The organism is Streptomyces sp. NPDC020681, from assembly GCF_044334895.1.
GTDB lineage: Bacteria > Actinomycetota > Actinomycetes > Streptomycetales > Streptomycetaceae > Streptomyces.
The window spans coordinates 283,742-395,039 of sequence record NZ_JBIRTX010000006.1 but is presented as its reverse complement, the minus strand read 5'-3'; the positions used below and the strand labels follow the sequence as shown (position 1 = coordinate 395,039).

At 70.5% G+C, this 111,298-nt stretch carries 107 protein-coding genes, 7 tRNA genes and 2 pseudogenes (2 of these 116 cut by a window edge); 39 read left to right on the top strand and 77 right to left on the bottom strand.

Annotated elements, in window-relative coordinates:
* Window positions 1-538, bottom strand: the 5' portion of a protein-coding gene (locus ACH4YL_RS17710) for a vitamin K epoxide reductase family protein (protein WP_398508238.1). The gene continues 98 nt to the left of window position 1, outside the view; only the first 538 of its 636 coding nucleotides appear in the window; it begins with the start codon at window positions 536-538; its stop codon lies off the left edge, out of view.
* Between the two features lie 137 nt (window positions 539-675).
* Between ACH4YL_RS17710 and ACH4YL_RS17705 the strand changes: the two genes are divergently transcribed.
* The 4 genes and pseudogenes from ACH4YL_RS17705 to ACH4YL_RS17690 all read left to right on the top strand — a co-directional run bounded on the left by ACH4YL_RS17705 (window position 676) and on the right by ACH4YL_RS17690 (window position 4,268).
* On the top strand, window positions 676-1,530 hold the full coding sequence (locus ACH4YL_RS17705) for an ABC transporter ATP-binding protein (protein WP_398508237.1): 855 nt from the start codon (window positions 676-678) through the stop codon (window positions 1,528-1,530).
* On the top strand, window positions 1,527-2,372 hold the full coding sequence (locus ACH4YL_RS17700; RefSeq protein ID WP_398508236.1) for an ABC transporter permease: 846 nt from the start codon (window positions 1,527-1,529) through the stop codon (window positions 2,370-2,372). Before ACH4YL_RS17705 ends, ACH4YL_RS17700 begins: the two co-directional genes overlap by 4 nt.
* The gene (locus ACH4YL_RS17695) at window positions 2,330-3,652 is read left to right on the top strand and encodes a sensor histidine kinase (protein ID WP_398508235.1); all 1,323 of its coding nucleotides are present in this window, start codon (window positions 2,330-2,332) and stop codon (window positions 3,650-3,652) included. The genes ACH4YL_RS17700 and ACH4YL_RS17695 overlap by 43 nt, the downstream gene beginning before the upstream one ends.
* A pseudogene (locus ACH4YL_RS17690) lies at window positions 3,649-4,268 on the top strand (response regulator). The gene ACH4YL_RS17695 and the pseudogene ACH4YL_RS17690 overlap by 4 nt, the downstream one beginning before the upstream one ends.
* A gap of 47 nt (window positions 4,269-4,315) precedes the next feature.
* Here ACH4YL_RS17690 and hisS read toward each other — a convergent pair.
* Both hisS and ACH4YL_RS17680 read right to left on the bottom strand, forming a co-directional pair.
* Entirely contained in the window at window positions 4,316-5,578 is a 1,263-nt protein-coding gene (hisS, locus tag ACH4YL_RS17685) for a histidine--tRNA ligase (RefSeq protein ID WP_398508234.1), read from the bottom strand.
* A gap of 15 nt (window positions 5,579-5,593) precedes the next feature.
* Window positions 5,594-6,301, bottom strand: coding sequence for an MBL fold metallo-hydrolase (locus tag ACH4YL_RS17680; protein WP_398508381.1), 708 nt, complete (start codon window positions 6,299-6,301; stop codon window positions 5,594-5,596).
* Window positions 6,302-6,434: 133 nt separating this feature from the next.
* On the opposite strand from ACH4YL_RS17680, the gene ACH4YL_RS17675 reads away from it, so the two are divergent.
* On the top strand, window positions 6,435-7,223 hold the full coding sequence (locus ACH4YL_RS17675; protein WP_398508233.1) for a peptidylprolyl isomerase: 789 nt from the start codon (window positions 6,435-6,437) through the stop codon (window positions 7,221-7,223).
* A gap of 175 nt (window positions 7,224-7,398) precedes the next feature.
* On the top strand, window positions 7,399-8,628 hold the full coding sequence (locus tag ACH4YL_RS17670) for a DUF349 domain-containing protein (RefSeq protein WP_398508232.1): 1,230 nt from the start codon (window positions 7,399-7,401) through the stop codon (window positions 8,626-8,628).
* A 58-nt stretch (window positions 8,629-8,686) separates the two neighbouring features.
* On the opposite strand, the gene ACH4YL_RS17665 is transcribed toward ACH4YL_RS17670, so the two are convergent.
* The 15 genes from ACH4YL_RS17665 to pgsA form a co-directional block, all read right to left on the bottom strand.
* The gene (locus ACH4YL_RS17665; RefSeq protein WP_398508231.1) at window positions 8,687-11,200 is read right to left on the bottom strand and encodes a RelA/SpoT family protein; all 2,514 of its coding nucleotides are present in this window, start codon (window positions 11,198-11,200) and stop codon (window positions 8,687-8,689) included.
* 170 nt (window positions 11,201-11,370) lie between these two features.
* Complete coding sequence (locus tag ACH4YL_RS17660; RefSeq protein ID WP_398508230.1) at window positions 11,371-11,913, bottom strand: adenine phosphoribosyltransferase; 543 nt, start codon at window positions 11,911-11,913, stop codon at window positions 11,371-11,373.
* The gene (gene secF, locus ACH4YL_RS17655; protein WP_398508229.1) at window positions 11,910-13,019 is read right to left on the bottom strand and encodes a protein translocase subunit SecF; all 1,110 of its coding nucleotides are present in this window, start codon (window positions 13,017-13,019) and stop codon (window positions 11,910-11,912) included. Before secF ends, ACH4YL_RS17660 begins: the two co-directional genes overlap by 4 nt.
* Window position 13,020: 1 nt before the next feature.
* Window positions 13,021-14,781 carry a protein translocase subunit SecD gene (secD, locus tag ACH4YL_RS17650; protein ID WP_398508228.1) on the bottom strand — a complete coding sequence of 587 codons (1,761 nt, stop codon included), beginning with the start codon at window positions 14,779-14,781 and terminating at the stop codon, window positions 13,021-13,023.
* A gap of 147 nt (window positions 14,782-14,928) precedes the next feature.
* Entirely contained in the window at window positions 14,929-15,423 is a 495-nt protein-coding gene (gene yajC / locus ACH4YL_RS17645) for a preprotein translocase subunit YajC (protein WP_398508227.1), read from the bottom strand.
* A 166-nt stretch (window positions 15,424-15,589) separates the two neighbouring features.
* Complete coding sequence (ruvB, locus tag ACH4YL_RS17640; protein WP_398508226.1) at window positions 15,590-16,669, bottom strand: Holliday junction branch migration DNA helicase RuvB; 1,080 nt, start codon at window positions 16,667-16,669, stop codon at window positions 15,590-15,592.
* Window positions 16,670-16,676: 7 nt separating this feature from the next.
* The gene (ruvA, locus tag ACH4YL_RS17635) at window positions 16,677-17,294 is read right to left on the bottom strand and encodes a Holliday junction branch migration protein RuvA (RefSeq protein WP_398508225.1); all 618 of its coding nucleotides are present in this window, start codon (window positions 17,292-17,294) and stop codon (window positions 16,677-16,679) included.
* Window positions 17,291-17,833 (bottom strand): crossover junction endodeoxyribonuclease RuvC, encoded by a 543-nt coding sequence (ruvC, locus tag ACH4YL_RS17630; RefSeq protein ID WP_398508224.1) that lies wholly within the window; start codon window positions 17,831-17,833, stop codon window positions 17,291-17,293. The genes ruvA and ruvC overlap by 4 nt, the downstream gene beginning before the upstream one ends.
* Before the next feature lie 185 nt (window positions 17,834-18,018).
* On the bottom strand, window positions 18,019-18,771 hold the full coding sequence (locus ACH4YL_RS17625) for a YebC/PmpR family DNA-binding transcriptional regulator (protein ID WP_398508223.1): 753 nt from the start codon (window positions 18,769-18,771) through the stop codon (window positions 18,019-18,021).
* A gap of 63 nt (window positions 18,772-18,834) precedes the next feature.
* Window positions 18,835-19,425: a pyridoxal 5'-phosphate synthase glutaminase subunit PdxT gene (gene pdxT / locus ACH4YL_RS17620; RefSeq protein WP_398508222.1), complete on the bottom strand. Its 591-nt coding sequence runs from the start codon at window positions 19,423-19,425 to the stop codon at window positions 18,835-18,837.
* A complete protein-coding gene (gene pdxS, locus ACH4YL_RS17615) occupies window positions 19,425-20,348 on the bottom strand; it encodes a pyridoxal 5'-phosphate synthase lyase subunit PdxS (RefSeq protein WP_398508221.1) in 924 nt (307 codons plus the stop codon). Before pdxS ends, pdxT begins: the two co-directional genes overlap by 1 nt.
* 192 nt (window positions 20,349-20,540) lie before the next feature.
* Window positions 20,541-21,086, bottom strand: a complete 546-nt coding sequence (locus ACH4YL_RS17610) for a hypothetical protein (protein WP_398508220.1) — start codon at window positions 21,084-21,086, stop codon at window positions 20,541-20,543.
* Window positions 21,087-21,151: 65 nt separating this feature from the next.
* Entirely contained in the window at window positions 21,152-22,312 is a 1,161-nt protein-coding gene (locus ACH4YL_RS17605) for a glycosyltransferase family 4 protein (protein WP_398508219.1), read from the bottom strand.
* Window positions 22,309-23,211 carry a phosphatidylinositol mannoside acyltransferase gene (locus ACH4YL_RS17600; RefSeq protein ID WP_398508218.1) on the bottom strand — a complete coding sequence of 301 codons (903 nt, stop codon included), beginning with the start codon at window positions 23,209-23,211 and terminating at the stop codon, window positions 22,309-22,311. The genes ACH4YL_RS17605 and ACH4YL_RS17600 overlap by 4 nt, the downstream gene beginning before the upstream one ends.
* Entirely contained in the window at window positions 23,211-23,876 is a 666-nt protein-coding gene (gene pgsA / locus ACH4YL_RS17595; RefSeq protein ID WP_398508217.1) for a phosphatidylinositol phosphate synthase, read from the bottom strand. Before pgsA ends, ACH4YL_RS17600 begins: the two co-directional genes overlap by 1 nt.
* Window positions 23,877-24,139: 263 nt before the next feature.
* On the opposite strand from pgsA, the gene ACH4YL_RS17590 reads away from it, so the two are divergent.
* Both ACH4YL_RS17590 and ACH4YL_RS17585 read left to right on the top strand, forming a co-directional pair.
* Window positions 24,140-26,347, top strand: a complete 2,208-nt coding sequence (locus tag ACH4YL_RS17590) for an elongation factor G-like protein EF-G2 (RefSeq protein ID WP_398508216.1) — start codon at window positions 24,140-24,142, stop codon at window positions 26,345-26,347.
* Window positions 26,348-26,572: 225 nt separating this feature from the next.
* On the top strand, window positions 26,573-28,228 hold the full coding sequence (locus ACH4YL_RS17585; RefSeq protein WP_398508215.1) for a hypothetical protein: 1,656 nt from the start codon (window positions 26,573-26,575) through the stop codon (window positions 28,226-28,228).
* Window positions 28,229-28,273: 45 nt separating this feature from the next.
* On the opposite strand, the gene ACH4YL_RS17580 is transcribed toward ACH4YL_RS17585, so the two are convergent.
* The 4 genes from ACH4YL_RS17580 to ACH4YL_RS17565 all read right to left on the bottom strand — a co-directional run bounded on the left by ACH4YL_RS17580 (window position 28,274) and on the right by ACH4YL_RS17565 (window position 32,892).
* A complete protein-coding gene (locus ACH4YL_RS17580; RefSeq protein WP_398508214.1) occupies window positions 28,274-28,831 on the bottom strand; it encodes an HIT family protein in 558 nt (185 codons plus the stop codon).
* Window positions 28,832-28,954: 123 nt separating this feature from the next.
* On the bottom strand, window positions 28,955-30,931 hold the full coding sequence (gene thrS, locus ACH4YL_RS17575) for a threonine--tRNA ligase (RefSeq protein ID WP_398508213.1): 1,977 nt from the start codon (window positions 30,929-30,931) through the stop codon (window positions 28,955-28,957).
* A gap of 165 nt (window positions 30,932-31,096) precedes the next feature.
* Window positions 31,097-32,314 (bottom strand): hypothetical protein, encoded by a 1,218-nt coding sequence (locus tag ACH4YL_RS17570; RefSeq protein WP_398508212.1) that lies wholly within the window; start codon window positions 32,312-32,314, stop codon window positions 31,097-31,099.
* A complete protein-coding gene (locus ACH4YL_RS17565) occupies window positions 32,314-32,892 on the bottom strand; it encodes a DUF4365 domain-containing protein (RefSeq protein ID WP_398508211.1) in 579 nt (192 codons plus the stop codon). The genes ACH4YL_RS17570 and ACH4YL_RS17565 overlap by 1 nt, the downstream gene beginning before the upstream one ends.
* Before the next feature lie 172 nt (window positions 32,893-33,064).
* On the opposite strand from ACH4YL_RS17565, the gene ACH4YL_RS17560 reads away from it, so the two are divergent.
* Window positions 33,065-33,790, top strand: a complete 726-nt coding sequence (locus ACH4YL_RS17560) for a 3'-5' exonuclease (RefSeq protein ID WP_398508210.1) — start codon at window positions 33,065-33,067, stop codon at window positions 33,788-33,790.
* Between the two features lie 62 nt (window positions 33,791-33,852).
* On the opposite strand, the gene ACH4YL_RS17555 is transcribed toward ACH4YL_RS17560, so the two are convergent.
* Window positions 33,853-33,924, bottom strand: a tRNA-Val gene (locus tag ACH4YL_RS17555).
* Between the two features lie 39 nt (window positions 33,925-33,963).
* Window positions 33,964-34,410, bottom strand: a complete 447-nt coding sequence (locus ACH4YL_RS17550) for an SRPBCC family protein (protein ID WP_398508209.1) — start codon at window positions 34,408-34,410, stop codon at window positions 33,964-33,966.
* Window positions 34,411-34,501: 91 nt separating this feature from the next.
* Here ACH4YL_RS17550 and ACH4YL_RS17545 point away from each other — a divergent pair, with 91 nt between their 5' ends.
* Window positions 34,502-37,048 (top strand): SCO7613 C-terminal domain-containing membrane protein, encoded by a 2,547-nt coding sequence (locus ACH4YL_RS17545; protein ID WP_398508208.1) that lies wholly within the window; start codon window positions 34,502-34,504, stop codon window positions 37,046-37,048.
* 67 nt (window positions 37,049-37,115) lie between these two features.
* On the opposite strand, the gene ACH4YL_RS17540 is transcribed toward ACH4YL_RS17545, so the two are convergent.
* Both ACH4YL_RS17540 and ACH4YL_RS17535 read right to left on the bottom strand, forming a co-directional pair.
* A tRNA-Val gene (locus ACH4YL_RS17540) sits at window positions 37,116-37,187 on the bottom strand.
* A 55-nt stretch (window positions 37,188-37,242) separates the two neighbouring features.
* Window positions 37,243-37,701: a TIGR02611 family protein gene (locus tag ACH4YL_RS17535; RefSeq protein ID WP_398508207.1), complete on the bottom strand. Its 459-nt coding sequence runs from the start codon at window positions 37,699-37,701 to the stop codon at window positions 37,243-37,245.
* A 190-nt stretch (window positions 37,702-37,891) separates the two neighbouring features.
* Between ACH4YL_RS17535 and ACH4YL_RS17530 the strand changes: the two genes are divergently transcribed.
* Together ACH4YL_RS17530 and ACH4YL_RS17525 are read left to right on the top strand one after the other, a co-directional pair.
* Complete coding sequence (locus ACH4YL_RS17530; RefSeq protein ID WP_003959770.1) at window positions 37,892-38,305, top strand: SsgA family sporulation/cell division regulator; 414 nt, start codon at window positions 37,892-37,894, stop codon at window positions 38,303-38,305.
* A 193-nt stretch (window positions 38,306-38,498) separates the two neighbouring features.
* A complete protein-coding gene (locus ACH4YL_RS17525) occupies window positions 38,499-39,059 on the top strand; it encodes a CGNR zinc finger domain-containing protein (protein WP_398508206.1) in 561 nt (186 codons plus the stop codon).
* A gap of 39 nt (window positions 39,060-39,098) precedes the next feature.
* Here ACH4YL_RS17525 and ACH4YL_RS17520 read toward each other — a convergent pair whose 3' ends face one another.
* Both ACH4YL_RS17520 and ACH4YL_RS17515 read right to left on the bottom strand, forming a co-directional pair.
* A complete protein-coding gene (locus tag ACH4YL_RS17520; protein WP_398508205.1) occupies window positions 39,099-39,251 on the bottom strand; it encodes a hypothetical protein in 153 nt (50 codons plus the stop codon).
* 117 nt (window positions 39,252-39,368) lie between these two features.
* Window positions 39,369-39,815, bottom strand: coding sequence for a hypothetical protein (locus tag ACH4YL_RS17515; protein ID WP_398508204.1), 447 nt, complete (start codon window positions 39,813-39,815; stop codon window positions 39,369-39,371).
* A gap of 165 nt (window positions 39,816-39,980) precedes the next feature.
* On the opposite strand from ACH4YL_RS17515, the gene ACH4YL_RS17510 reads away from it, so the two are divergent.
* Entirely contained in the window at window positions 39,981-40,499 is a 519-nt protein-coding gene (locus ACH4YL_RS17510) for a DsbA family protein (protein WP_398508203.1), read from the top strand.
* Window positions 40,500-40,514: 15 nt separating this feature from the next.
* On the opposite strand, the gene ACH4YL_RS17505 is transcribed toward ACH4YL_RS17510, so the two are convergent.
* From ACH4YL_RS17505 to ACH4YL_RS17495, 3 genes are all read right to left on the bottom strand, one after another.
* A complete protein-coding gene (locus ACH4YL_RS17505) occupies window positions 40,515-41,351 on the bottom strand; it encodes a GNAT family N-acetyltransferase (protein ID WP_398508202.1) in 837 nt (278 codons plus the stop codon).
* A gap of 101 nt (window positions 41,352-41,452) precedes the next feature.
* A complete protein-coding gene (locus ACH4YL_RS17500; protein WP_398508201.1) occupies window positions 41,453-42,277 on the bottom strand; it encodes an aminotransferase class IV in 825 nt (274 codons plus the stop codon).
* Entirely contained in the window at window positions 42,274-43,332 is a 1,059-nt protein-coding gene (locus ACH4YL_RS17495) for a chorismate-binding protein (RefSeq protein WP_398508200.1), read from the bottom strand. The genes ACH4YL_RS17500 and ACH4YL_RS17495 overlap by 4 nt, the downstream gene beginning before the upstream one ends.
* A 145-nt stretch (window positions 43,333-43,477) precedes the next feature.
* On the opposite strand from ACH4YL_RS17495, the gene ACH4YL_RS17490 reads away from it, so the two are divergent.
* The 5 genes from ACH4YL_RS17490 (at window position 43,478) to ACH4YL_RS17470 (ending at window position 43,932) form a co-directional block, all read left to right on the top strand.
* Window positions 43,478-43,550 (top strand) — tRNA-Gly (locus ACH4YL_RS17490).
* A gap of 39 nt (window positions 43,551-43,589) precedes the next feature.
* Window positions 43,590-43,663 (top strand) — tRNA-Cys (locus tag ACH4YL_RS17485).
* Window position 43,664: 1 nt separating this feature from the next.
* A tRNA-Val gene (locus tag ACH4YL_RS17480) sits at window positions 43,665-43,736 on the top strand.
* A gap of 21 nt (window positions 43,737-43,757) precedes the next feature.
* A tRNA-Val gene (locus tag ACH4YL_RS17475) sits at window positions 43,758-43,829 on the top strand.
* A gap of 28 nt (window positions 43,830-43,857) precedes the next feature.
* Window positions 43,858-43,932, top strand: a tRNA-Val gene (locus ACH4YL_RS17470).
* Window positions 43,933-44,003: 71 nt separating this feature from the next.
* Here ACH4YL_RS17470 and ACH4YL_RS17465 read toward each other — a convergent pair.
* The 4 genes from ACH4YL_RS17465 to ACH4YL_RS17450 form a co-directional block, all read right to left on the bottom strand.
* Complete coding sequence (locus ACH4YL_RS17465) at window positions 44,004-44,126, bottom strand: hypothetical protein (protein ID WP_398508199.1); 123 nt, start codon at window positions 44,124-44,126, stop codon at window positions 44,004-44,006.
* Complete coding sequence (locus tag ACH4YL_RS17460) at window positions 44,101-45,462, bottom strand: OFA family MFS transporter (RefSeq protein WP_398508198.1); 1,362 nt, start codon at window positions 45,460-45,462, stop codon at window positions 44,101-44,103. Before ACH4YL_RS17460 ends, ACH4YL_RS17465 begins: the two co-directional genes overlap by 26 nt.
* A 174-nt stretch (window positions 45,463-45,636) precedes the next feature.
* Window positions 45,637-45,930, bottom strand: a complete 294-nt coding sequence (locus tag ACH4YL_RS17455) for a zf-TFIIB domain-containing protein (protein WP_398508380.1) — start codon at window positions 45,928-45,930, stop codon at window positions 45,637-45,639.
* Window positions 45,931-45,995: 65 nt separating this feature from the next.
* On the bottom strand, window positions 45,996-47,003 hold the full coding sequence (locus tag ACH4YL_RS17450) for a phosphotransferase family protein (protein WP_398508379.1): 1,008 nt from the start codon (window positions 47,001-47,003) through the stop codon (window positions 45,996-45,998).
* A gap of 79 nt (window positions 47,004-47,082) precedes the next feature.
* Between ACH4YL_RS17450 and ACH4YL_RS17445 the strand changes: the two genes are divergently transcribed.
* Entirely contained in the window at window positions 47,083-47,445 is a 363-nt protein-coding gene (locus ACH4YL_RS17445) for a hypothetical protein (protein ID WP_398508197.1), read from the top strand.
* A 118-nt stretch (window positions 47,446-47,563) separates the two neighbouring features.
* Here the strand turns inward: ACH4YL_RS17445 and ACH4YL_RS17440 are convergent, their stop codons facing one another.
* Entirely contained in the window at window positions 47,564-47,773 is a 210-nt protein-coding gene (locus tag ACH4YL_RS17440) for a hypothetical protein (RefSeq protein ID WP_398508196.1), read from the bottom strand.
* 188 nt (window positions 47,774-47,961) lie between these two features.
* Window positions 47,962-48,219, bottom strand: coding sequence for a hypothetical protein (locus tag ACH4YL_RS17435; RefSeq protein WP_384185558.1), 258 nt, complete (start codon window positions 48,217-48,219; stop codon window positions 47,962-47,964).
* A 231-nt stretch (window positions 48,220-48,450) separates the two neighbouring features.
* Here ACH4YL_RS17435 and ACH4YL_RS17430 point away from each other — a divergent pair, with 231 nt between their 5' ends.
* Window positions 48,451-49,671 carry a protein kinase gene (locus ACH4YL_RS17430; RefSeq protein WP_398508195.1) on the top strand — a complete coding sequence of 407 codons (1,221 nt, stop codon included), beginning with the start codon at window positions 48,451-48,453 and terminating at the stop codon, window positions 49,669-49,671.
* A 426-nt stretch (window positions 49,672-50,097) separates the two neighbouring features.
* Here the strand turns inward: ACH4YL_RS17430 and ACH4YL_RS17425 are convergent, their stop codons facing one another.
* From ACH4YL_RS17425 to ACH4YL_RS17380, 10 genes are all read right to left on the bottom strand, one after another.
* On the bottom strand, window positions 50,098-50,979 hold the full coding sequence (locus ACH4YL_RS17425) for a TrmH family RNA methyltransferase (RefSeq protein ID WP_398508194.1): 882 nt from the start codon (window positions 50,977-50,979) through the stop codon (window positions 50,098-50,100).
* Window positions 50,980-51,032: 53 nt separating this feature from the next.
* Window positions 51,033-52,265, bottom strand: coding sequence for a uroporphyrinogen-III C-methyltransferase (gene cobA / locus ACH4YL_RS17420; protein WP_398508193.1), 1,233 nt, complete (start codon window positions 52,263-52,265; stop codon window positions 51,033-51,035).
* Window positions 52,266-52,467: 202 nt separating this feature from the next.
* Entirely contained in the window at window positions 52,468-55,779 is a 3,312-nt protein-coding gene (cobT, locus tag ACH4YL_RS17415) for a nicotinate-nucleotide--dimethylbenzimidazole phosphoribosyltransferase (RefSeq protein ID WP_398508192.1), read from the bottom strand.
* 336 nt (window positions 55,780-56,115) lie between these two features.
* Window positions 56,116-57,354 carry a precorrin-6y C5,15-methyltransferase (decarboxylating) subunit CbiE gene (gene cbiE / locus ACH4YL_RS17410; protein WP_398508191.1) on the bottom strand — a complete coding sequence of 413 codons (1,239 nt, stop codon included), beginning with the start codon at window positions 57,352-57,354 and terminating at the stop codon, window positions 56,116-56,118.
* 148 nt (window positions 57,355-57,502) lie between these two features.
* Window positions 57,503-58,138: a GNAT family N-acetyltransferase gene (locus tag ACH4YL_RS17405; protein ID WP_398508190.1), complete on the bottom strand. Its 636-nt coding sequence runs from the start codon at window positions 58,136-58,138 to the stop codon at window positions 57,503-57,505.
* Between the two features lie 186 nt (window positions 58,139-58,324).
* A complete protein-coding gene (locus tag ACH4YL_RS17400) occupies window positions 58,325-59,170 on the bottom strand; it encodes a MetQ/NlpA family ABC transporter substrate-binding protein (RefSeq protein ID WP_398508189.1) in 846 nt (281 codons plus the stop codon).
* The gene (locus ACH4YL_RS17395) at window positions 59,170-60,003 is read right to left on the bottom strand and encodes a MetQ/NlpA family ABC transporter substrate-binding protein (RefSeq protein ID WP_398508188.1); all 834 of its coding nucleotides are present in this window, start codon (window positions 60,001-60,003) and stop codon (window positions 59,170-59,172) included. The genes ACH4YL_RS17400 and ACH4YL_RS17395 overlap by 1 nt, the downstream gene beginning before the upstream one ends.
* A gap of 51 nt (window positions 60,004-60,054) precedes the next feature.
* Window positions 60,055-60,810, bottom strand: a complete 756-nt coding sequence (locus ACH4YL_RS17390; protein WP_398508187.1) for a methionine ABC transporter permease — start codon at window positions 60,808-60,810, stop codon at window positions 60,055-60,057.
* The gene (locus ACH4YL_RS17385) at window positions 60,807-61,907 is read right to left on the bottom strand and encodes a methionine ABC transporter ATP-binding protein (RefSeq protein ID WP_398508186.1); all 1,101 of its coding nucleotides are present in this window, start codon (window positions 61,905-61,907) and stop codon (window positions 60,807-60,809) included. Before ACH4YL_RS17385 ends, ACH4YL_RS17390 begins: the two co-directional genes overlap by 4 nt.
* A 311-nt stretch (window positions 61,908-62,218) precedes the next feature.
* Window positions 62,219-62,866, bottom strand: a complete 648-nt coding sequence (locus ACH4YL_RS17380) for an HAD-IA family hydrolase (protein WP_398508185.1) — start codon at window positions 62,864-62,866, stop codon at window positions 62,219-62,221.
* A gap of 71 nt (window positions 62,867-62,937) precedes the next feature.
* Here ACH4YL_RS17380 and ACH4YL_RS17375 point away from each other — a divergent pair, with 71 nt between their 5' ends.
* On the top strand, window positions 62,938-63,297 hold the full coding sequence (locus tag ACH4YL_RS17375; RefSeq protein WP_398508184.1) for a hypothetical protein: 360 nt from the start codon (window positions 62,938-62,940) through the stop codon (window positions 63,295-63,297).
* 2 nt (window positions 63,298-63,299) lie between these two features.
* Window positions 63,300-63,722, top strand: coding sequence for a hypothetical protein (locus tag ACH4YL_RS17370; protein WP_398508183.1), 423 nt, complete (start codon window positions 63,300-63,302; stop codon window positions 63,720-63,722).
* On the opposite strand, the gene ACH4YL_RS17365 is transcribed toward ACH4YL_RS17370, so the two are convergent.
* The 4 genes from ACH4YL_RS17365 to ACH4YL_RS17350 all read right to left on the bottom strand — a co-directional run bounded on the left by ACH4YL_RS17365 (window position 63,719) and on the right by ACH4YL_RS17350 (window position 66,803).
* The gene (locus ACH4YL_RS17365) at window positions 63,719-64,348 is read right to left on the bottom strand and encodes a dihydrofolate reductase family protein (protein ID WP_398508182.1); all 630 of its coding nucleotides are present in this window, start codon (window positions 64,346-64,348) and stop codon (window positions 63,719-63,721) included. The two genes, ACH4YL_RS17370 and ACH4YL_RS17365, sit on opposite strands and share 4 nt — an antisense overlap.
* A 126-nt stretch (window positions 64,349-64,474) precedes the next feature.
* Window positions 64,475-64,978: a GNAT family N-acetyltransferase gene (locus tag ACH4YL_RS17360; protein WP_398508181.1), complete on the bottom strand. Its 504-nt coding sequence runs from the start codon at window positions 64,976-64,978 to the stop codon at window positions 64,475-64,477.
* 36 nt (window positions 64,979-65,014) lie between these two features.
* Complete coding sequence (locus ACH4YL_RS17355) at window positions 65,015-65,548, bottom strand: sigma-70 family RNA polymerase sigma factor (RefSeq protein ID WP_398508180.1); 534 nt, start codon at window positions 65,546-65,548, stop codon at window positions 65,015-65,017.
* A gap of 91 nt (window positions 65,549-65,639) precedes the next feature.
* Window positions 65,640-66,803: a glycerophosphodiester phosphodiesterase gene (locus tag ACH4YL_RS17350; RefSeq protein WP_398508179.1), complete on the bottom strand. Its 1,164-nt coding sequence runs from the start codon at window positions 66,801-66,803 to the stop codon at window positions 65,640-65,642.
* A 291-nt stretch (window positions 66,804-67,094) separates the two neighbouring features.
* On the opposite strand from ACH4YL_RS17350, the gene ACH4YL_RS17345 reads away from it, so the two are divergent.
* A complete protein-coding gene (locus ACH4YL_RS17345) occupies window positions 67,095-67,760 on the top strand; it encodes a lysophospholipid acyltransferase family protein (RefSeq protein ID WP_398508178.1) in 666 nt (221 codons plus the stop codon).
* 58 nt (window positions 67,761-67,818) lie between these two features.
* On the opposite strand, the gene ACH4YL_RS17340 is transcribed toward ACH4YL_RS17345, so the two are convergent.
* Together ACH4YL_RS17340 and ACH4YL_RS17335 are read right to left on the bottom strand one after the other, a co-directional pair.
* Entirely contained in the window at window positions 67,819-69,363 is a 1,545-nt protein-coding gene (locus ACH4YL_RS17340; RefSeq protein WP_398508177.1) for an MFS transporter, read from the bottom strand.
* Complete coding sequence (locus tag ACH4YL_RS17335) at window positions 69,360-69,911, bottom strand: TetR/AcrR family transcriptional regulator (protein ID WP_398508176.1); 552 nt, start codon at window positions 69,909-69,911, stop codon at window positions 69,360-69,362. Before ACH4YL_RS17335 ends, ACH4YL_RS17340 begins: the two co-directional genes overlap by 4 nt.
* 85 nt (window positions 69,912-69,996) lie before the next feature.
* Here ACH4YL_RS17335 and ACH4YL_RS17330 point away from each other — a divergent pair, with 85 nt between their 5' ends.
* Window positions 69,997-70,503 carry an HAD domain-containing protein gene (locus ACH4YL_RS17330; RefSeq protein WP_398508175.1) on the top strand — a complete coding sequence of 169 codons (507 nt, stop codon included), beginning with the start codon at window positions 69,997-69,999 and terminating at the stop codon, window positions 70,501-70,503.
* A gap of 116 nt (window positions 70,504-70,619) precedes the next feature.
* Window positions 70,620-72,839: an NADP-dependent isocitrate dehydrogenase gene (locus tag ACH4YL_RS17325; RefSeq protein ID WP_398508174.1), complete on the top strand. Its 2,220-nt coding sequence runs from the start codon at window positions 70,620-70,622 to the stop codon at window positions 72,837-72,839.
* Window positions 72,840-72,921: 82 nt separating this feature from the next.
* Here ACH4YL_RS17325 and argH read toward each other — a convergent pair whose 3' ends face one another.
* The 3 genes from argH to ACH4YL_RS17310 all read right to left on the bottom strand — a co-directional run bounded on the left by argH (window position 72,922) and on the right by ACH4YL_RS17310 (window position 77,126).
* Window positions 72,922-74,349 carry an argininosuccinate lyase gene (gene argH / locus ACH4YL_RS17320; protein WP_398508173.1) on the bottom strand — a complete coding sequence of 476 codons (1,428 nt, stop codon included), beginning with the start codon at window positions 74,347-74,349 and terminating at the stop codon, window positions 72,922-72,924.
* 83 nt (window positions 74,350-74,432) lie between these two features.
* Window positions 74,433-75,626, bottom strand: a complete 1,194-nt coding sequence (locus ACH4YL_RS17315) for an argininosuccinate synthase (protein WP_398508172.1) — start codon at window positions 75,624-75,626, stop codon at window positions 74,433-74,435.
* A gap of 69 nt (window positions 75,627-75,695) precedes the next feature.
* Window positions 75,696-77,126, bottom strand: a complete 1,431-nt coding sequence (locus ACH4YL_RS17310; protein ID WP_398508171.1) for an MFS transporter — start codon at window positions 77,124-77,126, stop codon at window positions 75,696-75,698.
* 134 nt (window positions 77,127-77,260) lie between these two features.
* Between ACH4YL_RS17310 and ACH4YL_RS17305 the strand changes: the two genes are divergently transcribed.
* The 5 genes from ACH4YL_RS17305 to ACH4YL_RS17285 all read left to right on the top strand — a co-directional run bounded on the left by ACH4YL_RS17305 (window position 77,261) and on the right by ACH4YL_RS17285 (window position 82,117).
* On the top strand, window positions 77,261-78,271 hold the full coding sequence (locus tag ACH4YL_RS17305; RefSeq protein ID WP_398508170.1) for a sigma-70 family RNA polymerase sigma factor: 1,011 nt from the start codon (window positions 77,261-77,263) through the stop codon (window positions 78,269-78,271).
* A 43-nt stretch (window positions 78,272-78,314) separates the two neighbouring features.
* A complete protein-coding gene (locus ACH4YL_RS17300; protein WP_398508169.1) occupies window positions 78,315-78,902 on the top strand; it encodes a pyridoxamine 5'-phosphate oxidase family protein in 588 nt (195 codons plus the stop codon).
* A 133-nt stretch (window positions 78,903-79,035) separates the two neighbouring features.
* Window positions 79,036-80,403 (top strand): ferric reductase-like transmembrane domain-containing protein, encoded by a 1,368-nt coding sequence (locus ACH4YL_RS17295; RefSeq protein ID WP_398508378.1) that lies wholly within the window; start codon window positions 79,036-79,038, stop codon window positions 80,401-80,403.
* 38 nt (window positions 80,404-80,441) lie between these two features.
* A complete protein-coding gene (locus ACH4YL_RS17290; RefSeq protein WP_398508168.1) occupies window positions 80,442-81,341 on the top strand; it encodes an FMN-binding protein in 900 nt (299 codons plus the stop codon).
* Window positions 81,342-81,382: 41 nt separating this feature from the next.
* Entirely contained in the window at window positions 81,383-82,117 is a 735-nt protein-coding gene (locus ACH4YL_RS17285) for an FAD:protein FMN transferase (protein WP_398508377.1), read from the top strand.
* Window positions 82,118-82,139: 22 nt separating this feature from the next.
* On the opposite strand, the gene ACH4YL_RS17280 is transcribed toward ACH4YL_RS17285, so the two are convergent.
* The 6 genes from ACH4YL_RS17280 to ACH4YL_RS17255 form a co-directional block, all read right to left on the bottom strand.
* Window positions 82,140-82,676 (bottom strand): arginine repressor, encoded by a 537-nt coding sequence (locus ACH4YL_RS17280; protein WP_398508167.1) that lies wholly within the window; start codon window positions 82,674-82,676, stop codon window positions 82,140-82,142.
* Between the two features lie 7 nt (window positions 82,677-82,683).
* Window positions 82,684-83,880, bottom strand: coding sequence for an acetylornithine transaminase (locus tag ACH4YL_RS17275; protein WP_398508166.1), 1,197 nt, complete (start codon window positions 83,878-83,880; stop codon window positions 82,684-82,686).
* Entirely contained in the window at window positions 83,877-84,776 is a 900-nt protein-coding gene (gene argB / locus ACH4YL_RS17270) for an acetylglutamate kinase (protein ID WP_398508165.1), read from the bottom strand. The genes ACH4YL_RS17275 and argB overlap by 4 nt, the downstream gene beginning before the upstream one ends.
* Window positions 84,773-85,939: a bifunctional glutamate N-acetyltransferase/amino-acid acetyltransferase ArgJ gene (argJ, locus tag ACH4YL_RS17265; protein ID WP_398508164.1), complete on the bottom strand. Its 1,167-nt coding sequence runs from the start codon at window positions 85,937-85,939 to the stop codon at window positions 84,773-84,775. The genes argB and argJ overlap by 4 nt, the downstream gene beginning before the upstream one ends.
* Window positions 85,940-86,054: 115 nt before the next feature.
* On the bottom strand, window positions 86,055-87,083 hold the full coding sequence (argC, locus tag ACH4YL_RS17260; protein WP_398508163.1) for an N-acetyl-gamma-glutamyl-phosphate reductase: 1,029 nt from the start codon (window positions 87,081-87,083) through the stop codon (window positions 86,055-86,057).
* Between the two features lie 236 nt (window positions 87,084-87,319).
* Complete coding sequence (locus tag ACH4YL_RS17255; protein WP_398508162.1) at window positions 87,320-88,555, bottom strand: MFS transporter; 1,236 nt, start codon at window positions 88,553-88,555, stop codon at window positions 87,320-87,322.
* Window positions 88,556-88,611: 56 nt separating this feature from the next.
* On the opposite strand from ACH4YL_RS17255, the gene ACH4YL_RS17250 reads away from it, so the two are divergent.
* The 3 genes from ACH4YL_RS17250 (at window position 88,612) to ACH4YL_RS17240 (ending at window position 90,881) form a co-directional block, all read left to right on the top strand.
* Window positions 88,612-89,196 (top strand): CGNR zinc finger domain-containing protein, encoded by a 585-nt coding sequence (locus ACH4YL_RS17250; protein ID WP_398508161.1) that lies wholly within the window; start codon window positions 88,612-88,614, stop codon window positions 89,194-89,196.
* 93 nt (window positions 89,197-89,289) lie between these two features.
* On the top strand, window positions 89,290-89,643 hold the full coding sequence (locus tag ACH4YL_RS17245) for a YciI family protein (protein ID WP_398508160.1): 354 nt from the start codon (window positions 89,290-89,292) through the stop codon (window positions 89,641-89,643).
* 11 nt (window positions 89,644-89,654) lie between these two features.
* Window positions 89,655-90,881, top strand: a complete 1,227-nt coding sequence (locus ACH4YL_RS17240; protein WP_398508376.1) for an RNA polymerase sigma factor — start codon at window positions 89,655-89,657, stop codon at window positions 90,879-90,881.
* A 7-nt stretch (window positions 90,882-90,888) separates the two neighbouring features.
* Here the strand turns inward: ACH4YL_RS17240 and ACH4YL_RS17235 are convergent, their stop codons facing one another.
* Both ACH4YL_RS17235 and ACH4YL_RS17230 read right to left on the bottom strand, forming a co-directional pair.
* A complete protein-coding gene (locus ACH4YL_RS17235; RefSeq protein ID WP_398508159.1) occupies window positions 90,889-91,464 on the bottom strand; it encodes a histidine phosphatase family protein in 576 nt (191 codons plus the stop codon).
* A 61-nt stretch (window positions 91,465-91,525) separates the two neighbouring features.
* Window positions 91,526-92,977, bottom strand: a complete 1,452-nt coding sequence (locus tag ACH4YL_RS17230) for a PLP-dependent aminotransferase family protein (protein ID WP_398508158.1) — start codon at window positions 92,975-92,977, stop codon at window positions 91,526-91,528.
* Between ACH4YL_RS17230 and ACH4YL_RS17225 the strand changes: the two are divergent.
* Window positions 92,976-93,907: pseudogene (locus ACH4YL_RS17225) on the top strand (DMT family transporter). The gene ACH4YL_RS17230 and the pseudogene ACH4YL_RS17225 overlap by 2 nt on opposite strands.
* 176 nt (window positions 93,908-94,083) lie before the next feature.
* Complete coding sequence (locus ACH4YL_RS17220) at window positions 94,084-94,275, top strand: DUF1918 domain-containing protein (protein WP_398508157.1); 192 nt, start codon at window positions 94,084-94,086, stop codon at window positions 94,273-94,275.
* 30 nt (window positions 94,276-94,305) lie between these two features.
* Here ACH4YL_RS17220 and ACH4YL_RS17215 read toward each other — a convergent pair whose 3' ends face one another.
* Window positions 94,306-95,556, bottom strand: coding sequence for a glycoside hydrolase family 10 protein (locus tag ACH4YL_RS17215; protein WP_398508156.1), 1,251 nt, complete (start codon window positions 95,554-95,556; stop codon window positions 94,306-94,308).
* 342 nt (window positions 95,557-95,898) lie between these two features.
* Here ACH4YL_RS17215 and ACH4YL_RS17210 point away from each other — a divergent pair, with 342 nt between their 5' ends.
* Window positions 95,899-96,759: a 3-hydroxybutyryl-CoA dehydrogenase gene (locus tag ACH4YL_RS17210; RefSeq protein WP_398508155.1), complete on the top strand. Its 861-nt coding sequence runs from the start codon at window positions 95,899-95,901 to the stop codon at window positions 96,757-96,759.
* Window positions 96,760-96,888: 129 nt separating this feature from the next.
* Entirely contained in the window at window positions 96,889-97,146 is a 258-nt protein-coding gene (locus tag ACH4YL_RS17205) for a hypothetical protein (RefSeq protein WP_398508154.1), read from the top strand.
* A 52-nt stretch (window positions 97,147-97,198) separates the two neighbouring features.
* On the opposite strand, the gene ACH4YL_RS17200 is transcribed toward ACH4YL_RS17205, so the two are convergent.
* The 10 genes from ACH4YL_RS17200 to infC form a co-directional block, all read right to left on the bottom strand.
* On the bottom strand, window positions 97,199-97,729 hold the full coding sequence (locus ACH4YL_RS17200) for an NUDIX hydrolase (RefSeq protein WP_398508153.1): 531 nt from the start codon (window positions 97,727-97,729) through the stop codon (window positions 97,199-97,201).
* 51 nt (window positions 97,730-97,780) lie between these two features.
* Window positions 97,781-99,121, bottom strand: coding sequence for a transcriptional regulator (locus ACH4YL_RS17195; protein ID WP_398508152.1), 1,341 nt, complete (start codon window positions 99,119-99,121; stop codon window positions 97,781-97,783).
* Window positions 99,122-99,421: 300 nt separating this feature from the next.
* Entirely contained in the window at window positions 99,422-100,537 is a 1,116-nt protein-coding gene (locus tag ACH4YL_RS17190) for a PP2C family protein-serine/threonine phosphatase (RefSeq protein ID WP_398508151.1), read from the bottom strand.
* A 183-nt stretch (window positions 100,538-100,720) separates the two neighbouring features.
* Window positions 100,721-103,231 carry a phenylalanine--tRNA ligase subunit beta gene (gene pheT, locus ACH4YL_RS17185; protein ID WP_398508150.1) on the bottom strand — a complete coding sequence of 837 codons (2,511 nt, stop codon included), beginning with the start codon at window positions 103,229-103,231 and terminating at the stop codon, window positions 100,721-100,723.
* Window positions 103,231-104,358: a phenylalanine--tRNA ligase subunit alpha gene (gene pheS, locus ACH4YL_RS17180; RefSeq protein ID WP_398508149.1), complete on the bottom strand. Its 1,128-nt coding sequence runs from the start codon at window positions 104,356-104,358 to the stop codon at window positions 103,231-103,233. The genes pheT and pheS overlap by 1 nt, the downstream gene beginning before the upstream one ends.
* Window positions 104,359-104,470: 112 nt before the next feature.
* Window positions 104,471-105,592, bottom strand: a complete 1,122-nt coding sequence (locus ACH4YL_RS17175) for an ATP-binding protein (RefSeq protein ID WP_398508148.1) — start codon at window positions 105,590-105,592, stop codon at window positions 104,471-104,473.
* Between the two features lie 116 nt (window positions 105,593-105,708).
* Window positions 105,709-106,554 (bottom strand): TrmH family RNA methyltransferase, encoded by an 846-nt coding sequence (locus tag ACH4YL_RS17170; protein WP_398508147.1) that lies wholly within the window; start codon window positions 106,552-106,554, stop codon window positions 105,709-105,711.
* Window positions 106,555-106,689: 135 nt separating this feature from the next.
* Entirely contained in the window at window positions 106,690-107,076 is a 387-nt protein-coding gene (rplT, locus tag ACH4YL_RS17165) for a 50S ribosomal protein L20 (protein WP_389233260.1), read from the bottom strand.
* A 102-nt stretch (window positions 107,077-107,178) separates the two neighbouring features.
* On the bottom strand, window positions 107,179-107,373 hold the full coding sequence (gene rpmI, locus ACH4YL_RS17160) for a 50S ribosomal protein L35 (RefSeq protein ID WP_398508146.1): 195 nt from the start codon (window positions 107,371-107,373) through the stop codon (window positions 107,179-107,181).
* 122 nt (window positions 107,374-107,495) lie between these two features.
* Window positions 107,496-108,149, bottom strand: coding sequence for a translation initiation factor IF-3 (infC, locus tag ACH4YL_RS17155; protein WP_398508145.1), 654 nt, complete (start codon window positions 108,147-108,149; stop codon window positions 107,496-107,498).
* 350 nt (window positions 108,150-108,499) lie between these two features.
* Between infC and ACH4YL_RS17150 the strand changes: the two genes are divergently transcribed.
* Window positions 108,500-108,862, top strand: a complete 363-nt coding sequence (locus tag ACH4YL_RS17150) for a DUF1844 domain-containing protein (protein WP_398508144.1) — start codon at window positions 108,500-108,502, stop codon at window positions 108,860-108,862.
* A gap of 42 nt (window positions 108,863-108,904) precedes the next feature.
* Here the strand turns inward: ACH4YL_RS17150 and ACH4YL_RS17145 are convergent, their stop codons facing one another.
* Window positions 108,905-109,636, bottom strand: a complete 732-nt coding sequence (locus ACH4YL_RS17145; protein ID WP_398508143.1) for an SseB family protein — start codon at window positions 109,634-109,636, stop codon at window positions 108,905-108,907.
* Between the two features lie 23 nt (window positions 109,637-109,659).
* Between ACH4YL_RS17145 and ACH4YL_RS17140 the strand changes: the two genes are divergently transcribed.
* Window positions 109,660-110,259 (top strand): serine hydrolase, encoded by a 600-nt coding sequence (locus ACH4YL_RS17140; protein WP_398508142.1) that lies wholly within the window; start codon window positions 109,660-109,662, stop codon window positions 110,257-110,259.
* A gap of 53 nt (window positions 110,260-110,312) precedes the next feature.
* On the opposite strand, the gene mycP is transcribed toward ACH4YL_RS17140, so the two are convergent.
* A protein-coding gene (mycP, locus tag ACH4YL_RS17135) for a type VII secretion-associated serine protease mycosin (RefSeq protein ID WP_398508141.1) crosses the window boundary here: on the bottom strand, window positions 110,313-111,298 show its 3' portion. It continues 190 nt past the right edge of the window; only the last 986 of its 1,176 coding nucleotides appear in the window; its start codon lies off the right edge, out of view — the gene reads right to left on this strand; it ends in the stop codon at window positions 110,313-110,315.

Sequence of the window (111,298 nt, the reverse complement as noted above, 5' to 3'; positions counted from 1 at the left end):
TGCGCAGCCCTTCAGGCACCTTGATGATCCGGTGCTTGATGTTGTGCAGCGTGACGTAGCAGAACATCACGATCGTGGCGACCCAGGCCAGCGAGCACCACAGGCACAGCGCGTTGATCTCGTACAGCGACTGGTACTGCAGCCACGTACAGAACCCGACCCCGAACAGGCACCCGGCGTTCAGGCCCAGCCAGTACCAGCGCCGGTAACGCGCACCGGCCAGCAGCGCCACACCGATCGCGATCACCATCGAGTACGCCACCAGACCCAGCATCGGATTCGGGAACCCGAACGCCTCCGCCTGCTCGCTCTTCATGATGTTGCCGCAGGAGACCACCGGGTTGAGACTGCACCCCGGCGTGAACGACGGATCCTCCAGCAGCTTGAACTTGTCGATCGTGATGATCCACGAAGCCAGCAGCCCCGCCGCACCCGTGATGATCAGCAGCCAGGACAGCTGACGGCTGCCCCCGATCGTGCCCTTGGAACCGTCCGCTTGCTCCCCGGAGGACACGTCGCCAACCGCTGCAGTCGTCATATCGCCGTTCCATCGCTCAGTAGCCTGCTCGGGCACGGTCATTCTGCCGCACCGCCTCCACTGTCCACCGTTCGATGGACATAAGCATGTACGCACGGTCGTCCCGCGGAATCCGGCCCGCGAGGACGCTGAGTTGCATGACAGAACTCGCGGTGAACGTACGCGGACTTCGTAAGCGCTACGGCGATGTGACGGCGGTCGACGATCTGGACCTGGGCATCCGCCGGGGAGAGGTCTTCGGGATCCTCGGCCCCAATGGAGCGGGCAAGACCACGACGGTGGAGATCCTGCAGGGGCACCGCAGCAGGGACGCGGGCGAGGTGACCGTTCTCGGCGCCGATCCGGCGACCGGAAACCGCCGGTGGCGGGCTCGAATCGGCATCGTCTGGCAGGACGAATCCGCACCCGCCGAGTTGACGGTCAGGGAGACGGTGTCCCACTTTGCCCGTTACTACCCGAAGCCCCGGGATCCCGAGGAGATCATCTCGCTGGTGGGCCTCGAGAAGAAGGCGTCGAGCCGGGTCAAGGGGCTCTCCGGCGGCCAGCGGCGCAGGCTCGATGTGGCGCTGGGCGTGATCGGCGGGCCCGAGCTGCTGCTGCTCGACGAGCCGACGACGGGCTTCGACCCGGCCGCCCGGCGGCAGTTCTGGGACCTGATCCGCCGGCTCTCGGACGAGGGCACGACCATCGTTTTGACCACGCACTATCTGGAGGAGGCCGAGGCGCTGGCCGACCGTCTCGCGGTGATCGCGGCGGGCACGGTGGTGGCGCAGGGCACTCCGGCCGCACTGCGCGAGGAACACGGCACGGGGGCGACGGTCACATGGACGGAACCGGACGGCTCACCGCGCACCGAGCGGACGGCGACCCCGACCCGTACCGTCGCGGAGCTGATCCGGCGCTTCGACGGCGAGATCCCGGGCCTGACGGTCACCAGACCGACGCTCGAGGACGTCTATCTGCGGCTGACCGGACAGGAGACCTCCCGATGACCACCACGACGGATTCCACGGTCGCCGCCACCGACACCCAGCGGCTGCCGAACGCCTGGAAGCTCGGGCTGCTGCGCGGCGGGCTCGAAGTGAAGGCGTTCTTCCGCCAGCGCGAACAGGCCGTCTTCACCTTCGCCTTCCCGATCGTCTTCCTCTTCCTCTTCGCGTCGATCTTCAGCGACGACGTGGAGGGCGCGGGCATCACGGCATCCCAGCTCTATGTGCCGGCGATGATCGCCGCGGGCCTGATGTCGACGAGCTTCCAGTCGCTCGGCATCTCGATCGCGATCGAGCGGGACCAGAAGCAGCTGCGGCGGCTGCGCGGCACACCGATGCCGCCCGCCGCGTATTTCCTCGGCAAGGTGTGGCTCGTACTGGTCACCGGACTGCTGGAAACCGTGGCCCTGCTGGTCGTTGGAACCGTGTTCTACGATGTGGATCTGCCGGACGGGGTCGGCGAATGGCTCACTCTCGGATGGATATTCGTCCTCGGGCTGACCGGATGCGCTCTGCTGGGTATCGCGATCAGCAGTGTGCCGAAGACCGGTCAGAGCGCGACGTCCGTGGTGGTACTGCCGTTCCTGGTGCTGCAGTTCATCTCGGGTGTGTTCATCGCCATCGACACCATCCCGGACTGGATGCTGAACATCGGCGCGCTGTTCCCGCTGAAGTGGATGTGCCAGGGCCTGCGCGGAGTGTTCCTGCCGGAGTCGGCCGCCGTGCTGGAGCAGGCGGGCAGCTGGGAGTACGGCCGTATCGCGCTGGTACTGGGCGCCTGGTGCATCGGAGGACTGGTGCTGTGTCTGCTGACCTTCCGCTGGAAGAGCCGGCGCGACGGCTGAGCGATCCGAGCGTGGCGCGCTACGGAGACGTGACGGGCGACCGGGACGCGGTGGACCCGGTCGACCGGGACGCGGTGGACCCGGACGTGTGGAACCGCAGTTTCCTGGCGTGGGACCTGTACTTCGCCGTTGTCTTCACGGCGACGCTGGTCTTCACGCTGCTCGCGCCGAGCTCCACCGAGCCCGTCCGGATCGCCGCCGCGGCACTCCTCGTACTGCTGGTGCCCTGGTACGTGGGGGTCGGGCGGCGCGAGCTGAAGGCGCAGGGCGCCGACGAGCGGCGCTCGGTGCAGTACGTCGCCGGTCTGGTGGTGCTGTTCCTGTTGCCGGCGATCCTGGTGGGCGAGACGCGGCTCGCGACGTTCGCGCTCGCCCCTCAGTGCTTCATGCTGCTGCGGCTGCGGCCGGCGATGGTGGCCGTTGCGGTCATCAACGTCGGCCCCATGGCCGGGTGGGCGGCACTGTGGCGGCCCGACGGCCAGGCCGTCTTCTTCCAGTCGCTGTTCGCCGTCGTGACGCTGGGCTTCTCGGCGGTCTTCGGCAGCTGGATCATCCGGATCATCGAACAGAGCAAGGAACGCGCCGCGCTGATCGCCGAGTTGGAGGCCAGCCGCGAGGAGATCGCGCGGCTCTCCGCGGAGCGTGGCGCGCTCGCCGAGCGGGAGCGGATGTCGCGCGAGATCCACGACACGCTCGCGCAGGGCTTCACCAGCCTGCTGATGCTGGTCCAGGCGGTGGATTCGGAGCTGGAGCGTGATCTGCCGCAGGCGCGCCGTCATCTGGATCTGATGGCGGACACGGCCCGGCAGAACCTCGCGGAGGCGCGGGCCCTGGTCGCCGGCGGCGCGCCTGCCGATCTGAACGGCAGCTCGCTGCCGGCCGCCTCCGTCGAGGTGACGGGCAAGGCCCGCCCGCTGGCGCCGGCGCTGGAGGTGGTGGCGCTGCGGACCTGCCAGGAGGCCCTCGCCAACGCGGCGAAGCACGCGGGTCCCGGGGCATCGGTCTCCATCGCCGTCGAGTACACCGACGCGGTGCTGCGTCTCGCGGTACGGGACACGGGCCGCGGCTTCGACGGCGTCGTACCGCTGCGCGGCTACGGGCTGAGCGGGCTGCGGTCCCGCGCGGCGGAAGTGGGCGGCAGCGCGGAGGTGCGCAGCGCGCCGGGCCGGGGTACGGCCATCGAGGTAGTGCTGCCGTTGCCCCTGCCGTCGCCCGAAACCGCTTCTGTGCCCCCTGCTGAGCCCGCTGCTGAGCCCGCGTCCGAGGAGATCCGAACGTGATCCGCATACTGCTCGCCGACGACCATCCCGTCGTACGGGAGGGCCTGCGCGGCATGCTCGGCGCGGAGCCCGATCTGACGGTGGTCGGCGAGGCGTCCAGCGGCCCGCAGGCCGAGGCGCTCAGCGCCGAACTGCGCCCGGACATCGTCCTGATGGACCTGCGGATGCCGGGCGGCGGAGGCGTCGAGTCGATCAACCGGATGCGGGTGGCTGGTCTGCCGTGCCGGGTGATCGTGCTGACGACGTACGAGACGGACACCGACATCCTGCGGGCGGTGGAGGCGGGGGCCGCGGGCTATCTGCTGAAGGACCTGGCCCGAGGTGAACTGGCCGACGCGGTACGGGCGGCGGCCCGCGGCGAGACGGTCCTCGCCCCGTCGGTCGCCGCCCGCCTGGTCGACCAGCTCCGCAGCCGCCCGGAGCTTCCCCGCCTCTCGGACCGCGAGACCGCGGTGCTGCGGCTGGTCGCGGAAGGGTGCACCAACGCGGAGATCGGCCGGCGGCTGTACATCGGCGAGTCGACGGTGAAGACCCATCTGCTGCGGGTCTCGGCAAGTTGGACGTCGACGACCGCACGGCGGCGGTGACGCGCGCGATGCGGCTGGGGCTGCTGTGAGGGGCCGGGGCCAGTGGGGTGTCTCTCCCCTTGGCCCCGGCCTCTCGTCAGGACAGGCGCGTGCGGAGCGTCTCGACGACCTGGGACACCGGCACCGGGGCCTGCTCCCCCGACTCCATGTCCTTGAGCTGGACCACCCCGTCCGCGAGATCCCGCTCCCCCGCCACGAGCGCATACCGCGCCCCCGACCGGTTCGCGCTCTTCATCGCGCCCTTCAGGCCCCGCCCGCCGTACGCGAAGTCCGTCGCCACGCCCGCCTTGCGCAGCTCCGTGACGACGCCGAACAGCACGCGCCGCGCCTCCTCGCCGAGCGGTACCGCGAACACGCTGGTCGTGGAGGGGAGTTCGAGTTCGATGCCCTCCGCCTCCAGCGCCAGGACCGTACGGTCGACGCCCAGCGCCCAGCCCACCGACGGCAGCGCGGGGCCGCCGATCATCTCGGAGAGGCCGTCGTAGCGGCCGCCGCCGCCGACCGCGGACTGCGAGCCGAGACCGTCGTGGACGAACTCGAAGGTCGTGCGCGTGTAGTAGTCCAGGCCGCGCACCAGCTTCTCGTCGTCCTCGAAGGCAACGCCCGCAGCGCCGAGCAGCTCGCGCACCTCTTCGTGGTACGCCTTGCACGCGTCGCACAGGTAGTCGCGCAGCAGTGGCGCGCCCACGAGCTGCTTCTGGACCGAGTCCCGCTTGTCGTCGAGGACGCGCAGCGGGTTGATGTCGACCCGGCGGCGGGTGTCCTCGTCGAGGTCGAGCGCGCGCAGGAAGCCCTGGAGCGCGTCGCGGTAGACGGGACGGCACTCCTTGTCGCCGAGCGAGTTCAGCAGGATGCGGAAGTTACTGAGGCCCAGCGAGCGGTACGCCTGGTCGGCCAGGATGATCAGCTCGGCGTCCAGCGCGGGGTCCTCCGCGCCGATCGCCTCGGCGCCGACCTGCGAGAAGTGCCGGTAGCGGCCCGCCTGCGGCTGTTCGTAGCGGTAGTACGAGCCCGAGTACCAGAGTTTGACGGGCAGGTTGCCGACCCTGTGGAGGTTGGCCTCGAGCGCCGCGCGCAGCACGGACGCGGTGCCCTCGGGACGAAGTGCCAGCTTGTCGCCGCCCTTGGTCTCGAAGGCGTACATCTCCTTGGAGACGATGTCGGTGGACTCACCGACACCGCGGGCGAACAGCTCGACGTTCTCGAAGGCCGGCGTCTCGACATAGCCGTAGCCGGAGTTCTTCAGCGGGACGGAGATCGCCTCCCGGACCGCGAGGAAGATCGCGGATCGCGGCGGGATCAGGTCGTACGTGCCCTTGGGGGCCTGGAAAGTACTCACTTGAGAAGTCTCTCGTCACATTCCTCGTCGGGGAGCGTCAAGGCCCCCGAGGCCGGCGGCCACATCCCTGAGGTACGGGTTGCTGGCGCGCTCGCGGCCGATGGTCGTCTGAGGACCGTGGCCGGACAGCACCACGGTCGAGTCGTCGAGCGGCAGGCACACACGCGCCAGCGAGTCGAGCATCTCGGCGTGGTCGCCGCCGGGCAGGTCCGTGCGTCCGATGGAGCCGGCGAAGAGCAGATCTCCCGAGAAGAAGACCGACGGGATGTCATCGGCCTCGGGCATCTGGAAGGTCACCGACCCCTTGGTATGACCGGGCGCATGCGCGACCGAGAAGTCGAGGCCGGCGAGGCGCAGCTCCGCGCCGTCGGTCAGCTCCTTGACGTCGTCCGGCTCTCCCACGGTCAGGTCGCCCATCAGCGGCATCCCGAACGACCGGCCCAGCGCCTTCTCCGGGTCGCTCATCATGTAGCGGTCCGCGGGGTGGATCCACGCGGGCACGTCATGGGCGCCGCACACGGGCACGACGGAGGCGACATGGTCGATGTGGCCATGGGTGAGGACGACGGCGACGGGCTTGAGCCGATGCTTCTTGACCGCTTCGGCGACGCCCTCGGTGGCCTGGTGGCCCGGGTCGATGATCACGCACTCCTCGCCTGCGGCCGGGGCGACCAGGTAACAGTTGGTCCCCCAGGCTCCTGCGGGGAACCCGGCAATAAGCACGATCGTCCTCGGTGTGTGGGTGGAGAGCAGCAGATCAGAGACTACCGGCGCTGCCTCTCCCACAGCCAACCCGTATACGGTACGGGGCACACTCGACCGGTCGGCATCACGCGACGTACAAGGAGAAGACCCGGTGGTCAGCAGCGATCAGCGGCGGCGGCAGCTCGCCAGGGAAAAGTTCGAGCGCCAGCAGCAGCGTCGGACGCAGTCCCGCAAGAAGAAACAGCGGTACACGATCATCGCGGCGGCGCTCGCGGTGGTGCTCGCAGCGGGCGCCGCGGCCTATGCCTCCATCGGCCTGTCCGACGGCGACACCAAGAACGACGCCCAGACCGCGGACGAGAGCCAGTCGCCGAGCCCCACGGCCTCGGAGACCAAGAGCCCCGAGCCGGCGATGGCGATCGACAAGAAGGCGAAGTACTCGTTCGACCTCACGACCAACGAGGGCACGATCAAGATCGCGATGGATGCGGCGAAGACCCCGCACACCGTGAACTCGTTCAAGTCCCTGGCGGACAAGGGCTACTTCAACGGCACGAAGTGTCACCGGCTGACCACGCAGGGCATTTTTGTGCTCCAGTGCGGCGACCCGAAGGGCGACGGCACCGGCGGTCCCGGCTACACGATTCCGGACGAGAATCTGACCGCGCTGGGCAAGGCGGGCGCGGACGGCACCGTGACGTTTCCGGCGGGCACGGTGGCGATGGCCAATACCGGCCAGCCCGGAACCGGAGGCAGCCAGTTCTTCCTCGTCTACAAGGACACCAAGCTCCCGCCGAGCTACACCCCGTTCGGGAAAATGGACGCCGCGGGCCTGAAGGCCGTGCAGGAAGTGGCGAAGGCCGGAGTCACGGGCGGCGCCCAGGACGGTGCCCCGAAGAAGGCCGTCACCATTGAGAAGGCGGCTGTCCCGAAGGTGTGAGCCGGGGAATTTCGGCCGCGCTGAGTGCGGACAGCCGGGCGGCCGGTCGCCTAGATTGGCGTTGTGCAACGCGGACCGGACTGGCGTTGTGGAGGGCGGGCGCGGCCCGTCCAGGAAACTGTGGACGATGCCCGGGGGTCGAAACCCCTCGCAGGCATCAGGTGGAGGAGGCGCTGTGAGCAGCGACCCGTGGGGCCGTGTCGATGAGACGGGCACCGTGTACGTGCGTACAGCCGATGGCGAGCAGGTCGTCGGATCGTGGCAGGCGGGCACTCCTGAGGAGGCCCTGGCCTATTTCGAGCGCAAGTACGAGGGCTTGGTGGTCGAGATCGGCCTCCTCGAGCGGCGGGTGAAGACCACCGATCTCTCGGCCAAGGACGCCCAGACCGCCATCGACCACCTTCGCCAGCAGGTGGACGAGCATCATGCAGTGGGCGACCTCGCCGCGCTGTCGAAGCGCCTCGACGCTCTGGTCGAGACGGTCGAGAAGCGCCGCGAGGAGCGCAAGGTTCAGCGGGCGAAGCAGAACGACGAGGCCCGTCACGCCAAGGAGGCCCTGGTCACCGAGGCCGAGGAGCTGGCGCAGAGCGAGCAGTGGCGCTCGGCCGGCGAGCGGCTGCGGGCACTGGTGGACACCTGGAAGGGCCTGCCCCGGCTCGACCGAAAGTCGGACGACGAGCTGTGGCACCGCTTCTCGCACGCCCGCTCGGCCTTCTCCAAGCGCCGCAAGGCGCACTTCGCCTCGCTGGACGCGCAGCGCGAGGAGGCCCGTAAGGCGAAGGAGAAGCTGGTCGCGGAGGCCGAGTCGCTCTCGGGCTCCACCGACTGGGGCGCGACGGCCGCCCGCTACCGCGAGCTGATGGCGGAGTGGAAGGCCGCGGGCCGCGCGCAGCGCGAGTCCGAGGACGACCTGTGGAATCGTTTCCGCGGTGCGCAGGACGTCTTCTTCGCGGCCCGCAGCGGCGTCTTCGCCGAGCGGGACGCCGAGCAGGCCGAGAACCTCAAGCTCAAGGAGGAGCTCGCCGCCGAGGCAGAGAAGCTGGTGCCGGTGACGGATCTGAAGGCCTCGCGTGCCGCCTTCCGGTCCATCAACGAGCGCTGGGAGGCCATCGGCCATGTGCCGCGGGACGCCCGCCCCAAGGTCGAGGGCCGGATGCACGCCGTGGAGCGTGCCCTGCAGGAGACCGAGGACAACGAGTGGCGCCGGACGAACCCCGAGGCGCGTGCGCGCGCCGCGGGTCTGACGGGCCAGCTGCAGGCGGCCGTGGACAAGCTGCGCGGCCAGATCGACGCGGCGCGTGCTGCGGGCAACAACGCCAAGGCCGACAAGCTCGCGAAGGAGCTCGAGGGCCGGCAGGCGCTGCTCGACCAGGCGCTGAAGGGCCTGGAGGAGTTCGGCGGCTGACAGTCGTACGGAAGGGCCCCCTGTACCTCGTGTGCAGGGGGCCCTTCCGTATGCGCGGTTACGGCCTGCGCGCCGAGGTCACCCGGTACACGTCGTAGACGCCCTCCACGCCCCGTACCGCCTTCAGCACGTGTCCGAGGTGCTTCGGGTCGCCCATCTCGAAGGTGAAGCGTGAGGTGGCCACCCGGTCGCGGGAGGTCTGGACGGCCGCCGAGAGGATGTTGACGTGCTGGTCGGACAGGACGCGCGTGACGTCCGAGAGCAGCCTCGACCGGTCCAGCGCCTCGACCTGGATGGCGACCAGGAAGACGGAGGACTGGGTGGGCGCCCACTCGACCTCGAGGATGCGCTCCGGCTGCTGCGACAAGGAGTCGACGTTGACGCAGTCCGCGCGGTGTACCGATACGCCGCTGCCGCGGGTGACGAAGCCGATGATGGGGTCACCGGGCACCGGCGTGCAGCAGCGGGCCAGCTTGACCCAGACGTCCTCGACGCCCTTGACGACCACGCCCGGGTCCGCGTTGGAGCGGCGCTTGGTGCGGCTGCGGGACGGCGGGGTGCTCTCGGCGATGTCCTCGTTGGCCGCCTCCTCGCCGCCGAGGGCCTGCACCAGCTTCTGCACGACGCCCTGCGCGGCCACATGGCCCTCGCCGATCGCCGCGTACAGCGACGAGATGTCGGGGTAGCGCATCTCGTGCGCGAGCGTGACGAGCGAGTCGCCGGTGAGGATGCGCTGGATCGGCAGGTTCTGCTTGCGCATGGCCCGCGCGATGGCGTCCTTGCCCTGCTCGATGGCCTCGTCGCGGCGCTCCTTGGAGAACCAGGCGCGGATCTTGTTGCGTGCGCGGGGCGACTTGACGAAGCCGAGCCAGTCGCGGGAGGGGCCCGCGCCCTCGGCCTTGGAGGTGAAGACCTCCACCAAGTCGCCGTTGTCCAGGGTCGATTCGAGCGGTACGAGCCGTCCGTTGACCCGCGCCCCTATGGTGCGATGGCCCACTTCCGTATGGACGGCGTACGCGAAGTCGACCGGAGTCGCGCCCGCCGGAAGCGCTATGACATCGCCCTTCGGCGTGAAGACGAAGACCTCGTTGCGGGAGAGGTCGAAGCGCAGCGACTCCAGGAACTCCGAGGGATCCTCGGTCTCCTTCTGCCAGTCCAGCAGCTGGCGCAGCCACGCCATGTCGTTGACGGCATCGTCCTTGCCGGCCCGCTTCGGGACGTCCGTACGCACCTTGGAGGCGCCGGCGGAGGGCTCCTGCTTGTACTTCCAGTGCGCGGCGATGCCGTACTCGGCGCGGCGGTGCATGTCGAAGGTGCGGATCTGCAGCTCGACAGGCTTGCCGTTGGGCCCGATCACCGTGGTGTGCAGCGACTGGTACATGTTGAACTTCGGCATCGCGATGTAGTCCTTGAACCGGCCGGGGACCGGGTTCCATCGCGCGTGCACCGTGCCGAGTGCGGCGTAGCAGTCGCGGACCGTGTCGACGAGGACGCGGATGCCGACCAGGTCGTAGATCTCCGCGAAGTCACGGCCGCGGACGATCATCTTCTGGTAGACGCTGTAGTAGTGCTTCGGCCGTCCGGTGACGGTGGCCTTGATACGGGCGGCGCGCAGATCGGACTGGACCTCGTCGGTCACTATGGCCAGATACTCGTCGCGCTTGGGCGCGCGCTCGGCGACCAGCCGCACGATCTCGTCGTACATCTTGGGGTAGAGGATCGCGAAGGCGAGGTCCTCCAGCTCCCACTTGATGGTGTTCATGCCCAGCCGGTGGGCCAGCGGCGCATAGATCTCGAGCGTCTCGCGGGCCTTCTTCTCCTGCTTCTCCCGCTTGAGATAGCGCATGGTGCGCATGTTGTGCAGCCGGTCGGCGAGCTTGATGACCAGGACGCGAGGGTCCTTGGCCATGGCGACGACCATCTTGCGCACGGTCTCGGCCTGCGCGGCCTCGCCGAACTTGACCTTGTCCAGCTTGGTGACGCCGTCGACGAGGAGAGCGACCTGGTCGCCGAAGTCGCGGCGCAGTGTGTCCAGGCCGTACTCGGTGTCCTCGACGGTGTCGTGCAGCAGTCCGGCCATCAGCGTCGCCGGGTCCATGCCGAGCTCGGCGAGGATGGTGGTGACGGCGAGCGGATGCGTGATGTACGGGTCGCCGCTCTTGCGCTTCTGCCCGCGGTGCCAGCGCTCGGCGACCTGGTAGGCCTTCTCGACCTGGCGGAGCGTGGAGCTCTCGATCTTCGGGTCGTTGCTGCGCACTATCCGCAGCAGCGGCTCCAGGACCGGGTTGTACGGCGACGAACGCTGGACGCCCAGACGCGCGAGGCGGGCGCGCACCCGGTTCGACGATCCGGCGGCCCGCGGCACGGCGGCGGGCGTGGGCCTGGGCGCGGGTGCCGGAGCGGAAGCAGCGGGGTTCGGGGCGGAGGCCGGTGCCGCGCCATTGGCTCGCTCGGGCGCCGCCGGCTCGGTCTTCTCGGCCGGCTGCTGCTTCTCGGGCGTGACAGGGGCTGCCGCGGCCCTATCGGCCTTCTGGTCGGGCTGCGCGGCGGCGGGCTGGGCCTCGTCTGGCAAGAGCACTCCTCGTGCGGTTCCGGGTCCCCCGGTCAGGCCCGGAGAAGCCATGGTATCGACCTCGCAGTCCGGGTGCTTACGAGGCCGTAACACACCCATGGGCACCACGGGGATTCCCGTGGTGCCCATGGCCTTGTCCGTACCGGCGTCGACGCCGTGCCGGACGGTGCTCAGATGGTGATCAGAGCCTCCAGCGGAGCCCCTCGCAGAGCAGGCTCCAGGCGGGCCCGGCCGCCGAGGAAACTCAGCTCCATCAGGACCGCGATGCCGGCGACGTCCGCGCCGCTGCGGCGGATCAGCTCCAGTGCGGCCCCGGCGGTGCCGCCGGTGGCGAGCACATCGTCGATGACCATCACGCGGTCGCCCTGCTGCAGGTCCTCGGCGTGCACCTCGATCTCGGCAGTGCCGTACTCCAGCTCGTACGCCTGCGAGAGCGTCGCTCCGGGGAGCTTGCCCGCCTTCCGCACCGGGATGAAGCCGAGACCGGCACGGACCGCGACGGGGGCGCCCAGGATGAAGCCGCGCGCCTCCAGACCGACGATCTTCGTGGCCTCGTACCGCGCACACAGCTCGGCGAGCGCGTCGGTGAGCACCGTGAACGCCTTCGGGTCCGCGAGCAGCGGCGTGATGTCCTTGAACATCACACCCGGCTTCGGATAGTCCGGGACGTCACGGATGCGGCTGAGCAGCAGCTCCTGCGCGCTCTCGGTCACCGGCGCCTGCCCGAAGGACGGCCACCACGGCCGCGGCCGCGCTGACCGACGACGGCGCCGGCGGGCGCGGTGTCGGAGTGCTCCTCGTCCTGCGGCTCACCGGAGTCGTCCGCCAAGTCCGGCGACTCGCCCTTGGCGGCGGCCTGCGCGCGCTTGGCGAGCACCCGCTTCTTCAGGGCCTTCATCTGCGGCTCGCGCTCCTTGAGGTCGGCGACGAGCGGCGTGGCGATGAAGATCGAGGAGTACGCACCGGCCGCGAGGCCGACGAACAGCGACAGCGAGATGTCGTTGAGCATGCCGGCACCGAGGAAGCCGCCGCCGATGAACAGCAGACCGGCGACCGGCAGCAGCGCGACGACGGTGGTGTTGATGGAACGCACCAGGGTGCCGTTCAGGCTGCGGTTGGCGACCTCGCTGTAGGTGTAGCGGGTCTGCTTGGTGATGTCCTTCGCGCCCTCCTTGAGACCGTCGAAGACGACGACGGTGTCATAGAGGGAGTAACCGAGGATGGTGAGCAGACCGATCACCGTGCCGGGCGTGACCTCGAAGCCGACGAGCGCGTACACGCCGACGGTGATGGTGAGGTCGTGGATCAGCGCGATGAGCGCGGCGACGGCCATCCGCCATTCGAAGGCGACCGCGAGATAGAGCACCACGAGGAGCATGAAGACCCCGAGGCCGGTCCATGCCTTGTTGGCGATCTGCTCGCCCCAGCTCGGGCCGACCAGCTCGCCGGTGATGAGGTCCGGGTCGACCTTCAGGTCCTCGGCCAGCTGAGCGCTGACCTTGTCGGCCTGGGCGGTGTCCAGTTCGCTGACCTGGATACGGAGTGTGTCGTTGCCGAGCTTCTGGACGATGGCGTCGTGGCCGGAGGCCTCTTCCGCGTAGGTCTCGGCCTGGGCGACCGACACGCTCGTCTTCGGGGTGTTGAAGACGGCACCGCCCTTGAACTCGATGCCCATGTTCAGGCCCTGCACCGCCAGGCCGACGATGGCCGTGATGGTGATCAGGATCGAGAGGCCGTACCAGATCTTCCGCTTGGCGACGAAGTCATAGCCGACCTCGCCTCGGTAGAGCCTGGCGCCGATGCTGCCGAATCGCGACATCTCACGCCTCCTTCGGGTGGTCGGTGGGGGCGGAGACGCCGCGCGAGCGGCGCAGCGGCGGCTTGGCGCCCAGACGCTTCGGGTCGAGTCCGGACCACGGGTGACCGCTCGCGAAGAACTTCTTGCGCGCGAGGATCGTCATGATCGGCTTGGTGAAGAAGAACACCACGACGACGTCGAGCAGGGTGGTCAGGCCGAGCGTGAACGCGAAGCCCTGCACCTTGCCGACGGTCACGATGAACAGCACCGCGGCGGCGAGGAACGACACGAAGTCGGACACCAGGATGGTGCGCCGGGCGCGCGGCCAGGCCCGCTCGACGGCCGGACGGAGCGTACGGCCCTCGCGGATCTCGTCCCGGATGCGTTCGAAGTACACGATGAACGAGTCCGCGGTGATACCGATCGCGACGATGGCACCGCAGACCGCCGGAAGGTTCAGCGCAAAGCCGATGGCCGGGCCCATGAGCGTCATCAGCGTGTACGTGAGGGCCGCCGAGACGAGCAGGCTCAGCAGCGCCACGACGGACAGGCCGCGGTAGTAGGCCAGCAGGTAGATGACGACCAGCGCGAGGCCGATGGCACCCGCAATGAGACCCGCCTTCAGCTGCTCCTCGCCGAGCGCCGGGGAGACGGTGGTGACGCTCTGCTCCTCGAAGGTCAGCGGCAGGGCACCGTAGGACAGGATGTTGCCCAGGTCCTGGGCGGACTGCTGGGTGAAGCTGCCGGAGATCTCGGCGCTGGCGCTCAGCGTCTGGCTGACCGACGGGGCCGAGACGACCTCGCCGTCGAGCACGATCGCGAACTGGTTCTGCGGCTGCTGCTGCTGCGACAGCTTGCTGGTGATCGCCGAGAACTTCTTGGAGCCCGCGTTGGTGAAGTCCATCTGGACGATCCACATGCCGCGCTGCTGGTCGAGCACGCCCTTGGCGTCGTCGACGTCCTTGCCCTCGACCTCGGCGGGACCGAGGACGTACTTCTCCCAGGTTCCGGCGCCGTTCTTGCCACAGGCGACGGTCGGGTCCTCGGGCCTGACGCCCTTGCCCACGTTCGAGCGCTGCTTCGAATCCAGGCAGTTCAGCTCGGTGAACTTCTTCTCCAGCGCGGCGGAGGCAGGGTCGGCGCTCGGCGCCGGCGTCGGGGCCGCGGACGGCTTGCCCGATGCGGAACCGCTGGGCGTGGGCGTCGGGGCCTTCAGCCCCTCGGTGACGGCACGGCCCTGAGTGGTGGCGCTACTGCTCGGCGAGGTGGACGGCGGGGTGGCCTTGTCCTTGTCGTCCGTGGCCTTGTCCCCGGCCTTGTCGGACGCCGCGGCGCTGGGGCTGGGAGTGGGCTGCGGGGTCGTCGGACCGCCCGCGGCGACGGTCAGCACAGGCCGGAAGTAGAGCTGGGCGGTGGTGCCGACCTGCTCACGGGCCTGAGCGGAGTTCGTGCCCTTGGGGATGTTGACGATGATGTTCTCGCCACCCTGGGTCTGGACCTCCGCCTCGGAGACGCCGAGACCATTGACACGGCGCTCGATGATGCCGACCGCGGTCTTCATGTTGGTCTCGTTGACCGACTCTTCCTTGCCCGGCTCCGGCACGGCCTTCAGCGTGATCGTCGTGCCGCCGGCCAGGTCGATGCCCAGACGCGGCGTGGTGTGCCCGGACCAGAACATCCCGCCGGTGAGAGCGACGAGAGCGATCAGGATCAGTACCAGGGCACGCCCCGGCTTGCCCTGACCCCCCGCCGCTGCTCTGCGGCCCTTCTTGGGTGCTGCCACCTTCTCGTTTCTCCCTGTCCAACCGCCCCCGCGCCGGGTGTGCGCCGGGGCGGCCACGAAGTGTTGTGGGGACCTGCCCCCGCAGAAGTCAACACGACCGCAGGACCGCAGGGCACCTGTCGGCGCCCCTGCGGTCCCCGGTCCCGGTTACTTCGCTTCGGTGTCGCCGTTGGACTTGCCGTCCTTGGGCGCGTCCTCGACGTCGGCGTCCTTGGTCTCGGCGTCATCGGACGCGTCGTCGGCGTCGGCGGCCGGGGCGTCGTCCGCCTCGGGCTTCTTGCCGAGGTCGATCTTCGCGTCGTCGGCGGTCAGCGACGAGGCGTCGTCCGGGACGATCGGGCTGTCGCCCTTGAGGTCGCCGTCGCCGTGCACGATGCGGTTGTACTCCTCGTCGGCGAGAACCGCGCCGATGGAGTTCTTCGCGAAGATGAGGTGGACGCCGGGCGCGGCCTCAAGGAGGACCGTGTCGTCGTTGACCTCCTTGACGGTGGCGTACAGACCCCCGATCGTCCGGACGCCGGTGCCGGGCTGCATCTGGTCACGCATGTGTGCGGCCTGCTGCTGCTTCTTCTTGGCGGACCGGGTCATCAGGAACATGGCCCCGATGAGCACAATGAAGGGGAGGAGGGTCACGAGACTCACGGGAAGAAACTTCCTTCACACGACCGCACCGATGAGGCGGCCTTATCTACGGGGGTGGGCACGCCGACCTGTAAGGGCGGCATCGGCGGAGTCTAAGCGAGTCCGCATCAAAGGAACAACGCCCAGCATCGCACCGAGGTTCCTGACCCGGCGAGTACCCGCGCCGTCACGCCCCGAACAGGCCCTGTTGTCCGCCTGCGCCGGGCGCCTGCTGAGGCGGTACGAGGCCCAGGTGGGCCCAGGCGGCAGGGGTGGCGACCCGGCCTCGCGGCGTTCTGGCCAGCAGCCCCTCCCGTACCAGGAAGGGCTCCGCCACCTCCTCGACCGTCTCGCGCTCCTCCCCCACGGCCACCGCCAGCGTCGACAGGCCCACCGGGCCGCCGCCGAAGAGCTTGAGCAGCGCCTGAAGCACGGCACGGTCCAGCCGGTCGAGGCCGCGGACATCGACCTCGTAGACCTTCAGGGCCGCGGCCGCCACCTCGCGGGTGATCAGTCCGTCCGCCTTGACCTGCGCATAGTCCCGGACGCGGCGCAGCAGCCGGTTGGCGATACGGGGTGTGCCGCGGGAGCGGCCGGCGATCTCGGCGGCGCCGTCCGCCTCGATGTCCAGATCGAGGAGGAGCGCGGAGCGGTGGATGACGCGCTCCAGTTCGGTGGGGTCGTAGAACTCCATGTGAGCGGTGAAGCCGAAGCGGTCGCGCAGCGGAGGCGGCAGCAGTCCGGCCCGGGTGGTGGCGCCGACCAGCGTGAACGGCGGCAGCTCGAGCGGGATGGCGGTGGCTCCCGGGCCCTTCCCGACGATCACGTCGACCCGGAAGTCCTCCATGGCCATGTAGAGCATTTCCTCGGCGGGCCTCGACATCCGGTGGATCTCGTCGAGGAAGAGGACCTCGCCCTCCTGGAGCGAGGACAGGATGGCGGCCAGGTCGCCGGCGTGCTGGATGGCGGGGCCCGAGGTGATGCGGATCGGGGCCTTCATCTCGGCCGCGATGATCATGGAGAGGGTGGTCTTGCCGAGTCCGGGCGCGCCGGAGAGCAGGACATGGTCGGCGGTCGCGCCGCGGGCGAGGGCCGCCTTCAGCACGAGGTCCAGCTGCTCGCGGACCCGCTCCTGGCCCACGAACTCGTCCAGCGACTTCGGCCGCAGCGCCGCCTCTACCGCCTGGTCCTCACCGTCGGCGGACGCGCCGACGATCCGGCCGTCCACGGTGTCCTCGGCCGTCGGTGCGGCCTCGTCCCAGTTCACTGAAGGATCACCTCGTGCGGTTCAGGGTCTGGAGTGCGGCCTTCAGCAGCGGGCCCACGGCGGGCGGGCCGTCTGCGGCCTCGGCCTGCGGGGCGACCGCGGTGACCGCCTCGTCCGCCTCGCGGGTGGCGTAGCCGAGGCCGATCAGCGCCGTGTGCAGCTGGTCGCGCCAGGAAGCGGAGACGGCGGTGCCGATGCCCTGTCTGCCGATGTGTGCGCCGACCGGTTCGCCCAGCCGGTCCTTCAGCTCGAGCAGCAGCTTCTGCGCACCCTTCTTTCCGATGCCGGGCACGGCGGTCAGCGTCTTCTCGTCGCCGGTGGCGACCGCAACCCGCAGCGCGTCGGGCGTGTGCACGGCGAGCATCGCCTGGGCCAGCCGCGGTCCGACGCCGCTGGCGGTCTGCAGCAGCTCGAAGACCTGCCGTTCGTCGTCGTCCGTGAAGCCGTAGAGCGTGAGCGAGTCCTCCCGCACGACCAGGGAGGTGGCGAGCTTCGCCTCCTGGCCGATGCGCAGCGTTGACAGCGTGTTCGGGGTGCACTGGACGGCCATGCCGACGCCGCCGACCTCGATGACCGCTGTGGTGGGCGCGAGGGCGGCGACCGGGCCGCTCACAAAGGCGATCATGCGGTACGGCCTTTCGGTGCGTGCGCCGCCCGGTGTGCGGCGACGGCTTGCTGGAGGCGATTTTGCGCCGGGGCGCGCCAGATGTGGCAGATGGCGAGCGCGAGGGCGTCCGCCGCGTCGGCGGGCTTCGGCGGAGCGTCCAGCCGCAGCAGCCGAGTCACCATCGCGCCGACCTGCGCCTTGTCGGCGCGGCCGTTGCCGGTGACGGCGGCCTTCACTTCGCTCGGGGTGTGCAGTACGACGGGGATGCCGCGGCGGGACGCGCAGAGCATGGCGACGGCGCTGGCCTGTGCGGTGCCCATGACCGTGGCCACGTTGTGCTGGCTGAACACCCGCTCCACCGCGACGAATTCGGGCCGGTGCTCGTCGAGCCACTGCTCGATGCCCTGCTCGATGGCGACCAGCCGGTGGCCCAACTCGGCGTCCGCCGGGGTCCGTACGACACCGACGCCGAGCATCGTCAGGGGACGGCCGGCGACGCCCTCGACCACGCCGACACCGCATCGGGTCAACCCGGGGTCCACGCCCAGTACTCGCACCCCCACCCCTCCTTCGATCGCCTGTTTGTGCAGGCTATCCGGTGTCACTGACAATCCGCTGTCACTGACCAACCGGTGTCAGTGACCAACCGGTGTCAGTGACCAACCGGTGTCACTGACAAAGCAGACCGACAAAGCGGCGGGCCGACGGGGTGTGTCCCGTCGGCCCGCCGTATGACTGCCTGTCAGGCGTCGACCTTCTCCATGACCTCGTCGGAGACGTCGAAGTTGGCGAAGACGTTCTGCACGTCGTCGCTGTCCTCCAGCGCGTCGATCAGCTTGAAGATCTTGCGCGCGCCCTCCTCCTCCAGCTCGACCTGCATGGTCGGGACGAAGTTGGCCTCGGCCGAGTCGTAGTCGATGCCGGCCTCCTGGAGCGCGGTACGCACCGCGACCAGGTCGGTGGCCTCGCTGATGACCTCGTAGGACTCACCGAGGTCGTTGACCTCCTCCGCGCCGGCGTCCAGGACCGCGCCCAGCACGTCGTCCTCGGTCAGCTCGCCCTTGGCGACGATGACGACGCCCTTGCGGTTGAAGAGGTACGAGACGGAGCCCGGGTCGGCCATCGAGCCGCCGTTGCGCGTCATGGCGACACGGACGTCCGAGGCGGCGCGGTTGCGGTTGTCGGTGAGGCACTCGATGAGCACGGCGACGCCGTTCGGGCCGTAGCCCTCGTACATGATCGTCTCGTAGTCGGCGCCACCGGCCTCGAGGCCCGCGCCGCGCTTGACCGCGGAGTCGATGTTCTTGTTCGGGACCGAGCTCTTCTTCGCCTTCTGGATGGCGTCGAAAAGGGTCGGGTTTCCTTCGACGTCAGCACCGCCGGTGCGGGCAGCAACCTCGATGTTCTTGATCAGCTTCGCGAAGAGCTTGCCGCGCTTGGCATCGATCACGGCCTTCTTGTGCTTCGTCGTAGCCCATTTAGAGTGGCCGGACATCTGCCTGTCTCCTTCGCGTAACCCATTGCTGCTGCGTTCGGCAGAGATCCTACCGGGACGCCGTCACCAGGCAGCGCGCACCATGTCCACAAACAGGCCGTGCACTCGGTGGTCGCCGGTGAGTTCGGGGTGGAAGGAAGTGGCCAGCGCGTTGCCCTGCCGTACGGCGACGATGTGGCCGTCGTACTGGGCCAGCACCTCGACCTCCGCGCCGACCGACTCCACCCACGGCGCCCGGATGAAGACGCCGTCGACCGCGCCGTCCTCCACGCCCGTGACCTCGACGGCCGCCTCGAAGGACTCGTTCTGCCGGCCGAAGGCGTTGCGGCGGACGATCATGTCGATGCCGCCGAGCGTCTCCTGGCCGGAGCGCGGGTCGAGGATCTTGTCGGCGAGCATGATCAGGCCCGCGCAGGTGCCGTAGACGGGCATCCCCGCGGCGATGCGCTCGCGCAGCGGCTCCAGCATGCCGAAAAGAACGGCCAGCTTGGACATGGTGGTCGACTCGCCGCCGGGGATGACGAGGCCGTCGACCTCGGCGAGCTCCTCGGGCCGCCGGACCGGCCTGGCCACGGCATCGGCCGCGGCCAGGGCGATCTGGTGCTCCCGTACGTCGCCCTGGAGTGCCAGGACACCAATCACGGGAGTGGTCATTACCAGCCTCGGTTGGCGTAGCGCTCGGTCTCCGGCAGGGTGTCGCAGTTGATGCCGACCATGGCCTCGCCGAGGTTGCGGGAGGCGTCCGCGATGATCTTGGGGTCGTCGTAGAAGGTGGTGGCCTTCACGATGGCGGCGGCGCGCTTGGCCGGGTCGCCGGACTTGAAGATGCCGGAGCCGACGAAGACGCCCTCGGCGCCGAGCTGACGCATCAGAGCGGCGTCGGCCGGGGTGGCCACACCGCCGGCGGAGAAGAGGACGACCGGCAGCTTGCCCAGCTCGGCGACCTCCTTGACGATCTCGTACGGGGCGCGGAGCTCCTTGGCGGCGGCGTACAGCTCGTTGTTGTCGAAGCCGCGCAGCTTGGCGATCTCGTTCTTGATCTGGCGCAGGTGGCGGACGGCCTCGACGACGTTGCCGGTGCCGGCCTCGCCCTTCGAGCGGATCATGGCCGCGCCCTCGGCGATCCGGCGCAGCGCCTCACCGAGGTTGGTGGCACCGCAGACGAACGGGGTCGTGAAGGCCCACTTGTCGGAGTGGTTGACCTCGTCGGCCGGGGTCAGCACCTCGGACTCGTCGATGTAGTCGACGCCGAGGGACTGGAGCACCTGGGCCTCGACGAAGTGGCCGATGCGGGACTTGGCCATGACCGGGATCGAGACCGCGTCGATGATCTCCTCGATCATGTTCGGGTCGGACATCCGGGCCACGCCGCCGTCCTTGCGGATGTCGGCCGGGACCCGCTCCAGCGCCATGACGGCCACCGCGCCCGCGTCCTCGGCGATCTTCGCCTGCTCGGCGTCGACCACGTCCATGATGACGCCGCCCTTGAGCTGCTCGGCCATGCCGCGCTTGACGCGCGCGGTGCCGGTCGCTGCATGGTCGTTGGGCTGAGGGGTGTTGGGGAGCGTGCTGGACACGGAAGGACCTCACTCGATGACGACGTTGTGATGCGTCACCGATGGAACATCCGCCGACCAGTCCACAGCAAGGGCCAATGAACAGCCGGTGGATCGTTTTGACCGCTCAGGTGTCCGAGGAGGATGAGGAAGGCCGATGAGGAAGGCGACGGGGAAGGCGGGTGCGGAAGGCCGGTGCGGAAGATCGAACGGTCAGCTGACCGGGCGGTCCGCCAGCGCGGCCGGCGGCTCGTCGTCCATCTCGAAGGCCAGCGGGAACGGAGCGTGGCCGGCCAGCCGGAACCAGCGGACCTTTCGGTGCCGGCGCAGCGCGCGGGCAGCGCGTACGGAGTCGTTGTGGAACCGGCGTGCCATCGGCACCCGCCGTACGGCCTGCGCCAGTTCACGGGCTGCCTCCTCGCCGCCCGGAACCTCGCGTACCGCCTCGACCTGCGCCGTCTCCGCGAACACGGCCCGCAGCGCCGCACTGAGTTCGCTCTCGGCGACCTCTCGGTGGTCCTCCTCCGCCTGCCGGGCGGCGTGAGCCGCCTCGTAGAGCAGGATCGACGCGGCAGGATCGAGCACCTTGGAGGTCGCCAGCTCCTGGGTGACCGAGGCGCGGCGCAGGAGTTGGGCGTCGAGGGCGGCGCGCGCGGCGTCCATCCGCGCGTGCAGCCGGTCGAGCCGTCCGGCGGTCCAGCTCAGATACATGCCGATCGCGACGAGGGCGACGACGATCCAGATCAGGGTTGCGGTCACGGGCGGAAAGGCTACCGGTGTCCTTGACCTGGGCTCCGCGCCGCCTCAGGTACCAGCGGCCGCCCTCAGTCGCGCGCCAGGCCGAACCGCGCCCGGAAGCCCGGGCGTTCGTCCGCCGCCACCGATGCCGCGCCGTCCGTCACCGTTTCGTAGACCGCCAGAATGTCCGCACCGACGGTCGACCAGTCGAAGCGCCGCACATGCGCGCTGCCCCGCTTGCGCAGCTCGGCCCGCCGCGCCGGGTCCCCCAGCAGCCGCACCGCCGCCGAGGCCAGCGCGTCCGCGTCCTCGTTCGTGAAGAGCTCGCCCGCCGCGCCCTGGTCGAGGACCTGCGCGAAGGCGTCCAGGTCCGAGGCCAGCACCGGCGCGCCCGCCGACATCGCCTCGACGAGGATGATGCCGAAGCTCTCGCCGCCGGTGTTCGGCGCCACGTACACGTCCACGCTGCGCAGCAGCCGCGCCTTGTCCTCGTCGCTGACCATGCCGAGGAACTCGACCTGCTTGTGCATCGCCTTCGGCAGCGCGGCGACCGCCTCCTTCTCGTCGCCGCGGCCGGCCACCAGCAGCCGGGTGTCGGGCCGCTCGGCGAGGATCTTGGGCAGGGCCTTCATGAGCACCGGCAACCCCTTGCGGGGCTCGTCGATGCGCCCTATGAAGCCCATCGTGTTGCCCTGCCACTCCGCCTTCGGCTCGGCCCGGTCGAAGAAGCCGACGTCGACGCCGTTCGGGATGACGACCGCGTCGCCGCCGAGGTGCTCGACGAGCGTGCGGCGGGCGTACTCGCTGACCGCGATCCGCGCGCTGATCTTCTCCAGCGCGGGCTGCAGGATCGGATACGCGGCGATCATCGCGCGCGAGCGCGGGTTCGAGGTGTGGAAGGTGGCGACGATCGGGCCCTGCGCCGCCCAGCAGCTCAGCAGGCCCAGCGACGGCGAGGTCGGCTCATGGATGTGGATCACGTCGAAGGTGCCGTCGTGCAGCCAGCGCCGCACCCGCGCGGCCGACAGGAAGCCGAAGTTCAGCCGCGCGACCGAGCCGTTGTACGGGACGGGTACGGCCCGGCCCGCCGAGACCACGTACGGCGGCAGCGGTGTCTCGTCGTCCGCCGGCGCCAGCACCGACACCTCGTGACCCAGCCGGATCAGATGCTCCGCCAGGTCCCTGATATGGAATTGGACGCCGCCCGGCACGTCCCAGGAGTACGGGCAGACGATGCCGATCCTCACGTCGAGTCCTCCCGGGGCTCGAGGTCGGCGAGCCAGAGCCGCTGGAGCATGTGCCAGTCCTCCGGGTGATCGGCGATTCCCGTGGCGAAGGCATCGGCCAGCGCCTGTGTCATCACAGACGTCTTTTCCTCGCGGGTACCTGTCTCGGGCACGTCGAGCGGCGGATGGATCCGGCCCTTCATGACAGGGGTGTCGTCGTACCAGAGCGTGACCGGGAGCAGCAGGGCTCCGGTCTGCTGGGCGAGCATCGCCGGTCCGGCCGGCATCCGGGCGGCGTCGCCGAAGAACTTCACGTCGACGCCGGACGCCGACAGATCGCGGTCGGAGACCAGGCAGACAAGACCGCCGGCGCGCAGCCGCCGGGCCAGGGTGCCGAACGCGGCGCCGCCGGTGTGCGGCAGCACCTCCATGCCCAGGCTCTCGCGGTACGCGACGAACCGGTCGTACAGCGTCTCCGGCTTGAGCCGCTCCGCGACCGTGGTGAACGGCACGCCCAGCGCGCGCGTGACCCAGACCCCGGCGAGATCCCAGTTGGCCAGGTGCGGCAGCGCGAGTATGACGCCCTTGCCCGCTTCCAGTCCGTCGGTCAGATAGTGGGCGCCCTTGAGGTCGAAGGAGTCGGTGGCGCGTTCCTGGCTCCAGGTCGGCAGCCGGAACGACTCCATCCAGTAGCGCATGTACGAGCGCATGCCGGCCTTCGACAGCTCGGCGAGGCGCTCGGGACTCGCGTCCGGCACGACCCGGGCGAGGTTGGACTCCAGACGCAACACGCTCTTGCCGCGCCGCTTCCACGCGACGTCGGCGATGGTCCTGCCGAGCGCGGCGGCCGCGGGCTCCGGCAGCTTCTTGACAGTGCTCCAGCCCAGTCCGTACAGCGCGTCGGTCACCCGGTCCCGCATCACGTCGCCTCAGCCTCGCTCCCCTGTGCCGCGGCGGCGTCGGCCTCCGCGGACTCCCGGCGTACCGTCACGACCCGCTGTCCCAGCGTCACCAGGCTGCCGACGGCGACGATCCACAGCGCGATCGGCAGCAGCACGTCGATGCCGGGCACGCCGAATCCGTGCAGTCCGGCAAGTCCGGCGGCGACCAGCGAGATCACCAGCCGCTCGGCCCGCTCGATCAGGCCATTGACCGCGACCGGCAGGCCAATCGATTCGCCGCGTGCCTTGGTGTACGAGACGACCTGCCCGCTCGCCAGGCAGAAGATGGCGACGGCACACAACACATTGTCGTCCCCGCTGCCCGCGTACCACAGGGCGAAGCCCGCGAAGATCGCACTGTCGGCGACCCGGTCGAGCGTCGAGTCCAGGAACGCGCCCCACCGGCTCGAGACCCCCGCCTGCCGCGCCATGTTGCCGTCGACGAGGTCGGAGAAGACGAACAACGTGATGACGATCGTGCCCCAGAAAAACTCTCCCCGGGGGAAGAAGACCAGCGCACCCGCCATCACTCCGGCCGTACCGATGAGGGTGACCGCATCGGGGCTCACCCCACGTCGGAGCAGAAATGCGGCGAACGGTGTGAGGACACGCGTGAAAAATGCACGCGCGTACTTGTTCAGCATGGCCTTCCCGAGGGTCGGTGGCCCGCGGCCCCAATGGCCACCGGCTGGCCCATCGTAGCCAGGCCCGACGGGCTCCAGCGTCGCGCCTCCTTCTCGCGCGGTGGCGTACGACGTATGGACGCACCGTGACCGGAGTGGAAAGCTCGAAAGACGACTGCGGGCATCGCCGGAGCTGCCCCCGGACGCGTCCGGTGGGCCCCTTCACGGCTCGCCTCGCCCGCGGCCCCTCTCCTCACCGTGCAATCGATCGGGAGGCAAGAATCATGGGCGACAAAGCGAGTGCACACACCGGAGCCGCCGGCAGGGCGGCTACGGCCGACCGGCCCTCATCCGTACGGAATGTGGTGCTGGTCGGCCACAGCGGATCCGGAAAGACCACCTTGATCGAGGCCCTGGCGCTCACCGCGGGAGCGGTGAACCGGGCGGGGCGGGTCGAGGACGGTGGGACGGTCTCCGACTACGACGAGATCGAGCACCGGCAGCAACGTTCCGTACAGCTGTCCCTGGTCCCGGTCGAATGGGGCGGGTACAAAATCAATCTCCTGGACACTCCCGGATATGCCGACTTCGTCGGGGAGCTCAGGGCCGGTCTGCGAGCCGCGGACGCGGCCCTTTTCGTTGTGTCCGCAGCTCAGGAGCCCGATGCGATCGCGGGCTCGACCCGCGCGGTGTGGGAGGAGTGCGCCGCGGTCGGTATGCCGCGCGCGATCGTCGTCACGCATCTGGAGACCGCGCGCACCGGCTACGAGGAGCTGACGCGGGTCTGCGGCGGCATCTTCGGCCCCGAGGACCCCGATGCCGTGCTGCCGCTGTATCTGCCGCAGTACGGGGCTCAGGGCCCGGACGGCCATGCCCCGGTCACCGGACTGGTCGGGCTGCTGTCGCAGAAGATCTTCGACTACTCCTCCGGCGAGCGTAAGGAGACCCCGCCGGACCCGGCGCAGGCGCCACTGATCGAGGAGGCCCGCAACCGGCTGATCGAAGGGATCATCGCCGAGAGCGAGGACGAGACCCTCATGGACCGCTATCTCAGCGGTGCCGCGATCGACATCAAAACGCTGATCGAGGATCTGGAGAAGGCCGTCGCGCGCGGCATCTTCTATCCGGTCCTGGCGGCCGCTCCCGCGCTCGACGGCGCCAAGCAGGGACTCGGCACGGTCGAACTCCTGGAGCTGATCACCGGCGGCTTCCCGACCCCGCTGGAGCCCGAGGCCCCGGCCGTCACGACTCCGCAGGGCGCGCCGCGCCCGCAGATCAGCTGCGATCCGGAAGGACCGCTGGTCGCCGAGGTCGTCAAGACCGCATCCGACCCGTATGTCGGCCGGATCTCGCTGGTACGCGTCTTCTCCGGCACCCTGCGCCCCGACGAGACGGTGCACGTGTCGGGCCACGGACTCGCCGACCGCGGGCACGAGGACCACGACGTCGACGAGCGCATCGGCGCGCTCACCGCGCCCTTCGGCAAACAGCAGCGCCCGCTGGGCCAGGTCATCGCCGGAGATCTCGCGTGCGTCGCGAAGCTGGCCCGCGCCGAGACCGGCGACACGCTCTCCTCCAAGGACGATCCACTGCTGATGGAAGCGTGGACGATGCCCGATCCACTGCTGCCGCTCGCCATCCAGGCGCACAGCAAGGCGGACGAGGACAAGCTCTCGCAGGGGCTCTCCCGGCTGGTCGCCGAGGACCCGACGATGCGCCTGGAGCAGAACCAGTCGACCCACCAGGTGGTGCTGTGGTGTCTGGGCGAGGCGCATGCGGATGTGGCGCTGGAGCGGCTGCGCAGCCGGTACGGCGTCCAGGTCGATGTCGTCCCGCACAAGGTGCAGCTGCGCGAGACCTTCGGCAGCAGGTCGGCGGGCCGCGGACGGCATGTGAAGCAGTCCGGCGGACACGGGCAGTACGCGATCTGCGAGATCGAGGTGGAGCCGCTGCCCGCGGGGTCCGGCATCGAGTTCGTCGACAAGGTCGTCGGCGGCGCGGTGCCCCGCCAGTTCATCCCGTCCGTGGAGAAGGGAGTGCGCGCCCAGGCGGCGCGCGGCGTCGCGGCCGGCTATCCACTCGTCGACGTACGGATCACCCTGATCGACGGCAAGGCGCACTCGGTGGACTCCTCCGACGCCGCCTTCCAGACGGCGGGCGCGCTGGCGCTGCGCGAGGCGGCCGCGGACACCCGGATCCATCTGCTGGAGCCGGTGGCCGAAGTGCGGGTACTGGTTTCGGACGAATATGTCGGCCCGGTGATGAGCGATCTGTCGGGCCGCCGCGGCCGCGTCGTCGGCACCGAGCAGGCCCGCGGCTCGCGCACTCTCGTACGGGCCGAGGTTCCGGAGATCGAGATCGGGCGGTACGCGGTCGATCTGCGGTCGATCTCGCACGGGTCGGGCCAGTTCAGCCGCTCGTACGCCCGTCATGAGGCGATGCCGCCGCAGGTGGCGGAGAGGGTGCGCGAACAGGCGGACAACGGCTCGTAGTTGATGTGCCGTTGATGTGCCGCTCGCCCAAGGAGGGTGCGGCGGGCGGTACTTCGCCGCCTGGCCGGCTCCGGAGGTCCGGGGTGGCCGGGTCAAATGCAGCGGTCTCACCTGACGCGCGGTGTGCGCCCCCTATACGCTGAGGTGCCCAGCTCAGCAGGTGTGCGGGGCACGGTAGTTGGGAACAGGCCGCAGTGCGGATGCTTGCGGCGATGGGGGGCGGTAGTGGCGAACGGCGGTTTCGACTTCACTCCAGGGGCTCAGGTCCCTCTCCTCGGCTCGGCAGGGCAGACCGCGGCGACGCATGCCCTCGCGTCGGCCGCGTACCGCGACAGCCCCGTCGACGAGATCCTCAAGGCGAACAACGAGTGGCACAAGTCCGAGGTGAAGAAGGGCAAGATCTCGCTCTTCGAGCCGAATCTGGGCGAGGCCTTCTCGCGGGCCGTCCAGATGCGGACGCTCGGTGGCGCCCGAAAGGCGCTGATCCAGTCCTTCGGCACCGAGCCGCAGGCGGTCGTCGAGCACTGCCTTGCGGCGAACCGCATCCGTAAGGAGCGCGACGCCCGGCTGACCGGTGTGATGGCCGTCTTCGGGCTGCTCTTCCTGCCGGGACTGCTGCTGTGGATGGGCGTCTTCCAGCTCCGCCGGACGATCGCCGGAGCCCAGAACAGGAGCGCCGGCGCCCTGGGCACCCTGCTGCTGGTCGGCATCGGCGGTCTCGCCCTGATCCTCGTGATCCGGCTGCCGCTCAGCAGTTTCTGGGCGTACTACCTGCGCGGCATGATCGTCGCCCCGGTCGTCGGCTGGGTGCTGGCCAAGCGGATCTGCGAGGCCACGGCGAAGGACATGCGGGCCCACTGGGACTCGCTGCTCTCGGGCGGCGGCATCGGGGCCAAGGTGCCGGAAGCCGTGCCCGGGCATCCCAATGAGACCGCGCGTGAGGAACTGCGCCAAGGCTTGGAGAAGCTCACCGCCGAGCAGCAGTCCAACTCGGTCTTCTACGCCGGGCCCAAGGGGATACTCGGCATGGGCACGCGGTGGGGCAGCTGGCAGATGGCCGAGGAGCTGGTCTCCAAGGAGGCTGGCAAGGACATCAACCAGTTCCGCAGCTGGGACGTCATACGGGCGATCCACGACAAGATGAAGATGCTGGAGCGCGGCCCGCTGAATTCCGGCGGCTTTCCGACGCCGTCGGTCAAGCACTGGATCGTGTCGCCGGTCGGTGAGAAGGCCGCGGAGGTGGCCCGGCCGGAGGGCCAGGACGTCGAAGCCTTCCAGGTCAAGGGCCACGAGATACAGCGCATCTGCAACCACCAGCAGTTCAGCGGCGGCAACCGGCACTATCTGGGTGTCCAGTTCACGCTCTGGGACGGCCAGTTGGTGATCACCATGATGATCACCGTGACCGTGCTCCACGAGACGCTGCGCATCGAGGTGACCGGGCATGCGCTCGGCCCGGTGCACTCCCTGTTCACCACCAAGCCCGCGCCCAAGACCGTCACGGTCGCCAAGACGGTCCGTTTCTGGGAGACCGTCGACCGGGTGCTGCCGCTGGTCGAGACGCGCGAGGTGGTACGGCTGGCGGTGCGCGCGCCCTTCACGTGGTATCCGCCGCTGCTGGACTACTTCGGCGGCAAGCTGGTGCTTCCCGAACCCTTCGGGCTGCGTCACGCGTGGGCGGAGCAGCCGTGGCGGCACCGGTTCATGGCGGACGACGCGATGCGCGCGGCCACGCCCGTGCTGCGCGTGGCGCACACCGCGGCGCTGCGGGTGCTCGAGGAGAACGGCGTGGACACCGAGCGCTTCGGCAACCGCTCCATGATCGTCAGCGGCTTTGTCCAGGATCCGATGCCGCGGAAGGCCGATCTGTACGACGCGTAGGGCCTGTCTGCCGGGATCAGGGTCCCGGGCCTCGGCCCCGGGACCCTACGAAGGCCAGGCCTCCGCGAGCATGGTGCGGGTGTCGGCGAGGAGCTGCGGCAGCACCTTGGTGTGCCCGACGACCGGCATGAAGTTGGTGTCGCCGCCCCATCTCGGCACGACGTGCTGATGCAGATGGGCGGCGATGCCGGCGCCGGCGACCGTGCCCTGGTTCATGCCGATGTTGAAGCCGTGCGCACCCGACGCCTTGCGCAGCGCCGTCATCGCGTGCTTGGTGAACGCCGCGAGCTCCGCCGTCTCCGCCTCGTCCAGCTCGGTGTAGTCGGCGACATGGCGGAACGGCACCACCATCAGATGGCCGCCGTTGTACGGATAGAGATTGAGCACCGCGTACACGTGCGAGCCGCGGGCGATGACGAGCCCGTCCTCGTCGGACTTGGACGGGATGGAGCAGAAGGGACAGCCGTCGTCGGCGCCGGGTCCGGTCGGCTTGTTCTCGCCCTGGATGTACGCCATCCGATGAGGCGTCCACAGGCGCTGGAACGCGTCCTGCGTCCCCACTCCGATCTGCTGCTCCGGCTCACTCGTCATGCTGTGCAGCATATTGCTTCACCCATACGGAGCGTGTGGGGGTCCCCGGGGAACGGACGCTCCCCGGGGACCTCTGACAGCCGGGCGCCTGTTGCCGTACGGCCAGGGCCTTTCGCCTGATCCGGACGACAGGCCCTAGACCTGCGTACGGTCCGCGACGACCTTCGCGATCTTCGCAATCGCCTCGTCGACCGGAATGCCGTTCTCCTGCGAGCCGTCGCGGTAGCGGAAGGACACCGCGCCGTGCTCCATGTCCTCGTCGCCCGCGATGACCATGAAGGGCACCTTCTGCTTCTGGGCGTTGCGGATCTTCTTCTGCATACGGTCCGACGAGGAGTCGACCTCGACGCGCAGGCCCTGCTTCTTGGCCTTGGCGGCGAACTCCTGCAGGTACGGGACGTGAGCGTCGCCGATCGGGATGCCGACCGCCTGCACCGGAGCCAGCCACGCCGGGAACGCGCCCGCGTAGTGCTCCAGCAGCACCGCGAAGAACCGCTCGATCGAGCCGAACAGCGCGCGGTGGATCATCACCGGACGCTGCTTGGAGCCGTCCGGACCCGTGTACTCCAGGTCGAAGCGCTCCGGCAGGTTGAAGTCGAGCTGCACGGTCGACATCTGCCAGGTCCGGCCGATCGCGTCCTTCGCCTGGACGGAGATCTTCGGGCCGTAGAACGCCGCACCGCCCGGGTCCGGGACCAGCGGCAGGCCCTGCTTCTCCGCCACCTTGCGCAGCGTCTCGGTGGCTTCCTCCCAGACCTCGTCGGCGCCGACGAACTTCTCCGGGTCCTTGGTGGACAGCTCCAGATAGAAGTCGGTGAGGCCGTAGTCGCGCAGCAGGTTCAGCACGAAGGTGAGCGTCGAGTCGAGCTCGTCCGCCATCTGCTCCTTGGTGCAGTAGATGTGCGCGTCGTCCTGGGTGAAGCCGCGGGCCCGGGTCAGGCCGTGCACGACGCCCGACTTCTCGTACCGGTACACGGTGCCGAACTCGAAGAGGCGCAGCGGCAGTTCACGGTACGAACGCCCGCGCGCGTCGAAGATCAGGTTGTGCATCGGGCAGTTCATGGGCTTGAGGTAGTAGTCCGTGCCCTCGTCGAGCTGCATGGGCGGGTACATGCCTTCGGCGTACCAGTCCAGGTGGCCCGAGGTCTCGAAGAGCTTCCCCTTCGTGGCGTGCGGGGTGTAGACGAACTCGTACCCCTCCTCCTCGTGCCGCTTGCGCGAGTAGTCCTCCATGACCCGGCGTACGACGCCGCCCTTGGGATGGAAGACGGCGAGGCCGGAGCCGATCTGGTCCGGGATGGAGAACAGGTCGAGCTCATTGCCCAGCTTGCGGTGGTCGCGCTTCTCGGCCTCGGCGAGGAAGTCCAGGTGCGCCTTGAGCTCGTCCTTCGAGGGCCAGGCGGTGCCGTAGATGCGCTGCAGCATCGGGTTCTTCTCGCTGCCGCGCCAGTACGCGGCGGCGTTGCGCATCAGCTTGAACGCCGGGATGTTGCGGGTGGTGGGCAGGTGGGGACCGCGGCAGAGGTCCTTCCAGCACAGCTCGCCGGACTTGGCGTCGAGGTTGTCGTAGATGGTCAGCTCTCCGCCGCCCACCTCGACGTCCGCGCCGTCGTCGCTGGACGCGGAGCCCTTGATGCCGATGAGCTCCAGCTTGTACGGCTCGTCCGCGAGCTCCTCACGGGCGGCCTCGTCGGTCACCACGCGACGCGAGAAGCGCTGGCCGCGCTTCTGGATCTCCTGCATCTTCTTCTCGATGGCCTTGAGATCCTCGGGAGTGAACGGCTTCTCGACGTCGAAGTCGTAGTAGAAACCGTCCTTGACCGGCGGGCCGATGCCGAGCTTGGCCTCCGGGAAGAGCTCCTGCACGGCCTGCGCCATCACATGCGCGGTGGAGTGGCGCAGGATGTTCAGCCCGTCCTCGGAGGAGATCTCGACGGGCTCGACCTCCTCGCCGTCCTGGACCGCGTACGCGAGGTCCTTCAGCTCACCGGCGACCCGCGCCGCGACGATGGTCCGCTCGCCCGCGAAGAGCTCGGCTGCCGTAGTGCCCGTCGTCACCACGCGCTCTTCCCGCTCGGAATCGCGTTGGATGATCACACGGACGTCTGACACCGGTCTCTCCTGACTGAAGGGGATACGCGCTCATCGTGCGCACGCGCTAGGAATCGTACCGAGGTGAGGGCACCACCCGCGAAACGGTTACTCAGGACATGCCCCAGCGGTCCTGGCGCAGCCCCGGCACACCGCCTCGGCCGGTCCGGGAGCAGGACCTCCGGTTCACTCGCCCTGGCACGCCTCCTCGAAGAAGTCCAGATTCTCCTGGAGCGACTTCATCAGCCGGTCCCGCTCCGCCTCGTCCACCTGCACCGGAACGACGTTCGACGCATCGGTCAGCCGCCGGAAGCCGCCGCGGCTCTCCAGCCGGCCCACCACCCGGATCGGCAGCCCGACCAGGTGCGCATGGCCCGCCGTACGGTACGAGTCCTCGTCCAGCGCCACCCGTACGTGCGGCACCTCCGCGCCCGCCAGAACCCGCAGCCGTACCGTTCCCTCTCCGCGCGGCCCCGAGCGGCGCATCCGTACCACCGTGCCCGTGATCCGCACCGGCACCGACGGCTCGTCCTGGAGATAGCGCGCGCCCGCCTCGCGCAGCGCGGGCAGGTCTCCGGGCGTGAACTCGACCGGTTCGTTCCGCGGTGCGCAGCCGGCCGGCACACCGGCCGCCGGTGACCACTCCAGGCCGATCCGGGCCCCCTCCGACCCCCGGACCAGCGCTATCACCGACTCGGTCAGCTCCTTGCTGACGCCCGCCTCCACGGCGGCGTCGAAGGCTTCCATCCCGCCGGTGGCCCGCTGATAGTCGACGGCCTCCCGGGCCGCCTGAAGCGCGTGGTACAGCCGGACCATGACCGGCCGGCCGCTCTCCACCGGCACAAAGGCGGTGAGACTGCGCCCGCCGGGCGCCGGTCCCACCAGGACGCCTTCCAGCGAGGCCTGCGCCTGCCGCCGGTGCCGCGCGCCGTAGTAGCCCGCCCGGCCGCGCGCCGCGAGCGCGCCCGCCATCAGCATCTGCCGTGCCGCGGCCCGCAGTTGCTCCTGCACCGTCCACATGGCCGCGCCCGACGGCCCGTGCGGCACATCGCGCCACCAGCGGATCTCGTCGCTGGGCACGGTCAGCCCGACCAGCACCTCACGGGCCGACGGAGCCGCGCTGCGCGACAGCGCGGTCAGCGCCTCGCCCAGCAAGTCCTCGCAGTCCGGAAACGACCTGCTCTCGGGCACGAGCAGACTGGTGCCGCCCGCGGCGTTCCCGGGCGGCGTCCAGCGCGCATAGCGGCCCGCCGCCCCGCCGCGCCGCCGCCAGCCGTGCCGGTCGAGCAGCGCGCCCAGGACGACGGGGTCGACCTGGGCGGGGTCCGGTTCGCCGCCGTACCAGGGTCCTGGCATCTCGGCGGTCGGATGTGGTCGCACGGACTCGTCGAATGGCCGCTGCATCAGGGTCTCCCTCCCGCCCCGACCCGCGTCATGATCTCGCAGAGCGCCCGGTCGTCGAAGATCCGTGAGGTCGGGATCCGCACAGTGGTCCTGCGCCTGCCCGTCACCGGGTGGCCGGCCAGGTTGGTCCAGTAGCAGCAGTGCCGCAGATCGAGCCGGTCGTGACTGGCGCGCAGCCACTCGTCCTGTGTCCGGGGGACGAGCATCACGACAAGGATCTTGTGCACGGACACCGGGGTGCGGGCCAGTTTCACCAGGTGGTCGTTGTCGAGCGTGAAGGAGAAGGCGGGGCCCGGGGGGTGCGGAGGGATCTGGTACGTGCACTTGAGCTGGACCTTTATGGTCACCTCGTCGTCGACGGTGTGACCGGCCGAGCTGTGGCTCACGTGCCAGTCGATGCCGTTGTCCGGAAAGGGCTGCGAGAGCGAGCAGCCGGACGCGGCCGCTACCGCGTGCAGATAGCCCACCTGCAGGGTCTCCATGCAGGCCGTGGTGGCGAGTGCGCCACGCAGCGGTGCTGTCCGCTGGGGCAGCAGCCCTCCCCTCTGGCCCCCTGATTCGGGCTGCGCGAGCGCCATGGCTCTTCTGTGCCTTCCGGGCTGTACCACTGGATGTCCATACGACAGGGTGTCAACTTTCATACCCTTCATCTGTGTTGTCACCGTCCTGCGTACAGCGCAAACAGCCCGGGTATCACCGATTCGGGCAGGGGATTTCGCCATCTGCCCGCCATGTGCGAGGAGTTCGGGGATGACGCGCTGGTATGACGGCCCCCTGGCCGCATTTGACACGGAGACAACCGGAGTCGACGTCGAAGAGGACCGCATCGTGTCGGCGGCGGTCGTCGTGCAGGACATGCTGGGCGGGCGGCCTCGTGTCACCCGCTGGCTGGTCAATCCCGGAGTGCCGGTGCCGCCGGGCGCCACGGAGGTGCACGGGCTCACCGACGACCATCTGCAGCGCAACGGCCGCTGGCCGGCGCCGGTGATGGAGGAGATAGCGCGCTCGCTCGCCGAGCAGTGCGCCGCGGCCCGTCCGCTCGTGGTGATGAACGCACCGTTCGATCTGACCATCCTCGACCGTGAACTGCGGCGTCACCGGGCCTCGTCGCTCGGCCGCTACCTGGAGAACGCGCCACTGTGCGTGCTGGACCCGCGGGTGCTGGACAAGCATCTGGACCGCTACCGCAAGGGCCGTCGCACGCTGACCGATCTGTGCGAGCAGTACGAGGTGGTGCTCGACGGCGCCCACGACGCGGCCGCGGACGCGATGGCGGCACTGGACGTGACCCGGGCGGTGGGCCGCCGGTTCGCCTCCCGGATGGAGCGGCTGTCGCCGGCCGAGCTGCACACGCTGCAGGCGGTGTGGCACGCGGCCCAGGCGCGCGGCCTGCAGGCGTGGTTCGCCCGCAGCGGCACACCCGAGCTGGTCGACCCGGCGTGGCCGCTGCGGCCCGAACTGCCCGCGGCTGCCTGATCCGTACGGCGGTTCCAGACGCAGAAGGCCGGTCCGTCAGCTGACGGACCGGCCTTTCCCGGTGGGCGATACTGGGTTCGAACCAGTGACCTCTTCGGTGTGAACGAAGCGCTCTCCCACTGAGCTAATCGCCCGGGAACGCACTGAACCATACAGGTCTCCGCGGCTTTCCTTCAAACCGCCCGGAGGTACGCGGCCAGACCCCTGCGGCCGCCGCGCATCATCGCCGCGTGATTGGCCCGGAACACCGGGCGGCACAGCACTGACAGCCGTCTCATCAGCGGTTTGCGCACCTCCACCTCCTGGTCGTACACGGCCCGCGTGCCGGTGCCGTGCGCCGCCAGCGTCCAGCGCGCCCAGCCCTCCAGATCGCCCTCCATCCCGACCTCGAGCACCCCGGCCTCCGGGTCCCGGCGCAGGGCGCGGGCGGTGACCTGCAGTTCGTACGGGAGGAAGGAGCGGAACCGGGCGGTGCCGCTGAACTCGTCGAGCGGGATCACCTCGCGGACCTGCGGCCACCAGCGCGGGTACTCCTCGGCCCGCTCCAACACGGCGTACACGTCGTCCCGTCCGGCGGTCAGGTCCCAGACGCTGCGGAAGCGGTAACAACTCCAGTCCATGGTGCAAGTGTCGCGCGCGACGGCCGTACTCACCCGTGATCTGAGTATCCGCGCGCATGTCCCGGCGTGTGGCGGGCGCCACACTCCGACCATGGAGAACGTTCCGCCACCCACCGAGGAACTGGCGATCCTCGACCGCGAGCTCGTCCAACTGGACGCTCGCAGGGCCCAGTTGCTGGCCCGCCGTGCCTGGCTGCTCACGGTGATCAACCCGCCGGTCGCGCCCGCGCCCCTCGCGCGGCCGTTCGCAGCGAAGCGGCCGGCCGAGACATCGCCGCCGAATGTGCAGAATCTGCTCCTCACCCTCGGCGGAATCCTGCTGACGATCGCGGCGATCGCGTTCACCCTGGTCAGCTGGGGCCACCTGGGCATCGGCGGCCGCTCTGCCGTACTCGGCGCGGTCACGGTCGCGGCACTCGCGACGCCGGTCGCACTGCTCCGCCGGGGGCTTGCCTCCACGGCCGAGGCGGTGGCCGGTCTCGGTCTGGTGCTGATGGTGCTGGACGCGTACGCACTGCACCGGGTCGCTCTGTCCGACACCGGCGCGCTGGCGTACTCGGCCGTCGCCTCGGCGGCGCTCGCCGCGCTGTGGACGGCGTACGGCCTCTCGCTGAGCAGCCTGCGGACCCCGCTGCCGGTGGCCGCGCTGACGGCCCAACTCCCGCTTGTCCTCTGGTCGCTGGCGGCTTCGCCCGGCGCGCCTCCGCTGGAGTGGGCGCTGCTGGTGACGGCCGCGGCCGATGTGGCGGTGGCAGTGCGGGCGAAGGCCGGGAGCATACGGGGCATCGCCGCGACCGCCGCGGCGACGGCGGGCGGCTGGGCGCTGCTGATCGGCGGCTGGCAGTCGGTGACGGCGGACTCTCCGTCGGCCGCGGTCGCTCCGGCGGTCCTGCTCGTGTCGGCGGCGGCCGTCGCACTCTTCGCGGCCTGGCACGCGCCGCAGGCCACGACGGCCGCGTCCGTGGTGGCCGGTCTCGCCGTGATCGCCGCGGCCGGTGGTGTGGCCCGCGCGGCGGTCCCGGAGGGCTGGGCGGTCCTGGCGTATCTGCTGTGCGCGGTCGCCCTGTTGGCGGCGGCCCGCACGGCGATCCCGGCCCGTCCGGCCGCCGGCCTGACGGCCGCATCCCTCGCCGTCCACGCGGCCGCGGCCCTCTCGGCGTTGCCCCTGGTGGCCCTCACCCTGGCGGGCCCGCTGACGGGCCTGGAGGACATCTGGTCCGGCCCGCTCGCAGACGCACGGTCCGCCCTGGGCACGGACTACCCGGAGACGGGTCTGACGGCGTCCCCGGTGGTGCTGCTGGTTGTGGCGGCGGGCCTGGCGGCAGCCGCGTACTGGTGGCCGGGAACCGAGCCGGCGGCAGGCAGCGGGGCCACCGGCGACGCCGAAGCGGCGACGGGCGCGGCCGCTTCGGCCGGGCGGCCCAGCGGCGACGCGGCTCCGGGCATGCCGGGTCCGGGCGGCGCCTGGGGCCCGTGGGTACCGCGCTCCGCGACGGGTCCGGAAGGGCCGCGGACCGACCCTCGACGCATTGCCCGCAGCGCGAGCTTCGGGCTCGGATGGGCCGGGTTGTTCGTCGTGCCCGTCGCCCTGGATCTCTCGTACACGGCCGCCGTCGTGATCCACCTCCTCCTCGTCCTGACCGCCCTCGCGCTCACCGCACGGCCCTCACCCGCGGTCGACGCCGTCGCACTCGGCTGCGCCCTGGCGGGAGGCATGAGCGTCGCGCTCCTCGCGCTCGCCACCCGCCCGGCGACGTTCACCGTGCTCGGTGTCCTCGCCGCCGCGTACGCCGTCGCCGCGGTCGCCTCCCGCACCGGGCACGCCGTACGGGCCGTACTCGCCTGCGCCGCCGCCGTCCTCACGACGGCCCTCCTGGGCGCGGTGGCCAGGGCTGCCGAACTACCGCCCCACCAGGCCGCGTTGGTCATCCTCCTCGTGCCCGCCGCGACCGCGCTCGTCGCCGCCCGGCTCGGACGTCACCCCGTCGCGCTCCCGCTGGAGTTCACCGGCGCGGCCACCGGGCTCCTCGCCGTCGCGCTCGCCGCCGAGGACCGGCCGACCCTCGCACTCGTGCTCGCGCTGTGCGGTGTGATCGCCGCGGGCACGGCAGTGCGGGCCGAGCGCCGGCCCGCGGCCGGCTATCTCGCCGCGGTGCTGTTCGTGCTCGCCACCTGGGTGCGGCTGGCCGCGTCGGACGTCGACGCACCCGAGGCGTACACCCTGCCCGTCACCGTCCCCGCGCTCGTCGTCGGTGCGCTGCGCCGCCGACGCGACCCGGAGGCGTCGTCCTGGACGGCGTACGGCCCCGGCCTGGCCGCGACCCTGGTGCCGAGCCTCTTCGCGGCCTGGGGCGACGAGCAGTGGCTCCGTTCGCTGCTGCTCGGCCTCGCGGCGCTGGCCATCACTCTCGCCGGGGCACGGCTGCGGCTGCAGGCACTGCTGGTGCTCGGCGGCACGGTGCTCGCCCTGGACGCACTGCACGAGCTCGCGCCGTACGTCGTGCAGGCCGTGGGCGCGCTCCCCCGCTGGCTGCCGCCCGCCCTGGCGGGCCTGCTGCTGCTGGCCGTGGGCGCGACGTACGAGCAGCGACTGAGGGACGCCCGCAGGCTGCGGGACACCCTGGGCCGGATGCGCTGAGCCGCGGCACAGACCGCGGAAACGCCGAAGGCCCGGAGACTTCAAGTCTCCGGGCCTTCGGTCCGGGTGGGCGATACTGGGTTCGAACCAGTGACCTCTTCGGTGTGAACGAAGCGCTCTCCCACTGAGCTAATCGCCCCGGCGCAACGCACACATTACCCGATGTCAGCGGCTCCCCCGGACCAATTGACGGGTCACTCGTCGATCTTCCACGGCATCACGATGCCGAACTTCCAGACGTAGATTCCGACCAGCACCGCGATGATCACGAGACCGATCGTGGTGAGGATGATGTTCCGCCGGCGCACCCTCGGATCGAGCGCGCGCTGCGCCGCCTCGGTCACCTTGCGCTTGGTCCAGCGCAGCACCAGCTGCGCCCAGACGAACTCCGTCGCCCAGATCGCCATGCCGCCGAAGATCACCAGCCAGCCGGGTCCCGGCAGCGGCAGCATCACGACGCCCGCCGCGACCACCGCGAGGCCGACGATGAAGACCGCGACCTGCCAGCTCAGATGCAGCGTTCTGGACCGCTTGATGAAGTGGGGCGCTTTCGAGCCGAGCTCCGGCTCCTGCGCCGCCGTCACGTCCCCCGTGGCGGGAACTGAGGCCGTCGCTGCGACGCCCTCCTCCCGCTCGTCACTCTCCGCATTCATGGAGCCAAACCTACCGGATCGGACCACGTCACCGGAATGGCCCTATAACACAAAGTGATGCGCCGCCGTACGAGCGACATGAAGGATCACAAAACGGTCAGAGGGGTTTACAACGGCACCGTAGGTGGCATGTCGATTTCGCCGACGTGCGAACCCCCGAGCGCACACTGAGCGAAAGGCCCTGGCGCTTATGAACACCACGGTCAGCTGCGAGCTGCACCTGCGCCTCGTTGTATCGAGCGAGTCTTCACTGCCTGTACCCGCGGGCCTGCGGTATGACACGGCCGATCCCTATGCCGTGCACGCCACCTTCCACACCGGAGCCGAAGAGACGGTCGAGTGGGTGTTCGCCCGCGATCTTCTCGCCGAAGGGCTGCACCGGCCCACCGGCACGGGCGACGTACGAGTCTGGCCGTCCCGCAGTCATGGCCAGGGCGTCGTCTGCATCGCGCTGAGCTCCCCGGAGGGCGAAGCCCTGCTCGAGGCCCCGGCGCGGGCCCTGGAGTCGTTTCTGAAGCGTACCGACGCGGCGGTGCCGCCCGGCACCGAGCATCGCCACTTCGATCTCGACACGGAGCTCTCGCACATCCTGGCCGAAAGCTGAGCCAGGCAGAGAGCTGCACGGCGCCGTCCTACTCGGGGAGACGGCGCCGCGCGGACAACCGCATACGAGGTACATCGACGCCGTCACCGCGCATACCACCGCGGTGACGGCGTCGGTGCACTCTCGAGACGAACCGCTAGAGTCAGCGCAATTCGGCGGGCACCGGCCCCCGCAGCAGGCCAGGGAGCGAATCGTGCTGATTCCCCACGACACCCGGATCGCCCTCGACACCGTCGTCGATCTGGTGAACAGCGCACCGGAGAACCGGCAGAACGACGGACTCGAGGACGTCTCCGCACTGTACGGATTTGTACGCAGCCACAACATAAGCGGCGTGGGCGAGCTGAACCAGCGGGACCTGAAGGCGGTACAGGACGTACGGGCGCAGTTCGCGGAGATCTTCGCGGCGTCCGACAGCGGCGCCGCCGCCGAGCTGATCAACGAGCTGGTGGCGGACGCGGGCACGACTCCGCAGCTGACCGACCACGACGGCTACGACTGGCATGTGCACTACTTCGCGCCGGGCGCCTCGGTCGCCGACCATCTCGCGGCCGACTGCGGGATGGCGCTGGCGTTCATCGTGGTCGCGGGCGAGCAGGAGCGACTGCGCCGCTGCGAGGCGCCGGACTGCGGGCGCGCCTTCGTCGACCTCTCGCGCAACCGCTCGCGGCGCTACTGCGACAGCCGCACCTGCGGCAATCGCCTGCATGTCGCCGCGTACCGCGCACGCCGCAAGGAAGCCGCGGCCGGCTGAGGCCCACAGCTGCGACAGCTGCCACAGAGATCGCAGCGGTCACAGCAGAAACAGATCGTGCAGCGCTGCCATGAGCAGCAGTACGCCGATCACCGCGAGAAAGATCATCAGGGGCGGCTGGGAGAGCGCGAAGAGGCAGCCACGCGGCTCTTCGGTCGGTGCGGGGGCCTGGCCCCGTGAGGTATCGAGCATCTCGGGGTGATGATGACGCAGCGCGGGCCGTCATGATCGACCAACACGCCTCGCGGATGCGGGAGTTCATCACATCACGTACTGGATTTCGCGCTGGGCCGCCTGCTGGATCAGGCCCTAGATGCCGTGCTTCTTGAGGATCGCCTCGATATCGCTGAAGTCCTCGCCGCTGCCCGAGGACTTGGGCTTCGCCGTGGGCTGAGCGACCGGTCGGCTCGCCGGGCCGATTGAGGGCGCCGAGGCCGCGGGCGCGACCGCGTCCTGCTGCGCCGCCTTGGCGGCGGCCTTGCGGTCCTTGCGCGTCCCGCCGCTGCGCCGCTCCACGGCGCGGGTCGTCATGAAGAGCAGCCACGCGCCGCCGAGCAGGCCGAAGCCGACCCATGCGGACGGGCTGAACGCGGTGTCGACGGCCCATTCGACGGCGCCGGTCAGCACCAGGCCGATCGGGACCAGGGAGTAGGCGGCAATCCGCGCGGCGGACAGGTAACGCTTGCGGTACGCCGTGATCGCGGCGATGCCCAGGCCCGCCGCGGACACCGCGGAGAAAATGGTCTCGGCAATCATCCGGGCCTCCAGGCTTCGGCGGGCATGAGCGAATACGTCCCTTCCATCCTGCACCGCCCGGCCGCATACGGGCCACGGTCCGGTACGACCTCAGGGAGATCTCGGGGACGGACTCCTCCCCAGGTCGCGGTTGGGGCATGCGCGGACGGCTGGGAGACTGGGCGCATGAGCGACTCCACCAACGCCCGCCCCGCCGTCCTCGACGTCTGGTGCGAGCTCCAGTGCCCCGACTGCCGCCATGCCCTCGAAGATCTGCGGGCGCTGCGTGAGCGGTACGGCGACCGGCTGGAGCTGCGGCTGCGCCACTTCCCGCTGGAGAAGCACAAGCACGCCTTCGCCGCCGCCCAGGCCGCGGAGGAGGCCACCGAGCAGGGTCAGGGCTGGCCCTTTGTGGAGGCGGTGCTGGGCCGGGTCGAGGAACTGGACCGCAAGGGCGAGCCGTTCCTGCTGGATGTCGCGCGTGAACTGGGCCTGGACGCCGAGGAGTTCGACACCGCGCTGATCGACGGACGGCACATTCTGATCGTCGACGCCGACCAGGCCGAGGGCAAGGCGATCGGCGTGACCGGCACGCCGACGTATGTCATCGACGGCGAGCGCCTGGACGGCGGCAAGAGCCAGGAGGGGCTGCGGGCGCGCATCGAGGAGATCGCGGACCGGATCCTGGCCGGCTCCGGGGACTAGAGGGCCTGGCGGAGGCTAGAGCAGCGGCTTGTAGGAGTGGACGGTCGTCGTCTCGTAGCCGAGTGACTGGTACAGCCTGAGCGCCGGCGTGTTGCCCGCGAAGACATGCAGTCCGAGCAGCCGTATTCCGGACGCCAGCGCGCCGCGCTCGGCGAGCAGCATCAACGAGCGGCCGTGGCCGTGGCCGCGCTGCCCCTCGACGACCTCGACGTCGTACACGTACGCAGCCTGCTCGCCGGGACGCACCTCGTTCCGGCCGACGAAGAGCGTGCCGACGACCTCGCCGCGATGAACCAGCACGCTGATCTCGGTGTCCGGGCTCGCCAGGCCATCGGGCAGGATCTTGGCGTGGCCTGCCTTCGACAGGGTCCGCGCCTGGTCGGCCGCGACGCCTCGTTCGATCCAGTCCTGTGCGTAGGCCTCCACGCCCGCCGCCAGCCACGGCCGGAACTCGAGCTCGGTCATCGGCCGGGCTTCGACGTCCGCGGGCAGCTCGGGCGGCTCGCCCAGCGACTTGAGCATGGAGCGGCCGCGCTCGGTGTACCCGAGGACGGCCGCGAGTGCGGTGGCCGCGGTCGCTTCCCGCGGCACCGACACCTGCACCTGGTCGCAGCCCCAGCCCCGCAGCACCTCCTCGGCGGCGAGCGCCGCGACCGTGCCGCGGCCGCGCCGACGGTCCGCCTCGTCGATGCGCAGCGAGCGGATGGCTCCGGCCCTGGAGCCGAACCGCGGAACGGTGGCGAGCTCGATCGCGCCGACGGGCCTGCTGTTGACGCAGACCTCGTACGAGCGGGCCCGCGCGCCGTCCGTCTCGTGCTGAATCGGCCCGGTCGGCCGCAGGGTGGTGGTCATCAGGGGTGTTCTACCGGCCCGGGAGCCGCCCGTCACGCAGTTTTGCCTGTCTCGCCCGGGGTCCGTGGATTGTCCGCCGGGAAATCGCGGTTCCCGGAGGACTACTTGGGATCCTGGTCCGCCGCCGCTCGCTCCTCGAAGACCCGCATGGCCTTGGCGGTCACCGGTCCCGGCGCGTCCGCGAGATCGCGACCGTCGACCCGGAGCACGGCCTGGACGTCGCGCAGCGTGGAGGTCAGGAAGATCTCCTCTGCCCGGTCCAGTACGTCCAGCGGCAGATCGGTCTCCTTCGCACCGGCCCAGTCGACGGCGAGGGCGCGCGTGATGCCCGCGAGACAGCCGGAGGAGACGGGCGGAGTGTGCAGTTCGCCGTCGAGCACGACGAAGACATTGGAGCCGGTGCCCTCGCAGAGCTGTCCGACGGTGTTCGCGAACAGCGCCTCGGACGCGCCCTGTTCGGCGGCCCTGGCGAGGGCGACGACATTCTCGGCGTACGACGTCGTCTTCAGCCCGGCCAGCGCGCCACGCTCGTTGCGCACCCACGGAACGGTGATCACGGCCGTGGTGTCCGGGCGGCGCGCGGTTTCGCCGAGCGCGACGACGAGGGTGGGACCGTCGGTTCCGCGGTCGGAACCCAGCGGCGAGAGGCCGCCGGTGTATGTGATGCGCAACCGGCCGAGCTCCATGGGATTGGCCTCGAGCACGGCGGCGCAAGCGCGGCGCACCTCGTCGTGGTCCGGCTCGGGCAGCCCGAGTCCACGCGCCGAGCGGGTCAGCCGGTCCAGGTGCCGGGTCAGCGCGAACGGCCGGCCGTGGACGGCCTTGACCGTCTCGAAGATGCCGTCGCCGACGGTCAGACCGTGGTCGAAGACCGACACCCGGGCGTCCTCGGCGTTCATGAGTCCGCCATTGACCCAAAGCTTCATCCCGCTGTCCTTCCGCTTGCCTCGTACGCCCCCGACGCTACCGCGAGCAGTCGTGCGGCCTTCAGCTCGGTCTCGTCCCACTCGCGCTCCGGGTCCGAGCCCCAGGTGATCCCGGCGCCGGTGCCGAAGCGCAGCAGCGGCCCGGCGGGCGCGGTGCGGTCGATCCAGAAGGTGCGTATGCCGACCGCGAGCCGGCCGGTGCCACGGTCCGCGTCGACCCAGCCGATGCCTCCGCAGTACGGCCCGCGGGGCGCGGTCTCCAGCGCCTCGATGATCTTCAGCGCACTGGACTTGGGCGCTCCGGTGACCGAACCGGGCGGGAACGTGGCCTCGATGAGCTCTGTCCAGCCCGCCTTGGGCCCGAGTTCGCCGCGCACGCGGGAGACGAGATGGACGAGGCCGGGGTGGCTCTCGACGGCGCACAGCGCGGGGACGGTCACGCTGCCCGTGGCGCAGACCCGGCCGAGGTCGTTGCGGACCAGATCCACGATCATCACGTTCTCGGCGTGGTCCTTCTCCAGCAGTTCGTCGGCCGTGCGGGCAGTGCCCTTGATCGGACCCGACTCGACGCTCTGCCCGTCGCGCCGCAGATACAGCTCCGGCGAGGCGGTGGCGATCTCCACGCCGTGGCCGGGCAGCCTGATCGTTCCTGCGTACGGCGCCGGGTTGCCGCGTGCCAGCAGCGCCGTCAGCGCGTCGACGTCGGCGGCGTCCGGGTCGGGCAGCGGCGCGGAGAGAATTCGGCAGAGGTTCGCCTGGTAGACCTCGCCGGCGGCTATGTGTTCGCGGATACGGCGGACGCCGGCCGTGTAGGCGCGGTGGTCCAGCGACGAGGTCCAGTCGTCGGCGGACGGGCCGCGCCACCGTCCCGGCTCCGGCTCGGGCACCGGTTCCGTACGCACCCGGCCGAAGCGGGCGCAGGTCAGACCGCCCTCGAAGTCGGCGGCGACGGCCCAGAAGCCGGCAGAGCCGAGTGCTTCGGGGTCGCTGGTGACATCCCGGAGGTCGGTGGCGAGAAGTGGCCCGAAGCGGGCCAAAGGAGCGAGGTCGTGCACGTCTGTGAGTCTATGACCGGCGCGGATGTGCCGCTGCGGCCCGAACACACCTCAGCACGCTGCACAAACGCGTTTTTGTGCTGGCTCAGGAATCCGCTAGAGTTCAACACGTCGCCGGGACGCGTGAGCCGACCGGAAACGACAAGCGGACGTAGCTCAGTTGGTAGAGCGCAACCTTGCCAAGGTTGAGGTCGCCAGTTCGAACCTGGTCGTCCGCTCGCAGGAAGTGGGGGATCTTCCCGAACCCCCGCACTCCTGGTGGAGTGGCCGAGAGGCGAGGCAACGGCCTGCAAAGCCGTCTACACGGGTTCAAATCCCGTCTCCACCTCCAAGGACGATTAGCTCAGCGGGAGAGCGCTTCCCTGACACGGAAGAGGTCACTGGTTCAATCCCAGTATCGTCCACTGGATCCGTGAGGATTCTGCGCGCGATTAGCTCAGCGGGAGAGCGCTTCCCTGACACGGAAGAGGTCACTGGTTCAATCCCAGTATCGCGCACGCACACGCACAAAACGCAGGTTGACCTGCGCGATTAGCTCAGCGGGAGAGCGCTTCCCTGACACGGAAGAGGTCACTGGTTCAATCCCAGTATCGCGCACCAGCAGGACCAAGCCCCCGGCCACAGCGGCCGGGGGCTTCGTCGTGATCGGCGCCCCTCCAGGGCAGGTGCGCTCAGCCCGTGAAGAGCTGGGTGGCCTTGCGGATCAGCTCGTAGAGGCCGTAGGCGAAGGGCACAGCGACCCAGAGCCAGACCGCGACGCCGAGCGCCTTATGACTCCTGATGTTGGTGCTCATGGGTCCTCCCCTCCGCCCGCAGCGGCTCGTGGAAGCGGGCGTTCACGGGACGTACGAGCTCATTGGCGACGAAGCCCACGGCCAGCAGTCCGATCATGATGTACAGCGATGTGGTGTAGAGGCTGGGACCGGTGCGGCCGGCCGACTCCTGGGCGTCGGCGACCCAGTTGACGATCAGCGGGCCGAGGACGCCGGCGGTCGACCACGCGGTGAGCAGCCGGCCGTGGATGGCGCCCACCTGGTAGGTGCCGAAGAGGTCCTTGAGATAGGCGGGGATCGTGGCGAAGCCGCCGCCGTAGAAGGACAGGATCACCAGCGCGCAGCAGACGAAGAGCGGCTTGGAGTCATTGCCCAGCTGGACGATCGCCAGATACATCAGTGCGCCGACGCCGAGGTAGACGCGGTAGATGTTCTTGCGGCCGATCAGGTCCGAGGTGGAGGACCACAGGATGCGGCCGGTCATGTTGGCGAGCGAGAGCATGGCGACGAAGCCCGCGGCGGCGGATGCGGTCACGGCCACGGAGGTCTCGGCGAAGAAGTCCGTGATCATCGGCGCGGCCTTCTCCAGGATGCCGATGCCGGCGGTGACGTTCATGCAGAGCACCACCCACAGGCACCAGAACTGCGGGGTGCGCAGGGCGTTCGCGGCCGAGACATGGGCGGTGGTGATCAGTGCGCGGGTCTGCTCCTTCGGCTGCCGGCCGGCGGGCTTCCAGCCGTCGTCCGGTACGCGGACGAGGAGTACGCCGAGGGACATGAAGGCGGCGTACGTCAGACCGTGCACGAGGAAGGCGGAGGCGATCCCGGACGAGTCCGTGCCGAAGGACTCCAGCATCTGCGTGGACCAGGGCGAGGCGATGAGCGCGCCTCCGCCGAAGCCCATGATCGCGATGCCGGTGGCCATGCCGGGGCGGTCCGGGAACCACTTGATGAGCGTGGACACCGGCGAGATGTAGCCGATGCCGAGGCCGATGCCGCCGATGAATCCGTAGCCGAGGACGACCAGCCAGTACTGGCGGGTGGCGGCGCCGAGGGCGGCGATCAGGAAGCCGGAGGAGAAGCAGACGAGCGAGACGAACATGGCCCAGCGCGGGCCGTTGCGTTCGACGAGCGTGCCGCCGAAGGCCGCGGACAGGCCGAGCATCACGATGCCCAGCTGGAACGGGAGGGCACTGGCGGTGCCGGAGAGGTCGAGCGAGGACTCGAGCGGCGGCTTGAAGACGCTCCAGGCGTAGGCCTGCCCGATGGAGAGGTGGACGGAGAGCGCGGCGGGCGGGACGAGCCAGCGGCTCCAGCCCGGCGGTGCGACGGTGCGGGACCTGTCGAGGAAGGTCATGGCCGCACCTTAAGGAATCGACATGCCCATGACTAGATGCAGGACACAGTCTTTGTCGACCGTATGCAATGCCTGGGTGCAAGCGGGACCGGCCCGTGGGCCCGGAGACAGCTCCGGGCCCACTGCGTCCTGCCCGGCCAACTCGGGCCGGTTCAGGGGCGGATCAGTGCTGGATCAGGAGGAGAAGAGCATCCGGCCGAAGCTCTTCTGGCGGTAGTGACCGCCGTGTCCGCCATGGTGACCGCCGTGCTGCGGGGCGCCCCAGGCGGGCTGGGGCGCGGCCGGGTAGGCCTGCGGGGCCGGCGCCGGGGGCGGGGCCTGCTGGGTCCACTGGGACTCGAGACGAGTCAGGGACTCCAGCTCGCCGTAGTCGAGGAATATCCCCCGGCAGCCGCTGCACTGCTCGATCTGGACGCCATTGCGGTTGTACGTGTGCATCGCTGCGTGGCACTTGGGACACTGCATGATCTGCTCAGCTCCTCGCCGGTTGGTCGACGCCGCCGGGATTCATGCCCGGTGACGAGGAGTTCAGACTACGACGGAGGCTCGAACTCCAACTCGGGCGGGAGGGCGGCGATTCGCGCACAGGCGTCGATCACCAGGTGATCGACCTCGTCCGGTTCGCGTCCTTCCTCGGCCGCTTTCGCCAGGGCGAGGGCGGCGGTCTGGACGGTCAGGGCGCGGGCGGGGACGTCGAGTTGGGGCCATGGATCGCGGCCGGGGCCGGCGGGTACGGCTGGGCCCTTGGCGTTGGTGTACGCGCCGATGAACCGTCCCCAGATCTCCGGGGGCAGCAGCCCGGCGGCGTACCAGGCGGCGGGCCGGGCCAGATCCCAGGCCGGGTCGCCGAGGCCGAGATCGTCAACGTCGATCAGCAACCAGGGGCCGGCGGGGGCGGGGTGGCGTACGAGCTGGCCGAGATGGAGATCGCCGTGGCAGAGCGTACGGGCGCGGGGCGACGGGGCCTCGTCGCGGGCCCAGGCGGGCAGCCGGTGCCAGGCGCGCCGCACGGTGGCGATGGCTGTGTGCTGTCCCGCGCTCTGTGCCGCGCTCTGTCCCGCGTGCTGTGCTGCGGCGGCGTCCATACGCGCGACGGCGCGGGCGACTTTGGCGGGGCCGCGCATGGGCGGGAGCGGGCCGGGCAGCGCGGCGGGCTCGACGGAGTGCAGCCGCGCGAGCAGGTTCGCGGCGTCCTCCCAGGGGGCGGCGTCGGGATCGGCCGGGTCCACGGGTACGCCGTACGGCCAGGCAGTGACGGGTCGGCCACGGACATCCCGTACGCGAACCGGCAGCGGCGGCAACAGGATCCCGGCGAGCGCGGGATGAGCGGCGACGGCGAGCCGCGCGCGGTGGGCGTCCGGGTCGGTGCCGGGTGCGTGGGCCTTGGCGACGGCCACACCGTGCCGTACGACGGCCCCGTCGTCGCGGTCGGCGAGGACGGCCTCGTCGCGCCCGCAGCCGCGGCAGGCTTGCCGGGGCCCGGGCAGATGCGCGACGTCCCGGGCGACATTGGCGAGCGCGGCGACGACAGCGGTCACGATCCCCCCAGATGGCTGTGCGATGCGCCGCCGAGCCTACGCGCGGTTGTGTCCTCCCACCCGCCCCGCCCCGCCCCGGCAGATGGGGCGGGCACCCGCGCCGCACCCCGAGCGCCGACTGCGCGGCAGGCGGGGCGTCGGGATCCGCCGGGTCCACGGGTATGCCGTACGGCCAGGCAGTGACGGGCCGGCCGCGGACATCCCGTACGCGAACCGGCAGCGGCGGCAACAGGATCCCGGCGAGCGCGGGATGAGCGGCGACGGCGAGCCGGACGCGGTGGGCCTTGGCGACGGCCTCGCCGTGCCGCACGACGGCCCCGTCGTCGCGGTCCGCGAGAACGGCCTCGTCGCGCCCGCCGCCGCGGCAGGCGGGCCCTCGGCCCAAGTCCCCGCTGCTCGGGCACCCGGGGCAGGGATCACTCCAGACAGAGCGCGGACAGCTTGATGGCCGGTCAGCTCCCCAGCTGACCGGCCATCTTTTGCCGTCCGCCGCACCCCCGTCCCCACGGGGTTTTGGCCGGATGTCCCCGACCCGGACCGCTCTTCCGGGTCCGGAGCGCCGCTCAGCGCCCCAGCATCACGCCCACGGACGACGCCTGTGTGACCACTGCATCCCATCCGCCGAAGGCGAATACGAGCAGTGCTGCCAGGGGAAGTACCATCGCCGTCGCCACCAGCGGGTGACGCTGACCACCGGACGAGCGGCCGCCGAACGCGGCGTATGCCTTGCGTCCCTGCGTGCGGATCATGGTCCGCGATGCCGTGTCCGCCATGGTTCCTCTCCTGTCGTATGTGACAGCGGCGGGTGTCTGACCTCGGGGGACGAGTGCTGCACCCGCCGCTTGACTTCAAGATTAGGGATCCGGCAAGGCCCGGGCGTCATGCCCTCGTACCGATTGCCGGGCCTCCCGGAGGATGAGCCGCCGCCCCTCCGCGTACTCCCCAGGGTGGAGACCCCCTTCTAGGCCTTGGGGTCTTCCCGGAGGGGGCGCTCCGAGGAGTCCTCCCGCGGGACCGGCTGCTCGACCAGTGCCAGCACCCTGGTGGCCATGAAACGGGCCGTCCGAACCACTGATCCGTTGCGGGTGACTTCGCTCACTTCGACCACTCCCCTGCGCACCGCCGTCTCGACCCGGCGACCCGCCCGGCTTGCCACGACTTCGTAGGTCCGGGTCGTGTCTCCCGCGTCCACCACTATCTCCACGCGGTCACCCTTCATAGATCCAATCCCCCTTCTGCGACGGACCGTTGAGATCTCGCACGGGTCAAGGGACGCGGATCCGGTGTCCCCTGACCACTCTTCAAGTTTCCCATCCGGCACTGACAATCGATCGGTGCGCGAGGGCGCGGCCTATGAGCGCGCCGGGGCGGGGGTACGTAAGCTGTGCCACGTCAAACGCACGACCGGGCAGAGGGGTGGGGTCTCCCCCACCGTAGGTAGGGGACGGACATGGCGATGATGCGGCTCCGGCGCGAGGACCCGCGTGTCGTCGGCTCGTTCCGGCTCCACCGGCGACTGGGCGCGGGCGGCATGGGCGTCGTCTATCTGGGGTCCGACCGCCGTGGCCAGCGCGTCGCGCTGAAGGTGATCCGGCCGGATCTGGCGGAGGATCAGGAGTTCAGATCGCGCTTCGCGCGCGAGGTGTCGGCCGCCCGGCGGATCCGCGGCGGGTGCACGGCACGGCTGGTGGCCGCCGATCTGGAGGCGGAGCGCCCGTGGTTCGCCACGCAGTACGTCCCGGGGCCCTCACTGCACGACAAGGTCGTCGAGGAAGGCGTCCTCAGGGCCGCCGACGTCGCCGCGATCGGTGCGGCGCTCTCCGAGGGCCTGGTCGCCGTGCACGAGGCCGGCGTCGTCCACCGTGACCTGAAGCCGTCGAACATCCTCCTCTCGCCCAAGGGCCCGCGCATCATCGACTTCGGCATCGCCTGGGCGACCGGCGCGAGCACGCTCACGCATGTCGGCACGGCGGTCGGCTCGCCGGGTTTCCTCGCGCCCGAGCAGGTGCGCGGCGCCGCGGTCACTCCGGCCACCGACGTCTTCGCGCTGGGCGCGACACTGGCGTACGCGGCGACCGCCGACTCGCCGTTCGGGCACGGCAGTTCAGAGGTCATGCTGTACCGCGTGGTGCACGAGGAGCCGCAGCTGTACGGCGTTCCGGACGCACTGGCTCCGCTGCTGCGGGCCTGCCTGGCGAAGGATCCAGAGGAGCGCCCCAGCACTCTGCAGCTCTCGATGCGGCTCAAGGAGATCGCGGCGCGGGAGGCCCAGGGTCTTCCGGAGGCCCGGCCGCCGGCCCAGCGGGAGCGGATCGAGCAGGACCGGCCGACCTCGCGCTATCCGGAGCGCATGGACCGTACGCAGCGCATGGAGCGTTCGGAGCGTGGCGCGGACCGGCCGGAGCAGCGGGTGGAGCGGCCCGAGCGGCGTACGTCCGGCGGCACGGCGTCGCGGCCGCAGCAGCCGGTACGCACCAACGGCACCCGCCCGCAGCAGCCGCGCAACACCGCCCGTACGAACAACGGCCGTCCGGGCACCCGCCCCGGCGTGCGCACGACGTCGACGGGACGACGGCCCGCCAATCCGCGGCTTTTGCGGCAGCGGATCATCGTCTTCGTCGTGGTGACGCTGATCGTCGCGCTGGGCATCGCCGCGGCGCAGCAGCTGTAGCACCCGGATCGCGGGTTCGGCTTCGGTTTTTCGGACTCAGGCCCTGGTCACAGCACCGATGCGTCCTTTTTGTCGCCATCTTTACTCGCCCTTCCCCAGTATGCCGTTTAGGCTCTTTGCAAACCGCAACGATCCCGGCGGGAGAGGCAGCGTCAGTAATGTGGGACATCGATACTTGCCGATCCACGGTGGCAAGGGTGGTGACCAGTGAGCGAGAGGACGGCACCGAAGTACGTCACCTCATCTACGGATACCCCTGCGGCAGGCCGGTCGCCCCGAAAGCGCGCAATTGCGGTGAGCACGGCCCCGACTCGTCGATCAGCCGAGGCGAACACCTCGCCCTCATCGACTACATAACCGGTCGGCCGTCCCCGACCTCGTCAGACTGACGGAGACCGGCCGCACGATCGGCTCTCGGTTCGCCGATCAGGCCCGCCTCGGCCGGGTCGCGTAAAACGCCACGGCGGAAGCCGCCGCCACGTTGAGCGAGTCGATGCCGGCGGCCATGGGAATGCGCACCCACTCATCCGCAGCTCGAAGGGCGTACGTGGAGAGTCCGTGCCCTTCCGACCCGAGCATGATGGCGCTCCGCTCGAAGCGGTCGGGGTCCAGCTCGTCGAGTGGGGTCGCCTTCTCGTCCGGGGTCATGGCGAGGATGTTGTACCCGGCCTCGCGGACGGTATCGAGTCCGGCAGGCCAGTCCTCCAGTCGCGCGTACGGGACGGTGAAGGTGGCACCCATCGACACCTTGATCGCGCGCCGGTACAGCGGATCTGCGCAGTCCGGCGACAGCAGGATCGCCTTGATCCCGAGGGCGGCGGCGCTGCGGAAGGCGGCCCCGAGATTGGCGTGGTCGACGAAGCCCTCGAAGACTGCGATGCGCTGACCTGCGGAATCTCGTGGACCCGGAGCGAATGTGTGGTCGTTGTCCGACTCCGCGACAACGACAGGACGTGCCGCCAGAAGGAGTTCGTCGGCGGTCGGCAGCGGCTTGCGCTGCATGGAGGCGAGTGCGCCGCGGTGCACGTGGTAGCCGGTGACGCGCTCGGCGAGGTCCGGGCTCACCGCGTACACGGGCGCGGGCAGCTCGTCGATGACGTCCCGCATCACGTCGACCCACTTCGCGGAGAGCAGCATCGACCGCATCTCGTAACCGGCGTCCTTGGCCCGTCTGATGACCTTCTCGCCCTCGGCGATGAACAGGCCCTCGGCCGGCTCCCGCTTGCGCCGCAGCTCGACGTCGGTCAGGCCCGTGTAGTCGCGCAGACGCGGGTCGTCGGGGTCCTCGACAGTGATGAGATCAGCCACAGGGTGATACTGCCTTCTCCGGGGTGTGGTGCCAACGCCTGCGCAGAGGTTGGTTACTGGCGGTTACGGCGGCCGAGTGCGACCACCTCGCCGATGACGATGACGGCCGGCGGCCGTACGTCCTCGGCGGTCACCGTCTCGGCGACGGTCGCCAGGGTCGCGTCGACCCTGCGCTGCGCCGCCGTGGTGCCCTCCTGTACCAGGGCGACCGGAGTGTGCGGGCTCCTGCCGTTGGCGACGAGGGTCTGCGCGATCGCGCCGATCTTGTCCACGCCCATCAGGACGACCAGCGTGCCGCGGAGCCTGGCGAGGGCCGGCCAGTCGACCAGGGACCGGTCGTCGTCGGGCGCGACATGGCCGCTGACCACCGTGAACTCATGGGCCACACCGCGGTGGGTGACCGGGATGCCGGCGGCGCCCGGGACGCTGATCGAGCTGGAGATGCCCGGAACGACCGTGCACGCGATGCCCGCCTCGGCGAGCGCCTCCGCCTCCTCCATGCCGCGGCCGAAGACGAAGGGGTCGCCGCCCTTGAGCCGCACGACGGCCTTGCCTTGCTTCGCGTGCTCGATGAGCGCGTTGTTGATGGCCTCCTGGGCCATGAACCGGCCGTACGGGATCTTCGCGGCGTCGATCACCTCGACGTGCGGCGGCAGTTCGTCGAGCAGATCGCGCGGGCCGAGGCGGTCGGCGATGACGACATCCGCCTCGGCGAGCAGCCGGCGGCCGCGCACGGTGATCAGGTCCGGGTCGCCGGGACCGCCGCCGACGAGCGCGACGCCGGGGGTCCTGGTGCGGTGGTGGGGCGCGGCGACGGTGCCGTCGCGCAGTCCCTCGACGATTGCGTCGCGAATCGCGGCGGTACGGCGCGGGTCGGGGCCACCACTGGTGAGTACGGCGACGGTGACGCCCTCGGAGCGGCCGGTGGCCGGGGTCCAGGCCGTGGCGGCGGTCGCGTCGTCGGAGCGGACGCACCAGACGCGGTTGCGTTCCGCTTCGGCGGAGGCGCGGGAGTTGGCCTCGTCGTCGGAGGTGGCGATGAGGACGTACCAGGCCTCGGCGAGGTCTCCGTCGGCGTACGGCCGCTGCTCCCAGCGGATCTCGCCGGCCGCGGCCATGGCCTCGACGGACGGCGTCGCGGCCGGCGACACGAGCACGATGTCGGCACCGGCGCCGATGAGCGCGGGCAGCCGGCGCTGGGCGACCTGCCCGCCGCCGATGACGACGACGCGGCGTCCGGTGAGACGGAGGCCTACGGGGTAGGCGGGGTGCGCGTGCTCAGCCATTGTTGGGCGGGCTCCTCGGGTGAAGCGGCAGGTGGGCGTCCTGCTGGACACGATACGGGCCCTCGTACGGCGGCTTCGCGCCGCGGGCGGACCGGCTCCGGCGGGCAGCCGCCGACGGGGGCGGGCCGCCCACCGGAGGCGCCGTCTCGCGGGTGCCTGACCGGGTGGGCCGGTGAACGGGTGGAACGATGCCGACCGCGGGCTACTTCTCCGTTACGCCCGCCGAGTCGAACGTCGCCACCTCGTGCATGGCCCTCGCCGCGCTCTGCACCACCGGCAGCGCCAGCAGTGCGCCCGTGCCTTCGCCCAGGCGGAGGTCGAGGTCCACCAGGGGGCGCAGGCCCAGTTTGTTGAGCGCCGCCACATGGCCCGGTTCCGCGCTGCGGTGGCCCGCGATGCAGGCTGCCAGCGCCTCCGGGGCGATCGCACGTGCGACCAGCGCGGCCGCGCCCGCCGAGACGCCGTCCAGGACCACCGGCGTACGCAGGGACGCGCCGCCCAGGATGAAGCCGACCAGCGCCGCGTGCTCCAGGCCGCCGACGGCCGAGAGGACGCCGACCGGGTCGGCCGGGTCCGGCGCGTGGAGTTCCAGGGCGCGGCGTACGACGTCGACCTTGCGGGCGTGCATCTCGTCGTTGATGCCCGTGCCGCGGCCTGTGACCTCGGCCGGGTCCATGCCCGTGTACACGGAGATGAGCGCCGCCGAGACCGTCGTGTTGGCGATGCCCATCTCACCGGTGAGCAGCGCCTTGTTGCCCGCGGCCACCAGATCGCGCGCCGTCTCGATGCCGACGTCGATCGCCGAGAGGACGTCCTCTCGGCTCAGCGCGGGCCCGGTGGTGAAGTCCGCCGTGCCGGGGCGGATCTTCCGGGGCAGCAGGCCGGGCGTCGCGGGCAGGTCCGAGGCCACTCCGACGTCGATGACGCAGACTTCCGCGCCGACCTGGTTGGCGAAGGCGTTGCAGACCGCTCCGCCGCCGAGGAAGTTGGCGACCATCTGGCCGGTCACCTCCTGGGGCCAGGAGGTGACGCCCTGCGCATGCACCCCGTGGTCACCCGCGAAGATCGCGACCGCCGCGGGTTCCGGGATCGGCGGCGGGCACATCCGGGAGAGCCCGGAGAGCTGTGCGGAGATGATCTCCAGCATGCCGAGCGCGCCCGCGGGCTTGGTCATCCGCTTCTGCCGCTCCCACGCCTCGCCGAGCGCCTTCGCGTCCAGCGGACGGATGTTGGAGACGGTGTCCTGGAGCAGATCGTGCGGCTCCTCGCCCGGCAGGGCCCGGCGGCCGTACGTCTCCTCGTGGACGACCCAGGACAGCGGCCGGCGCTTGGACCAGCCCGCCTGCATCAGCTCGGGCTCCTCGGGGAACTCGTCGACGTAACCGACGCAGAGATACGCGACGACCTCGAGGTGCTCCGGCAGCCCCAGCGTGCGCACCATCTCGCGCTCGTCGAAGAAGCTGACCCAGCCGACGCCGAGGCCCTCGGCGCGGGCGGCGAGCCAGAGGTTCTCGACGGCGAGCGCCGAAGAGTACGGCGCCATCTGGGGCTGCGTGTGGCGGCCCAGGGTGTGGCGGCCGCCGCGCGTCGGGTCGGCGGTGACGACGATATTGACCGGAGTGTCGAGGATCGCCTCGATCTTCAGTTCCTTGAACTGCTTGGCCCGGCCCTTGGGCAGCGACTTGGCGTACGCCTCACGCTGTCGCTGCGCGAGTTCGTGCATCGTGCGCCGGGTCTCGGCGGAGCGGATGACCACAAAGTCCCAGGGCTGCGAGTGGCCGACGCTGGGCGCGGTGTGTGCGGCCTCCAGGACGCGGAGCAGCACCTCGTGCGGGATGGGGTCGGAGCGGAAGCCGTTGCGGATGTCGCGGCGCTCGCGCATCACGCGGAGTACGGCCTCGCGCTCGGCGTCGTCGTAGCCGGGTGCCGGCGTGCCCCTGTGGTCGTTCTCGTTCTCGTTCTCGTTGCCCTGATGCGCGATCGGCTCCTGCTCCGGCTCGGGTGCGGGCACGGACTCAGGCTCGGGTGCGGGCTCCTCTTCGGGTGCCGTCGCCGCTTCGGCCGGAACCGCGAGTTCGGGCTCCGGGAGAGCTTCCGGCTCGGGCTCGGTGGCCTCGACCGCCCCGGCGGCCACCTGCGAGTCACCGTCGCGCGGCGCCGGCACGATCACCTCGGCAGGCTGCACCGGCTCGGCCACCTGGACCGGCTCGGGCTCGGGCTCTGCCTCAGGCTCGGGCTCCGGCTCGACCGCCGCCGGAACCTCGACCACCGCCGGAACCTCGACCACCGGTTCGGGCTCCGGCTCAGGCTCGGGCTCCGGGATCACCATGACGGCGACCGGCGTCGGGGCCAGATGCGGCGTGGTGGGCAGCGAACCCTCGACCGGCACGAACTGGCCCTCGGTCGACGGCTCCGGCTGCGGCTCGACCTCCGGAACGGCCGCCTCGGACACCTCGGACACCTCGGACACCTCCGGCGTGACCGGAGCAACCGGCACGGGCTCCGGGACGACCGTTTCTGCTGGGACGGGAGTCGGGCTCTGGACCTGCGGAGGCCGCGGGTCCCACGGTCCTCCGGCCTGTGGCGGGATCTCGCCCAGCTGCGGCCCGGGGAGCACCGGGGCGGGCTCGTCGCGCGGGATGTCGAGGTACTCGGGGCCGATGGTCGGCGGCCCGGCATGGTTCACGATCATCGGGTGCGGCGGTGTGCCCGCGGGTCCGCGGTCGGCGAGCGAACGCACCACGCCACCCGAGTTTTCGGGCATCGGCGGGCCCATGTGCAACGGGCGACGGGACGGCGGAGGCGTCGGCATGCCGGAAGTGGCGGCGGCCGGAATGCGTACGCCACTGAGGTCGACCGAACCGGAGTTACGTCCTCCGGCCTCGTGCGCCCCTGCCAGATGCGCGCCGGTCTCCTGCGTGTCGTACGCGGGCAGCATCGGCTCGGCGACCGGCGTCATGGAGAGGTGCTCGGCCGCCTGCGCCATCGGCACCTGCTCGGCGGCGGACGCCGTCTGGACCATGGGAGCAGCCGCCACCGGCGATGCGGAGTCGGCCACAAACTGCTCTGCCACAAACTGCTCTGCCACAAACTGCCCGGCCACAAACTGCCCGGCCGGGTCGACGGCCTCGGAGACCGGCGCCGGACCCTGCATGCCGGGATCGGCGACGGGCTGTATCACCGGCGCGGGCACAGTGAACTCGGGAACCCCGTGGTCAACCGGAACCGCGAACTCCGGCACCTGCATCTGAACGGATGCGGCGGCCTCGGCGTACTGGTCGGGAGAGACCGGCGCGGCGTACTGCTCCTGCGGTGCGGCGTATGGCTCCGGCACCGCCTGCGGGTCGCTCCACGCGCCCTGCGCGCCGGGCATCAGCAGCAGGTCGTCCTCTTCGGGTCCGTGCTCGGAGGGGTCCAGGAAGGTGTAGGCACCGGGCCCGGAGATGCCCGGCTGCTCCACCACGCCTGCATTCTCCGGCAGCCCCTCGCCCGGGATCTGGCCGGTGTCAGTCATGCGTACCCCTCGCCCATCGCTTGTGATCCTTAAGCCCATCGCCCGGGACGCCCGACTGCGGCACGCCTGACGCCCGTCAACAAGAACGAGCGGGCGCGCCGCGCGGCACGATCCCCCCGCGGACTCCAAGCATTCTCGCGGCCGTTCGCGGCCGTGGCACGGTGATCCGCCACGGGTCCGCTGTGGGCTGCGCCACGTTGCGCTTCCCCCGGTTCCGACGTACCACATATGGGAGCCAAAGCGGCCCCCTTTTCCGGACATTGACGAACGAAGCGACGAACGTCCGGGTGCGGTACAACGGTCGGCCAGCCTACCCCGCGCCGCCTCGCGGCAAGGTCACGGGTTGCGATCCGGCTGCCGTCCGGAGAGCAGAAAGACGACGGAACGCTCCCGCTCCGCCCACCGCTCGGCGTCCGTTCCGGTGTCCATTTCGACCGACTGAAGCAACGCGCATTCGACGGCGTACCCGCCTGCGGCGAGCGCCGCTCCGATCGCCTCGGCCTCGTCGCGTGTGGCGGCGTGGGTGACGATGCGCTCGGGCCGCCGGTCGGCGCAGGCGGTGACCACCGCGACTCCCCCGCCCCCGATCCGTACGACATCGGGCTCGGGCAGCCGCTCCAGCACATGCGGCGCGCGGCCCTGCACGACCTGCACCTGGACGCCCGCGCGACGGGCCGCGGCCTCGGTGTGCGCGCAGGCCGACTGGGCCGCGTCGACGGCGATGACCGCCGCGCCGAAACGTGCCGCCTCGGCGGCGAGCGCACCGCAGCCGGAGCCGATGTCCCACACCAGGTCGCCGACGCGGGGGCCGAGCCGGGCCAGCTGGGCGGCGCGCAGCTGTTCCGACTCGCCTTCGCCGAGCCGCAGGCCCTCTCCGTACGTGTCCGAGGGCAGCGCCCAGCCCCGTACGGCGGGCGGATAGCCGGGATCGCGGCCGGCGATCCAGCCTCCGCCGGGAACCGCGGGAGTGCCGGCGCCGCCGATGACGATGACGACATTGGGGTCGCGCCAGACGTGGTCGGCGGCCTTGTCGGAGGTGAGGACGGTGACCTGTTCGCGGTCGGTGCCCAGTTCCTCGCAGATGACGAAGGTGCGGTGGATGCCTTCGAGCAGCAGGGCCAGCTCGGCCGGGCCCGCGCCGGGCGAGGTGAGGACGGCGACCTTGGAGTGCGCCCGGCAGACATTGACGGCGCGGCGGAGCGTGCGGCGGTGCGCGACGACGATCTGCGCGTCGTCCCACGGCATTCCCGCGCGGGCGAAGGCGGCGGCGACGGCGGAGACGGCGGGCACGACCTCGACCTCCAGACCGTGCTCCGGCGCGCGCAGTGTGCGGACGACGCCGAAGAAGCCCGGGTCGCCGTCGGCGAGGACGACGGCGCTGCCGCGGTGGCCCGCGATCCGCCGGGCCGCGAGGTCGACGCTGCCGAGCCGGATGCGCTCGGCGCCCGGCGGCACTTCCGGGAGCGCCAGGTGGTGGGGCGCGCCGGCCACCAGCGTGGCGGCGGAGAGTGCGGACCTGCCCGCCGCGGTGAGGGGCGAGCCGTCCCAGCCGATCACCGTGACGCGGTCGGCCATCGTCGTCAGTCTCCCTGGAGGTTGTCGCAGGTCGGGGCAGCCCACACGGTCGCGGGCACGGTGAGATTACCTGGGGTGGACACCCACTGAATCAGTCCGGGCCGCACAGTTCCAGTCGACGGCCGTTTCCGGCGGGCTCGGGAGCGGCTCAGTTCCAGTCGGTGAAGGAGGCGTAGCCGGGCTCAGCCGACTGGTCCGAGACGCCCTCGAGGTCCTCGGGCAGCAGACTCCAGACGATCAGGTCGGTGCGGATGTCGGCCCAGCGGCCGTCGTTCATCTGGGTCCGCGCTATCCAGGCGTTGCGCAGTACGCCCTCGCTGATGCAGCCGATCTTCTGGGCGACCTGCTGGGACGCGGTGTTGTCGGCTGCCGTGCGCAGCTCCAGGCGCTCGAACTTCTGGTCGCGGAAGAGCCACTGGGCGACCGCGAGCACCGATTCGGTGGCGTATCCCTCGCCGCGCGCCCACGGCGCGGTGACATAGGCGGCCTCGGTGGCGAGTGTGCGCCAGTTGGTGTTCTGGAGATGAACGGTGCCGACGAGCCGCTGGGTGAGGAACTCGGTGACGGCGAGCGCTATGCCGCGGCCCTCGGTGCGCTTTGCAGGAGCGATCCTGCGGACCCACTCTTTGGCGTCCGCCGTCGTGAACGGGTGCGGGACCGGCGTCCAGGCGGTGACCATCTCGTCGTTCATCATCTCGGTGTACGCCGGGATGTCGGCCTCTTCGAAGGGGCGCAGCACCAACCGCTCCGTGCTGATGGACACGTCCGGGAAGGTGGTAGTCATGCGACGCTCCGTAACCAGGGGCCTGCTGAAGAGCCCAGCATGCAGCATGGGCCCTCATAACTGCACCACAGGGTCCCGCACTTGACGCCGAAGCAGAAAGCCGCGGGTCCCGCACGCGCTCCGGAAAGCGTGCGGGACCCGGGCCGGACAAAGGGGTGGTCTATGGCCTTTCGTCTGGATCAGGCCCTAGTGGGCCGCCACCGGCAGGACCGAGCCCTGGTACTTGTCCTGGATGAACTGCCTCACCTCGGGCGAGTGCAGCAGTTTCACCAGCTTCTCGACCCGCGGGTCGTCCTCGTCGCCCTTCTTCACGGCGAGGACGTTGGTGTACTCGTTGCCGTCGACGGACTCCAGCAGTACGGCGTCCTTCTTCGGGCTCAGGCCCGCGTCGAGCGCGTAGTTGCTGTTGATGACCGCCGCGTCCACATCGTCGAGCACCCGCGGAAGCTGCGCCGGCTCGAGTTCCTTGAACCGGATCCGCTTCGGGTTGGACGTGATGTCCGCCGGGCTCGCGGTGACTCCCGCGCCCTCCTTGAGCTCGATGAGCCCCTTGGAGGCGAGCAGGTGCAGCGCCCGGCCCTCGTTGGTGGTCTCGTTCGGCACGGCGACGGTCGCGCCGGCCTGAAGCGCCGCGAGGTCGTCGAGCTTCTTCGAGTACACCCCCATCGGAGGCAGATATGCCTCGGCGACGGAGACGAGGTCGGTGCCCTTCGTCTTGTTGAAGTTCTCCAGGAACGGGACGTTCTGGTACAGGTTCGCGTCCAGTTGCCCTTCCTGGAGCGCGGTGTTGGGCAGGACGTAGTCGGTGAACTCCTTGACCTCGAGGTCGAGGCCTTCCTTCCCGGCCAGGTCCTTCTTGATGAAGTCGAGGACCTCGCCGGCCGGAACCGCGGTGGCCCCGACGACCAGAGCGCCGGAGTCACCGCCGTCCGCACCGGATCCCGAACCCGAGCCGGAGCCGCAGGCCGTAAGACCGAGACCGAGCCCGAGGGCCAGTGCCGCGGCGGCGAGTGATGTCGCGTGCCTGCGCATCAGAACGCCGGGACGACGGAGCCGTCGTAGGTGTCCTCGATGAACTTCTTCACCTCGGGCGAGTGCAGCAGCTTCGCCAGCTTCACCACGCGCGGGTCCCTCTCGTTGCCTTCCTTCACGGCGAGGAAGTTGCCGTACGGGTTGTCCTTGGCGGACTCGAGGACCAGCGAGTCCTTCGCGGGGCTGAGCTTGGCCTCGACGGCGTAGTTGCCGTTGACCACCGCGGCGTCGACGTCCTCCAGCGCGCGCGGCACCTGGGCCGCCTCGAGCTCCTTGAACTGGATCTTCTTGGGGTTCTCGGCGATGTCCTTCGGCGTGGCGTCGTTGCCCGCGCCGGCCTTCAACTTGATGACGCCGTGGGCTTCGAGGAGCTTGAGCGCACGCGCCTCGTTGGTGGTGTCGTTGGGCAGCGCGACGGTCGCACCAGTCTTCAGGTCCCCGACCTTCTTGACCGACTTCGAGTACAGGCCGAGCGGCTCCAGGTGCACCGTGGTCACCGGCACGATGTGGGTGTTGTTCTTCTTGTTGAAGTCGTCGAGGTACGGCTTGTGCTGGAAGTAGTTGGCACCCACCTCGCCGCTCTCGGTCGCCGTGTTCGGCGTCACGTAGTCGGTGAACTCCTTGACCTCGAGCTTGAGGCCTTCCTTGTCGGCCAGGTTCGCCTTGACGTAGTCGAGGATCGCGGCGTGCGGGACGGAGCTCGCCGCGACGACGAGCGGAGCGTCGGCGTCGGCCGTGGAGCCGGAGCCCGAGTCGGAGCCGCATGCGGAGAGCCCGAGGGTGAGGGCTCCGGCGGCCAGGACGGCGGTGGTGATCTTGGCGGTGTTACGCACGAAAAGTGCCTTTCTCCATGGGTGGTGCGACCCGGGTGGGGTCATGGGGGGTCAGGAAGCCTTGGTGGGTTCCGCGGCCGGTGCGGTGGCAGGTGCGGTGGCCGGTTGGCCGGCCTTGAGGAGCCGCAGCCGCGGCGCGGCGCTGCCGCGTCCGCGCTGGTGCAGTCCGCGCGCGGCATAGTCGCCGGCGAACTGGATGAGCGAGATGACGACGGCGAGGATGGCCACCGTGATCCACATCATTTCGGTCTCGAAGCGCTGGTAGCCGTAGCGGATGGCGATGTCGCCGAGCCCGCCGGCGCCGACCGTGCCGGCCATGGCCGAGTAGCCGATGAGCGCGACGACCGTCGTGGTCGCGCTGGAGATCAGCGACGGCAGCGACTCGGGCACCAACACCTTGCGCACGACGGTCCAGGTGCTGCCGCCCATCGACTGCACGGCCTCGACGAGCCCGCCGTCGACCTCGCGTACGGCGGTCTCGACGAGCCGGGCGAAGAAGGGGATCGCGCCGATCGCGAGCGGCACGATCGCGCCTTCGCGGCCGATGGTGGTGCCGGTGAGCGCCTTGGTGAACGGCATCAGCGCGACCATGAGGATGATGAACGGCATCGACCGGGTGACATTGACGATCTGGCCGATCACCTTGTTCAGCAGCGCGTTGCCGAGCAGACCGCCGCGGTCGGTGAGCACCAGGACGACGCCCAGCGGGAGTCCGCCCACGATCGCGATGACCGTGGACCAGCCCACCATGTAGAGGGTGTCCCAACAGGCCTGTTCGAGCAGGGGCTGCATCTCGGACCAGGTCACTTGGCACCGTCCTTCACAAGCTCGGCCGCGTCGGCTTCCTCGGCGGCCACGTCGACCTGGAGTCCCTGCTCGCGCAGGAAGCCGATCGGCACCACGTTCTCCTCGAACCGGCCGGGCAGTTCGATGCGCATCCGGCCGACCTGCTTGCCGGCGACGGTGTCCATCGCGGCGCCGAGGATCGAGATGTCGATGTTGTACGTGCGCGACAGCTGCGAGATCACCGGCTGCGTCGCCGCCTCGCCGTGGAAGGTGACGTCGACGACCGTGCGGTCGATGCCGGAGGCCTCGCCGCTGACCGGGAAGAGCGCCTCGGCCAGCTCGGAGCCCGGCGTCGCGAGCAGCTCGCTGACCGTGCCGGACTCGACGATCTTTCCGTTCTCCATCAGGGCGGCGGAGTCGCAGATCGTCTTGACGACGTCCATCTCGTGCGTGATGAGCAGAACGGTCAGGCCGAGCTGACGGTTGAGGTCGCGCAGCAGATGGAGGATGGAGCGGGTGGTCTCGGGGTCGAGCGCGCTGGTCGCCTCGTCGGAGAGCAGCACCTTCGGGTCGCCGGCGAGCGCGCGGGCGATGCCGACGCGCTGCTTCTGGCCGCCGGAGAGCTGGCTCGGGTAGACCTTGGCCTTGTCGGCGAGGCCCACCAGGTCGAGGAGTTCGAGCGCCTTGCGGGAGCGTTCCTTGCCGGAGACGCCGAGGATCTCCAGCGGCAGTTCGACGTTGTCCTGCACCGAACGCGAGGACAGCAGGTTGAAGTGCTGGAAGACCATGCCGATGTGGCTGCGGGCCTCGCGCAGCTCCTTGCCCGCGCGCGGGCCGCGGCCGGCGAGCGCGGTGAGGTCCTGGCCCGCCACGGTCACGGTGCCGGAGGTGGGGCGTTCGAGAAGGTTGATGCAGCGGATGAGCGAGGACTTTCCGGCGCCGCTCTGGCCTATGACGCCGTACACCTCGCCTTCGCGGACATGCAGATCGACGCCGTCCAGGGCAGTTACTTCACGACCGCGCGAGCGGTAGACCTTGGTCAGGCCGGAAGTGGTGATCACAGGGGTTTCCGTCACTGTCGAGTGCGCGGCGCGGGGTGCTCGCCGGGCACGGGGCATTCATCTTCGGAGCGCGGCACGGTGCTGCTCCGGGTCAGCGGAGCGGGACGTCAACACGTGCGCGGGGCAGCGGACATCGGTACGTCAGGTACTCAATGGCTGCGGTTCTCACTTCGGGGCGCGAGGCTCAGGCAGGGGCCCTCAGAAGGAGCACATTCGACACATACAACGAGCACCGGGCGTCGTGATCGCCTCGGTCGCAAGGGTGCGGCTGCTCGTCGTGGTCATGTCGGCAAGTAAAGCAGACGTGCGGATGTAGCGATCACGGATGTCCGAATAGCGGACAGTCGTGATACGGAATACGGACGCGGTCATTCCGCGATGGTGATCTCCAGCCCGTCGTCCTTGACCTGCACGGATACGGCGGAGAGATCGCCGACAACCACATCGGCGAGCAACTCGGACGGGTCGTGAGTTGTGGCCAAGGCCACGGTTCGCATGCCGGCGGCCCGCCCCGCGGCAAGCCCCGCCGGGGCGTCCTCGAAGACCACGCAGCGGGCCGGATCGACGCCGAGCCGGCGCGCACCGAGCAGGAAAGGCTCCGGGTCCGGCTTGCCGCGCGTGATGTCGTCCGCCGCGACCAGGTTCTTGGGCCGGATGCCGACGTCCTCGAGCCGCGCCTCGGCAAGCCGGCGGGTGGCCGAGGTGACGACGGCCCAGCGGTCCGCCGGCAGCCGGTCGAGGAGTTCGGCGGTGCCCGGCAGCAGGACGACACCGCCGGCCACGTCCTCGACCTCGAGCTGCTCGATGCGGGCCACGGCCTCGGGCACCACGTGCGCGGGCAGCAGATCGGCGGCTATCTCCGCGGCGGGACGGCCGTGCAGTTCGACCCGGGCGAAGTCCTCCGCCGTGATCGAGTACTCGTGCGCCCACCGCGTCCAGCAGCGGTGCACGGACTCGATGGAGGAGACGAGCGTTCCGTCGTTGTCGAAAAGCAGTGCTTCGGCGTGGAGCTTCATGGTCGTCGACCCTACGGGGCGGTGCGGGGCCGCCCGCACCGGGCCTTTTGGGCCGTAATAGTCTCGGGGCCATGCTTGACGCCCTGACGGTCGCGGTCGCCGTGACCGCGCTCGCCCTCGCCGCCTGGTGCGGTTTCGCCGCCTTCCGCGACCAGCCGACCAAGGACTGGCACTTCATCGGCATGGCCGTGGTGACGGTGCTGGCGCTGGCCCAGCTGGTCGTCGGAATCGTGCAGTTGGCGCGCGGCGAGAAGGCGCACGAGGGCACGACGATCTTCGTCGCCTATCTGATCGGCGCGTTCGCCGCGGTCCCGGCGGCCGGATTCCTGTCGCTGGCCGAACGGACCCGCTGGGGCTCGGCGACCGTCGCCGCCGGTGCGGTGGTCCTCGCGGTCCTCGAAGTACGGCTCTACGACATCTGGGGAGGCTGACGATGGCCGAGCCGGTCGCGGGAGAGAAGCAGGCGCGGACCAAGCTGGTCCAGGGTCCGGGAGTGCTGCTGGTCTGGCTGTACGGGGTGATGTCGGTCGGCGCGGTGTCGCGGTCGGTCTACCAGATCCTCACCGACTTCGGCAGCGCCCCGCTGGCGCATGTGCTGTCGGCGGTCGCGGCGGTGGTGTACGCGTTCATCACGTACACCCTGGTACGCGGCGGCGAGAGGGCGCGCAGGGCGGCGCTGGTGTGCTGCGCCGCCGAGCTCGCGGGCGTGCTGATCGTCGGAACGTGGACCGTGCTGGACCCGTCCGCCTTCCCCGACTCCACGGTGTGGTCGGAGTACGGCATGGGCTATCTCTTCATCCCGGTGCTGCTGCCGATCACCGGAATGCTCTGGCTGCGCCGCTCGCGCCGCGCCTAACCAGCCGCCTTCACCGCGCGCAGCCGGATGTGCGTGGCCTCGGGCGCGTCGACGACCTCCGTCTTCTGCCACTCGATGGGCTCGCTGCCCAGGTGATCGAAGAGCCTGGTCCCGGCGCCCATCAGCACGGGTACGACATGTACTTCGAGCTCGTCGAGCAGCCCGGCCCGGATGAACTGCTGGATGACGTCGGCGCCGCCGGCCAGCGAGACGTCCTTGTCGCCGGCGGCCGCCCGGGCCTGCGCCAGAGCGCTCTCGATCCCGTCCGTGACGAAGACGAAGCTCGTCCCGCCCTCGCGCACAAGGGTCTCGCGGTCGCGGCTGGTGACCACGAACACCGGCGCACGGAAAGGCGGGTTGGGCCCCCACGGCACCTCGCCGGAGTCGAACATCCGCCGCCCCATGACGACGGCGCCGGTGCGCGCCCAGAGCTCGTCCAGGGCACGGGAGTCCCGGTTGTCCTCCCCGCCCTTAATGCCCTGCCGCTGCCGCCAGCTGCGCAGCCCGAACGCCCACTGGTGCAGCCGTTCGCCGCCGATTCCGAGGGGGTGCTCGACGCCCGCGTCGGGTCCGGCGAGAAAACCGTCCAGCGACACCGAGATCTGCGCGAAAACCTGTCCGGTCATGATCCACTCCCTGGCTCCGAGTGAGGCGCCCGTGCGGCGCCTCCCATCAAAGCGTCGAATGGGACCCCCACGGTTTCGACACCCCGCGGGAACCGGATGCACAGGATCGGGCAGTCGTGGACCGGACTATGCGCTCGCCACGTACGCGCCCGCCGCGGCCTCCTTCTCCAGCGTCACGATCGTGAGCCGCGGGCCGACCTGCTCGCGGGAGACCGGTGCGTAGCCGCGGCTTCGGTAGAGCCGGAGGTTGGACTCGCTGCGGTGACCGGTGAAGAGCTGGAACCGCTTGGCCGCCGGCTCCGCCGCGAAGCGCTCCTCTATGGCGTCGAGCAGCCGGCCGCCGAGGCCGTGGCGCTGCATCCGCGGGTGCACGATCAGCTTGGCGATCCGCGCCGTGCCGTCCTCGTCGATCTTGCCGCGTACGGACGCCACCACCTCGTCGCCGAGCCTGGCCACCAGTGCGTGGCCCTGGGCGAGTTCGGCGCGCAGATCGTCCAGTGACTGGGTGAGTGGCTCGATGCCGTAGTCGCCGTAGAGCTCGGCCTCGGTCTGGTAGCACAGATACTGCAGCTTGAGGATCTGCTCCGCGTCCTGTGCTCTTGCCGCTGAGATGGTCACGCTCATGCCCATGTGCGCATGCCTCCCGCTCACCTGTCCGCCGGTTGTCTACCGCTCCTTTCCCCCATGTTCAGGAGCCGCAACCTCTGCCGCCAGCATTCTGCGCAGACATCCCAGGCAACGGGAACGCATCGGTCCCAGACTTCCTTGTGAGATACCCAACTCTCCTGCGATTTCCCGGTAGGTGGGGTCTTCCGGCGACAACATCGCAGTCAGGAGTTTGGGGCAGTTGCCCGGTGTGCGGGCCACCGCGGCACGCAGCGCGCGACGCCGTTCGGACCGGAGCGCGGTCCGTTCGGGGCTGCCGGCCGGGTCGGCCGAGGGCTCCGGGCCGTACGGGCGTTCACGCGCCGCTCGCCGCCGGGCGCGGCGGGCTTCGGCACGCACCGCGGACTTGACCCAGCGCGCCGCGTCGGGCGGTGGTCCTGATCCGTCGAGCTGTTCCAGCAGCCGAACCCAGACGGCCTGTTCCAGATCGCCCGCGTCCATGGCCGCTCCGGGCGCCTCGGCCGTCGCCTCGGCACTCACCAACGGGCGCAGCGCGCTGACCAGATGTGCGGGGCTCGGTTCGAGAAGCGTCATGCCCGGCGGGACGTGCCGTGGCGCGGCGGCGGTTGCCGCGCCACGGCACAGTCACCCGTACGGGCGGGCGCGTACCGGGGCGCCCATCAGGTCAGCGGCGGAAGTCGGCGGCCGCGAGCAGCCCGGTGTCCGCGTTGTCCGTGAAGATCCCGTCGATGCCGGTCTCGAAGTAGACCTTGAAGGCCCCGAACACGTCTCCGTACGCGTTCGGGTCGGTGCCGCGCCGGAAGTCGGCGGGCAGGAAGACGTTCTCGTTCCGCATCGTGTACGGGTGCAGGATCAGGCCCTTGGCGTGCGCGTCCCGCACCAGCGTGGTCGGCGTGGTCAGCTTGCCGCTCGCGTCCTTCGGGATGATCAGGTCGAGCGTGGGGCCGATGCCCTGTGCGTACGAGGCGATCCACTTCAGGCCCTCGGGCTTGACGAGATCAGCGACCGTGCGCGGGTCGCCCGACACGACGAAGTCCCAGGGGCGCGTGCTCGCGCCGGACAGCAGCACGACGCCCGGTGAGGAGACGAGCTTCGCCAGCCGCTGGATGCTGCTCGGCTCGAACGACTGCAGGAAGACCGGGGAGTTGCGGCGGTCGCGACCGTAGCGGCGCAGCAGCTTCGCGAGCGGCTCTTCGAGCCCGAGGCCGAGCCCGCGGAAGTACGTGGGGTGCTTGGTCTCGACATGGAGCCAGACGGGACGGCCGCGCCGCCGGCCCTCCTTGTCGGCCCAGCGCAGCACCTCCTCGAAGGAAGGGATGGCCCAGCGGCCGTCGTACAGGGTGTTCTCCTGGCGGATGGCCGGGATCCGCTCCTTGGTGCGGAGCGTCTTCAGCTCGGCGAGCGTGAAGTCCTCGGTGAACCAGCCGGTGAGGCTGACGCCGTCGATGGACTTGGTGGCCTTGCGCGAGGCGAACTCGGGGTGGTCGGCGACGTCGGTCGTACCCGTGATGTCGTTCTCGTGACGGCATACGAGGTGGCCGTCCTTGGTCGGCACCAGGTCCTGCTCGATGACATGCGCGCCCATGTCGAGCGCCAGCTGGTACGAGCCGATGGTGTGCTCGGGCCGGTAGCCGCTGGCACCGCGGTGGGCGATGACCGTCGGGTACGGAAGGTCCTTGTACGAGGTGCCCTGGCCGCCGTGGCCGCTGTGGCGGTCGTCGGCCGCGGCCGACGCCGCGGAACCGCCCACGCCGAGCGCGGCCGTGCCGAGCACCGCCGCTCCCAGTACGGTCCGGCGTCCCGGGTTTCTGTCCGCGTCCTGTGTCATCGACGTTCCTCCGTGTGGTGTACGGCGAGCGGTGTCCGGCGTGTGATGTCGGGCACCCGCCAAGTGCCGCTCGATGCTAGGCAACTACGCCCTACATACGGCAGCCCCTGCACGAACGCCGTGAAAACACACGTCAACACTGCGTATCCACTCCGTGAACCCGATGTGCGATCAGGCATGACCCGCGAGTATCGTCCTCACCTGCACAGACTTCGCCGCAGCACCGTTTGGCCGCCGCCTGCCGTCCGCCCCCACGCCTCGTCCCTGACACCGGAGGACCTGTTGTCCCGCTTGTCGCTCATCAAGGCCGTACTAGGACCGATCCTGCGCCTGATGTTCCGTCCTCGCGTGGAGGGCGCGGAGAACATTCCGGGCACCGGTCCCGTCATCCTGGCGGGCAACCACCTCACGTTCATCGACTCGATGATCCTTCCGCTGGTGTGCGCGCGGCCGGTCTACTTCATCGGCAAGGACGAGTACGTCACGGGCAAGGGCATCAAGGGCCGCATGATGGCCTGGTTCTTCACGGGCTGCGGCATGATCCCGGTCGACCGCGACGGCGCCAACGGCGGAGTGGCCGCGCTGATGACCGGACGCCGTGTGCTGGAGGAGGGCAAGATCTTCGGCATCTACCCGGAGGGCACCCGCTCCCCCGACGGACGCCTGTACCGGGGCCGTACGGGAATCGCCCGGCTGACGCTGATGACCGGCGCGCCGGTGGTGCCGTTCGCGGTGATCGGCACGGACAAGCTCCAGCCGGGCGGCGCGGGTCTGCCGCGGCCGGGCCGGGTGACGCTGCGCTTCGGCGAGCCGATGGAGTTCTCGCGCTACGACGGCATGGACCGCGACCGCTATGTGCTGCGGGCCGTGACGGACTCGGTGATGACGGAGGTCATGGAGCTGTCGGGCCAGGAGTACGTGGACATGTACGCCACGAAGGCGAAGGCGGCGGCCTGACCGTCCGGACGTGAGAAGGGCCGGACCCCGGGACGGGGTCCGGCCCTTCGCGCAGCGGTCACGGGTGCTCCACTCCGTCCGCGAGCCGCTGGCCGCGCAGCATGAACCAGGCGGCGACCGCCGTCGCCAGGAGCACCGCCGAGCCCACCGCGCCGGCGACATGGAACCCGTCGGCGAAGGCGTTCTGCGCCGAGGAGAGCAGCGCCGCGCCCTGGTCCTGCGGCAGTCCGTGCGCCGCTTCCACCGCGCCGCCGAGCGAGTCGCGGGCGGCCTCCGCGGTCTCGGCCGGTACGCCGGCCGGGACGGTGAAGTCCCGGTAGACGCCGGTCACGACCGACCCCAGCAGTGCGATGCCGAGCGCGGCGCCCAGTTCGTATGCCGTCTCGGAGACGGCGGACGCTGCGCCCGCCTGCTCCTTCGGGACGCTGGAGAGGATGACGTCCGCGGTCACGGTGAAGGCGAGGCCCGCGCCGACTCCGCCGACGAACAGCGCGAGGCCCAGAGCCACGACGCCGGTGTCGGCGGTCAGCAGGGTGCAGGCCGCCAGCGCGAGGCCGACCGCCGTCAGGCCGCCGGAGACCGCGCTGCGTACGGAGGCCCGTCGGGCTAGATAGCCGGCCAGCAGTCCGGCGCCGACCGCGCCTATCGCGGCGGGCAGTTCGATCAGGCCCGCCTCCAGGGGTGAACGTTCCTGCACGATTTGCAGGAACTGCGAGAGGAAGAAGACCAGGCCGGAGAGCCCGAGGATGGTCAGCAGATCGGCCAGCACCGCGCCGGAGAAGCCCTTGTTGTGGAAGAGGCGTACGTCCAGCAGCGGCGAGGGCAGCGTCAACTGCCGCCGTACGAACCAGAACAGCGCGGCGATACCGATGGCCGCGGCCGCGGTGGTGTCCCAGCGCAGGCCGTGGACCGCCGCCTCCTTCACGGCGTACACGACGGCGACCATGCCGATCAGCGAGAGGCAGACGCTGATGAGGTCCCACGGGCCCGGGTCGGGATTGCGCGACTCGGGAAGCAGCTTGATGCCGACGACGACGAGCAGCGCCATCACCGGCAGGTTGATCAGGAAGACCGAGCCCCACCAGAAGTGCTCCAGCAGAAAGCCTCCGACGACGGGTCCGACCGCGGCGCCGGCCGAGGCGGCGGCGCCCCAGATACCGACGGCGAGGCTGCGCTCCTTGGGGTCGTGGAAGATGTTGCGGATCAGCGCGAGCGTGGACGGCATCAGGGTCGCGCCGGCGACGCCGAGCAGGGCCCGCGCGAGGATCATCATCTCCGGGCTGGAGGCGTACGCGTTGAGCACGGAGACCGCGCCGAACGCGACCGCGCCGGTCAGCAGCAGCTTCTTGCGGCCTATGCGGTCGCCGAGGCTGCCCATGGAGACGAGCAGGCCGGCGATGACGAACGAGTAGACGTCGCCGATCCAGAGCAGCTGGGTGCCGGACGGCTTGAGGTCCTCGCTGAGATACGGGGTCGCGAGGCCGAGCACGGTGGCGTCGACCGCGACGAGCAGCACGGCCAGTACGAGTACGGCCAGGGCGAGCCACCGGCCCGGTGCGCGTACGGTCTCCTGCGCCGTCGCCCGTAGGTCGGTACTGGTCATTTCTCCACGCTCCGTCGTGCGCCGCCGAGCAGCAGCTCGGTGATCATGAATTGGAAGTCCTTGGCCGCGACACGGCCGTCCTGCACGGCCCAGGCGCAGGTGCCGATGAGCCCGTACAGGGCCTCGGTGAGCCAGACCGGGGTGAGGTCGATGCGGAACTCGCCCTCTTCCTGGCCGCGCCGGAAGAGAGCGGCGACGCGGGCGTCGAGGCGGGCCCAGCCCTCGTTGACCTGCTCGCCCTCGAAGAGCTGGTTCTCGGTGACGAGAAAGGCGAGCAGCCCGGCGCTCGGCTCGGTCTCCGCGACAAGCCGCCTGAGCGCGTCCCCGGCGGCCCCTTCGCCGAGCCGCGCCGCCTCGATGGCGGCGTCGAACTCCCTGATCCCGAGCTCTTCGAGAGCCCGCACGAGAGCGTCCCGCCCGGCGAAGTGCCGATGCAGAGTGGCCCGCCCGATACCGGCGGCCTTGGCGACCTCGTCCATGGTCGCGGTCGACTTCCGAGAGAGCAGGGCGGCGGCGGTGCGCAGCACCTGGTCGCGATCGACTGTCATGAGACGACCATAGCCCATGTGAGACATGAATGTCTCATTCGATATTGCGTCGACTCGCTCGACGCGGAGACGAGATCCTTTGCGCATGAAGCCGCTGCTGCTGATCGACGTCGACGGCCCGCTCAATCCGTACGCGGCAAAGCCCCAGCGCCGACCGGAGGGCTACAGCACCCACCGGATGCGGCCGTCCGGCTGGACGGAGGGCAAGCCGCTGCGGGTGTGGCTCAATCCCGCGCACGGAGTCGAGCTGCTGGCGCTGGCCGAGGCGTACGAACTCGTCTGGGCGACCACCTGGAAGGGCGAGGCGAACGAGTGGATAGGCCCTCATCTCGGCCTGCCGGAGCTGCCGTTCATCGACTGGCCCCAGATGCACGGCAGCGCCCCTCGCGGGACCTTCTGGAAGACGCAGTACATCCTCGAGTACGCGGCCGGGCGGCCGTTCGCCTGGATCGACGACGACATCAGCGTCCGCGACCGCGAGTGGGTGGAGCGGCACCATCTCGACGCCGCGCTGCTGATGCACATCGACGAGCGGATCGGGCTGCTCCGGCCCGACTTCGAGGCGCTCGGCGACTGGGCCGCGGCCCTGTGAGGACCGGAACCGGCGTCGTGGCCGGAGTTCCGCGGGGGCAGGGCCCTGTCGAGAGGGGGGCGGGTACGGGATATCTTGATGTCGAGCAATGTTGCAGACGTGGAGCGGAGCACCCGGTGACTGACTCGACCATCATCTATACGCACACCGACGAGGCGCCGGCCCTGGCGACCTATTCGTTCTTGCCCGTGGTCGAGGCGTACGCCTCGACCGCCGGGGTCACTGTGGAGAGCCGTGACATCTCGCTGGCCGGGCGGATCATCGCCCTCTTCCCCGAGTTCCTGGAGGAGGGGCAGCGGATCGAGGACGCGCTCGCCGAGCTCGGCGCGCTCGCCAAGACCCCCGGCGCGAACATCATCAAGCTGCCGAACATCTCGGCCTCGATCCCGCAGCTGAAGGCCGCGATCGCCGAGCTGCAGGAGCAGGGCTACGCGCTGCCGGCCTACCCGGACGACCCGAAGACCGACGAGGAGCGCGACATCCGCGCCCGTTACGACAAGGTCAAGGGCAGCGCCGTCAACCCCGTGCTGCGCGAGGGCAACTCCGACCGCCGCGCCCCCGCCTCGGTCAAGAACTACGCCAAGAAGCACCCGCACCGCATGGGCGCCTGGACCTCCGAGTCGAAGACGAACGTCGCGACCATGGGCGTCGACGACTTCCGCTCCACCGAGAAGTCCACCGTGATCTCCGAGGCCGGCTCGCTGCGCATCGAGCTCGCGGGTGACGACGGCTCGACCACCGTGCTGCGTGAGTCCGTACCCGTCCTCGCGGGCGAGGTCGTGGACGCGTCCGTCATGCGCGTCGCCCCGCTGCGCGAGTTCCTCACCGAGCAGATCGCCCGCGCCAAGGCCGACGGCGTGCTGTTCTCCGTGCACCTGAAGGCCACGATGATGAAGGTCTCCGACCCGATCGTCTTCGGTCACGTGGTGCGCGCCTTCTTCCCGAAGACGTTCGCGAAGTACGGCGAGACGCTCGCCGCGGCCGGCCTGTCCCCGAACGACGGGCTCGGCGGGATCCTCAAGGGACTCGAGGGTCTGCCCGACGGCGCCGAGATCAAGGCGTCGATCGACGCCGAGCTCGCCGAGGGCCCGGAGCTGGCGATGGTCGACTCCGACAAGGGCATCACCAACCTGCACGTGCCGAGCGATGTCATCGTCGACGCCTCCATGCCGGCCATGATCCGCACCTCCGGCCACATGTGGGGCCCGGACGGCCAGGAGGCCGACACGCTGGCCGTCCTCCCGGACAGCAGCTACTCCGGCGTCTACCAGGTCGTCATCGACGACTGCCGCGCCAACGGCGCCTTCGACCCCTCGACCATGGGCTCGGTCCCGAACGTCGGTCTGATGGCGCAGAAGGCCGAGGAGTACGGCAGCCACGACAAGACCTTCGAGATCGCGACCACGGGTACCGTGCGGCTCGTCGACGCGAGCGGCAACGTCGTCCTGGAGCAGACCGTCTCCGCCGGTGACATCTTCCGTGCCTGCCAGTCCAAGGACGCCCCGATCCGCGACTGGGTCAAGCTCGCCGTCACCCGCGCCCGCGCGACCGGCGACCCGGCCGTGTTCTGGCTGGACGAGACCCGCGCGCACGACGCGCAGCTCATCGAGAAGGTCAAGGCGTACCTGGCGGAGCACGACACCGCGGGCCTGGAGATCAAGATCCTCTCCCCGGTCGAGGCGACGAAGTTCTCGCTGGAGCGCATCCGCAAGGGCCTGAACACGATCTCGGTCACCGGCAACGTACTGCGTGACTACCTGACCGACCTGTTCCCGATCCTGGAGCTGGGCACCAGCGCCAAGATGCTGTCCGTCGTGCCGCTGATGGCGGGCGGCGGCCTGTTCGAGACGGGCGCCGGCGGCTCCGCGCCCAAGCACGTGCAGCAGCTGGTCAAGGAGAACTACCTGCGCTGGGACAGCCTGGGCGAGTTCTTCGCGCTCGCGGCCAGCTTCGAGCACCTCGCGCAGACCACGGGCAACGCCCGCGCCCAGGTCCTCGCCGACACGCTCGACCGCGCGACCGCCTCGTTCCTGGAGAACGACAAGTCGCCGACCCGTCGCGTCGGCGGCATCGACAACCGAGGCAGCCACTTCTACCTGGCGTTCTACTGGGCCCAGGAGCTGGCCAAGCAGACCGACGACGCGGACCTGGCCAAGGCGTTCGGCCCGCTCGCCGAGACGCTCACCGCCAAGGAGCAGACCATCGTCGACGAGCTGCTCGCGGTGCAGGGTTCGCCGGCGGACATCGGCGGCTACTACCAGCCCGACCCGGCCAAGGCCGCGGCCGTGATGCGTCCTTCGACGACGTTCAACCAGGCGCTCGCGATCCTCGGCTGACGCCGGGGCCTCTGCGCAAACGGGATCGCCCCGGCCGGTGTCACCGGCCGGGGCGATCCCGTGTACTGCCTCGTTGTACTGCCTAGTTCTTGGCCGTCGCCCAGGCGTGCTGGACTGCCAAGTCCGCCTTGACCTCGGCCAGTTGGACCGCCACCGCCGACGGCGCCGTACCTCCGCGTCCGTTCCGCGAGGCCAGCGCGCCCGGCACATTCAGCACCGTGCGGACCTCGGGCGTCAGATGCGGCGAGATCTTCGCGAACTGGTCGTCCGTCAGCCCGTCCAGCTCGATCCCGCGCTGCTCGCACTCCTTGACGCACTCCCCCGCGACCTCGTGCGCCACCCGGAACGGCACGCCCTGCTTGACCAGCCACTCCGCGATGTCCGTCGCGAGCGAGAAACCCGCGGGCGCCAGCTCCTCCATCCGCTCGCGGTTCACCGTGAGCGTGGCCATCATGCCGGTGAAGGCGGGCAGCAGGACCTCCAGCTGGTCGCAGGAGTCGAAGACCGGCTCCTTGTCCTCCTGGAGGTCGCGGTTGTACGCGAGCGGCAGGGCCTTCAGTGTGGCGAGCAGGCCGGTGAGATTGCCGATCAGCCGGCCCGACTTGCCGCGCGCCAGCTCGGCGATGTCCGGGTTCTTCTTCTGCGGCATGATCGACGAGCCGGTGGAGAACGCGTCGTGCAGGGTCACGAAGGAGAACTCCTTCGTGTTCCAGATGATGATCTCTTCCGCGATCCGCGACAGGTTGACGCCGATCATCGCGGTGATGAAGGCGAACTCCGCGACGAAGTCCCGCGACGCCGTGCCGTCGATCGAGTTCCCCGCGCTGCCGTGCTCGAAGCCAAGGTCCTTCGCGACCGCCTCCGGGTCAAGACCGAGCGACGATCCGGCGAGCGCACCGGAGCCGTACGGAGAGACCGCGGTCCGCTCGTCCCACTGCCGGAGCCGTTCGGCGTCCCGGGACAGCGACTGCACATGCGCCAGGACATGATGCGCGAACAGGACCGGCTGGGCGTGCTGAAGATGCGTACGGCCCGGCATCGCGACGTCCGCGTGCGCCTCGGCCAGCCCCACCAGCGCGTCCTGGAGCTCGGCGATCAGGCCGCCGATGATCCGTGCGCGGTCGCGCAGATACATCCGGAAGAGCGTGGCGACCTGGTCGTTCCGCGACCGTCCCGCGCGCAGCTTGCCACCGAGGTCGGGGCCCAGGCGCTCCAGCAGACCGCGCTCCAGGGCGGTGTGGACGTCCTCGTCGGCGATCGTGCCGACGAACGAGCCGTCGGCGACATCCGCTTCGAGCCGGTCGAGCCCGGCCAGCATCCGTGTCAGCTCGTCCTCGGTCAGCAGCCCCGCCTTGTGGAGCACGCGCGCGTGGGCTCGTGAACCGGCGATGTCGTACGGCGCAAGACGCCAGTCGAAGTGGACCGACGCGGACAGCTTGGCCAGCGCCTCGGCGGGACCGTCGGCGAAACGGCCGCCCCAGAGCCGTACGTCACCGTTGTTGCTGCTCACAGCTGAAGCTCCTCAGAAGGGGTGGATGTGCGACTGCCTCCCCGCCGCGGAGGAACGGGGAGGCAGCTGTCTTACGAGTCCTATCAGCCGAGGTCACGCTTCGCGGCGATCTTCGACGACAGGCCGAAGAGTTCGATGAAGCCCTGCGCCTTCGACTGGTCGAACGTGTCGCCGGAGTCGTAGGTCGCGAGGTTGAAGTCGTAGAGGGACTCGTCCGACTTCCGGCCGGTGACGACGGCGCGGCCGCCGTGCAGCGTCATCCGGATGTCGCCGGAGACATGCTGGTTGGCCTCGTTGATGAAGCCGTCCAGCGCGCGCTTGAGCGGCGAGAACCACAGGCCGTCGTAGACCAGCTCGCCCCAGCGCTGCTCGACCTGCCGCTTGTACCGCGCCAGTTCGCGCTCGACCGTGACGTTCTCCAGCTCCTGGTGCGCGGTGATCAGCGCGATCGCGCCCGGAGCCTCGTACACCTCACGGGACTTGATGCCCACGAGCCGGTCCTCGACCATGTCGATCCGGCCGATGCCCTGCCCGCCGGCCCGCTCGTTGAGCTGCTGGATGGCCTGGAGGACGCTGACGGGCTTGCCGTCGATGGCGACCGGGACGCCCTCCTTGAAGGAGATGACGACCTCGTCGGCCTCGCGCTGCTCCGCCGGGTTCGAGGTGTACTCGTAGATGTCCTCGATCGGCCCGTTCCAGATGTCCTCCAGGAAGCCGGTCTCGACGGCCCGCCCGAAGACGTTCTGGTCGATGGAGTACGGCGACTTCTTGGTGGTGGCGATCGGGAGCTGCTTCTCCTCGCAGAAGGCGATCGCCTTGTCCCGGGTCATGGCGTAGTCACGGACCGGGGCGATGCACTTCAGCTCGGGCGCGAGGGCGACGATGCCCGCCTCGAACCGCACCTGGTCGTTGCCCTTGCCGGTGCAGCCGTGGGCCACGATCGACGCGTTGTGCTTGGTGGCGGCGGCGACGAGGTGCTTGACGATCGTGGGCCGGGAGAGCGCGGAGACCAGCGGGTAGCGGTCCATGTAGAGCGCGTTGGCCTTGATCGCCGGGAGGCAGTACTCCTCGGCGAACTCGTCCTTCGCGTCGGCGACCTCGGCCTCCACGGCACCGCAGGCGAGCGCGCGCTTGCGGATGACGTCCAGGTCCTCGCCACCCTGGCCGACGTCCACGGCAACGGCGATGACCTCGGCGCCCGTCTCCTCGGCGATCCAGCCGATGGCGACGGAGGTGTCCAGACCGCCCGAGTAGGCGAGTACGACGCGCTCGGTCACGGGTTTCTCCTTACGGTGCATTCGGTGATGGAATAAGTATGCACTCCTCCGTATGTTTCGTCAATGCGGTCACTCGAGCTTCGAAAGAGCCGGTTCCGCCACGCGCCCGCGCCGGATCCGGCCGGGCAGGAGCAGGGCCACCAGCAGGGCCGCCGCCGAGAAGGCGATCGACGCGGCGAAGTCGGTACGGAAGCCCTGTGTCAGCACATCGAGCGACGGCAGCGCCCCGGTGCCCGGCATGCCGACCGTGGACAGGATCGCCACCCCGAACGCGCCGCCGATCTGGAACGACGCGGTGTTCAGCCCCGATGCCAGCCCGGCCTCCCGCTCGGCGACCCCGGCGAGCGAGGCGACCGACGCCGCGACAAAGGCGGCACCGAGACCGGGACCGAAGACCAGCAGTCCGAGGAACAGGTCCTCGAAGTAGCTGCCGCCGGCCGAGACCTGGGCGAGCAGCAGACAGCCGATCCCGGTCAGCGCCATGCCGGCCATCGCGACCGGCCGGGGCCCGGTCCTGGTGACGACCGCCTGTCCGGCGACCGAGCCGACGGCCGCCATCACCGGCATCACGGCGGAGCTGAGGCCGAACATCAGGGCGGAGTAGCCGAGCACCTGCTGGGCGTACTCGGACACGGTGAGGGACATGCCCCAGGCGGCCATGCCGAGCAGCAGGAGCACCAGATTGCCGCCGACGAGAGCGCGCGAGCGGAAGATCCGCAGGGGCGCGAGCGGTGCCCGGGAGCGCGACTCGACCAGCGCGAACACCGCGATCAGCAGGGCGGACAGGCCGAGCAGAAGCAGCGTGCGGGGCCGGCTCCAGCCGATGTCCGGCGCCTCGACGACGGCGTACACGAGCAGCGCGAGCGCGGCGGTGATCGTCACGGCGCCCGCCAGGTCGAAGCTCCGTCCGCGCTCCGCGCCGCGGCTCTCCTTCAGGAGCACGGGGCTCAGCCCGAACAGGACGAGCGCCACCGGAACATTGATGAAGAAGATCCACTCCCAGCCGAGCCAGGACGTCAGCGGTCCGCCGACCAGCAGCGCGGCCGTGGCCCCCACTCCGCCGACGGCCGACCAGATGCCGAGCGCCTTGTTGCGCTCGGTTCCCTCGTCGAAGGTCGTCATCAGGATGGAGAGCGCGGTCGGCGCCATGATCGCCGCCGAGACGCCCTGGAGCACCCGGGCCACGATCAGCGTGCCGCCGGTCCACGCGAAGCCGCAGAGCAGCGAGGAGAAGAGGAAGAGCGCGGTGCCGATCATGAACATACGGCGGCGTCCCAGCAGGTCGGCCGAGCGGCCGCCGAGCAGCAGCAGTCCGCCGAAGGTCAGCAGATAGGCGCTCATGACCCACTGCTCGCCGCCTCCTGAGAAGCCGAGTTCGCGCTGGATGGACGGCAGCGCCAGGATGACGATCTGTGCGTCGAGGATGACCATGAAGTCCGCGGCGCAGAGCAGCGCCAGCGCCTTCCAGCGGCGGGGATCGGGGTGCGGTGAAGGGTTCATGCCGTACGGACACACGGGCTCCCGGAAAGTCGTCGGGCATTGGGGTATGCGTGAGCGATGAGTTTCGGACGGCTTCGCGGTCTGTTCAGATGGGCGGCGTCCGAGCGGACCCGAGTACCGAAGGAGTAGCTCCCATGGCGAACAGCGCACAGGCAGTGAAGCCCGCCGACGCGGACTTCGAGCGGCTCACCGCGCCGTTCCGGCGCGAGCTGCTGGCCCACTGCTACCGGATGGTCGGCTCGGTGCACGACGCCGAGGACCTGGTCCAGGAGACGTATCTGCGCGCCTGGCGCTCGTACGACAGTTTCGAAGGCCGGTCGTCGCTGCGCACCTGGCTCTACCGCATCGCGACCAATGCGTGTCTGACCGCGCTGGAACACCGGGGCCGCCGCCCGCTGCCGTCCGGCCTGGGCGCGCCCGGCGACGACGCGGCGGGGCCGCTGGCTCCGGCCCGGCCCGAGGTGCCCTGGCTGCAGCCGCTGCCCGACCCGCTGTTCGCCGACGACCCCGCGGACCCGGCCACGGTCGTCACCGCACGCGAGAACGTGCGGCTGGCATTCGTCGCGGCCCTTCAGCTCCTTCCGCCGCGGCAGCGGGCGATTCTGATCCTGCGCGATGTGCTGCGCTGGCACGCGGCCGAGGTCGCCGATCTGACCGAGAGCACGGAGGCCGCGGTGAACAGCATGCTGCAGCGTGCCCGCGGCCGGATCTCCCGGGCGGCGCCCGTGGCGGAGACGCTCACAGGACCGGCCGAGCCCGAGCAGCGCGAGCTGGTGGAGCGGTATGCGACGGCCTTCGAGAACGCGGACATCTCGGCCCTGATGCGGCTGCTCACCGATGACATCGTCTTCGAGATGCCGCCGATCCCGACATGGTTCACCGGCCGGGAGGCCGCCGGCCGCCTGATCGCGGCGAAGTGCCCGGTCTTCCGCGAGGGCGGCCGGCTCATCCGTACGTCGGCGAACGGCCAGCCGGCGATCGCCATGTACCAGCACGGCGACGACGGCCTGCTGCACGCCTTCACCGTCGAGGTGCACACCGTCACGGCGGCGGGCATCGCACGGGTCGTGTCCTTCCAGGACCCGTCGCTCTTCCCGGCATTCGGACTGCCGCTCTCCGCACACCCGGCGGATTTCGGCAGTTGAGGCTGCGCTTCGCCGGTCGATCGGACAGCCGATAATCGACGGCATGGGACAACGCTACGAACGCATAGAAGGCAGGATCCGCACGTTCATCGAGGAACAGCCGGTCTTCTTCACCGCCACCGCTCCGCTGAACGGGGACGGACATGTCAATCTCTCGCCCAAGGGCCGTAAGGGCACCCTCGTCGTCATCGACGAACTGACCCTCGCCTACCTCGACTTCGGCGGCAGCGGCGCCGAGACCGTCGCCCACCTCCGCGAGGAGGGCAACGGCCGGATCACGCTCATGTGGTGCGCCTTCAGCGGCCCGCCCAAGGTGCTGCGCGTGCACGGCAAGGGCGAGGCGGTCTTCCGCGACGACCCGCGCTGGGCGGAGTTCATCCCGTACTTCAAGGACGTCGACGGGCCGGGCGCGCGCGCCATCGTGGTGATCCACGCGCAGCGGGTGAGCGACGCGTGCGGGTTCGCGGTGCCGTTCATGGCGTACGAGGAGGAACGCACGCAGCACGCCGAGCACTTCGGCCGTAAGTCGGAGGAGGAGTTCGCGGCGTACTGCGAGAAGAAGGAGCACGTCGGAGTGAGCCTGGACGGCCTGCCTGCGCTGCCGCTGCCGCTGCCCGCGCGCGCCGACTGACCCCGGTCATGCCCTGCCGCCCGGGCCGACGGCCGAGTCCCGGATTGCACAAGCGCCCCTCGAGTTGAACTCCACGGGCCTCGTCTGCGTATCCCCGTACGCGAAGAGGTTCAGCCGAGGAGCAGGCGTGGCGATGTTGCAGAGCGGTCGGGCCGCGAGACGCCAGACCATGAAGGCGATCCGTCCCCGGCGCGACCCGGCGGTGGTCATGCTGGCCGTCGCCTGGGCAGGGGCGGTGGCGGTGCTGTCCCTGTGGTGGCAGAACACCGCGGTGGTGCACATGACCACCGCCGAGTGGCTGATCGGCGCCGGCCGGATCACCGGTCTGCTGGGCGGATACACGATCGCGCTGGTGGTGCTGCTGATGGCACGCGTCCCGGCTCTGGAACGGCGGGTGGGTTCCGACCGGGTGACCCGCTGGCACGCGATGAGCGGCCGCTACGCGATCAGTCTGATCGTCGCGCACGTCGTACTGATCGTCTGGGGGTACGCCGTCCAGGCCCGGACCGGGCTCGTGGAGCAGACCGTCACCGTCGTCGTCGACTTCCCGGAAATGATCAAGGCGGCGATCGGCACCGGGCTCCTGCTGCTCGTCGGCTTCGTCTCGGCCGGGGCACTGCGCCGGCGGATGGCGTACGAGACGTGGTACTACCTGCACCTCGTCACCTATGTCGCGGTGTATCTGACCTTCTGGCACCAGCTGGCGACAGGTGCCGAGTTCGTGGCGAACCCGTCGGCGCGCACCGTCTGGTACGTGCTGTACGGAGCGGTCGGCGCGCTGTTGCTCTGGTACCGCGTCCTGTCGCCCCTCCGGCTCAATCTCTGGCACCGGATGCGGGTCGAGTCGACCGTGGAGGAGGCACCCGGTGTGGTCTCCGTGCTGATCACCGGGCGGCGGCTGCACCGGCTCGGCGCCGAGGCGGGTCAGTTCTTCCGCTGGCGGTTCCTCACCAAGGGGCTGCGCTGGAGCGCCAATCCGTACTCGCTCTCCGCCGCACCCCGCCCCACTTTGATGCGTATCACCGTCAAGGCGGTCGGCAGCCACAGCACGGCCCTCTCCCGGCTGGAGCCGGGGACGCGGGTCTGGGCCGAGGGCCCGTACGGAGCCATGACCGCCGGCCGTCGCAGCCGCAACAAGGTGCTGCTGATCGCGGGCGGTGCCGGGATCACGCCGCTGCGGGCGCTGTTCGAGACACTGCCCGGCGGCCCGGGCGACCTGACTCTGCTCTACCGGGCCAGCAAGACGCGGGACCTGGCCCTGTGGAGCGAGCTGAAGCAGATCGCCGAGCGCCGGGACGCACGGCTGATGTACGCGGTGAACGGACCCGACGGGGCCCGGCCCGAGATCACCGCCAAGCGGCTGACGGAAGTGCTGCCCGACATCGACGAGCACGACGTCTATCTCTGCGGGCCGCCCGGTCTCGCCGAGGAGTCGTACCAGGCACTGCGCGAAGCAGGAGTGCCTACCCGCCGGATCCACCACGAGTCCTTCGAGATGTGAGGCCGTCCTTGAAGAGGAAGCATCCACTTCGCCGGATCATGATCGGCGTTGCCGCCACCACATCGAGTGTCGTGCTGCTGCTCGCACTGAAGCAGCCGGGCAACACCGTGGTCGAGGCGTCGTCGCAGCCCGGCTCTCAAGTGCCGCCCGCCGGCTCCGCGTCCACCGGTAACGGTGCCGGGACCGCGGGAGGACTGACAGTGCTCGGAGACGTCGCCAAGACGCAGTACGGCGACGTCCAGGTCCAGCTCACCCTCAGCGGCGGCAGAATCGTCCGGGCGCAGGCCGTGAAGGCGCCCAGCGCCGACGCCAACAGCCGGCAGATCGCCGACAACGCGATCCCCAAGCTCAACCAGGCAGCCGTCACGGCACAGAGCGCACAGATCGACGCCGTCTCCGGCGCCAGCTACACCAGCGAGGGCTACATCAAGTCCCTGCAGAGCGCACTCGACAAGGCGGAGGCCGCGGGGGCGGCGGGCTCCGGCGCCGGGGATTCGGGCAGCGACGAATCCGGCGCGGAGGCCGGGGCACAACCCGGCGCAGGGACGCAGCCGGGAGGGAGCTCGGGTTCCGGTGCGGACTCCGACGCCGGCGCGGACTCCGGTTCCGGCTCGGGTTCGGGCTCCGGCTCCGACCCCGGTTCCGGCTCCGGCACCCCGGTGGCGAAGACCGTCCTCGGCGATGTGGCCGACACGCAGTACGGCCCGGTGCAGGTCCGGATCACAGTCAGCGGAGGCAAGGTCACCGCGGCCGACGCCGTCAAGTCACCCAGTTCCGACGCCAACAGCCGGCAGATCGCCGCCAACGCGATCCCCAAGCTCAACCAGGCAGCGGTCACGGCACAGAGCGCGCAGATCGACGCCGTCTCCGGCGCCAGCTACACCAGCGAGGGCTACATCAAGTCCCTGCAGAGCGCGCTCGACAAGGCGGGGTTGTGATGCCCGGCGACCGGGAGCGTCTGCGTCATGTCGAGCACACCATGGGGACGGTCTTCTCGTTCGACATCCGTATCGCCGAGCGCAGCGCCTCCCCCAGGGTGCACGCCGGACTGGCCGCCGCCGTCGCAGGTCTGCGCCGCGTGGACGAGATCTTTTCGACGTACCGTCCGGGCAGCCAGCTGAGCCGGCTCGCCCGCGGCGAACTCTCGCTCGGAGACTGTGTCACCGAGGTCGCCGAAGTGCTCGATCTGTGCGCCGACGCGGAGCGGGAGAGCGAGGGCTGGTTCACCGCCCACTACGCCGGCCAACTGGATCCGACCGGGCTGGTCAAGGGCTGGGCGGTGGAGTGCGCCGTGCGCATGCTCGCCTCGTCCGGTGCGGATTCGGTCTGCCTCAACGGAGGCGGAGACATCCAGCTCTACGGCGGCCCCTGGCGGGTGGGCGTCAGCGACCCGCTGCACCCGGGCGGGCTCGTCACGGTGATCGAGGCCGACGACCGTCTCGCGATCGCAACATCGGGCCCGGCCGAGCGCGGCTGCCACATTCTCGACCCGCACACCGGCCTGCCACCCGCGAATGACCTGGCGTCGATGACCGTCGTCTGTCCCGGGCTGACGCACGCGGACGCCCGGGCGACCGCCGCGTACGCCATGGGCGGGCGGGCCCGGGACTGGCTGGAGGAGCTGCCCGACACCGAGGGCTTTGCGGTCCACGCCGACGGCAGCACCTGGAGCACCAGCGGATTCGCCCGCCACACGGCGAAGTTGACCGCCTGAGGACCGGACGGCCCGGCGGCTGTCAGCGGTCGTTCTGGGCCAGGCGCAGCAGATGGTCCGCCAGCGCCTGGCCGCCCAGCGGGTCCCGGCTGATCAGCAGCAGCGTGTCGTCGCCCGCGATGGTGCCGAGGATGTCGTGCAGTTCGGCCTGGTCGATCGCCGAGGCGAGGAACTGTGCCGCGCCCGGCGGCGTACGCAGCACCACGAGATTGGCCGAGGCCTCCGCGGAGATCAGCAGTTCACCGGAGAGGCGGCGCATCCGCTCCTCCTTGGCCGACTCGCCGAGCGGGACGTGCGGAGTGCGGTAGCCGCCTTCGCTGGGCACCGCGTAGATCAGCTCGCCGCCGGTGTTGCGGATCTTCACCGCGCCGAGCTCGTCGAGGTCGCGGGAGAGCGTCGCCTGCGTGACGCTCAGTCCGTTGTCCGCGAGGAGCTTGGCCAACTGGCTCTGCGAGCGCACCGGCTGCCGGTTGAGGATGTCCACGATCCGGCGGTGGCGGGCCGTACGGGTCTGCGGTACGGCGGGCCCGCCGTGCTCGGTGTCCTGCGCCTCGGTCATCGTCGTCTCATTCTCCGGATCGTCCGTCCCCGTCGACTGCGTCGAGAACGCCGGGCAGGGCCCGGAGAAACGCGTCCACGTCGGCCTCGGCGATGATCAGCGGCGGCATGAGCCGTACGACATCGGGGGCGGGGGCGTTCACCAGGAAGCCGGCGCTCTGAGCCGCCTGCTGCACCTGTGGCGCAAAGGGCTCGGTGAGCACGATACCCAGCAACAGGCCCGCGCCACGGACATGGGAGACCAGCGGGTGGCGGAGCGACTCGACTCCCTCGCGGATCTTCTCGCCGAGCCGCTTGACCTCGTCGAGCGTCCCGTCGGCCGCGAGCGTGTCCAGGACGGCGAGTCCGGCGGCGCACGCGACGGGGTTCCCGCCGAAGGTGGTGCCGTGCTGGCCGGGCTTCAGCAGCTCGGCCGCCTCGCCGAACGCCACGGTCGCGCCGAGCGGGAGCCCGCCCCCGAGACCCTTGGCGAGCGTGACCACATCCGGCTCGACCCCGGTGTGCGCCTGGTACTCGAACCAGTGGCCGGTGCGTCCGACGCCGGTCTGGACCTCGTCGAGCACCAGCAGCGTGCCGGTCGCACTGGTGATCTCCCGGGCGGCCCGGAGGTAGTCGGTCGGCGGCACGACCACGCCGTTCTCGCCCTGGATCGGCTCGATGACCACCAGCGCGGTCTCCTCGGTAACAACGGACCGCAGCGCTTCGGCATCGCCGTACGGCACGTGCGTGACCTCGCCCGGCAGCGGCAGGAACGGCTCCTGCTTGCCCGGCTGGCCGGTGAGCGCGAGCGCTCCCATGGTGCGGCCGTGGAAGCCGCCGCGGGTGGCGACCATGTGCCGGCGGCCGGTCAGCCGGCCGATTTTGAAGGCCGCTTCGTTGGCCTCCGCGCCGGAGTTGCAGAAGAAGACGCGACCGGGACGGCCGAAGTGCTGGATGAGCCGCTCGGCGAGTGCGACGGGCGGCTCGGCGACATAGAGGTTGGAGACATGGCCGAGCCAGGCGATCTGCCGGGTGACGGCCTCGACGACGGCGGGGTGGGCGTGGCCGAGCGCGTTCACCGCGATGCCGCCGACGAAGTCGGTGTACTCGACGCCGTCCGCGTCCCAGACGTGTGCGCCCTCGCCGCGGACGAGCGACAGCTTCGGCGTGCCGTAGTTGTCGGTCATCACTCCCTGCCAGCGCTGCGTGAGTTCCTGGTTGCTCATGATTCCCCCTGTCCGTCGGGCAGCACCATCGTGCCGATGCCCGAGTCGGTGAAGATCTCCAGCAGGATCGAGTGCGGCACGCGGCCGTCGAGCACGCGGGCGGTGTTGACCCCGTTGCGTACGGCGAAGAGACAGCCCTCCATCTTCGGGACCATGCCGGTGGAGAGGTCGGGCAGCAGCTTCTCCAGCTGCGTGGCGGTGAGCCGGCTGATCACGTCGTCGCTGTTGGGCCAGTCCTCGTACAGGCCCTCGACGTCGGTCAGCACCACCAGCGTCTCGGCGCCGAGCGCGGCGGCCAGCGCGGCCGCCGCGGTGTCGGCGTTGACGTTGTAGACGTGATGGTCGTCGGCGGAGCGGGCGATCGAGGAGATGACCGGGATACGGCCGTCGTCGAGCAGCGCCTCGATCGCGCCGGTCTCGATCTTGGTGATCTCGCCGACGCGGCCGATGTCGACCAGTTCGCCGTCGATCGTCGGCAGGTGCTTGGTGGCCGTGATGGTGTGCGCGTCCTCGCCGGTGAGGCCGACGGCGAGCGGGCCGTGCTGGTTGAGCAGCCCGACGAGCTCGCGCTGGACCTGTCCGGCGAGCACCATCCGTACGACGTCCATCGCCTCGGGCGTGGTGACCCGCAGGCCCGCCTTGAACTCGCTGACCAGGCCGTGCCGGTCGAGCTGGGCGTTGATCTGCGGGCCGCCGCCGTGCACGACGACCGGCTTCAGGCCCGCGTGCCGCAGAAAGACGACGTCCTGGGCGAAGGCGGCCTTGAGCTCCTCGTCGATCATGGCGTTGCCGCCGAACTTGATGACGACGGTCTTGCCGTTGTGCCGGGTCAGCCAGGGCAGCGCCTCGATGAGGATCTCGGCCTTCGGCAGTGCGGTGTGCTTGCGAGCGGTCATGAGGAGTACGCGCTGTTCTCGTGGACGTAGTCGGCGGTGAGGTCGTTGGCCCAGATGACGGCGGACTCGGAGCCGGCGGCGAGGTCGGCGGTGATCTTCACCTCGCGGTAACGCATGTCGACCAGGTCGCGGTCCTCGCCGACGCAGCCGTTCTTGCAGACCCAGACGTCGTTGATGGCGACATTCAGCCGGTCGGGCTCGAAGACGGCCCGGGTGGTGCCGATGGCGGACAGCACCCGGCCCCAGTTGGGGTCCTCGCCGTGGATGGCGCACTTGAGGAGGTTGTTACGGGCGATGGAGCGGCCGACCTCGACGGCGTCGTCCTCGCTCGCGGCGTTGATCACCTCGATGCGGATGTCCTTGGACGCGCCTTCGGCATCACCGATGAGCTGGCGTGCGAGGTCGTCGCAGACGGCGCGGACGCCTTCGGCGAAGTCGTCGTACGCGGGGCTCGTGCCACAAGCGCCGGAGGCGAGCAGCAGCACGGTGTCGTTGGTGGACATGCAGCCGTCGGAGTCGATCCGGTCGAAGGTCTGCCGGGTGGCGTCGCGCAAAGCCTTGTCGAGCGTCCCGCTCTCCAGGTCGGCGTCGGTGGTCAGCACGACCAGCATGGTGGCGAGTCCGGGAGCGAGCATGCCCGCGCCTTTTGCCATGCCGCCGACCGTCCAGCCGTCGCCCTCGTGGACCGACGTCTTGTGAACGGTGTCGGTGGTCTTGATGGCGATGGCGGCCTTTTCGCCGCCGTGCTCGCTGAGTTGGGCGGCTGCCTGCTCCATGCCGGGCAGCAGCTTGTCCATCGGGAGCAGGATGCCGATGAGTCCGGTGGACGCGACGGCGATCTCGCCCGCGCCGGTGTCCAGGCCCTGCGCCTTCAGGACATCGGCCGCCTTCTCGGCGGTGGCATGGGTGTCCTGGAAGCCCTGCGGGCCCGTACAGGCGTTGGCGCCGCCGGAGTTGAGGACGACGGCGGTCACCTCGCCGCCCTTGAGTACCTGCTCGGACCAGAGGACCGGTGCGGCCTTGACGCGGTTGGAGGTGAAGACGCCTGCGGCGGCGCGGCGCGGACCGGTGTTGACCACGAGGGCCAGGTCCGGGTTGCCGTTCGCCTTGATCCCGGCGGCGATGCCCGCCGCCGTGAATCCCTGTGCTGCCGTGACGCTCACTGCATCTCCTTCTTCGCTTCTCCGCCCGCGCTGGGGGCACCGCCCGCCGAAGGCAGGGGGAGCAAAGGCGCGGCTTTCGTGGTCGTCCGCAGCCAGGTGGCTGCGCGCGCGCCGCTCAAGGAGCGACTCCGATCGTGGACAGGCCGAGGGACTCGTCGAATCCGAGGGCGAGGTTCATGCTCTGCACCGCGCCGCCGGCGGTGCCCTTGGTGAGGTTGTCGATCACGCTGATCGCGATGATCCGGCCGGCGGCCTCGTCGTACGCGACCTGGATCTGGACGGCGTTCGATCCGTAGACGGACGCGGTCGCCGGCCACTGGCCCTCCGGCAGCAGGTGGACGAACACCTCGTCGGCGAGCGCCTTTTCGTAGGCGGTCCGCACGTCCTGCGCCGTCGTGCCCGGCTTCGCCTTCGCGGAGCAGGTGGCGAGGATGCCGCGGGCCATCGGCGCGAGCGTCGGCGTGAAGGAGACGGTGACCGGCTCTCCTGCCGCCGCGCTCAGGTTCTGGATCATCTCCGGCGTATGGCGGTGGCCGCCGCCGACGCCGTACGGGCTCATGGAGCCCATCACCTCGGAACCGAGCAGATGCGGCTTCGGCGACTTGCCGGCGCCGGAGGTGCCGGAGGCGGCGGTGATCACGGCCTCGGGTTCGGCGATGCCTGCCGCGTATGCCGGGAAGAGCGCGAGCGAGACGGCGGTCGGATAGCAGCCGGGCACCGCGATGCGCTTGGACCCCTCCAGCGCGGCACGGGCGCCCGGCAGTTCGGGGAGGCCGTAGGGCCAGGTGCCGGCGTGCGGTGAGGCGTAGAACTTCTCCCAGTCGGCGGCGTCCTTCAGCCGGAAGTCGGCGCCCATGTCGACGACGAGTACGTCGTCGCCGAGCTGCTCGGCGACCGCCGCGGACTGCCCGTGCGGCAGTGCGAGAAAGACGACGTCGTGTCCGGCGAGCACCTCGGCGGTGGTCGGCTGGAGCACGCGGTCGGCGAGGGGCAGCAGGTGGGGCTGGAGGCCGCCGAGTTTCTGGCCCGCGTTGGAGTTGCCCGTGAGCTCGCCGATCTCGACTCCGGGGTGGGCGAGGAGCAGTCGGAGCAGTTCCCCGCCCGCGTATCCGCTCGCTCCTGCCACTGCTGCTCGTACCGCCATCGAACCCTCCTCGCCGATGGCATGACTATACGCAGCACCGCAGGGTTATGCAATCGCTCATGCAATTCGCCCGCCTGGCTGTGCACGGGCTCATGCCTGCGACTAATACGCCGGAAATTTATGTGCGCCGAACGGCCACACTCTCGGGCCGGGATCCGTCAGTGAGGTGACAGCAGCGGACGAAGGAGAAGAACGGCGCAGGCACGAATGAAGAACCCGGCCGAACCCGGCCCTGGTCATCCCGCAGGTCGGGCCCGCGCACCGCGGCTCTCCGCCGTGGCCGGCGGGCCCGACCGGGTGAACAGGAGCGCGCAGGACAGGGCCGCAAGGACCTGGACCGCCGCCGCGGTGAGCAGCGCGGCCGGGAGCGAGGTGACGGCGAGCGGTCCGGCGGCGGCCGCGCCGATCGCGAAGCCGCTGAGTTTGAGGCTCGCGCCGGTGGTGAATATCTGGCCGCGCAGCCGGTCCGGCGCCTCGCGATGGCGTACCGCGAACAAGGCGGTGAGCTGCGGGCCCTGGCCGATGCCGGCGAGGACGACCGCTGCGACGAGCGGTACCGGGCGGCCGGTCGCGGCGAGCAGGCACGCGGCCGCGAGGACGACACAGCTGCCCAGGATGACGGTGTCGGGGCTCGGCTGCCGGGCGGACCGGGCGAGCAGCGCGTTGGCCGCCACCGCCGAGACCGCGATGCCGGAGAGCAGCATCGCTCCCTGGCCCGCGCCGCCGAGGACCCGTTCTCCGAGCAGCGGCGCGCAGGCGACCAGCATGCCTTCGCCCGCACAGGAGATCACCGACGCGGTGGTGGCGCTGGCCAGCGGCCGGATGCGGACGATGGCGCGGAATCCGGCTGCGAGGTCGGCGACGACCGATGTGGCCGGCGTACGGTGCGGGCCGCGGGCGGCGGGGAGCGCTCGGGCCGCCGGCAGCGCTCGGGCCGCGGGGAGCGCGAGGCAGATCAGCACGGCGGCGACGACCACGCCGGTGTGCGCACCCGCGACATGGGCGACCGCGCCGGCCAGCGCGGGTCCGGCCAGGCCCGCGAGATTGAAGGTCGTCGCGTCGAGCGCGTTCGCGCGCGGCAGGTCTTGCGGTGCGACGACCCGGGGCAGTTGCGCGGTCCAGCCGCCGGACAGCGCCGGGCCCAGGAGCCCGGCGCACACCGCGATCAGCACGGTGACGGCGATCGGGACGCGACCGAGGCTCAGGAGGATGACGACGAGGGCCACGGCGTAGCCGGCCAGTGCCGCCGCGAGCATCCGTCCGGGCCGGACGGATCTGTCGAGCAGCACACCGAGGAGCGGACCGCCGACGGCTGCCGCGATCATGGTGCCCGCCAGCAGCGACGAGGCGGCGGCGGCCGAGCCCGTGACCGCGAGGCCCGCGAGCAACAGGGCAGGACCCGACATCTCGTCGCCGGTGCGGGCCACCGCCGCTCCGGCCGTATAGCTTCCCAGTCCGTAACGCTTTCGCATCCGAGTTACGTTACTGAGGTAACTCAAACCTGCGCCAGTTGCGTTACATTGATGCCGTGCTGCCTCTGAACGCTGAATGGTCCGCCCGGCATTCGGTGCAGGCGGTCGCCCTGCGAACTGCCGCGCTCGTCAACGCGCTTGCCGACGAGAGCCTGTCGGCGAGCCATCTCGCCGAGGTGCTGCGCGAGCACGGCGAGACCGGTGAGGTCGAGGTGTCCGGCCACGACATCGCCGAGATGCGCGCCGCCGCGCTCCAGCTCCGTGCGGTCTTCGCCGCGGCCGACGTCGACGAGGCCGCGGCCCTCCTGAACCGTCTGCTCCCGCAGAACGCCGGGGTCCTTCGCCTCACCTCGCACCAGGGCCGCTCGCCGTGGCACCCGCACCTCGACAGCCATGACGAAGCACCGTGGGGCGAGTGGCTGCTCGCCTCCTCCTGTCTGGCGCTGACCGTGCTCGTCTGGGACCGCCAGCGCCCGCCCGGCGGTGTCTGCGCCTCGTCCGCCTGCGGCACTGTCTTCCTCTCGCAAGGCAGCGGACCAACCCGTCGCTACTGCTCACGGCGGTGCGCGACACGCGAACGGGTGGCGGCACACCGCCGCGCGAAAACTTCTTCCGGGAAATCCGCCGGACCGGCCGCATGATGTGTCGATCCGGGCGGGAGCCGTTCGTATAGAGGGTGAAGGCCGGTCGAGGGTGAAAGAACCGGCAGCATCGCTCGTCCAGGAGGAACCGTCATGAAGCAGTACCTGCTCAGCATCTACCAGCCCGACGGCCCCATTCCGCCGCCCGAGTTCCTGGAGCCGGTCATGCGGAACCTCGAGGCCGTGAACGCCGAACTCAGGGCCGCCGGCGCCTGGGTGTTCGCCGGGGGTCTGCACCCGCCGAGCACGGCCACTGTGCTCCAGTTGAAGGGTGACGAGGTGCTCACCACCGACGGCCCATTCGTCGAGGGCAAGGAGCACATCGGCGGCTTCACCGTCTTCCAGGCGCCCGATCTCGACGCCGCGCTCGAGTGGGGCCGCAAGTACGCCCGGGTGCTGGCCCCTCTGTCGATCGAGGTCAGGCCCATGGAGCACGGAACCTGCTAGTGCAGTCCCCCGTGCCGGAGGTGACCGCGTCGGCGATCGAGCGCGTGTTCCGCGAGGAGTACGGACGCGCGGTCGCCGTCCTGGTCCGTGTCTTCGGTGACATCGACGTCGCGGAAGAGGCGGTCCAGGACGCCTTCACCACGGCGGTGCAGCGCTGGCCGTCCGCCGGGCTGCCGCCCAGCCCGGCCGGCTGGATCATCACCACCGCCCGCAACCGGGCGATCGACCGGCTCCGCCGCGAGGCTTCCCGCGCGGACCGGCATGCCCAGGCCGCGCTGCTGCACGCCGCCGACGAACCTGCAGAGGAGGGTCCCGTGCGCGACGACCGGCTGCGCCTGATCTTCACCTGCTGCCACCCGGCGCTCGCCACCGGCGCGCAGGTCGCGCTGACGCTCCGGCTGCTGGGCGGCCTCACGACCACGGAGATCGCGCGCGCCTTCCTGGTCGCCGAGCCGGCGATGGCGCAGCGGCTGGTGCGCGCCAAGGGCAAGATCCGTGACGCGGGCATTCCGTACCGCGTGCCGCGCGAGGCCGATCTGCCGGACCGGCTCAAGGCCGTGCTCGCCGTCGTCTACCTGATCTTCAACGAGGGATACACCGCCACCGCGGGAGAACGTCTGGTCCGCGAGGACCTGTGCACGGAGGCGATCCGACTGGGCCGGCTGCTGGAGCAGCTGATGCCCGACGAACCGGAGGCCAAGGGGCTGCTCGCGCTGATGCTGCTCGTCGAGTCCCGCCGGACCGCCCGCACGACGGCGGACGGCGAACTGGTGCTGCTGGCCGACCAGGACCGGGACCGCTGGGACCGGGCACTCGTCGCCGAGGGCCAGGCTCTCGTACGGCAGTGTCTGCGGCGCAATCAGCCCGGCCCGTACCAGATCCAGGCGGCGATCAACGCGGTCCACAGCGCCGCTCCGGTGGCGGCGGCCACGGACTGGCGGCAGATCCTTCAGCTCTACGACCAGCTGCTCGCGCTCGCGCCGACCCCGGTCGTCGCGCTCAACCGCGCGGTGGCTGTGGCCGAGTGGGAGGGCCCGGCCACGGCCCTGGCACTGGTCGACGGCCTGGACCTCACCAGCCACCGGCTGTTCCACGCGATCCGCGCGGATCTGCTGCGCCGGCTCGGCCGGGACGGCGAGGCGGCTCAGGCGTACGACGCTGCGCTCGCGCTCACCGAGAACGCGCCGGAGCGGGCCTTTCTGCGCCGTCGGCGGGACGGGCTCAGCGACGGCCGGTGAGGGGCGATCACGCCGCCATCTGGAGGCGCAGGCTCCAGCGGCCCGCCGTGCCGAGCAGAGTGACCGTCGACAGCGGCCGGACGTCCACGTTCCAGTACGAGGACGGCGGGGCCTTGAGCGCGTACACCAGAGCCGCCCGTACCACCGCGGGTTCCGCGACGGCCACGATCGTTCCGCCGTCCTCGGCGGGCCTGGTGTCCAGCCAGCCCCCTATCCGGGAGATGAACGCGAGCAGCGATTCGCCGCCGTGCGGAGTGGACCGCGGGTCGGCGAGCCAGGCGTCCACGGCGGCCGGTTCCACGGCCGCCACCTCGGAGAGGGTGAAGCCGCGCCAGCGGCCCATGTCGCAGTCGCGGAGCGCGGGCTGGGCGATCGGCGCGAAGCCGAGGGCGTCCGCGGTCGCGCGGCTGCGGGCGGTCGGCGAGCAGTACCGCAGGTCGGCGACGTTGAGCGGCACGAGGGCATGCGCGGCGAACTGCACCTCGTGCCAGCCGGTCTGGTCGAGGGGCCGGTCGTCGTCGAAGCGCTCGGCGAGTTTGGGCGAGCTGCGGGCGGCAGCCACCAAGGTGATCCGGACACTCATGGCGAGATGGTGGTTCCACGGAGCCCGCAGGTCAAGGGGACAAAATGGCGGCCTGGCGGCGTCATGCCGCCGGTTCGGCCACGAGTGTTTCGTCGCAGGCGGCGCGCAGTCTGCGTACCCCTTCGGCGATCTCGGATCCGCCCGCGACACCCGCGAAGCTCAACCGCACATGTCCGGCCGGTGGTTCGGCACAGAAGTAGGGACGGCCGGGGGCGAGCGCGACGCCCGCGCGCAGGGCCGCGGAGAGCAGCACCGCCTCTTCGGCCCCGTCCGGGAGGCGCAGCCAGAGGTGATTTCCGCCGGACGGAATATACGGAAGGGACAATTCCGGCAGTACGGAGCGCAGCGCGGCGGTCATGGTGTCGCGACGGACCTTCAACTCGACTGCCACGGCACGGAGATGACGACTCCAGGCCGGGGCGCCGACCAGCTCCAGGGCCGCCTCCTGAAGCGGGCGGGGCACAAAGAAGGTGTCGACGACATGGATGGCGCGCAGCCGTTCCAGCACGGGGCCGCGAGCCGCCAGCATGCCCACGCGCAGGCTGGGCGAGGTGACCTTGGTGAGTGAGCTGACATGGACGACGACGCCGTCCCGGTCGTCGGCGGCGAGCGGCCTCGGCAGCGGCCCGGCGTCCTCGTGGACCAGCCGGCGCGCGAAGTCGTCCTCGACGACGAAGGCCCCGGCCTCGCGAGCGATGCGCAGCACCTCGGGCCGGCGGCCGGGCGACAGGACCGCGCCGGTCGGGTTCTGGAACAGCGGCTGGCAGACGAAGACGCGGGCGCCGGTGGCCTTGAAGGCGGCGGCGAGCAGTTCCGTACGGACACCCTCGGCGTCGACGGGCACCGGCACGGGCCGCAGCCCGGCGGCGCGCGCGATGGCCAGCATGCCCGGATAGGTGGGCGACTCGACAAGAACGGGCGCGCCGGGCGGGGCGAGCGCACGGAGCGCAGTGGTCAGCGCGGACTGACCGCCCGCGGTGATCAGTACGTCCGCAGCGCCGGTCGTGTCGCCGAGACCGCGCGCGAACCACTCGCGCAGTTCGGGCAGCCCGTCGACAGGCGGCCGCGACCAGGCACCGGGCCGGCGTCCGGCCCGGGCGAGCGCTGCGGCCATGGCCCGCTCGGGCTGGAGCGAGGAGTGCAGATAGCCGCCGTTGAACTCGACGACGCCGGGCGGCGGCGCGGCGAGCGTGGCCAGGACCCCGGACGCGTCGACGGCCCGCGGAACGACCTCGGCGGCGGCGTCGGCACTGAGGGTGACCTCCTGCCAGGAGGTGTCGCCCGGGGCCGAGACCGCGGTACGGGGCTGTGCGCGGAACGCACCGGCCCCGGGACGGGTGACGACGAGTCCTTCGGCAACGAGCTGAGCGAGCGCCCGGGAGACGGTCACCGGGGAGACCCGAAAGCGCTCGACGAGGGCTCGACTGGACGGCAGCTTTCCACCGGGCGAGTAGCGGTCAAGTTCCTGTTTCAGCGAGTTTGCCAGCTCACCGACACTGCTACGCTCATGCATGAGACCACAGGATAGCGCTACTGCTTCACCTTCGATAGCGGTCGCCACCACGCCCGAGCCCGTCGGCCCGCCCCAGGCCCGCACCGGGACCCTTCTCGCCGCGCTCGGCGTCCTCGCCTTCTCGACCACCTTTCCGTCCACCGTGTGGGGCCTGGAATCCTTCGGCCCCTGGTCCCTCGTCGCCCTCCGCACCGTCCTCGCCGCGCTCGTCGCCGGCGGGTTTCTGCTTGTGGGCCGCGCGCCGCTGCCGGAGCGCCGGCACTGGGGCCCGCTCGTCGTCGTCGTCGGCGGCGTGGTCGTCGGGTTTCCGATGCTGACGACGCTGGCGTTGCAGACGTCGAGCACCTCGCACGCGGCCGTCGTGGTGGGCATGCTGCCGCTGACCACCGCCGCCTTCGCGGCACTGCGCACTGGCCGGCGTCCCTCGCGCGGCTCTGGCTCGCCGCCCTCGCGGGCGCCGGCGTGGTGATCGCCTTCACCGTGCAGGAGAGCGGCGGAGCGCTCGAGACCGGCGATCTGTATCTGTTCTGCGCGCTGCTGGTGTGCGCGGCCGGATACACCGAGGGCGGCAGGCTGGCCCGGCACATGCCCGGCTGGCACGTGGTCGGCTGGGCGCTGCTGATGTGTCTGCCGTTCGCGCTCGCCGGCGGGGCCGTGGCGCTGGCCCACGAGCCGGTACGGCTTACGGGCCACGGTGTGGCCGGGCTGCTCTGGGTCGCCGTCGGCTCCACGTTCTTCGGCCTGTACGTCTGGTACCGCGGCATGGCCTCGATCGGCATCGCCCGGGCCAGTCAGCTCCAGCTCGCCCAGCCGCTGCTCACGCTCGTCTGGTCGGTGTCCCTCCTGGACGAACGGCTCTCGCCGGCCGCGCCGGCCGCGGCCGTCGCCGTACTCGTGTGCATCGCCGTCACGCAGCGCGCCCGCAGCTAGCGGGCGCGGCGGCCGGTGGGGCAGGAGACGGTGGGGCAGGAGATGTCTTCAGTGGGGCGCGAGAAGCCGTCGGCGCGATGCCGCCCCGCCAATGACCGAGCCCCTTGGGGTGCAACTCCCCGACCCGGCCGTAGACTCGGAAACACGGACCACTGCCTTCGAGGAGGTCACTCCCGATGCATGCGAACGTGGGCGACAAGCTCCTGGTGCACGGCAGGATCGTGGGCCAGCACGACAGGATCGCCGAGGTCGTCGAAGTACTCGGAGCGGAGGGCACTCCGCCGTTCCGCGTCCGCTTCGAGGACGGGCACGAGACGCTGATGTCCCCGGGCCCCGACACCGTCGTCAAGCCGCACGAAACCGCCTGACCCACCAACACCGCTCCACCAGTCATGCCGTCAGCCCGGCGGCAGCACCTTGGTCGGATAGTGGTCGGCCACCACCCTGGCCATCGCCCCGATCGGATCCGTCATGACTTCCTTGGCCGAGAAGAAGCAGTGGCCCTGGACATTCGCGTACGAGCGGGCCAGCGTCAGATGGCGGGACAGTTCGGCCGGGTCCTGCCACGGCGCGGGCTGGGCGGGGTCGCCGGCCTTGTAGAGAGCCTCCCCGATGAAGAGATCGACGTCCGTGCCGCCCACGACGTCGTGCCACCACGGCAGGAGTTTCGCGTAGTCCGCGGCGGCGAAGCCGATGTTCCAGTAGATCTGCGGGACCACATAGTCGATCCAGCCCTGCTTGACCCACTTGCGGGTGTCCGCGTGCAGGTTGTCGTAGGTCTGCACGCCCGCGCTGGTGTCGGAGCCCAGTGGATCGGTGACGGCGTTGCGCCACACTCCGAACGGGCTGATGCCGAACCGGACGTCGCTCTTGACCTCCTTGATCCGCGCGGCCATCTCGCTGATCAGCCGGTCGATGTTGTCGCGGCGCCAGGCAGCCTTGTTCGGGAAGCCGGCGCCGTAGCGGGCGTACGTCGCGTCGTCGTCGAAGACCTGTCCGGCGACCGGATACGGATAGAAGTAGTCGTCGAAGTGGACGGCGTCGAGGTCGTAGCGGCGTACGGCGTCCACCATCGCGTCCTGGACGAAGGCGCGGACCGCCGGGATGCCGGGGTTGTAGTACAGCTTCCCGCCGTACGGCAGCACCCAGTCCGGATGCACCCGGGCCGGGTGCCCGGCGACCAGCCGGGACGGATCGGTGTGGACGGCGACGCGGTACGGGTTGAACCAGGCATGCAGTTCCAGACCGCGCAGGTGCGCCTCGCTCACGGCGCAGCCGAGCGGGTCCCAGCCGGGGTCCTGGCCCTGTGCGCCGGTGAGGTACTCCGACCACGGCTCGTGGGGCGAGGGCCAGAACGCGTCCGCCGTGGGCCTGACCTGGAGGACGACGGCGTTCAGCCGGCGGGCTGCCGCGGTGTCGAGGTGGCCGAGCAGTTCCGCGCGCTGCTTGGCGGCGGTCAGTCCGGGCTTCGACGGCCAGTCGCGGTTGGTGACCGTGGCGACCCACATGCCGCGGAACTCCGGCCGCGGGACATGCCCCCTGCCCTTCCTGCCGGCGGCCGGCAACGCGGCCGCATCACCGGCCGTCGTCAGCCCGGCCAGCACTCCGGCCGCCGCCGCCATGAACCCTCGCCTACCCATACGCCCCATATGTCGCTCCTGGTGGTCTGGTCGCCCTCGTCGCCGGTAGCCGCACCCGCTCAGCATGCCCGCCCCTGGGGGGCATCTCTCGGATCTTGCCGGGCTCGCGTGCCCTGGCACGGCACCTCGCCGCGTTGTCGTCAGTCGCCGACGCTCCGCGTCGTCTCCTTCCTCCGCCTTGCGATGCACCGCACCAGACCCCGCTCACTGATCCGACCTGATCCGAGAGATGCCCCCTGTGCGCGGTCCACGCACACATCCGGAGTAACGTCGGGGGGTCGGAGCGGGCACCGGAACCATACGGCGGGCTCGCCACACACGATCAGCGAAAGGCACGAGGTGACGGACTCAATGGCCGACATTGCACGCGTCGGAGTGGTGGGCTGTGGCCAGATGGGCGCAGGCATCGCGGAGGTGTGCGCCCGCAGCGGCCTCGAGGTGAAGGTCGCTGAGACCACCGGCGAGGCCCTGGAGATCGGCCGCACCCGGCTGCACAACTCCCTCTCGAAGGCCGCCGAACGCGGCAAGATCACCGAGGCGGAGCGCGACGAGACGTTCGAGCGCCTGAGCTTCACCACCGACCTCGGGGAGTTCGCCGACCGCGATCTCGTCATCGAGGCCGTCGTGGAGAACGAGCAGGTCAAGACCGAGATCTTCCAGGTGCTCGACCAGGTGGTGACCCGTCGGGACGCGATCCTCGCCTCCAACACCTCCTCCATCCCGCTGGTGAAGCTGGCCGTCGCGACCTCGCGGCCCGACCAGGTGATCGGGATCCACTTCTTCAACCCGGCCCCCGTGCAGAAGCTCGTCGAGCTGATCCCGGCGCTGACCACCTCCGAGGAGACGATCAAGCGCTCCGAGGCCGTGGTCCAGATGGTGCTGGACAAGCACGCCATCCGCGCCCAGGACCGCTCGGGCTTCGTGGTGAACGCGCTGCTGATTCCGTATCTGCTCTCCGCGATCCGGATGTTCGAGTCGGGCATCGCCAGCCGCGAGGACATCGACAACGGGATGGAGCTCGGCTGCGCCCACCCGATGGGCCCGCTGAAGCTCTCCGACCTGATCGGTCTCGACACCGTCGCCTCGGTCGCGGACTCGATGTACGCCGAGTTCAAGGAGCCGCTGTACGCCGCTCCCCCGCTGCTGCAGCGGATGGTGGACGCGGGACGCCTCGGCCGTAAGTCGGGCTCCGGGTTCTATCCGTACTCCTGATTCACACGGAGTGTGCGGGGCGCGCCCGCATATGCCCTGCGCACACGCTCCCGCCCGTCGACCACGGAGAGTTGACTCGGTTCCGCTCAGTAAGGAAATTCGTACATCCTTCCGAAGGAGAGCCGATCCGTGTCCACCGACCCAGATCACTTAGTGGTCGTCGAGGAATTCGCCGAGTTACGCCGCAGCCTCGATGTCGGCCTCGCCCGGATCGACGGGCATCTCGCGCTGCTCGCGCAGCGCAACGACCAGATCGACCGGGATGTCAGCGATCTGGCCGCGCGCGTCGTCGCACTCGAGCACGCCAGGTGGCCGCTGCCCGCGGTGGCGGCGCTCACGGCACTGGGAGCGCTGGCGATCGCGGTCTGGCAGGCGCTGGGCCGCTAGGAACCGTCCGGCAGTTCGTGCCGGGCGGCCGCCGGCCCGCGGCGACGGGGCGTCAGCCCAGCCGCAGGTGATGGAGCATCAGCAGCCCGGCCGCCATGTTGGCGGCCGGGACCTCGCCGCGGGCGATCATGTCGGGCACCAGCTTCAGCGGTATCCACTCGCGGCGCGAGGACTCGAAGTCGTCCTCGGGATGCCCGATGTACGTGGCGTCCTCGGCCCAGTAGAGATGGTGCCGGGCGTCGGTGAGGCCGTTGGACGGCTCGACGGTCAGCAGATGGTGGAGGGGTCCGGGACGCCAGCCGGTCTCCTCCTCCATCTCGCGCGCCGCCGCGGCCTCGATGTCCTCGCCGTCCTCGACGACGCCCGCGGCGAGCTCCCAGCCCCAGGTGTCGGTGATGAAGCGATGGCGCCACAGCAGCAGCACCTCGTTGGCCTCGTTGACCACCGTGGCGACGGCGACCGGGCGCAGCCGTATCAGGAAGTGGTCCAGATGCCGTCCGTCGGGCAGCACGACGTCTGCCAGGTTGACCCTGAACCAGCGGTTCTCATACACAGTTTGTTCGCTTAAGTTCGTCCACTGCACTTTTCTGCCACCTTCCGACAAGTAGATGGCAATATCGCAGCAGGAGAGCGGTCAGAGGGGAACGCGCAGTGCCCCGTCGATCAGTTCGGCCGCCTCGTCGGCATTGGAGCACCCGCTTGCCACCAAGTGCTCGCGCACCGCACGAAGCCGGTCCCGGAGCCGCTGCGACTCCATGCCTCTGGCCCGCTCCACCATCTCCGCGGCCGTCCGCGCCGCCCGGTCCGCCTCGCCCTGGCGCAGCTCGATCTGACTGAGCATGCCCAGCCGGTGGACCCGGCCGCGGTCGTGCGCCGGCGAGTCCACGGCGGCCGCGGCATGCTCGCGGGCCGCCGGCAGATCACCGAGGCTGAGCAGCGCCTCCGCGACCTGGACGTTGACCAGGCCCGGCTGGACATAGCCGGTCTCGTCCGGCTCGTGTCCCGGACTGATCCGCTCCGCCTCCAGCTCCGCGCGTCTGATGCAGCGCAGTGCGCTGGCGCCGTCGCCGAGATGGGCGTACGCCTTGGCCTGCATCGCGTACAGATCGGCGGCGAGCGCCGGAGTGATCTGGCTGCCCGCGGCCCGCAGCGCGGCCTCCGCGAAGGCGACCGCCTGCCGGTGCTCGGCCATGAACAGCGACTGGTTGACCAGCAGCGCGATCACATACGCCCCAAGTCCCCGGTCACCGCTGGCCTTTGCCAGCCGCAGCGCCTGGTGGAAGTAGCGCTGGGCGAGTCCGTGCGCGTCGGAGTCGTACGCACAGATCCCGGCGACCGCCACCAGACCGCCCGTCGCCCGGTGCAGTTGGCGGCCGAGCGCATCGCTGTAGGCGCCGCGCAGCAGCGGAGCCGTCTCGCTGTTCAGGAAGCCGACGATGCGCGCGCGGGTCGCTATGCCGCCCGCTCTGCGGTACATCAGCTCGTAGTGCGCCCGGGCCGACCGCAGCATCTTGATGTCGGCCATGCTGACGCGGGTCTGGCCGGTGCGCGAGACGTCCGAGTCCTCCGGCGGGTTCTCCCACTCCCACACGGGCATCACCGCGGGCGTACCGGTGACGGCGGGCGCCCCTATGATGTGCGGCCGTTGCTGCTCGTCGGAGCGCCACAGCGCGGTGGCGCGCTCGACGAAGCCGGAGAGCGGAGAGCCGGGCGGCATGGCCGAATCCCCGTGCACCCCGAGACCGATGTCGCCGAGCGTTATGGCCCGGTGGAGCCGGCCGGCGAGCACCTCGCAGATCAGGTCGGGCACCTGGCCGCGCGGCCGCTGGCCCTTCAACCACCGTGCCACGGCCGTGTGTTCGTACCGCAGCGACAGGCCTCTGGCCCGGCCGGCCTGGTTGACCCGGGCGGCGAGGCCCGCGTTGGAGATGCCCGCCTCGTCGAGGAGTGCGTCGAGCAGGGTGTTGGGCTGCATACGGCCCCTCCGTTGGCTCGGTGGCCTCAGCGTAGTAGAGGGGGATTCGCACGGGGTGTGAATGGAGTGCCCCGATCTGTGCCGCGCGCGCTCTGTTTCCGTGCGGTTCACGCCGGTTGACTGAAATGCCTCTCATGGAGGCGGCCGGGCCGCCGGCTCCCCCTCGTACAGTGCGGCGGCCCTTGTTCGCGTCGTCTGCCCTGCTGATCTGCCCGACACTCCGCGGCAGGGCGGGCGGCGCCGGCCGCACGGCAATCCCTTGGTTGCCTCTCGCTGCACATGGGCTGCGGAAAGACACGCCTAGCGATTGGAGGGCTGCGGCCGGGTACGGCGCAGCGCGGAATCAGAGCACTGCGCCGGGACCCGGGAACGGTCGTTGCGCAGGACGAGCAGCGCCACATCGTCGGCGAGCCGCCCGCCGGTGTGCCGCAGCAACTCCGTGTGCACGACCGAGATCACGGCGGCGGGCGAGACCGGCGAGCCAAGCGCCGCCTCGGCGAGCACGGCTTCCAGGCCGAAGAACTTCCCCGACGCGTCCCGGGCGTCCGCCGCTCCGTCCGTGTGCAGAAACAGCGCCTCGCCGGACAGCAGCCGGGCACACGGGCGCACCGGCAGCTCGGCGGGCAGCGGAAACAGGCCGAGCGGCGGCAGCGGCTCGGCGCAGGACAGCGGCTCGACACCGCGGAGGCCGAGCCGGTACGGCCACGGATGACCGCAGTTGAGCGCCAGCACGCCGCCGTCCTGGCCGATCTCCAGCAGCAGTACGGTGACGAACTCCTCCGCCGACGGACTGTCCGGCTCTCCCCCACAGGACGCCGGATGCTCCTCGCGTGCCCGTTCCCGCAGATGCCGCTGGATCGCCCGGTCCAGCCGCCGCAGTACGCCGCCCAGTTCGGCCTCGTCGTACGCGGCCTCCCGGAAACTGCCGAGCACCGCGGCGACCGCCCCGATCGCGCCGAGACCGTGGCCGCGGACATCGCCGATGACGATGCGGACGCCGTACGGCGTGGCCACCGCCTCGTACAGATCGCCGCCGACCGTGGCCGACCGGCTCACCGTGAGCTGGCTCGCGGCGAGCGCGAGACCGTCGAGGCGCGGCGGCAGCGGACGCAGCAGGACCCGCTGGGCGGCGTGGGCGACGGCCCGGACCCGGGCCAGCTCGCGGCTCAACTCCCGCCGCACACCGAACACCAGGAGCGCGCCGACCACGAAGAAGACGCTGCCGGTGACGATCCGCTGGACCAGGCTCTGTGGGTGCTCGGGCGGCCAGGCGATCTTCCACACGAGAGCCAGGGCGCCCCAGGCGGCGGGCAGCAGCAACGGAAGCAGCCGGCGGGCCCGCGACCCGTCGGCGCAACCGGCCCTGGCGAGGCGTCGCAAAGGGGGAAAGGGACTGCCAGACCTCGTACGGATCATGCCGATGGTCCCCTCATAGGCCCTGTCCGGCACGCAGGACCGCCCCTACGGCCGCGTCGATTCTGTCGACCGGCCGGGGGCAAAGGGAACATCGGCCATGGTTCTCACCCAAATGAGTGAGGGGCGCACCCAGTTGTCCGGGTGCGCCCCTCAGCTGCAACGTCGCTCCGTCGCAAGAGCCGGTCAGGCGCCGCGCAGCACCGCGCCCGTGCGCTCGGCGGCGAGCGCGACGGCGGCGTCACGCGCGGCCGTGGCCTCCTCCACCGTCAGCGTCCGGTCCGCGGCACGGAACCGCAGCGCGTACGCCAGCGACTTCTTGCCCTCGCCGATCTGCGACCCGACAAATACGTCGAACAGCCGGACGGACTCCAGCAGTTCGCCCGCGCCCTCGCGCAGCACCTGCTCGACGTCCGCGGAAGGCACGTCCGACGAGACGACCAGCGCGACGTCCTGTGTGGCCACCGGGAACGTGGAGATCCGCGGCGCCACGAGCGCTCCGGCCGACGCCTGCTCCACCAGGTCCAGGTTCAGCTCCATCGCACAGCTGCGGGCGGGCAGATGCAGGGCCTTGACCACGCGCGGGTGCAACTCGCCCGCGTAACCGACGGTCCGCTCGGTGCCGTCGATCACCACGGCGAGTTCGGCGCAGCGGCCGGGGTGCCACGGCCCGAACTGGCCCTGGCGGACGATCAGTTCGGCCCCGGCCTCGCGGGCGACCGTACGGGCGGTCTCGACCGCGTCGGCCCATTCCGCGGGCCGGCCCTTGCCCCACCATCCGGCCTGCTCACGAGCACCGGAAAGCACGGCGGCGACATGGCGCGGCTGTACGGGCAGCACTCCGCTCAGACCGGCGATCTCCTCGTCGGTCGGACGGCGGTGGACCGGCAGCCGTACGGCAATGCCTTCCTTCTCCGGAGCCCGGAAGACCAGTCCGGTCTCGAAGAGCGCCAGATCGTGGCTGCCGCGCCCGTCGTTGCGGCGCAGCGCGCCGAGCAGACCCGGCAGCAGCGTGGTGCGCAGCGCCGGCTCCTCGTCGGAGAGCGGGTTGACCAGCCTGACCAGCCGGCGGCTCTCGTCGTCCGCCGGGATGTCGAGCTTGTCGAGGACCTGCTCACCGATGAACGGGTAGTTCAGCGCCTCGACATAACCGGCGCCGGCCAGCGCGCGGCCGACGCGGCGATACAGCCGCTGCCGTTCGGTGAGCCCTCGCCCCGGAGGCGGAGTGGGCAGCGTCGACGGCAGGTTCTCGTACCCCTCCAGCCGGATGACCTCTTCGGCGAGGTCGTTCGGCTCGGCGAGGTCGGGACGCCAGGACGGCACGGTGACGACCAGCTCGTCCTGTCCGTAGACGTCGCAGCCGACCTCCTGGAGGCGGCGTACGACGGTCTCGCGGCCGTAGTCCACACCCGCGACACGGTCGGGGTGGTTCGCCGGCATGGCGATGGTGCGCGGCGCGGACGGGGCGACGACCTCGGTGACCCCGGCCTCGGCGGTGCCGCCCGCGAGCAGCACCAGCAGGTCGACGGTCCGCTGCGCTGCGGCGGCCGCGGCCTGCGGGTCGACTCCGCGCTCGAAGCGCTTGGACGCTTCGGAAGCCAGCTTGTGGCGGCGCGCGGTCCGGGCGATGGAGATCGCGTCGAAGTGCGCGGCCTCGATGACGACAGCGGTGGTGGCACCGGCCTCGTCGTGGTCCGCGATCTCCGTGTTGGCGCCGCCCATGACGCCCGCCAGGCCGATCGGCCCGCGGTTGTCGGTGATCACCAGGTCCTCGGCGTCCAGCACCCGCTGGACACCGTCGAGGGTGATGAGCTTCTCGCCGGGCTCGGCGCGGCGCACTCCGACCGGCCCGTCGAGGCGGGTGCGGTCGTACGCGTGCAGCGGCTGACCGAGCTCCAGCATCACGTAGTTGGTGATGTCGACGGCGAGCGAGATCGGACGCATCCCGGCCTTCTGCAACCTGCGCTTCAGCCAGATCGGGGAGCGCGCCTCGGGCTCCAGGCCGACGACGGTGCGCGCGGTGAAGCGGTCGCAGCCGATCGGGTCGGCGACCTTCACCACGTAGCCGTACGAGTTCGGGGCCGGGACGTCGAGCAGCGCCGGGTCGCGCAGCGGCAGGCGGTACGCGGTGGCGGTCTCGCGGGCGACGCCACGCATCGAGAGGCAGTAGCCGCGGTCGGGCGTGACCGCGATGTCGAGGACCTCGTCGACGAGTTCGAGCAGTTCGATGGCGTCGGTGCCGACCTCGTGCTCCGGCGGCAGCACGATGATGCCGCCGCTGCCGTCGTCACCCATGCCGAGCTCGTCGCCGGAGCAGATCATGCCGTGCGAGGTCTTGCCGTACGTCTTGCGCGCGGCGATCGCGAAGTCGCCGGGCAGCACGGCGCCGGGCAGGACCACGACGACCTTGTCGCCGACGGCGAAGTTGCGCGCGCCGCAGACGATCTCCTGCGGCTCGCCGGTTCCGTTCGCCATACCGACGTCGACGGTGCAGAAACGGATCGGCTTCTTGAACTCGGACAGCTCCTCGATGGTGAGGACCTTGCCGACGACGAGGGGGCCCTTGAGCCCTCCGCCGAGCTGCTCGACCGTCTCGACCTCGAGGCCGGCGGTAACGAGCCTGGCCTGGACGTCACGGCCGGTCTCCGTCGCCGGCAGGTCGACGTACTCCCGCAGCCAGGAAAGCGGGACGCGCATCAGATCTCCATCCCGAACGGCCGGGTGAACCGGACGTCACCCTCGACCATGTCTCGCATGTCTTCGACGTTGTGGCGGAACATCAGCATCCGCTCGATGCCGAACCCGAAGGCGAATCCGCTGTACTTCTGGGGGTCGACGCCGCAGGCGATGAGCACCTTCGGGTTGACCATGCCGCAGCCGCCGAGCTCGATCCAGCCCTCGCTGCCGCAGGTGCGGCAGGGCCGGTCCGGGTTGCCGACGGACTCGCCGCGGCACACGTAGCAGACCATGTCCATCTCGGCGGACGGCTCGGTGAAGGGGAAGAAGTTCGGCCGCAGCCGCGTCTTCATGTCCCGGCCGAAGAGTGCCTGGACCATGTGGTCCAGAGTGCCCTTGAGGTCGGCCATGGTCAGGCCCTCGTCGACGGCGAGCAGCTCGATCTGGTGGAAGACCGGGGTGTGCGTCGCGTCCAGCTCGTCGGTGCGGTACACGCGCCCGGGCACGACGACATAGACCGGCGGCTCGCGGTCGAGCAGCGTGCGGGCCTGCACCGGGGAGGTGTGCGTACGCAGCACGACGCCGGACTCGTCGTCCACGGTGCCCTTGGGGCCCTGGACGAAGAAGGTGTCCTGCATCTGCCGGGCCGGGTGGTCGGGCACGAAGTTCAGCGCGTCGAAGTTGAACCACTCCGCCTCGACCTCGGGCCCCTCGGCGACCTCGTAGCCCATGGACACGAAGATGTCCTCGAGCCGCTCCATGAGCGTGGTCAGCGGATGGCGGGCGCCGGCCGGCACACGGTCGTACGGCAGCGTGACGTCCACCGCCTCCTCGACCAGCACCCGGGCGTCTCGGTCGGCCTCCAGCTCTGCCTGGCGTGCGGCGAGCGCCTTGCTGACAACGCCGCGGGCCTGACCCACGCGCTTGCCGGCCTCGGCCTTCGCCTGCGGCGGCAGCGCGCCGATCTCACGGTTGGCGAGCGCGAGCGGCGAGGCTCCGCCGGTGTGCGCGACCTTCGCGTGGGCGAGCTCGTCGAGGTCACCCGCGGCGGCGAAGGCGGCGAGCGCCTCGTCCCGCATGCGCTCGATCTCTTCCGGTTTCAGTGCCTCGACCTCGACAGGGTCGTACGACTTGTTCGGTGCGGACATCTCTTCCCGTACTTCCGATGGGGTGGCTGCCCCCGCTCGTCGACCGAGGACGCAAAGGTGCCAAAAGCCGAGTCTAACGGGGTGTGGAGAGGCGAATGAGCCCGCGGGCGCCTCAGGCCAGGTAGGCCGGGGCGCCGACGGGCAGAATAAATCGGAACTCGGCGCCGCCGCCGGGTCCGCGGCCGACGGTGATCGTCCCGCCGTGCGCCTCGACGATGCCCTTGACGATGTAGAGGCCCAGGCCGGTGCCGCCGCGCTTGCTTCCCCGCCAGAAGCGGGTGAAGACACGGCCCATCGACTCCTCGGGGATGCCGGGGCCTTCGTCGCTCACGGTGACTGCCGTGCCTTTCTCGTCGCCCTTCGCCGCTGCCGGCGCCACCTCGATGGTGACGGTTCCGGCGCCGTGGCGCACCGCGTTTTCCAGCAGGTTGCCGAGCACCTGGTCGATCTTGTCGGGATCGGCCCACAGATCGGGCAGCTCGCGCCGGATGCGCACGAAGAACCGGTCGGGGCTCTGGCCACTGGCTATGTGGGACTGGATGTGCCGACCGACGGCCGCGGCGATGTCGATGGGCTGGCGGCGCACCTCGAGCCGTCCGGAGTCGATCCGCGAGATGTCGAGCAGCTCGGCGATGAGCCGGGTGACGCGGTTGGCGTCGGCGTCGACGGTCTCCAGCATCAGCCGCTTCTGGTCGTCGGTGAACCGCTCCCACTTGGCCAGCAGCGTGGCCGTGAAGCCCTTCACGGAGGTCAGCGGCGAGCGCAGCTCGTGGGCGACGGTGGCGATCAGCTCGGCGTGGCTGCGTTCGGTCCGGCGGCGGGCCTCGGTGCCGCGCAGGCTGACGACGAGCCGGCGGATCGGTCCGGTGGGCGCTTCACGTACGTAGCGGGCGGAGACGAGGACTTCGCGGCCGCCGGGCAGCAGCAGATTGCGCTCGGGCTGGCCGACCCGGGTGGCGAGTCCGCCGTACGGATCGGTCAGGGTCCACCAGCGGCGTCCCTTGAGGTCCTCCAGCGGCAGCGCGCGCTCCAGCGGACGGCCGAGGGCGTCGGCCTTGGACACGGCGGTGATCCTGGCGGCCGCGTCGTTGAAGCAGATCACGCGGCCCGTCTCATCGGCGACGACGAGTCCGTCGGGAAGGTCGTCCGGGTCGATTCCGAACACCTCGGGGCCGTCGGCACTCCACAGCAACGCCCCGTGTGTCTCCGCGGGCCTGCTCGTCCCGACCGCCATCCCCGTACCCCACCTCTCCGCCGGCGCAGTGGGCCCCCCGAGCCCGTCACCCTACTAGCTGGAAGTGACGGAGCGGAGCCCCTGAGCGAGTACTCCCCTTCGGTGAGCTGTGCCCGTCAGCGAGCACGCCCCGCGCGCTGTGCACGCGCGGAGGCATAGAGACATACGGCTGCGGCGGTCGCGAGGTTCAGACTCTCCGCTTTTCCGTGAATCGGAACCCGTACGACGGCGTCCGCGAGCTCCCGGGTCTCCTCCGGAAGGCCCCATGCCTCATTGCCGAAGATCCAGGCGGTGGGCCCGCCCATGGTGCCCGCGTCGAGCTCGTCGTCGAGGTCGTCGTCGCCCGCTCCGTCGGCCGCGAGCACCCGCACTCCGGCGTCCTTCAGACCCTGCACGGCCCGCTCGACGGGAACGCCGACGGCGACCGGCAGGTGGAAGTGTGAACCGACCGACGCGCGTACGGACTTGGGGTTGTAGAGGTCGACGGACGCGTCGGTGAACACGACGGCGTCGGCGCCCGCGGCGTCCGCGCAGCGCAGCACCGTGCCCGCGTTCCCGGGGTCGCGTACGTTCGCGAGGACGGCGACCAGTTCCGGCCCGGCCTTGAGGATCTCCTCGAACGGCGAGTCCAGGAACCGGCAGACACCGACCAGGCCCTGCGGTGTGACCGTGGTCGAGATGTCCGCGATCACGGTCTCGTCCGCCAGGTGCACACGGGCCCCGGCGTCGCGGGCCGCGCCGATGATCTCGGCATACCGTTCCGCCGCCTCGACGGTGGTGAACAGCTCGACCAGCGTGGGCTCGCCGTCGACGCGGTGCACGGCCGCCTCACGCACGGCCTGCGGGCCCTCGGCGAGGAACAGCCGCTCCTTGCCTCGGAAGTTCCGCCTGGCCAGCCGCCGGGCGGCGGCGACGCGCGTCGAACGCGGAGAGATCAGCTCGGGGCCGGTGGGGCCGGTCATGAAGTCACCTTCGGATTCACGAGGTCGAACGGGCGGCGACACGAGGGCGGGTTGTGCGACGGGCGGCCCGGACGCACTCGGACCCGCAGACCACAGGGCCTGCGGGTCCGAATCGCATCCGGCTGGGGCCACCGGTCAGGCGGCGGCCTTCGGCGCGTTGACGTCGCTCGGAAGCGCCTTCTGGGCAACCTCGACGAGCGCGGCGAACGCACCGGCGTCGTTGACCGCGAGCTCGGCCAGGATCTTGCGGTCCACCTCGATGTTGGCGGCCTTCAGACCCTGGATGAGGCGGTTGTACGTCATGCCGTTCTGGCGGGCAGCGGCGTTGATGCGCTGGATCCACAGCTGACGGAAGTCGCCCTTGCGCTTCTTGCGGTCGTTGTAGTTGTAGACCAGGGAGTGGGTGACCTGCTCCTTGGCCTTGCGGTACAGGCGCGAACGCTGACCGCGGTAACCGCTGGCCTGCTCGAGGATTGCCCGGCGCTTCTTGTGGGCGTTGACTGCCCGCTTGACGCGTGCCACTTGTTGACTCCTTGTAGCGGGGCCGTGGTTGGACTCACACGGCCCGGAAACGAATTCGGTCTCGGTCTCGGCATCGTGCCCCCGTCACCGGGGACATCGACGTCACTTGCCGAGAAGCTTCTTGATGGTCTTGCTGTCCGGCTTCGACATCTCGGCGTTGCCGCTCAGGCGACGCGTCAGCGTGGACGACTTGTGCTCGAGCAGGTGGCGCTTGCCGGCGCGCTCACGGAGCACCTTGCCGGAGCCGGTGATCTTGAAGCGCTTCTTGGCACCGCTGTGCGTCTTGTTCTTCGGCATAGCGCCGTTATCTCCTCATCAGTGGCGCTCCCACCGGTGCGGGCACCGGTATGCGGGAGCGTCAGACTTTTTGGTTTGTGTTTCCGGGCGGACCCGGGGCGGCCGGAAGGCTGCCCCTCGGGTCACGCCTCGGAGGGCGTCTCGGTGGGTGCGTCGGCCTCGGACTTGGCCCGGTCGGCCTCCACCCGGTCTGCCTTGCGTGCGGCCTGGGCCTCACGAGCTTCGGCCATGGCCTCGGTCTTCTTCTTGTGCGGGCCGAGAACCATGATCATGTTCCGGCCGTCCTGCTTAGGGTTCGACTCGATGAATCCGAGGTCCTCGACATCGGAAGCGAGACGCTGCAGCAGACGGAAGCCAAGCTCGGGGCGGGACTGCTCACGACCACGGAACATGATCGTGATCTTGACCTTGTCCCCTTGCTTGAGGAACCGGACGACGTGACCCTTCTTGGTGTCGTAGTCGTGCGGGTCGATCTTCGGCCGGAGCTTCATCTCCTTGATGACCGTGTGCGCCTGGTTCTTGCGCGCCTCACGGGCCTTCATGGCCGACTCGTACTTGAACTTCCCGTAGTCCATGAGCTTGCATACGGGCGGGCGGGCGTTCGCCGCCACCTCGACGAGGTCGAGGTCGTACTCCTGAGCAAGCTCAAGGGCCTTGGCAAGCGGAACAATCCCGACCTGCTCGCCGCTGGGACCGACAAGTCGCACTTCGGGAACGCGAATCCGGTCGTTGATGCGGGGCTCGGCGCTGATGGATCCTCCTCGGTAGCACCACACGGCTGGCTGGCAGTCAGCCGCGTAACGTCTGTTTCCTGAGACCAACCGCGCCGGAACGTGAAAAATGCCCCGGACGGGACACAGGCGGGAGCTCCTGGAATACCGGAACACCGCCGCGTGCTACCGCGGGGCTTATCGGGTGGCTCCATCGTCCGTACGGAACGATGGTCGCCGCCTGACCGGTGACCCGCCGTCCCGGAGGACAGCCAGGTGGGAGATCGGAGCCTCCACTTGTGGGCCGGGCACACGCGTGTCCGGCCGGTCGTCACTCAAGGTTAGCAGCTTCGGCCGGAAGCGGCTAACCGGTGGCCGTGGCCGGCTCCAGGAGGGGTGGGCATATCGTGTCCGTCATGAGTGACGCCACCTCCCCCAACGAGTCCCCCGACTTCGACGCCATGACCCGCGACATCGCGGAGGTACCGGCCGTCGAGGTGATCGTCACGGTCGCGGTGAACCTGATGAGCGCGGCCGCCGTGAAGCTCGGTCTGACCGAGGACGGCGCGGCGCACAAGGACCTGGACGAGGCGCGCAAGCTGGTGCACGCGCTGGCGGGTCTGATGGACGCGAGCGCCACGGAGATCAGCTCCTTCCACGCGGCGCCGCTGCGGGACGGGCTGAAGTCGCTGCAGCTGGCGTTCCGCGAGGCATCGCTGGTGCCGGACGAGCCGGGCCAGGGTCCGGGCGAGAAGTACACCGGTCCCGTCTACGGCTGACCCTTCGGCTCAATCCGCGTACGGCTCTACTCGCCTGCGGCTCTATTCGCGCACGAACAAGGGCTCGCCCGGAAGCGTCGCCTCGGCCGGCACCAGTGCCAGGTCCAGGCCCCGCACCAGGCGGGCCCTCAGTACGTCGTGGGCCGCCAGCGCCTCGGCGACGCGGCGGGCCGCCGGGACCGGTTCCTCGTCCGCGGCGAGAACCAGGGCCAGGGTGCCGTCACCGGCGCCGGGCCCGAGATGGGCGCGGAGCACGGCCGGCTCGCCGGAGACCACCTCGCGCACCGCGCCGGAAACCGCCGGGTCGTCGAGCGGATCGGCGCTCGTGCGCCCCTCGGCGAGCGCCAGCAGCGCGCGGCCGGTGAGCTGATACGTCACGGGCCCGGCCAGGTCGAGGACCAGAGTGTCGGCCTTCTCGTGGGCGGCGGCCTGGAGCGCCTGGTGCAGCGGTACGGCGACGGGCCGGGCCTCGGGGTCCCAGCGGGCCAGCGAGGCGGTCGAGGTGAAGGCGGGCAGGGCCCGGCGGTCGCCCGCGGTGAGGGTCGGCACGGCCATGTCGCTGGTCTTCTCGCGACGCAGGCCGTTCTCGTCCTCCTCGACCTCGCCGAGGACGGCGACCACGGGGACCAGCAGCCGGGCGCCCCGCAGAGCCTCAAGGACCGGCCGCTCCGCCGTACGGTCCGCAGACCAGGCGGCGAGGGCCGCCGTCAGCCGTGGATCGGCGGTGCCGTCGTCGTCGGAGAAACCGGGGTCGGGGATGTTCTTGAGCGCCACGCGACGAGCCTAACCTCCCAGGTATGACGCCCAGTCCCGCGGTCTCGGTCGCCGTGTCCGGCCGTTCGTACGGCGACGAGCGGTGCTACCCGGCGGCCAGCATCGTGAAGGTCTCGATCCTGGCGGCCCTGCTACAGGAAGGCCGGCCGCTGACCGGGCGGGAGCGGGAGCTGGCGCGGGCCATGATCGTACGGAGCGACAACGACGCGGCGACGGCGCTGTGGCGGACGATCGGCGGCGCGCCGGGCCTGGACGCGGCGCATGCGCGGCTCGGTCTCGCGCAGACGACGGCGGAGCCGGCGTGGGGGCTGACGCGGACGACGGCCCGGGATCAACTGGCCTTGCTGCGGGCGGTGTTCGACGGGAGTGGCCCGTACGGGTATCTGGCGTCGCTGATGGGCCGGGTGGCACAGGGGCAGGACTGGGGGGTCTCGGCGGCGGGCGGCGAGTGGGCGCTCAAGAACGGGTGGATGCCGATGCGGGAGACCGGGCTGTGGGTCGTGCACTCGGTGGGGATGGTGGACGGGCGCGCGATCGCGGTGCTGTCGGAGGGGCATCCGACGCTGGAGACGGGGATCGCTGTTGTGGAGTCGGCGGCGCGGGAGGCGGTGGGATGCCGGTGAACCCGGCATCGGGTGCGCCGCGCTCGGGTAGGGCCCGGTGACCCGCCCTCGGGTCAGCTGCCGCTGACCCGGCCGCCGCGCCAGAGGACGACCGCGCCCGCGAGGACCAGCGCTCCGATGCCGCCGGCCAGTGGGGCCAGCCAGCCGGCCGGTTCCGCGCTCTCCTTCGCCGGGTCCGGTCCCGAGCCGAAGTACTGCTTGTCGTAGCCCGCCGACGCCGCCTTCAGATCCGCGGGACGCAGCTTCGACGCGGCCTCGATCGCGGCGGCCGGGTCGACCGTGCCGTAGCCCTTGGCGTCGTCGCGGCCGCCCTTCGGCTCGTTGCGGGCGGTGTCCGCGAGGAGCTTCTTGATCTGGGCCGGACTCAGACCGGGATGCGCCGAGCGGACCAGCGCGACCGCTCCCGAGACGAAGGCGGAGGCCGCGCTGGTGCCCCAGCCCTGGTAGTACTTCCGGTCCGGGTCGGCCATGACGATGTCGACGCCGGGCGCGCTGACCGTGGCGTACCAGCGGCGCGTGGAGAACGCGGCGTGCGTGCCGAAGCGGTCGACGGCCGTCACGGCGATGACACCCGGGTAGGCGGCCGGGTACGAGATGTGGTCGCCCTTCTCGCCGCCGTTGCCGGCCGATGCGACGACCACGGCGCCCTTGGCGAGCGCGTACTGGACGGCCGCGTCCTCGCCGGCCTCGGGGTGGGCGGACTCGCTGTCGTCGCCGAGCGAGAGGTTGATGACGTCGGCGCCCTGGTCGGCGGCCCAGCGGATGCCCTGCGCGAGCGCGCTGCCGCGGGAGTTGCGGGCCTTTTCGCGCCCCTTGTCGGTGCCTTCGAGGATGACCCGCACGGGCAGGATCTTCGCTTCGGGCGCGATGCCGATGACGCCGGACTCCCGGCCGTAGCCGTGGCCGTGGGCGGCGACGATGCCGGCCATGGCCGTGCCGTGGCGCGCCCAGGCGCGGTCGCCGCGCGTCGCGCCGAAGCCGATGAAGTCCTTGCCGGGCAGGACCGATCCGACGAGGTCGGGATGCTGGTCGTCGACGC

Excerpts from the sequence above, each read along its gene's own strand:
- pheT (WP_398508150.1), bottom strand. The coding sequence starts at position 103,231 with ATGCGCGTCCCGCTTTCCTGGCTGCGGGAGTACGTCGACCTGCCGGCG.
- ACH4YL_RS17170 (WP_398508147.1), bottom strand. The coding sequence starts at position 106,554 with ATGACCGGCCCCACCGGCCCCGAGCTGATCTCTCCGCGTTCGACGCGC.
- ACH4YL_RS17385 (WP_398508186.1), bottom strand. The coding sequence starts at position 61,907 with ATGCCCCGTGCCCGGCGAGCACCCCGCGCCGCGCACTCGACAGTGACG.
- ACH4YL_RS17460 (WP_398508198.1), bottom strand. The coding sequence starts at position 45,462 with ATGACCTTCCTCGACAGGTCCCGCACCGTCGCACCGCCGGGCTGGAGC.
- ACH4YL_RS17400 (WP_398508189.1), bottom strand. The coding sequence starts at position 59,170 with ATGCGCAGGCACGCGACATCACTCGCCGCCGCGGCACTGGCCCTCGGG.
- ACH4YL_RS17190 (WP_398508151.1), bottom strand. The coding sequence starts at position 100,537 with ATGATCCGTACGAGGTCTGGCAGTCCCTTTCCCCCTTTGCGACGCCTC.
- ACH4YL_RS17310 (WP_398508171.1), bottom strand. The coding sequence starts at position 77,126 with ATGAACCCTTCACCGCACCCCGATCCCCGCCGCTGGAAGGCGCTGGCG.
- ACH4YL_RS17600 (WP_398508218.1), bottom strand. The coding sequence starts at position 23,211 with ATGCGGGACCGGGTGACCGACGCGCTGTACGGACTGGGCTGGAGCACT.
- ACH4YL_RS17235 (WP_398508159.1), bottom strand. The coding sequence starts at position 91,464 with ATGAGTGTCCGGATCACCTTGGTGGCTGCCGCCCGCAGCTCGCCCAAA.
- ACH4YL_RS17380 (WP_398508185.1), bottom strand. The coding sequence starts at position 62,866 with ATGAAGCTCCACGCCGAAGCACTGCTTTTCGACAACGACGGAACGCTC.
- pheS (WP_398508149.1), bottom strand. The coding sequence starts at position 104,358 with ATGTCCGCACCGAACAAGTCGTACGACCCTGTCGAGGTCGAGGCACTG.
- ACH4YL_RS17305 (WP_398508170.1), top strand. The coding sequence starts at position 77,261 with ATGGCGAACAGCGCACAGGCAGTGAAGCCCGCCGACGCGGACTTCGAG.
- ACH4YL_RS17285 (WP_398508377.1), top strand. The coding sequence starts at position 81,383 with ATGGGGACGGTCTTCTCGTTCGACATCCGTATCGCCGAGCGCAGCGCC.
- ACH4YL_RS17290 (WP_398508168.1), top strand. The coding sequence starts at position 80,442 with ATGATCGGCGTTGCCGCCACCACATCGAGTGTCGTGCTGCTGCTCGCA.
- ACH4YL_RS17430 (WP_398508195.1), top strand. The coding sequence starts at position 48,451 with ATGGCGATGATGCGGCTCCGGCGCGAGGACCCGCGTGTCGTCGGCTCG.
- ACH4YL_RS17255 (WP_398508162.1), bottom strand. The coding sequence starts at position 88,555 with ATGCGAAAGCGTTACGGACTGGGAAGCTATACGGCCGGAGCGGCGGTG.
- ACH4YL_RS17360 (WP_398508181.1), bottom strand. The coding sequence starts at position 64,978 with ATGGGCATGAGCGTGACCATCTCAGCGGCAAGAGCACAGGACGCGGAG.
- pgsA (WP_398508217.1), bottom strand. The coding sequence starts at position 23,876 with ATGCTGAACAAGTACGCGCGTGCATTTTTCACGCGTGTCCTCACACCG.
- ACH4YL_RS17440 (WP_398508196.1), bottom strand. The coding sequence starts at position 47,773 with ATGGCGGACACGGCATCGCGGACCATGATCCGCACGCAGGGACGCAAG.
- cbiE (WP_398508191.1), bottom strand. The coding sequence starts at position 57,354 with ATGGCCGACCGCGTCACGGTGATCGGCTGGGACGGCTCGCCCCTCACC.
- secF (WP_398508229.1), bottom strand. The coding sequence starts at position 13,019 with ATGTCGCGATTCGGCAGCATCGGCGCCAGGCTCTACCGAGGCGAGGTC.
- ACH4YL_RS17570 (WP_398508212.1), bottom strand. The coding sequence starts at position 32,314 with ATGCAGCGGCCATTCGACGAGTCCGTGCGACCACATCCGACCGCCGAG.
- ACH4YL_RS17245 (WP_398508160.1), top strand. The coding sequence starts at position 89,290 with ATGAAGCAGTACCTGCTCAGCATCTACCAGCCCGACGGCCCCATTCCG.
- ACH4YL_RS17140 (WP_398508142.1), top strand. The coding sequence starts at position 109,660 with ATGACGCCCAGTCCCGCGGTCTCGGTCGCCGTGTCCGGCCGTTCGTAC.
- ACH4YL_RS17560 (WP_398508210.1), top strand. The coding sequence starts at position 33,065 with ATGACGCGCTGGTATGACGGCCCCCTGGCCGCATTTGACACGGAGACA.
- ACH4YL_RS17335 (WP_398508176.1), bottom strand. The coding sequence starts at position 69,911 with ATGACAGTCGATCGCGACCAGGTGCTGCGCACCGCCGCCGCCCTGCTC.
- ACH4YL_RS17300 (WP_398508169.1), top strand. The coding sequence starts at position 78,315 with ATGGGACAACGCTACGAACGCATAGAAGGCAGGATCCGCACGTTCATC.
- ACH4YL_RS17550 (WP_398508209.1), bottom strand. The coding sequence starts at position 34,410 with ATGGACTGGAGTTGTTACCGCTTCCGCAGCGTCTGGGACCTGACCGCC.
- ACH4YL_RS17445 (WP_398508197.1), top strand. The coding sequence starts at position 47,083 with ATGGGGCGGGCACCCGCGCCGCACCCCGAGCGCCGACTGCGCGGCAGG.
- ACH4YL_RS17370 (WP_398508183.1), top strand. The coding sequence starts at position 63,300 with ATGGCCGAGCCGGTCGCGGGAGAGAAGCAGGCGCGGACCAAGCTGGTC.
- ACH4YL_RS17535 (WP_398508207.1), bottom strand. The coding sequence starts at position 37,701 with ATGAATGCGGAGAGTGACGAGCGGGAGGAGGGCGTCGCAGCGACGGCC.
- ACH4YL_RS17355 (WP_398508180.1), bottom strand. The coding sequence starts at position 65,548 with ATGACGCTTCTCGAACCGAGCCCCGCACATCTGGTCAGCGCGCTGCGC.
- ACH4YL_RS17350 (WP_398508179.1), bottom strand. The coding sequence starts at position 66,803 with ATGACACAGGACGCGGACAGAAACCCGGGACGCCGGACCGTACTGGGA.
- rpmI (WP_398508146.1), bottom strand. The coding sequence starts at position 107,373 with ATGCCGAAGAACAAGACGCACAGCGGTGCCAAGAAGCGCTTCAAGATC.
- argB (WP_398508165.1), bottom strand. The coding sequence starts at position 84,776 with ATGACCGCTCGCAAGCACACCGCACTGCCGAAGGCCGAGATCCTCATC.
- ACH4YL_RS17545 (WP_398508208.1), top strand. The coding sequence starts at position 34,502 with ATGGAGAACGTTCCGCCACCCACCGAGGAACTGGCGATCCTCGACCGC.
- ACH4YL_RS17510 (WP_398508203.1), top strand. The coding sequence starts at position 39,981 with ATGAGCGACTCCACCAACGCCCGCCCCGCCGTCCTCGACGTCTGGTGC.
- ACH4YL_RS17365 (WP_398508182.1), bottom strand. The coding sequence starts at position 64,348 with ATGACCGGACAGGTTTTCGCGCAGATCTCGGTGTCGCTGGACGGTTTT.
- ACH4YL_RS17530 (WP_003959770.1), top strand. The coding sequence starts at position 37,892 with ATGAACACCACGGTCAGCTGCGAGCTGCACCTGCGCCTCGTTGTATCG.
- ACH4YL_RS17230 (WP_398508158.1), bottom strand. The coding sequence starts at position 92,977 with ATGCATGAGCGTAGCAGTGTCGGTGAGCTGGCAAACTCGCTGAAACAG.
- ACH4YL_RS17375 (WP_398508184.1), top strand. The coding sequence starts at position 62,938 with ATGCTTGACGCCCTGACGGTCGCGGTCGCCGTGACCGCGCTCGCCCTC.
- ACH4YL_RS17280 (WP_398508167.1), bottom strand. The coding sequence starts at position 82,676 with ATGACCGAGGCGCAGGACACCGAGCACGGCGGGCCCGCCGTACCGCAG.
- ACH4YL_RS17590 (WP_398508216.1), top strand. The coding sequence starts at position 24,140 with ATGGGCGACAAAGCGAGTGCACACACCGGAGCCGCCGGCAGGGCGGCT.
- ACH4YL_RS17500 (WP_398508201.1), bottom strand. The coding sequence starts at position 42,277 with ATGAAGCTTTGGGTCAATGGCGGACTCATGAACGCCGAGGACGCCCGG.
- ACH4YL_RS17515 (WP_398508204.1), bottom strand. The coding sequence starts at position 39,815 with ATGATTGCCGAGACCATTTTCTCCGCGGTGTCCGCGGCGGGCCTGGGC.
- ACH4YL_RS17295 (WP_398508378.1), top strand. The coding sequence starts at position 79,036 with ATGTTGCAGAGCGGTCGGGCCGCGAGACGCCAGACCATGAAGGCGATC.
- ACH4YL_RS17580 (WP_398508214.1), bottom strand. The coding sequence starts at position 28,831 with ATGCTGCACAGCATGACGAGTGAGCCGGAGCAGCAGATCGGAGTGGGG.
- ACH4YL_RS17405 (WP_398508190.1), bottom strand. The coding sequence starts at position 58,138 with ATGACTACCACCTTCCCGGACGTGTCCATCAGCACGGAGCGGTTGGTG.
- ruvA (WP_398508225.1), bottom strand. The coding sequence starts at position 17,294 with ATGATCGCCTTTGTGAGCGGCCCGGTCGCCGCCCTCGCGCCCACCACA.
- ACH4YL_RS17210 (WP_398508155.1), top strand. The coding sequence starts at position 95,899 with ATGGCCGACATTGCACGCGTCGGAGTGGTGGGCTGTGGCCAGATGGGC.
- ACH4YL_RS17330 (WP_398508175.1), top strand. The coding sequence starts at position 69,997 with ATGAAGCCGCTGCTGCTGATCGACGTCGACGGCCCGCTCAATCCGTAC.
- ACH4YL_RS17220 (WP_398508157.1), top strand. The coding sequence starts at position 94,084 with ATGCATGCGAACGTGGGCGACAAGCTCCTGGTGCACGGCAGGATCGTG.
- cobA (WP_398508193.1), bottom strand. The coding sequence starts at position 52,265 with ATGGCTGAGCACGCGCACCCCGCCTACCCCGTAGGCCTCCGTCTCACC.
- argC (WP_398508163.1), bottom strand. The coding sequence starts at position 87,083 with ATGGCGGTACGAGCAGCAGTGGCAGGAGCGAGCGGATACGCGGGCGGG.
- ACH4YL_RS17275 (WP_398508166.1), bottom strand. The coding sequence starts at position 83,880 with ATGAGCAACCAGGAACTCACGCAGCGCTGGCAGGGAGTGATGACCGAC.
- ACH4YL_RS17625 (WP_398508223.1), bottom strand. The coding sequence starts at position 18,771 with ATGTCCGGCCACTCTAAATGGGCTACGACGAAGCACAAGAAGGCCGTG.
- pdxT (WP_398508222.1), bottom strand. The coding sequence starts at position 19,425 with ATGACCACTCCCGTGATTGGTGTCCTGGCACTCCAGGGCGACGTACGG.
- ACH4YL_RS17465 (WP_398508199.1), bottom strand. The coding sequence starts at position 44,126 with ATGAGCACCAACATCAGGAGTCATAAGGCGCTCGGCGTCGCGGTCTGG.
- ACH4YL_RS17175 (WP_398508148.1), bottom strand. The coding sequence starts at position 105,592 with ATGGCGGTCGGGACGAGCAGGCCCGCGGAGACACACGGGGCGTTGCTG.
- ACH4YL_RS17215 (WP_398508156.1), bottom strand. The coding sequence starts at position 95,556 with ATGGGGCGTATGGGTAGGCGAGGGTTCATGGCGGCGGCGGCCGGAGTG.
- ACH4YL_RS17565 (WP_398508211.1), bottom strand. The coding sequence starts at position 32,892 with ATGGCGCTCGCGCAGCCCGAATCAGGGGGCCAGAGGGGAGGGCTGCTG.
- ACH4YL_RS17505 (WP_398508202.1), bottom strand. The coding sequence starts at position 41,351 with ATGACCACCACCCTGCGGCCGACCGGGCCGATTCAGCACGAGACGGAC.
- ACH4YL_RS17150 (WP_398508144.1), top strand. The coding sequence starts at position 108,500 with ATGAGTGACGCCACCTCCCCCAACGAGTCCCCCGACTTCGACGCCATG.
- ACH4YL_RS17705 (WP_398508237.1), top strand. The coding sequence starts at position 676 with ATGACAGAACTCGCGGTGAACGTACGCGGACTTCGTAAGCGCTACGGC.
- ACH4YL_RS17195 (WP_398508152.1), bottom strand. The coding sequence starts at position 99,121 with ATGCAGCCCAACACCCTGCTCGACGCACTCCTCGACGAGGCGGGCATC.
- ACH4YL_RS17520 (WP_398508205.1), bottom strand. The coding sequence starts at position 39,251 with ATGCTCGATACCTCACGGGGCCAGGCCCCCGCACCGACCGAAGAGCCG.
- ACH4YL_RS17435 (WP_384185558.1), bottom strand. The coding sequence starts at position 48,219 with ATGAAGGGTGACCGCGTGGAGATAGTGGTGGACGCGGGAGACACGACC.
- cobT (WP_398508192.1), bottom strand. The coding sequence starts at position 55,779 with ATGACTGACACCGGCCAGATCCCGGGCGAGGGGCTGCCGGAGAATGCA.
- ACH4YL_RS17700 (WP_398508236.1), top strand. The coding sequence starts at position 1,527 with ATGACCACCACGACGGATTCCACGGTCGCCGCCACCGACACCCAGCGG.
- ACH4YL_RS17340 (WP_398508177.1), bottom strand. The coding sequence starts at position 69,363 with ATGACCAGTACCGACCTACGGGCGACGGCGCAGGAGACCGTACGCGCA.